The organism is Enterobacter sp. CCUG 70166 (assembly GCF_020224095.1).
In the GTDB taxonomy this organism is placed as follows: domain Bacteria; phylum Pseudomonadota; class Gammaproteobacteria; order Enterobacterales; family Enterobacteriaceae; genus Enterobacter; species Enterobacter intestinihominis.
In genome coordinates this window covers 57672-172630 of sequence record NZ_NRIQ01000001.1, presented here as the reverse complement: position 1 = coordinate 172630, position 114959 = coordinate 57672, and the positions used below count along the sequence as shown (strand labels likewise).

General features: G+C 54.9%; 105 protein-coding genes, 1 tRNA gene, 1 other RNA gene, 4 pseudogenes and 1 other annotated feature (2 of these 112 cut by a window edge). Of the genes and pseudogenes, 63 read left to right on the top strand and 48 right to left on the bottom strand.

The genetic code is table 11. The features are described 5' to 3' along the window. From cyoA to CKK19_RS00795, 3 genes are all read right to left on the bottom strand, one after another. Positions 1-934: the 5' portion of a cytochrome o ubiquinol oxidase subunit II gene (cyoA, locus tag CKK19_RS00805; protein ID WP_063853691.1), read on the bottom strand. Its footprint begins 14 nt before the window's first position; the window shows 934 of its 948 coding nt (coding positions 1-934); it begins with the start codon at positions 932-934; the stop codon falls past the left edge of the window. 478 nt (positions 935-1412) lie between these two features. After that, complete coding sequence (ampG, locus tag CKK19_RS00800; protein WP_058676956.1) at positions 1413-2888, bottom strand: muropeptide MFS transporter AmpG; 1476 nt, start codon at positions 2886-2888, stop codon at positions 1413-1415. A 45-nt stretch (positions 2889-2933) separates the two neighbouring features. Continuing rightward, on the bottom strand, positions 2934-3512 hold the full coding sequence (locus CKK19_RS00795) for a lipoprotein (RefSeq protein ID WP_022647246.1): 579 nt from the start codon (positions 3510-3512) through the stop codon (positions 2934-2936). Between the two features lie 303 nt (positions 3513-3815). Here CKK19_RS00795 and bolA point away from each other — a divergent pair, with 303 nt between their 5' ends. From bolA to CKK19_RS00750, 9 genes are all read left to right on the top strand, one after another. Beyond that, complete coding sequence (gene bolA / locus CKK19_RS00790) at positions 3816-4133, top strand: transcriptional regulator BolA (RefSeq protein WP_003859051.1); 318 nt, start codon at positions 3816-3818, stop codon at positions 4131-4133. Positions 4134-4464: 331 nt separating this feature from the next. Further along, positions 4465-5763, top strand: coding sequence for a trigger factor (gene tig, locus CKK19_RS00785; protein ID WP_006809881.1), 1299 nt, complete (start codon positions 4465-4467; stop codon positions 5761-5763). Between the two features lie 260 nt (positions 5764-6023). Continuing rightward, positions 6024-6647: an ATP-dependent Clp endopeptidase proteolytic subunit ClpP gene (gene clpP / locus CKK19_RS00780; RefSeq protein ID WP_006809880.1), complete on the top strand. Its 624-nt coding sequence runs from the start codon at positions 6024-6026 to the stop codon at positions 6645-6647. Positions 6648-6774: 127 nt separating this feature from the next. Further along, positions 6775-8049 carry an ATP-dependent protease ATP-binding subunit ClpX gene (gene clpX, locus CKK19_RS00775; protein WP_006809879.1) on the top strand — a complete coding sequence of 425 codons (1275 nt, stop codon included), beginning with the start codon at positions 6775-6777 and terminating at the stop codon, positions 8047-8049. Between the two features lie 184 nt (positions 8050-8233). After that, complete coding sequence (gene lon, locus CKK19_RS00770) at positions 8234-10588, top strand: endopeptidase La (RefSeq protein ID WP_063853693.1); 2355 nt, start codon at positions 8234-8236, stop codon at positions 10586-10588. A 210-nt stretch (positions 10589-10798) separates the two neighbouring features. Beyond that, entirely contained in the window at positions 10799-11071 is a 273-nt protein-coding gene (gene hupB, locus CKK19_RS00765) for a nucleoid-associated protein HU-beta (RefSeq protein WP_002444653.1), read from the top strand. A gap of 212 nt (positions 11072-11283) precedes the next feature. Then, complete coding sequence (gene ppiD / locus CKK19_RS00760; protein WP_063853694.1) at positions 11284-13155, top strand: peptidylprolyl isomerase; 1872 nt, start codon at positions 11284-11286, stop codon at positions 13153-13155. Between the two features lie 148 nt (positions 13156-13303). Then, positions 13304-13684, top strand: a complete 381-nt coding sequence (locus CKK19_RS00755) for a helix-hairpin-helix domain-containing protein (RefSeq protein WP_063853695.1) — start codon at positions 13304-13306, stop codon at positions 13682-13684. A 97-nt stretch (positions 13685-13781) separates the two neighbouring features. Beyond that, entirely contained in the window at positions 13782-14180 is a 399-nt protein-coding gene (locus CKK19_RS00750; RefSeq protein WP_017694410.1) for a YbgC/FadM family acyl-CoA thioesterase, read from the top strand. A gap of 62 nt (positions 14181-14242) precedes the next feature. Here CKK19_RS00750 and queC read toward each other — a convergent pair whose 3' ends face one another. Together queC and CKK19_RS00740 are read right to left on the bottom strand one after the other, a co-directional pair. Further along, entirely contained in the window at positions 14243-14938 is a 696-nt protein-coding gene (gene queC, locus CKK19_RS00745; protein WP_063853696.1) for a 7-cyano-7-deazaguanine synthase QueC, read from the bottom strand. 66 nt (positions 14939-15004) lie between these two features. Continuing rightward, on the bottom strand, positions 15005-16705 hold the full coding sequence (locus tag CKK19_RS00740; RefSeq protein ID WP_058646036.1) for an SgrR family transcriptional regulator: 1701 nt from the start codon (positions 16703-16705) through the stop codon (positions 15005-15007). 101 nt (positions 16706-16806) lie between these two features. On the opposite strand from CKK19_RS00740, the gene cof reads away from it, so the two are divergent. Further along, entirely contained in the window at positions 16807-17625 is an 819-nt protein-coding gene (gene cof, locus CKK19_RS00735; protein WP_023299454.1) for an HMP-PP phosphatase, read from the top strand. Between the two features lie 41 nt (positions 17626-17666). Here cof and CKK19_RS00730 read toward each other — a convergent pair whose 3' ends face one another. Continuing rightward, the gene (locus CKK19_RS00730; RefSeq protein WP_022647253.1) at positions 17667-18713 is read right to left on the bottom strand and encodes a PLP-dependent cysteine synthase family protein; all 1047 of its coding nucleotides are present in this window, start codon (positions 18711-18713) and stop codon (positions 17667-17669) included. A 115-nt stretch (positions 18714-18828) separates the two neighbouring features. On the opposite strand from CKK19_RS00730, the gene CKK19_RS00725 reads away from it, so the two are divergent. The 5 genes from CKK19_RS00725 to amtB all read left to right on the top strand — a co-directional run bounded on the left by CKK19_RS00725 (position 18829) and on the right by amtB (position 24717). Beyond that, positions 18829-19287, top strand: coding sequence for an Lrp/AsnC family transcriptional regulator (locus tag CKK19_RS00725; protein WP_022647254.1), 459 nt, complete (start codon positions 18829-18831; stop codon positions 19285-19287). 30 nt (positions 19288-19317) lie between these two features. After that, the gene (locus CKK19_RS00720; protein ID WP_023305589.1) at positions 19318-21072 is read left to right on the top strand and encodes a SmdA family multidrug ABC transporter permease/ATP-binding protein; all 1755 of its coding nucleotides are present in this window, start codon (positions 19318-19320) and stop codon (positions 21070-21072) included. Then, a complete protein-coding gene (locus CKK19_RS00715; protein ID WP_023299457.1) occupies positions 21065-22846 on the top strand; it encodes a SmdB family multidrug efflux ABC transporter permease/ATP-binding protein in 1782 nt (593 codons plus the stop codon). Before CKK19_RS00720 ends, CKK19_RS00715 begins: the two co-directional genes overlap by 8 nt. Before the next feature lie 210 nt (positions 22847-23056). Then, positions 23057-23395, top strand: a complete 339-nt coding sequence (glnK, locus tag CKK19_RS00710; protein WP_006809867.1) for a P-II family nitrogen regulator — start codon at positions 23057-23059, stop codon at positions 23393-23395. A gap of 35 nt (positions 23396-23430) precedes the next feature. Beyond that, positions 23431-24717 (top strand): ammonium transporter AmtB, encoded by a 1287-nt coding sequence (amtB, locus tag CKK19_RS00705; protein ID WP_022647257.1) that lies wholly within the window; start codon positions 23431-23433, stop codon positions 24715-24717. A gap of 93 nt (positions 24718-24810) precedes the next feature. Here the strand turns inward: amtB and tesB are convergent, their stop codons facing one another. Continuing rightward, positions 24811-25671 carry an acyl-CoA thioesterase II gene (gene tesB, locus CKK19_RS00700; RefSeq protein ID WP_022647258.1) on the bottom strand — a complete coding sequence of 287 codons (861 nt, stop codon included), beginning with the start codon at positions 25669-25671 and terminating at the stop codon, positions 24811-24813. A gap of 203 nt (positions 25672-25874) precedes the next feature. On the opposite strand from tesB, the gene CKK19_RS00695 reads away from it, so the two are divergent. Further along, on the top strand, positions 25875-26402 hold the full coding sequence (locus CKK19_RS00695) for a YbaY family lipoprotein (RefSeq protein WP_022647259.1): 528 nt from the start codon (positions 25875-25877) through the stop codon (positions 26400-26402). Positions 26403-26439: 37 nt separating this feature from the next. Here CKK19_RS00695 and CKK19_RS00690 read toward each other — a convergent pair whose 3' ends face one another. Next, entirely contained in the window at positions 26440-26751 is a 312-nt protein-coding gene (locus CKK19_RS00690; RefSeq protein WP_063146590.1) for an MGMT family protein, read from the bottom strand. Positions 26752-26921: 170 nt separating this feature from the next. On the opposite strand from CKK19_RS00690, the gene ffs reads away from it, so the two are divergent. The 3 genes from ffs to CKK19_RS00675 all read left to right on the top strand — a co-directional run bounded on the left by ffs (position 26922) and on the right by CKK19_RS00675 (position 27729). Then, an RNA gene (gene ffs, locus CKK19_RS00685) (signal recognition particle sRNA small type) lies at positions 26922-27018 on the top strand. Between the two features lie 247 nt (positions 27019-27265). Next, a complete protein-coding gene (locus CKK19_RS00680) occupies positions 27266-27517 on the top strand; it encodes a hypothetical protein (RefSeq protein ID WP_022647261.1) in 252 nt (83 codons plus the stop codon). After that, on the top strand, positions 27514-27729 hold the full coding sequence (locus CKK19_RS00675) for a hypothetical protein (protein ID WP_006809861.1): 216 nt from the start codon (positions 27514-27516) through the stop codon (positions 27727-27729). The genes CKK19_RS00680 and CKK19_RS00675 overlap by 4 nt, the downstream gene beginning before the upstream one ends. A 70-nt stretch (positions 27730-27799) precedes the next feature. Here the strand turns inward: CKK19_RS00675 and CKK19_RS00670 are convergent. Further along, positions 27800-29221: pseudogene (locus CKK19_RS00670) on the bottom strand (PLP-dependent aminotransferase family protein). Between the two features lie 84 nt (positions 29222-29305). Here CKK19_RS00670 and CKK19_RS00665 point away from each other — a divergent pair. From CKK19_RS00665 to CKK19_RS00655, 3 genes are all read left to right on the top strand, one after another. After that, positions 29306-29917 (top strand): YczE/YyaS/YitT family protein, encoded by a 612-nt coding sequence (locus CKK19_RS00665; RefSeq protein WP_022647263.1) that lies wholly within the window; start codon positions 29306-29308, stop codon positions 29915-29917. Positions 29918-29992: 75 nt separating this feature from the next. Next, a complete protein-coding gene (locus CKK19_RS00660) occupies positions 29993-31063 on the top strand; it encodes a LacI family DNA-binding transcriptional regulator (RefSeq protein WP_063853697.1) in 1071 nt (356 codons plus the stop codon). A gap of 103 nt (positions 31064-31166) precedes the next feature. Continuing rightward, a complete protein-coding gene (locus tag CKK19_RS00655) occupies positions 31167-34256 on the top strand; it encodes a beta-galactosidase (protein ID WP_063853699.1) in 3090 nt (1029 codons plus the stop codon). Between the two features lie 51 nt (positions 34257-34307). Here CKK19_RS00655 and CKK19_RS00650 read toward each other — a convergent pair whose 3' ends face one another. Beyond that, positions 34308-35867 carry an EAL domain-containing protein gene (locus CKK19_RS00650; protein WP_225455017.1) on the bottom strand — a complete coding sequence of 520 codons (1560 nt, stop codon included), beginning with the start codon at positions 35865-35867 and terminating at the stop codon, positions 34308-34310. A gap of 213 nt (positions 35868-36080) precedes the next feature. Here CKK19_RS00650 and CKK19_RS00645 point away from each other — a divergent pair, with 213 nt between their 5' ends. Then, complete coding sequence (locus CKK19_RS00645; RefSeq protein WP_015571255.1) at positions 36081-36341, top strand: type B 50S ribosomal protein L31; 261 nt, start codon at positions 36081-36083, stop codon at positions 36339-36341. A 2-nt stretch (positions 36342-36343) separates the two neighbouring features. Further along, on the top strand, positions 36344-36484 hold the full coding sequence (gene ykgO / locus CKK19_RS00640; protein WP_063853702.1) for a type B 50S ribosomal protein L36: 141 nt from the start codon (positions 36344-36346) through the stop codon (positions 36482-36484). Here ykgO and CKK19_RS00635 read toward each other — a convergent pair. Continuing rightward, a complete protein-coding gene (locus tag CKK19_RS00635; RefSeq protein ID WP_063853703.1) occupies positions 36481-37191 on the bottom strand; it encodes a GNAT family N-acetyltransferase in 711 nt (236 codons plus the stop codon). The genes ykgO and CKK19_RS00635 overlap by 4 nt on opposite strands. A 102-nt stretch (positions 37192-37293) precedes the next feature. On the opposite strand from CKK19_RS00635, the gene CKK19_RS00630 reads away from it, so the two are divergent. Further along, complete coding sequence (locus CKK19_RS00630) at positions 37294-38754, top strand: PLP-dependent aminotransferase family protein (protein WP_023299463.1); 1461 nt, start codon at positions 37294-37296, stop codon at positions 38752-38754. Here the strand turns inward: CKK19_RS00630 and CKK19_RS00625 are convergent. The 6 genes from CKK19_RS00625 to acrA all read right to left on the bottom strand — a co-directional run bounded on the left by CKK19_RS00625 (position 38726) and on the right by acrA (position 45562). Beyond that, positions 38726-39193: a YlaC family protein gene (locus CKK19_RS00625; protein WP_022647269.1), complete on the bottom strand. Its 468-nt coding sequence runs from the start codon at positions 39191-39193 to the stop codon at positions 38726-38728. The two genes, CKK19_RS00630 and CKK19_RS00625, sit on opposite strands and share 29 nt — an antisense overlap. A 116-nt stretch (positions 39194-39309) precedes the next feature. Further along, positions 39310-39861 (bottom strand): maltose O-acetyltransferase, encoded by a 552-nt coding sequence (gene maa / locus CKK19_RS00620; RefSeq protein WP_022647270.1) that lies wholly within the window; start codon positions 39859-39861, stop codon positions 39310-39312. Positions 39862-40068: 207 nt separating this feature from the next. Further along, positions 40069-40287, bottom strand: a complete 219-nt coding sequence (locus CKK19_RS00615) for an HHA domain-containing protein (protein ID WP_015571250.1) — start codon at positions 40285-40287, stop codon at positions 40069-40071. A gap of 28 nt (positions 40288-40315) precedes the next feature. After that, entirely contained in the window at positions 40316-40690 is a 375-nt protein-coding gene (gene tomB / locus CKK19_RS00610; RefSeq protein ID WP_006809850.1) for an Hha toxicity modulator TomB, read from the bottom strand. A gap of 509 nt (positions 40691-41199) precedes the next feature. Continuing rightward, positions 41200-44346, bottom strand: a complete 3147-nt coding sequence (gene acrB / locus CKK19_RS00605) for a multidrug efflux RND transporter permease subunit AcrB (protein ID WP_023299464.1) — start codon at positions 44344-44346, stop codon at positions 41200-41202. Between the two features lie 22 nt (positions 44347-44368). Beyond that, entirely contained in the window at positions 44369-45562 is a 1194-nt protein-coding gene (gene acrA, locus CKK19_RS00600) for a multidrug efflux RND transporter periplasmic adaptor subunit AcrA (protein ID WP_063853704.1), read from the bottom strand. 141 nt (positions 45563-45703) lie between these two features. Here acrA and acrR point away from each other — a divergent pair, with 141 nt between their 5' ends. Beyond that, on the top strand, positions 45704-46357 hold the full coding sequence (gene acrR / locus CKK19_RS00595; RefSeq protein ID WP_032624732.1) for a multidrug efflux transporter transcriptional repressor AcrR: 654 nt from the start codon (positions 45704-45706) through the stop codon (positions 46355-46357). Positions 46358-46470: 113 nt separating this feature from the next. Next, complete coding sequence (mscK, locus tag CKK19_RS00590) at positions 46471-49848, top strand: mechanosensitive channel MscK (protein ID WP_063853706.1); 3378 nt, start codon at positions 46471-46473, stop codon at positions 49846-49848. Positions 49849-49881: 33 nt separating this feature from the next. Here the strand turns inward: mscK and rsmS are convergent, their stop codons facing one another. Both rsmS and priC read right to left on the bottom strand, forming a co-directional pair. Continuing rightward, the gene (rsmS, locus tag CKK19_RS00585) at positions 49882-50076 is read right to left on the bottom strand and encodes a pleiotropic regulatory protein RsmS (RefSeq protein WP_022647275.1); all 195 of its coding nucleotides are present in this window, start codon (positions 50074-50076) and stop codon (positions 49882-49884) included. Between the two features lie 12 nt (positions 50077-50088). Then, positions 50089-50616 (bottom strand): primosomal replication protein N'', encoded by a 528-nt coding sequence (gene priC, locus CKK19_RS00580; protein ID WP_063849493.1) that lies wholly within the window; start codon positions 50614-50616, stop codon positions 50089-50091. Positions 50617-50666: 50 nt separating this feature from the next. On the opposite strand from priC, the gene CKK19_RS00575 reads away from it, so the two are divergent. The 9 genes from CKK19_RS00575 to CKK19_RS00535 all read left to right on the top strand — a co-directional run bounded on the left by CKK19_RS00575 (position 50667) and on the right by CKK19_RS00535 (position 60068). Beyond that, positions 50667-51044, top strand: coding sequence for a DUF454 family protein (locus CKK19_RS00575; protein ID WP_023299466.1), 378 nt, complete (start codon positions 50667-50669; stop codon positions 51042-51044). Between the two features lie 151 nt (positions 51045-51195). Next, complete coding sequence (apt, locus tag CKK19_RS00570; RefSeq protein WP_000127359.1) at positions 51196-51747, top strand: adenine phosphoribosyltransferase; 552 nt, start codon at positions 51196-51198, stop codon at positions 51745-51747. Between the two features lie 88 nt (positions 51748-51835). Next, positions 51836-53764, top strand: a complete 1929-nt coding sequence (dnaX, locus tag CKK19_RS00565; protein ID WP_023299467.1) for a DNA polymerase III subunit gamma/tau — start codon at positions 51836-51838, stop codon at positions 53762-53764. Then, positions 53094-53158: a sequence feature (DnaX frameshifting element), on the top strand. (Overlaps the previous gene by 65 nt.) Positions 53765-53817: 53 nt before the next feature. Continuing rightward, complete coding sequence (locus CKK19_RS00560) at positions 53818-54150, top strand: YbaB/EbfC family nucleoid-associated protein (RefSeq protein ID WP_003858972.1); 333 nt, start codon at positions 53818-53820, stop codon at positions 54148-54150. Continuing rightward, entirely contained in the window at positions 54150-54755 is a 606-nt protein-coding gene (gene recR, locus CKK19_RS00555; RefSeq protein ID WP_006809843.1) for a recombination mediator RecR, read from the top strand. The genes CKK19_RS00560 and recR overlap by 1 nt, the downstream gene beginning before the upstream one ends. Positions 54756-54865: 110 nt before the next feature. Further along, positions 54866-56740 carry a molecular chaperone HtpG gene (htpG, locus tag CKK19_RS00550; protein ID WP_015571245.1) on the top strand — a complete coding sequence of 625 codons (1875 nt, stop codon included), beginning with the start codon at positions 54866-54868 and terminating at the stop codon, positions 56738-56740. A gap of 229 nt (positions 56741-56969) precedes the next feature. Further along, positions 56970-57614, top strand: coding sequence for an adenylate kinase (gene adk / locus CKK19_RS00545; protein ID WP_022647279.1), 645 nt, complete (start codon positions 56970-56972; stop codon positions 57612-57614). A gap of 124 nt (positions 57615-57738) precedes the next feature. After that, a complete protein-coding gene (hemH, locus tag CKK19_RS00540; RefSeq protein WP_017383216.1) occupies positions 57739-58701 on the top strand; it encodes a ferrochelatase in 963 nt (320 codons plus the stop codon). A 62-nt stretch (positions 58702-58763) separates the two neighbouring features. After that, positions 58764-60068 (top strand): inosine/guanosine kinase, encoded by a 1305-nt coding sequence (locus CKK19_RS00535; protein WP_022647280.1) that lies wholly within the window; start codon positions 58764-58766, stop codon positions 60066-60068. A 106-nt stretch (positions 60069-60174) separates the two neighbouring features. On the opposite strand, the gene ybaL is transcribed toward CKK19_RS00535, so the two are convergent. After that, a complete protein-coding gene (gene ybaL / locus CKK19_RS00530) occupies positions 60175-61851 on the bottom strand; it encodes a YbaL family putative K(+) efflux transporter (protein WP_225455016.1) in 1677 nt (558 codons plus the stop codon). Between the two features lie 232 nt (positions 61852-62083). Next, a complete protein-coding gene (locus CKK19_RS00525) occupies positions 62084-63304 on the bottom strand; it encodes an MFS transporter (RefSeq protein WP_022647282.1) in 1221 nt (406 codons plus the stop codon). Positions 63305-63468: 164 nt separating this feature from the next. Here CKK19_RS00525 and ushA point away from each other — a divergent pair, with 164 nt between their 5' ends. Beyond that, positions 63469-65121, top strand: a complete 1653-nt coding sequence (gene ushA, locus CKK19_RS00520; protein ID WP_022647283.1) for a bifunctional UDP-sugar hydrolase/5'-nucleotidase UshA — start codon at positions 63469-63471, stop codon at positions 65119-65121. Positions 65122-65213: 92 nt separating this feature from the next. Here ushA and ybaK read toward each other — a convergent pair whose 3' ends face one another. The 3 genes from ybaK to copA form a co-directional block, all read right to left on the bottom strand. After that, complete coding sequence (gene ybaK, locus CKK19_RS00515; protein ID WP_010428207.1) at positions 65214-65693, bottom strand: Cys-tRNA(Pro)/Cys-tRNA(Cys) deacylase YbaK; 480 nt, start codon at positions 65691-65693, stop codon at positions 65214-65216. 198 nt (positions 65694-65891) lie between these two features. Further along, positions 65892-66686 (bottom strand): TraB/GumN family protein, encoded by a 795-nt coding sequence (locus CKK19_RS00510; protein WP_063853708.1) that lies wholly within the window; start codon positions 66684-66686, stop codon positions 65892-65894. 103 nt (positions 66687-66789) lie between these two features. Further along, positions 66790-69288 carry a copper-exporting P-type ATPase CopA gene (gene copA / locus CKK19_RS00505; RefSeq protein ID WP_063853709.1) on the bottom strand — a complete coding sequence of 833 codons (2499 nt, stop codon included), beginning with the start codon at positions 69286-69288 and terminating at the stop codon, positions 66790-66792. A gap of 108 nt (positions 69289-69396) precedes the next feature. Here copA and cueR point away from each other — a divergent pair, with 108 nt between their 5' ends. Further along, positions 69397-69807 (top strand): Cu(I)-responsive transcriptional regulator, encoded by a 411-nt coding sequence (gene cueR, locus CKK19_RS00500; RefSeq protein ID WP_017383222.1) that lies wholly within the window; start codon positions 69397-69399, stop codon positions 69805-69807. On the opposite strand, the gene CKK19_RS00495 is transcribed toward cueR, so the two are convergent. The 3 genes from CKK19_RS00495 to CKK19_RS00485 form a co-directional block, all read right to left on the bottom strand. Then, complete coding sequence (locus CKK19_RS00495) at positions 69804-70256, bottom strand: NfeD family protein (RefSeq protein ID WP_063853710.1); 453 nt, start codon at positions 70254-70256, stop codon at positions 69804-69806. The genes cueR and CKK19_RS00495 overlap by 4 nt on opposite strands. Continuing rightward, positions 70253-71167, bottom strand: a complete 915-nt coding sequence (locus CKK19_RS00490; RefSeq protein ID WP_003858941.1) for an SPFH domain-containing protein — start codon at positions 71165-71167, stop codon at positions 70253-70255. The genes CKK19_RS00495 and CKK19_RS00490 overlap by 4 nt, the downstream gene beginning before the upstream one ends. A 154-nt stretch (positions 71168-71321) precedes the next feature. Further along, a complete protein-coding gene (locus tag CKK19_RS00485) occupies positions 71322-72176 on the bottom strand; it encodes a hypothetical protein (RefSeq protein ID WP_063149176.1) in 855 nt (284 codons plus the stop codon). Between the two features lie 142 nt (positions 72177-72318). Here CKK19_RS00485 and fetA point away from each other — a divergent pair, with 142 nt between their 5' ends. Further along, positions 72319-72990, top strand: coding sequence for an iron efflux ABC transporter ATP-binding subunit FetA (gene fetA, locus CKK19_RS00480; protein WP_063853711.1), 672 nt, complete (start codon positions 72319-72321; stop codon positions 72988-72990). Further along, positions 72983-73765 carry an iron efflux ABC transporter permease subunit FetB gene (gene fetB / locus CKK19_RS00475; RefSeq protein WP_022647290.1) on the top strand — a complete coding sequence of 261 codons (783 nt, stop codon included), beginning with the start codon at positions 72983-72985 and terminating at the stop codon, positions 73763-73765. Before fetA ends, fetB begins: the two co-directional genes overlap by 8 nt. A 48-nt stretch (positions 73766-73813) precedes the next feature. Here fetB and CKK19_RS00470 read toward each other — a convergent pair whose 3' ends face one another. From CKK19_RS00470 to tesA, 3 genes are read right to left on the bottom strand one after another with little or no spacing between them, the layout of a single operon-like run. Further along, positions 73814-74668 (bottom strand): co-chaperone YbbN, encoded by an 855-nt coding sequence (locus tag CKK19_RS00470; protein WP_022647291.1) that lies wholly within the window; start codon positions 74666-74668, stop codon positions 73814-73816. Positions 74669-74726: 58 nt separating this feature from the next. Further along, positions 74727-75536, bottom strand: a complete 810-nt coding sequence (locus CKK19_RS00465) for an SDR family oxidoreductase (protein WP_154819161.1) — start codon at positions 75534-75536, stop codon at positions 74727-74729. Further along, positions 75517-76149, bottom strand: a complete 633-nt coding sequence (gene tesA / locus CKK19_RS00460) for a multifunctional acyl-CoA thioesterase I/protease I/lysophospholipase L1 (RefSeq protein ID WP_003858933.1) — start codon at positions 76147-76149, stop codon at positions 75517-75519. Before tesA ends, CKK19_RS00465 begins: the two co-directional genes overlap by 20 nt. Here tesA and ybbA point away from each other — a divergent pair. The 3 genes from ybbA (at position 76120) to CKK19_RS00445 (ending at position 80545) form a co-directional block, all read left to right on the top strand. Next, positions 76120-76806: a putative ABC transporter ATP-binding protein YbbA gene (gene ybbA, locus CKK19_RS00455; protein ID WP_006809828.1), complete on the top strand. Its 687-nt coding sequence runs from the start codon at positions 76120-76122 to the stop codon at positions 76804-76806. The genes tesA and ybbA overlap by 30 nt on opposite strands. Then, positions 76803-79217, top strand: a complete 2415-nt coding sequence (gene ybbP, locus CKK19_RS00450) for a putative ABC transporter permease subunit YbbP (RefSeq protein ID WP_063853714.1) — start codon at positions 76803-76805, stop codon at positions 79215-79217. The genes ybbA and ybbP overlap by 4 nt, the downstream gene beginning before the upstream one ends. A 182-nt stretch (positions 79218-79399) precedes the next feature. Beyond that, positions 79400-80545, top strand: a complete 1146-nt coding sequence (locus CKK19_RS00445) for a porin (protein ID WP_063853715.1) — start codon at positions 79400-79402, stop codon at positions 80543-80545. 87 nt (positions 80546-80632) lie between these two features. On the opposite strand, the gene mnmH is transcribed toward CKK19_RS00445, so the two are convergent. From mnmH to ppiB, 5 genes are all read right to left on the bottom strand, one after another. After that, entirely contained in the window at positions 80633-81703 is a 1071-nt protein-coding gene (mnmH, locus tag CKK19_RS00440; protein ID WP_038415556.1) for a tRNA 2-selenouridine(34) synthase MnmH, read from the bottom strand. 84 nt (positions 81704-81787) lie between these two features. Further along, positions 81788-82855, bottom strand: coding sequence for a 5-(carboxyamino)imidazole ribonucleotide synthase (gene purK / locus CKK19_RS00435; protein WP_023299480.1), 1068 nt, complete (start codon positions 82853-82855; stop codon positions 81788-81790). Beyond that, positions 82852-83361 (bottom strand): 5-(carboxyamino)imidazole ribonucleotide mutase, encoded by a 510-nt coding sequence (gene purE / locus CKK19_RS00430; protein WP_023299481.1) that lies wholly within the window; start codon positions 83359-83361, stop codon positions 82852-82854. Before purE ends, purK begins: the two co-directional genes overlap by 4 nt. 118 nt (positions 83362-83479) lie before the next feature. Continuing rightward, positions 83480-84202 (bottom strand): UDP-2,3-diacylglucosamine diphosphatase, encoded by a 723-nt coding sequence (gene lpxH, locus CKK19_RS00425; RefSeq protein WP_038415557.1) that lies wholly within the window; start codon positions 84200-84202, stop codon positions 83480-83482. Positions 84203-84205: 3 nt separating this feature from the next. Continuing rightward, on the bottom strand, positions 84206-84700 hold the full coding sequence (ppiB, locus tag CKK19_RS00420) for a peptidylprolyl isomerase B (protein ID WP_000256009.1): 495 nt from the start codon (positions 84698-84700) through the stop codon (positions 84206-84208). 175 nt (positions 84701-84875) lie between these two features. Here ppiB and cysS point away from each other — a divergent pair, with 175 nt between their 5' ends. Further along, the gene (gene cysS, locus CKK19_RS00415; protein ID WP_063149179.1) at positions 84876-86261 is read left to right on the top strand and encodes a cysteine--tRNA ligase; all 1386 of its coding nucleotides are present in this window, start codon (positions 84876-84878) and stop codon (positions 86259-86261) included. A gap of 89 nt (positions 86262-86350) precedes the next feature. On the opposite strand, the gene CKK19_RS00410 is transcribed toward cysS, so the two are convergent. From CKK19_RS00410 to folD, 5 genes are all read right to left on the bottom strand, one after another. Beyond that, entirely contained in the window at positions 86351-86878 is a 528-nt protein-coding gene (locus CKK19_RS00410) for a metal-dependent hydrolase (RefSeq protein ID WP_063853716.1), read from the bottom strand. Positions 86879-86951: 73 nt separating this feature from the next. Further along, on the bottom strand, positions 86952-87968 hold the full coding sequence (gene malI, locus CKK19_RS00405; RefSeq protein WP_023299483.1) for a Mal regulon transcriptional regulator MalI: 1017 nt from the start codon (positions 87966-87968) through the stop codon (positions 86952-86954). 83 nt (positions 87969-88051) lie between these two features. Continuing rightward, positions 88052-89551, bottom strand: coding sequence for a PTS transporter subunit EIIC (locus CKK19_RS00400; RefSeq protein ID WP_003858916.1), 1500 nt, complete (start codon positions 89549-89551; stop codon positions 88052-88054). A gap of 232 nt (positions 89552-89783) precedes the next feature. Then, a complete protein-coding gene (ybcJ, locus tag CKK19_RS00395) occupies positions 89784-89996 on the bottom strand; it encodes a ribosome-associated protein YbcJ (RefSeq protein WP_022647303.1) in 213 nt (70 codons plus the stop codon). Between the two features lie 2 nt (positions 89997-89998). Continuing rightward, entirely contained in the window at positions 89999-90865 is an 867-nt protein-coding gene (gene folD / locus CKK19_RS00390) for a bifunctional methylenetetrahydrofolate dehydrogenase/methenyltetrahydrofolate cyclohydrolase FolD (protein ID WP_008499332.1), read from the bottom strand. 310 nt (positions 90866-91175) lie between these two features. Here folD and fimA point away from each other — a divergent pair, with 310 nt between their 5' ends. From fimA to sfmF, 6 genes are all read left to right on the top strand, one after another. Then, the gene (gene fimA / locus CKK19_RS00385) at positions 91176-91739 is read left to right on the top strand and encodes a type 1 fimbrial major subunit FimA (protein ID WP_022647305.1); all 564 of its coding nucleotides are present in this window, start codon (positions 91176-91178) and stop codon (positions 91737-91739) included. 69 nt (positions 91740-91808) lie between these two features. Next, entirely contained in the window at positions 91809-92351 is a 543-nt protein-coding gene (gene fimI / locus CKK19_RS00380; RefSeq protein ID WP_225455015.1) for a type 1 fimbrial protein subunit FimI, read from the top strand. A 34-nt stretch (positions 92352-92385) separates the two neighbouring features. Beyond that, complete coding sequence (gene fimC / locus CKK19_RS00375) at positions 92386-93078, top strand: type 1 fimbria chaperone FimC (protein WP_022647307.1); 693 nt, start codon at positions 92386-92388, stop codon at positions 93076-93078. Positions 93079-93092: 14 nt separating this feature from the next. Further along, entirely contained in the window at positions 93093-95651 is a 2559-nt protein-coding gene (locus CKK19_RS00370; RefSeq protein ID WP_063853717.1) for a fimbrial biogenesis usher protein, read from the top strand. Further along, complete coding sequence (fimH, locus tag CKK19_RS00365; protein ID WP_022647309.1) at positions 95644-96651, top strand: type 1 fimbria D-mannose specific adhesin FimH; 1008 nt, start codon at positions 95644-95646, stop codon at positions 96649-96651. Before CKK19_RS00370 ends, fimH begins: the two co-directional genes overlap by 8 nt. A 9-nt stretch (positions 96652-96660) precedes the next feature. Further along, positions 96661-97182 (top strand): fimbria assembly protein, encoded by a 522-nt coding sequence (gene sfmF, locus CKK19_RS00360; protein ID WP_022647310.1) that lies wholly within the window; start codon positions 96661-96663, stop codon positions 97180-97182. Positions 97183-97232: 50 nt separating this feature from the next. On the opposite strand, the gene fimZ is transcribed toward sfmF, so the two are convergent. The 3 genes from fimZ to CKK19_RS00345 all read right to left on the bottom strand — a co-directional run bounded on the left by fimZ (position 97233) and on the right by CKK19_RS00345 (position 100075). Beyond that, positions 97233-97865 carry a fimbria biosynthesis transcriptional regulator FimZ gene (fimZ, locus tag CKK19_RS00355; RefSeq protein WP_022647311.1) on the bottom strand — a complete coding sequence of 211 codons (633 nt, stop codon included), beginning with the start codon at positions 97863-97865 and terminating at the stop codon, positions 97233-97235. A gap of 806 nt (positions 97866-98671) precedes the next feature. Continuing rightward, entirely contained in the window at positions 98672-99388 is a 717-nt protein-coding gene (locus tag CKK19_RS00350) for a response regulator transcription factor (RefSeq protein ID WP_023299489.1), read from the bottom strand. Between the two features lie 24 nt (positions 99389-99412). Then, positions 99413-100075: an EAL domain-containing protein gene (locus CKK19_RS00345; RefSeq protein WP_063853718.1), complete on the bottom strand. Its 663-nt coding sequence runs from the start codon at positions 100073-100075 to the stop codon at positions 99413-99415. 304 nt (positions 100076-100379) lie between these two features. Between CKK19_RS00345 and CKK19_RS00340 the strand changes: the two genes are divergently transcribed. Continuing rightward, positions 100380-100456: transfer RNA gene (locus tag CKK19_RS00340), tRNA-Arg, on the top strand. Here the strand turns inward: CKK19_RS00340 and CKK19_RS00335 are convergent. Continuing rightward, positions 100457-101080: pseudogene (locus CKK19_RS00335) on the bottom strand (site-specific integrase); the annotation flags it as partial. 38 nt (positions 101081-101118) lie between these two features. Between CKK19_RS00335 and CKK19_RS00330 the strand changes: the two are divergent. The 6 genes from CKK19_RS00330 (at position 101119) to CKK19_RS00305 (ending at position 104724) form a co-directional block, all read left to right on the top strand. Further along, a complete protein-coding gene (locus CKK19_RS00330) occupies positions 101119-101913 on the top strand; it encodes a baseplate J/gp47 family protein (protein ID WP_225455014.1) in 795 nt (264 codons plus the stop codon). A 165-nt stretch (positions 101914-102078) separates the two neighbouring features. Next, positions 102079-102717 (top strand): DUF2612 domain-containing protein, encoded by a 639-nt coding sequence (locus tag CKK19_RS00325; RefSeq protein WP_063853748.1) that lies wholly within the window; start codon positions 102079-102081, stop codon positions 102715-102717. 3 nt (positions 102718-102720) lie between these two features. Next, positions 102721-103746 (top strand): hypothetical protein, encoded by a 1026-nt coding sequence (locus tag CKK19_RS00320; RefSeq protein ID WP_225455013.1) that lies wholly within the window; start codon positions 102721-102723, stop codon positions 103744-103746. An 80-nt stretch (positions 103747-103826) separates the two neighbouring features. Next, entirely contained in the window at positions 103827-104129 is a 303-nt protein-coding gene (locus tag CKK19_RS00315) for a hypothetical protein (RefSeq protein ID WP_080472825.1), read from the top strand. Between the two features lie 2 nt (positions 104130-104131). After that, positions 104132-104551: a tail fiber assembly protein gene (locus CKK19_RS00310; RefSeq protein WP_063853721.1), complete on the top strand. Its 420-nt coding sequence runs from the start codon at positions 104132-104134 to the stop codon at positions 104549-104551. A gap of 11 nt (positions 104552-104562) precedes the next feature. Then, a complete protein-coding gene (locus tag CKK19_RS00305) occupies positions 104563-104724 on the top strand; it encodes a hypothetical protein (RefSeq protein ID WP_154819163.1) in 162 nt (53 codons plus the stop codon). A gap of 44 nt (positions 104725-104768) precedes the next feature. Here the strand turns inward: CKK19_RS00305 and CKK19_RS00300 are convergent, their stop codons facing one another. Genes CKK19_RS00300 through CKK19_RS00290 form a run of 3 tightly spaced genes read right to left on the bottom strand, consistent with a single transcriptional unit; the run spans position 104769 to position 107530 of the window. Then, positions 104769-106235 (bottom strand): glucosyltransferase domain-containing protein, encoded by a 1467-nt coding sequence (locus CKK19_RS00300; protein ID WP_063853722.1) that lies wholly within the window; start codon positions 106233-106235, stop codon positions 104769-104771. An 18-nt stretch (positions 106236-106253) separates the two neighbouring features. Further along, on the bottom strand, positions 106254-107171 hold the full coding sequence (locus CKK19_RS00295) for a glycosyltransferase family 2 protein (protein ID WP_063853723.1): 918 nt from the start codon (positions 107169-107171) through the stop codon (positions 106254-106256). Continuing rightward, the gene (locus tag CKK19_RS00290; RefSeq protein WP_063853749.1) at positions 107168-107530 is read right to left on the bottom strand and encodes a GtrA family protein; all 363 of its coding nucleotides are present in this window, start codon (positions 107528-107530) and stop codon (positions 107168-107170) included. The genes CKK19_RS00295 and CKK19_RS00290 overlap by 4 nt, the downstream gene beginning before the upstream one ends. A 120-nt stretch (positions 107531-107650) precedes the next feature. Between CKK19_RS00290 and CKK19_RS00285 the strand changes: the two are divergent. Further along, positions 107651-108035: pseudogene (locus CKK19_RS00285) on the top strand (S24 family peptidase). A 352-nt stretch (positions 108036-108387) separates the two neighbouring features. Here the strand turns inward: CKK19_RS00285 and CKK19_RS00280 are convergent. After that, entirely contained in the window at positions 108388-108678 is a 291-nt protein-coding gene (locus tag CKK19_RS00280) for a hypothetical protein (protein ID WP_022647314.1), read from the bottom strand. Positions 108679-108986: 308 nt separating this feature from the next. On the opposite strand from CKK19_RS00280, the gene CKK19_RS00275 reads away from it, so the two are divergent. The 5 genes and pseudogenes from CKK19_RS00275 to CKK19_RS00255 form a co-directional block, all read left to right on the top strand. Then, the gene (locus CKK19_RS00275; protein ID WP_022647316.1) at positions 108987-109415 is read left to right on the top strand and encodes a glycine zipper 2TM domain-containing protein; all 429 of its coding nucleotides are present in this window, start codon (positions 108987-108989) and stop codon (positions 109413-109415) included. A gap of 10 nt (positions 109416-109425) precedes the next feature. Further along, on the top strand, positions 109426-110145 hold the full coding sequence (locus tag CKK19_RS00270) for a lipopolysaccharide core heptose(II) kinase RfaY (RefSeq protein WP_063853724.1): 720 nt from the start codon (positions 109426-109428) through the stop codon (positions 110143-110145). A 149-nt stretch (positions 110146-110294) separates the two neighbouring features. Next, a complete protein-coding gene (gene yahO, locus CKK19_RS00265; RefSeq protein ID WP_022647318.1) occupies positions 110295-110570 on the top strand; it encodes a DUF1471 family periplasmic protein YahO in 276 nt (91 codons plus the stop codon). Between the two features lie 199 nt (positions 110571-110769). Beyond that, a pseudogene (locus CKK19_RS00260) lies at positions 110770-112952 on the top strand (TonB-dependent receptor). Between the two features lie 127 nt (positions 112953-113079). Then, positions 113080-114959, top strand: the 5' portion of a protein-coding gene (locus CKK19_RS00255; RefSeq protein ID WP_063853726.1) for a PhoX family protein. Its footprint extends 94 nt past the window's final position; the window shows 1880 of its 1974 coding nt (coding positions 1-1880); it begins with the start codon at positions 113080-113082; the stop codon falls past the right edge of the window.

Sequence of the window (114959 nt, the reverse complement as noted above, 5' to 3'; positions counted from 1 at the left end):
CCGCGTGGCTCATGTCCATGCCTTCCATACCCTGGTGCGTGTTGTGCTCGCCTTCAGGCTGGGTCATGTCCATGCTCATGCCGTGATCCATAAATTTGCCAATAACATCTTTGAACAGATTCGGTTTCACGTTAGAGAAGTACTCCACCTTGTTGTATTCGCTAGGTGCAGCCACTTTTTCGAACGCCGCCATGTCAGACATGGTGTTTGGAGACTGCTTCGCTTTTGCAACCCACTGGTCGAAAGTCGCGCGGTCTGGCGTAGCGATAGCTTTGAACTTCATACCCGAGAAGCCCGGGCCACTATAGCTGGCGGAGATACCGTCGTAGGTGCCTGCATCATTCGCAATCAGATGCAGGTTAGTCTGCATACCGGCCATCGCGTAAATCTGGCTGCCCAGACGTGGGATGAAGAAGGAGTTCATTACGGAGTTGGAGGTCACTTTGAACTGAACCGGAGTGTTCGCCGGGAAGGCGATTTCATTCACGGTAGCAATGCCCTGTTCTGGATAGATGAAGAACCATTTCCAGTCCATGGAGACCACTTCAATGGTAATGGGTTTTTCATCGTGAACCAGCGGTTTGCTCGGCTCAAGTGCGTGAGTGGTTTTCCAGGTCAGTACAGCAAGGAACAGGATGATCAGAATAGGTACCGTCCAGACCACAGCTTCCACTTTATTGGAGTGTGACCAGTTAGGGCTATACTTCGCATCTTTATTGCTCGCACGATACTTCCAGGCGAAACCAACAGCCATCAAGATGGCAGGAATAACCACAATCAACATCAGGCCAAAAGCCGTCAGTATCAATGAACGTTGTTCCAGTCCAATCTGTCCTTTGGGGTCTAGTAGTGCAGAATCGCAGCCACTGAGTAATACAGTGCCTGCGAATAATGACAACCATCCCAAACTTTTATTGTATTTCCTGAGTCTCATTTAACGACCTCAATTCCACGGGAGTCTGGTGGCGTTTAAAGTGTGGGGGCATTTTACGGGAAGGTTACATTACTGTAAACATCATTAGCCCTGTGTCAGGAAGGTGTTACCGGGTTCTGCCGCACATGTCACAAGTGTTGCAAATTATGTCGCGTTTCCAGACGGAAGCCGCACGGAGTGGGCGTTATAACGAAAGGGTGCCCCAGCATACCGCAAAAGGGACAATTGGTATAACCATTGCGAAAAACACACAATTAGTTAACAATTAATTATCAATAAAAAGACAACTAAAAAACGAAAATTCAATGTTTCGAATGCTGAATCGTTTAATGAAAAATAGCGTAGCGAAATAAGCTCCAATAATTTCCGAATGCTATCCCGCACAAAACAACAAATATTTTTTTTGTCGATGGCGGTTATTTCACCGTTATAATTTCGGGCTGTTATTACAACGGGAAATAACCTTTCGCTTTTTACTTCATGTCATCTGCGTCTTTCGTAATGACATGAAATCCAGCATCCCACCCGTCAGGATCCCCGCCAGAGCGAGAAACACACCTGCATCAAGCAGAAGGGTTTCAAAAGGAACTGACAAGTCGGTAGTCGCATTCATGATGAGCACCGTGAGCCACCCTACCAGGGCAAAACAACCTGCCATTAGCAGACGCAGGGCAAACCGATAGGCAGCGTGATATTCCGTGCGCGGCATGAAGTGTTCCGTCCGCTGGGTATATTCCAGCGTCTGGCGACAGACCAGCAGCAATAAAATCCCCGGCACGGCCGCCACCACCGAGAAGAGATAAAAGGTCGGCCAACCGTAGGCTTCAACAAACCAGCCCGCGACGGGGCCAACGTATACGCGCCCGACGGCGGAAAGGGCAGAGAGCAGCGCAAACTGGGTAGCGGAAAATGACTTATTGCACAGCGTCATCAGCAGGGCGACAAATGCCGCAGTGCCCATACCGCCGCACAGGTTCTCAAAGAATACCGCCGTCCCCATACTGATCATATTCTTGTCGGTGATCGACAGCAGCCAGTAACCGGCATTCGATGCGCCCTGAAGGATGCCAAATATCAGCAGAGCGCGGAACAGCGTCAGGCGCTGCATCAATACGCCGCCGTACAGCGCGCCGACAATCGTGGCAAACAGCCCCAGGGTTTTGTTCACCACGCCTACCTCGCCCGCATCAAACCCGACGCCGCGGATCAGGAAGGTAGTGGTCAGACTCATGGCGAAAGCGTCGCCAAGCTTATAAAGGACAATAAGCAGCAGGATCAGCCAGGCATTATTGCGACCAAAGAAGTCGCGCAGCGGTGCGGCGACGGCCTGCTCCAGCGAGCGTGGAACCGGGATCACATCGCTCGGTTCAGGCGCGAACAGAGTGGCAATAATGCAGGGGATCAGCAGTGCGGCCATCAACCAGTACATGCCCTGCCAGCCGAGATAGCGGTCAGCAAGCCACAGTGCGAGTCCGCCGGAAACCAGCATACCCAGGCGGTAGCCGAGCACGCTGATTGCCGCACCGGCGCCACGCTCTTCCGCTGGCAGGACGTCCGTTTTCCAGGCGTCAAAAACAATGTCCTGCGAGGCGGAGCAGAAGGCGATGACCACCGCAAGCGCGGCCATCCAGCGCAGCTGCGTTGACGGTTCAAGGAAACCCATTGCGGCAATGGCGAGCAACAGCAGCACCTGCGTCATCACTAACCAGCCGCGACGGCGCCCGAGGAACGGTGGGGTATAGCGATCCATCACTGGCGACCACAGGAACTTAAAGACGTAAGCCTGGCCGACGAGCGAGAAGAAACCAATGGTTTTAAGATCGATGTTCTCAACCGTCATCCACGCCTGTAACGTGCCGGAGGTGAGCGCAAGGGGTAAACCGGAGGCGAAACCCAGGATCAGCAGAATAGCTGATTTCGGTTGCTGGAAAATGCGTAAGTAGTGACTGGACATGTTCTTATGAACTGACCCGGTGAAGCACCGGGTCAGTCAGCAGGATTAACGTGCGTTCTGCTTGATGAAGTCGTGAATGCTGGTGTCCTGTGCCATGTCGGCAATGGTGTCAGTCAGCACGCTGTTAACCGCGTTAGCGATATTTTTGTTGGAGGCCTGGAATGCGCCTTCAACGGAATAGCTTGCACGGTAGTTTTTGTTCATCTTGTTGCCGTTCTTCGCGGTAGCGATGATGGAGATATCGGCTTTGGTCGCAATGTTGTAGCGAACGTTACCCTGGGAGACGTCAGCGTACAGGTTGTTCACGATGATTTGCAGATCAACCGCGCCGCTTGGGCCAATCATGTAGCCACGGGAGGTCATCTGTTTTTCCAGTACTTCCTGCAACAGGAAGCGCAGGTCGCGGGAAGCGGTCAGCGTAACCTGCTGGTTGTCGCGAGTCACTTTCGCCAGCGCCTGGTCCTGACGCTGATCGGCGCCATTAATGCTGACCGTCACGCCCATCAGGCTTGGATCCTGCTGAGGCAGGGTAATTTTTGGTGAAACGTCAATGGTCGTCGGCGGGGTTGCGCAACCGGCGAGCATAAAGAGTGCTACCAACGGAAAGAAGATTTTTTTTAACATTTTCGGGTTCTCAACGAATCGTAAGCAAAGAGAGAAAAATTGCCGCCATCATAACATCGCCAACGGCCAGGGGAAGTGGTCAACGCATGTAAATTCATCGCCTTGTCCGAAAACTGACCACCTTTCCGCTTTTCTCTGCCTGTAAGTGACAAAACGTATGAACCTCATAGTGAACTTCATCTGTTTGGATGAGAAAATCAGACGAAAGCTAAATATTTGTTGTCACGGTGTAATGGAACCGGTAAAAGCGGCTAATATTTAAAGGGATGGGTGACATCTTAGCGTTGTCGGAGGAGTGATTTCATGATGATACGTGAACAGATAGAAGAAAAATTAAGGGCAGCGTTCAACCCTGTGTTTCTCGAAGTTGTCGACGAAAGCTATCGTCATAACGTGCCGGCAGGTTCTGAAAGCCACTTCAAAGTGGTTCTGGTCAGCGATCGCTTCACGGGAGAACGTTTCCTGAACCGACACCGCTTGATCTACAGCACCTTGACGGAAGAACTCTCCACAACCGTACATGCGCTGGCGCTGCATACCTACACCATTAAGGAATGGGAAGGGCTGCAGGATACGGTATTCGCATCACCGCCTTGTCGGGGTGCAGGCACCATCGCCTGATAAATCGGATTTGCAACCGCCGGAGTTTTTCCAGTATGTTGCTTACAGATTTCGTCAAAACGGCCTTCGGGCCGTTTTGTTTTGTCTGAGTTTTGAGCGGATGGCGCGTTTTTAAGGCTAAAAATAGCCTTAAAGTGTGAAAAAAGCCGCAGCAACATGCTCCAACCGTTCTCGACTCACCTAAGTGATGCCGCTATAATGCCGCGTCTTATTGAATGTCTTCGGGATGATTCTGGCGACAGGGAATGTGAATCTGCACATAAGAGAGCATCCCGGTATAACAGACAGATTCAGAGTTGACCGAGCACTGTGATTTTTTTGAGGTAACAAGATGCAAGTTTCAGTTGAAACCACTCAAGGCCTTGGCCGCCGTGTAACGATTACTATCGCTGCTGACAGCATCGAAACTGCTGTGAAAAGCGAGCTGGTCAACGTAGCAAAAAAAGTACGTATTGACGGCTTCCGCAAGGGCAAAGTACCAATGAATGTTGTTGCTCAGCGTTATGGCGCTTCCGTGCGTCAGGATGTGCTGGGTGAACTGATGAGCCGCAACTTTATCGACGCGATCATCAAAGAAAAAATCAATCCAGCCGGCGCGCCAAACTACGTTCCAGGTGAATACAAGCAGGGCGAAGACTTCACCTATTCCGTAGAGTTCGAAGTGTACCCGGAAGTTGAGCTGAAAGGTCTGGAATCAATCGAAGTTGAAAAACCGATCGTTTCCGTGACTGACGAAGACGTTGACGGCATGCTGGATACCCTGCGTAAGCAGCAGGCGAACTGGAAAGAGAAAGAAGGCGCTGTTGACGCGGAAGACCGCGTAACCATCGACTTCACCGGTTCAGTAGACGGCGAAGAGTTCGAAGGCGGTAAAGCGTCTGATTTCGTACTGGCGATGGGTCAGGGTCGTATGATCCCAGGCTTCGAAGACGGTATCAAAGGCCACAAAGCAGGCGAAGAGTTCACCATCGACGTGACCTTCCCTGAAGAATACCACGCTGAAAACCTGAAAGGTAAAGCAGCGAAGTTCGTCATCAACCTGAAGAAAGTTGAAGAGCGCGAACTGCCAGAACTGACTGAAGAATTCATCAAGCGTTTCGGCGTGGAAGATGGTTCTGTTGCGGGTCTGCGTGCTGAAGTGCGTAAAAACATGGAGCGCGAGCTGAACGGCGCTGTACGTAACCGCGTGAAGTCTCAGGCGATTGAAGGTCTGGTGAAAGCGAACGACATCGACGTTCCTGCTGCCCTGATCGACAGCGAAATCGACGTTCTGCGCCGTCAGGCTGCACAGCGCTTCGGTGGCAACCAGCAGCAAGCGATGGAACTGCCACGCGAGCTGTTCGAAGAGCAAGCGAAACGTCGCGTTGTTGTTGGCCTGCTGCTGGGCGAAGTGATTCGTACCCACGAGCTGAAAGCTGACGAAGAGCGTGTGAAAGGCCTGATCGAAGAGATGGCTTCTGCATACGAAGATCCATCAGAAGTGATCGAGTTCTACGGTAAGAACAAAGAGCTGATGGACAACATGCGCAACGTTGCACTGGAAGAGCAGGCTGTTGAAGCGGTACTGGCGAAAGCGAAAGTAACCGAAAAAGAGACCTCTTTCACCGAACTGATGAACCAGCAGGCGTAATTTCGTCCCAACGGTTTAAAGTTTGAACAAAAAACCCGTTGCCCTCCGGCGACGGGTTTTTTTTATCACAGCTTTAGTCCTGGAAGGGTGCTAAAACGCCCTTTCAGTGTTAGCGTTACAACAAAACGTTGTTATGCTTGAAATAGGGCATGGCGACCCCCATTAGTATGTAATCACGATGATTGAGACTGGCTGATAATCCGTCCATAAGGTTACAATCAGTACAGCAGGTGTTTTCAATTTTGAACCAGGAGACGGAAATGTCATACAGTGGCGAACGAGATAACTTTGCACCCCATATGGCGCTGGTGCCAATGGTTATTGAACAGACCTCACGCGGTGAGCGATCTTTCGATATCTATTCCCGTCTGCTCAAGGAACGCGTTATCTTTCTGACCGGCCAGGTGGAAGACCATATGGCTAACCTGATCGTGGCGCAGATGCTGTTCCTGGAAGCGGAAAACCCGGAAAAAGACATTTACCTGTACATCAACTCGCCGGGCGGTGTGATTACGGCGGGCATGTCTATTTATGACACCATGCAATTCATCAAGCCGGATGTCAGCACCATCTGTATGGGACAGGCGGCGTCCATGGGGGCTTTCCTGTTAACCGCAGGGGCGAAAGGTAAGCGTTTCTGCCTGCCTAACTCCCGCGTGATGATTCACCAGCCGCTGGGTGGTTACCAGGGCCAGGCGACGGATATTGAAATCCACGCCCGAGAAATTCTGAAAGTAAAAGCGCGCATGAATGAACTTATGGCGCAGCATACGGGTCAACCACTCGAGCAGATCGAGCGCGATACCGAGCGCGATCGCTTCCTGTCTGCACCAGAGGCAGTTGAGTACGGCTTAGTCGACTCCATTTTGACCCATCGTAATTGATGCCCGCGACGCGAGTGTGCCGCTATACTAATTTAGGGCGGCACGTTGCCTGTAAGCAGCTTGCGTCTGAGTATGGCATTTGCGTCGTCATGTGCGGCACATAGAACTTAAAAAGAGGTTTGGACTCATGACAGATAAACGCAAAGATGGTTCGGGCAAACTGCTGTACTGCTCTTTTTGCGGCAAAAGCCAGCATGAAGTGCGTAAACTGATTGCCGGGCCGTCCGTGTATATCTGCGACGAATGCGTCGATTTATGTAACGACATCATTCGCGAAGAGATTAAAGAAGTCGCGCCGCACCGTGAGCGCAGCGCGTTACCAACGCCACACGAGATTCGCCACCACCTGGACGACTATGTCATTGGTCAGGAGCAGGCGAAAAAAGTGCTGGCGGTGGCGGTATACAACCACTACAAGCGTCTGCGTAACGGCGATACCAGCAATGGCGTGGAACTGGGCAAAAGTAACATTCTGCTGATCGGGCCTACGGGTTCCGGTAAAACGTTGCTGGCGGAAACGCTGGCGCGCCTGCTGGATGTTCCGTTCACCATGGCGGATGCCACCACCCTGACCGAAGCCGGTTATGTGGGCGAAGACGTTGAAAATATTATCCAGAAGCTGCTCCAGAAGTGCGATTACGACGTACAGAAAGCCCAGCGCGGGATCGTCTATATCGATGAGATTGACAAAATCTCCCGTAAATCAGACAACCCATCCATCACCCGTGACGTCTCGGGCGAAGGCGTGCAGCAGGCGCTCCTGAAGCTGATTGAAGGTACGGTTGCGGCTGTTCCACCGCAGGGTGGGCGTAAACATCCGCAGCAGGAATTCTTGCAGGTTGATACCTCCAAGATCCTGTTTATCTGTGGTGGTGCGTTTGCAGGCCTGGATAAAGTGATCTCACACCGTGTGGAAACCGGCTCCGGCATTGGTTTTGGCGCAACGGTGAAAGCTACGTCTGAAAAACCAAACGAAGGCCAGCTGCTGGCGCAGGTTGAACCGGAAGATCTGATCAAATTTGGTTTGATTCCGGAATTTATCGGCCGTCTGCCGGTTGTGGCGACCCTGAACGAACTGAGCGAAGACGCGCTGATTCAGATCCTGAAAGAGCCGAAAAACGCGCTGACCAAGCAGTATCAGGCGCTGTTTAATCTGGAAGGCGTTGAGCTGGAATTCCGTGACGAAGCACTGGACGCGATTGCCAAGAAAGCGATGGCGCGTAAAACCGGTGCCCGTGGCCTGCGTTCTATCGTGGAAGCAGCATTGCTCGACACGATGTACGATCTTCCTTCTATGGAAGATGTCGAAAAAGTCGTGATCGACGAGTCCGTCATTGGTGGCCAGACCAAGCCGTTACTGATTTACGGTAAACCGGAAGCGCAGCAGGCATCTGGCGAATAATTCACCATTTCATACAATCAGTTAATCAAAAAGGGGGGATTTTATCTCCCCTTTACTTTTTCCGTATTCATGGCGTTGAATGTATGGGAAACATCCCCATATACTGGATTACATGTTAATGGTTGTGTGAAGCACAGTTACATGACCAGTTTACCTGGCGGACACTAAACTAAGAGAGAGCTCTATGAATCCTGAGCGTTCTGAACGCATTGAAATCCCCGTATTGCCGTTGCGCGATGTGGTGGTTTATCCGCACATGGTCATACCCTTATTTGTAGGGCGGGAAAAATCTATCCGTTGCCTCGAAGCCGCCATGGATCATGATAAAAAAATCATGTTGGTTGCGCAGAAGGAAGCATCAACGGATGAGCCGGGTGTAAACGATCTTTTCACCGTCGGGACCGTGGCCTCTATTTTGCAGATGCTGAAGCTGCCAGATGGCACCGTGAAGGTGCTGGTGGAAGGCTTACAGCGCGCGCGTATTACCACTCTGTCAGACGATGGCGAGCACTTCTCTGCGAAGGCAGAGTACCTTGATTCACCGGAACTTGATGAGCGCGAGCAGGAAGTGCTGGTACGCACCGCGATCAGCCAGTTTGAAGGCTACATCAAGCTGAACAAGAAAATCCCACCTGAAGTGCTGACGTCGCTGAACAGCATCGACGATCCTGCACGTCTGGCGGATACCATCGCTGCGCACATGCCGCTGAAGCTGGCTGACAAACAGTCCGTGCTGGAAATGTCCGACGTTAACGAACGTCTGGAATACCTGATGGCGATGATGGAGTCTGAGATCGATCTGCTCCAGGTTGAGAAGCGCATTCGCAACCGCGTCAAAAAGCAGATGGAAAAATCGCAGCGTGAGTACTATCTGAATGAGCAAATGAAAGCCATTCAGAAAGAGCTCGGCGAGATGGACGATGCGCCGGATGAAAACGAAGCGCTGAAGCGTAAGATCGACGCGGCGAAGATGCCGAAAGAGGCGAAAGAGAAAGCCGAAGCTGAGTTGCAGAAGCTGAAAATGATGTCTCCGATGTCGGCGGAAGCGACCGTTGTACGCGGCTACATTGAGTGGATGGTTCAGGTTCCATGGAATTCCCGCAGCAAGGTCAAAAAAGACCTGCGTCAGGCACAGGAAATCCTCGATACCGACCACTATGGCCTGGAACGTGTGAAAGACCGCATTCTTGAGTACCTCGCGGTACAGAGCCGTGTGAACAAAATCAAAGGTCCAATCTTGTGCCTGGTAGGGCCTCCAGGGGTGGGTAAAACCTCTCTGGGCCAGTCCATCGCCAAAGCGACCGGACGTAAGTACATCCGTATGGCGCTGGGCGGCGTGCGTGATGAAGCGGAAATCCGCGGTCACCGCCGTACCTATATCGGTTCTATGCCGGGCAAGCTGATCCAGAAGATGGCGAAAGTGGGCGTCAAAAACCCGCTGTTCCTCCTCGACGAGATCGACAAAATGTCTTCGGACATGCGTGGCGATCCGGCGTCGGCGCTGCTGGAAGTGCTTGATCCAGAGCAGAACGTGGCGTTCAGCGATCACTATCTGGAAGTCGACTACGACCTGAGCGATGTGATGTTCGTGGCGACGTCGAATTCCATGAACATTCCGGCACCGCTGCTGGACCGTATGGAAGTGATCCGTCTGTCCGGTTATACCGAAGACGAGAAGCTGAACATTGCTAAGCAGCACCTGCTGCCGAAGCAGATTGAGCGTAACGCGCTGAAAGCTAACGAGCTGACCGTTGAGGACAGCGCTATTGTCGGCATTATTCGTTACTACACCCGTGAAGCGGGCGTGCGTAGCCTTGAGCGTGAGATCTCTAAACTGTGCCGTAAGGCGGTTAAGCAGCTGCTGCTGGATAAGAGCCTGAAGCACATCGTGATTAACGGCGACAATCTGCATGCTTACCTCGGCGTTCAGCGCTTCGACTATGGCCGTGCGGACAACGAAAACCGCGTTGGTCAGGTGACTGGACTGGCGTGGACGGAAGTGGGTGGCGATCTGCTGACCATTGAAACCGCCTGTGTACCGGGTAAAGGCAAGCTGACCTACACTGGCTCGCTCGGTGAAGTGATGCAGGAGTCCATCCAGGCAGCGTTGACCGTGGTGCGTGCGCGCGCGGAAAAACTGGGTATCAACCCGGATTTCTACGAAAAACGCGACATTCACGTTCACGTTCCGGAAGGGGCGACGCCGAAAGATGGCCCAAGCGCGGGTATTGCTATGTGTACGGCGCTGGTTTCCTGCCTGACGGGTAACCCGGTCCGTGCTGATGTGGCCATGACTGGTGAAATTACGCTGCGTGGTCAGGTACTGCCCATCGGCGGGTTAAAAGAAAAACTGCTGGCGGCACACCGTGGTGGGATCAAAACCGTATTGATTCCTTACGAGAATAAACGCGATCTGGAAGAGATTCCGGACAACGTTATTGCCGATTTGCAGATCCATCCGGTGAAACGCATTGAGGAAGTTCTGACTCTCGCACTGCAAAATGAACCGTCCGGAATGCAGGTTGTAACCGCAAAATAGTGACCTCGCGCAAAGAGCGCTAATAAAAACAAGGCTGGTAAGTCATTTCGTACTTGCCAGCCTTTTTTTGTATAGCTAATTTAGATTGCTGATTGGGTTAGCCATCAACAACGGGTGTTGTAAGGTCATAGCAGGACTGATATAACTGCTGCGCGGTCGCGCTGTGAAGGATTCAGGTGCGATATAAATTATAAAGAGAGGAAGAGAACAGTGAATAAATCTCAACTGATTGACAAAATTGCTGCGGGTGCTGATATTTCTAAAGCTGCAGCTGGACGTGCTTTAGATGCTTTAATTGCTTCTGTTACTGAATCTCTGCAAGCTGGGGACGACGTTGCACTGGTAGGCTTCGGTACTTTTGCGGTTAAAGAGCGTGCTGCCCGTACTGGCCGCAACCCGCAGACCGGTAAAGAGATCACCATTGCTGCCGCTAAAGTGCCGGGTTTCCGTGCAGGTAAGGCGCTGAAAGACGCAGTAAATTGATTGCTTTCCCGCTCCAGGGAAGCTGAAAAGTACAAGGGCGCATCGTTTGATGTGCCTTTTTTGTTTGTCCATACCTGATTTGTGCGAGTTTATGCGAGTTGTGGGCTGACAATTGCCCTGTTTTCTTGTCACAATACGCCTTTACGCGCGACGGTCAGGATTTTCCGTCAGCGTCAGGTAACCAGTCACCTACAGCGGAGTGTTGTTACACCATGATGGACAGCTTACGCACGGCTGCTAACAGTCTCGTGCTCAAGATTATTTTCGGTATCATTATCGTGTCGTTCATATTGACCGGTGTGAGTAGTTACCTCATCGGCGGTGGCGCGAACTACGCCGCAAAAGTGAATGGCCAGGAAATTAGCCGTGGGCAGTTCGAGAACGCTTTTGCTGGTGAACGTAACCGCATGCAGCAACAGCTGGGCGACCAATACTCTGAACTTGCAGCCAACGAAGGCTATATGAAAAACCTGCGTCAGCAGACGCTGAACCGCCTTATCGACGAAGCGCTGCTGGACCAGTACGCGAAAAGCCTCGGTCTGGGCATCAGCGATGAGCAGGTTAAAAAAGCCATCTTCTCGACGCAGGCTTTCCAGTCTAATGGGAAGTTCGACAACGCGCGTTACAACAGCATTGTTAACCAGATGGGGATGACGGCTGACCAGTACGCACAGGCGCTGCGTAACCAGTTGACCACGCAACAGCTGATCAACGCGGTGGTGGGCACCGATTTCATGCTGAAAGGCGAAACTGAAGCGCTGGCGGCACTGGTAGCGCAGCAACGCGTGGTGCGTGAAGCGACGATTGATGTCAATGCACTGGCGGCGAAACAGCAGGTTAGCGACGCTGAAGTTAATGCTTACTACGAGCAAAACAAGAACAACTTCATCTCTCCGGAACAGTTCCGCGTAAGCTATATCAAGCTGGATGCTGCCGCGATGCAGAAAAACGCGACTGACGCCGAGATCCAGTCTTATTACGACCAGCATCAGGATCAGTTCACTCAGCCGCAGCGTAACCGTTACAGCGTGATCCAGACCAAAACGGAAGCAGAAGCAAAAGCCGTGCTGGACGAGCTGAACAAAGGCGCTGATTTCGCGACCGTGGCGAAAGCAAAATCCACCGACATTATTTCTGCCAAAAACGGCGGTGATATGGGCTGGCTGGAAGATTCTACTACCCCGGACGAGCTGAAAAATGCGGGTCTTAAAGAGAAAGGCCAACTGTCTGGTGTAATCAAATCCTCCGTTGGCTTCCTGGTGGCGCGTCTGGACGATGTCGTGGCGGCGAAAACCAAGCCGCTGGCTGACGTTCGTGATGATATCGCTGCGAAAGTGAAGCAGGAGAAAGCGCTGGACGCCTTCTATGCTCTGCAACAGAAAGTGAGCGATGCCGCAAGCAACGACAACGAATCACTGGCGGGCGCTGAGCAGGCTGCTGGCGTGAAAGCGGTTGAGACGGGCTGGTTCAGCCATGAAAATCTGCCGGAAGAACTGAACTTCAAACCGGTTTCAGATGCCATTTTCAATGGTGGTCTGGTAGGTGAGAACGGTACGCCGGGCAGCAACTCAGACATCATTACCGTTGACGGTGACCGTGCGTTCGTACTGCGCGTCAGCGAGCACAAAGCCGAGGCAGTGAAGCCCCTGGCGGAAGTGAAAGATCAGGTGGTGGCGTTGGTCAAACACAACAAAGCGACACAGCAGGCAAAACTGGATGCAGAGAAAATTCTGGCCGATCTGAAAGCCGGTAAGAACGATGCACTGAAAGCGGCTGGCCTGAGCTTTGGCGAAGCCAAAACGCTGAGCCGTACCGGTCAGGATCCTGTCAGCCAGGCGGCGTTTGGTTTGAGCCTGCCGGCGAAAGACAAACCTGTCTTTGGCACCACGACCGATATGCAGGGTAACGTGGTGATTCTGGCGCTGGATGAAGTCAAAGCCGGCACGCTGCCAGACGCGCAGAAGAAGGCCATGGTTCAGGGAATTACTCAGAATAATGCCCAGATTGCTTTCGAAGCGATGATGAGCAACCTGCGTAAAGAAGCCAAAATCAAGCTGGGTGATGTGGTGACCCAGGAGCAATAATTACGTACCTGCTCGCAGATTTTCGTAACGCTCTGCAAAAACTAAAGGCCGCTTTCGCGGCCTTTTCCATTTCTGCAATCTGCTGTTTGTCCCTGTTTTCTCGTACGGCTATCGTGGCGTGGCTGTCAACAAACAAGGAGAAAACAGCATGAAATGTGGAATCAAAGCACTGTTAATTACACTGGCTATTGCCACTTCCGGGATGAGTGCGGGCGCGCTGGCGGCGTCGCCCTCGGCTAAAGCGCAGGCTGCACAGACCAAAACAGACTCAGCTGCGCAGGCTCATACGCAATCAAAAGCGACTGATGCCGGTAAAAGTGCAGAGGATGACGGTACGCGAGTCAGCATCAATTCGGCATCGGCAGAAGAGCTCGCGCGCGTGATGAACGGTGTGGGACTTAAAAAAGCCCAGGCCATTGTTAGCTACCGCGAGGAGTACGGTCCTTTCAAAACCCTTGACGATCTCAAGCAGGTGCCGGGTATGGGCTGCGCGCTGGTTGAGCGCAATCTCGCACACCTGACGCTGTAATCGCGTAATCACTTGCACTGCGGCAAAAATTTGCCAGGATAAAGAGGTCATACCAGTTATGACCTCTGAACCTATAACAACGAAAGGCTATTGCGCTATGCAGACACAAATCAAAGTCCGTGGTTATCACCTCGATGTTTACCAGCACGTCAATAACGCCCGCTACCTTGAATTTCTTGAAGAGGCGCGCTGGGATGGCCTGGAGAACAGCGAAAGCTTCCAGTGGCTGACCGCACACAACATCGCGTTTGTGGTCGTCAACATCAACATTAACTACCGCCGCCCGGCTGTGCTGGGGGATGTGCTCACCGTGACCAGTGAGGTCCAACAACTGAATGGCAAAAGTGGTGTATTGAGCCAGGTCGTCACGCTTGAGCCAGAAGGGCAGGTGGTGGCCGATGCGCTGATCACCTTTGTCTGTATCGATCTCAAAACCCAGAAAGCGTTGCCGCTGGAAGGGGAGTTGCGCGAAAAGCTGGAGCTGATGATCGCATAAGTAATATTCAGGAATGCCCGCGCTGTCGACTCCTGTTGTACGACAGCGCGGACAGTTAGCCCTTATTTCAGACCGGTCTTTTTCTGCATCGCGGCCATCACACCCGCTTTATCCGCAAGAAAATGATTCAGACCGTTCGCGCGCAGGTTACAGGCGGCACACTGCCCGCAGCCGTCCCCTTTAATGCCGTTGTAGCAGGTCAGGGTCTCGTTGCGAACGACATCCAGCTTGCTCCAGTAGTCGGCCAGCGCCCAGGTTTCGGCTTTATCCAGCCACATCAGCGGCGTTTCGAAGCGGGTCTCTTTTGCCATTCCCAGATCCACGGCGTGATTGAGCGCTTTCACGAATTCATCCCGGCAGTCCGGGTAGCCAGAGAAGTCGGTCTCACACACGCCCGTGATCACCGCTTCGGCTTTCACCTGGTAGGCATAGATTGCCGTCAGGGTCAGGAAGAGAATATTACGCCCAGGTACGAAGGTATTCGGAATGCCGCTGGCATCCGGTTCGTAATCAGGAACCGGAATGCTGTCGCGGGTGAGGCTGCTGACGGCCAGTTCATTTAACAGCGTCACGTCCAGCACTTTATGAGCGCGGGCGCCCAGTTTGAGGGCCAGTTCACGAGCGACATCGATTTCAGCGCGATGACGCTGACCATAATCAAAAGTGACGCAATGCACTTCATCATACTGGTGAAGTGCCTGAATCAGGCAGGTTGTGGAATCTTGTCCTCCGCTGAACACGACGACGGCACGTTTCATAGATCATCTCGACAGTTACGGTAAAAGCGTCATGTTAACGCCTGGCTAAAGCGGCGACCAGCTTCTTCACGCGTTTGGTGGAGGAAGCCAGGCTTCGGTGAAGTCAAACCAGCCGCGAGTGTTAAGGCGTATGCCGTTGACCCCCGGAGGCGCGCTGATTTGATACTGGTAGTTAAAGAGCGGTGTCAGGACGGCTGTCTCCATTAATCGGCTGAAGATAGCCTGAAGTCCTGCGTGTCGGTCACGTTCGTCGGCCTGCGTCTGCACCGCATCCAGCGTGGCCTGCAAATGGGCGTATGCCGGTGCGCTCAGCAGATGCGGCCAGAGCGCATCGCAGCGGAGCCATTGCTCAAGGGTGTACGCTGGCGCTTCGCCAATCAGTCTGTCTCCCATCATGATGTCTGCATCGGCAAGCTGCTGGCAACCGTCCCACGTCTTGGCGTCGTGAAAGATGACGGTCAGTTCACACCCCTGCCGCGCAAGGTATGCTTTTAACTGACTGGCCATGGTGTGAAGCTCAACCGGCAGGTGGTAGACAAGCGTCAATGCCTCTGGCAGCACAACGTCGGTTAAATCAGTCCACTGGGGGATCGCCCAGCCGGGAAGCAGTTCTTCGGTAGGAGTGATGAGCCCTTCGTTCAGGGGAAGCGTGTGAAGCAGCGTTGAGAGATGAATGATATTAATCAGCCGCTTTGCCTGAAGTTCGCTCAGACGCGGACTTTGTTTCAGCGTGAGGTAGCAGAAGCCCAGACTGGTGCTGTTACTCACCAGCCGCAGGCTGGCCAGCTCGTCGGCCTCGCCAATGGCGATTTGCACCGGGTGGCGACAGCTGGTGCCCAGACTGTAGTCAAAAAGCTGGGGCGTGATCCAGTACTCGATAGCCTTAAGTAACGGATGACCAAGGTGATACTGCTCGTGGCTTTCCAGACGCACCAGTTCAGGCTCAAAAACGCTCAGCCGAAAGGGACCACTGCCCACCACGGGGTAATCAGGATGCGCCAGACGGCTACAGTAGGTTGCCAGCCTGTGCGCCAGCCAATAGTCAGGTTGATGGAGAATAAACGTCAGGCTTTGCGGATGCGTGGTTTCGATACGTAAGACGCTGCGGAAAAGCGTGTCCATGCCGGGCTGCGATAGCAGCGCCGTCAGGCTTTGCCTGAGCTGTGCCGTCTCTATTTTATCGCCGTTATGCCAGTGCAGGGTGGAGCGTATGTAGAAATGCCAACGCAGGCCGTCAGCAGAGACTTCCCAGTGATGCGCCAGATCGCCCGTGGGTTCACTGCTGTTACCATTAAAACGCGTCAAACCAGAGAATACCTGTCCCGCCAGATGCTGCTCCGCCCGGCCAGGGAGAAACCCCGGCTGAAGCGGCTCCAGCGAGCGATAGTAGGGAATACGCAGCGTCGGCGTATCATTCTGCCATTGCCCGCCCATAAACGGATGCAGCAGCGATCGCAAATCTTCAGGCGCGAGCTGGGCCAGCTCCAGCGCGTTGTGCTGCTGTCCACTTTTAAGGGCCTCTTCCATCATCGTATTACGCAACGAATCCGGGGTGACGTGAAAGCGTAATTCCCCACGCTTTCCTCGTCCGGAGCGGGCGTGCCAGCTTAGCCAGCCCGCCTCCTGCGCCTGGCGCAGCAGGGTGCGTACATGTCGCTCGCTGCAAAAGCAGCGGCTGGCAAGTTCACTGATGGTCACCTGCTGCGTTGCGCCGGCGGAGGGGTGCCACAGACGCTGATACTGGTTAAGACGGTTAAGCTGGCGCATGAAAAACCCGGAACAATAATTATCATCTATTCACTATTACTTCCGTATATCTCACGTAATACTGATGCACAAGTTAACCGCATCACATTTCGGGAGTAATTATGGCTCGGCTCGCTGCATTTGATATGGACGGCACGCTGTTAATGCCGGATCACCGTTTAGGGGAGAAAACCCTGAACACACTTAAGCGCCTGCGCGAGCGTGAAGTCACCCTGACGTTTGCCACTGGTCGTCATGTGCTGGAGATGCGCCATCTGCTGGGAACATTTGCCCTCGATGCGTTCCTGATCACCGGCAACGGGACGCGCATTCACTCCGTCGAGGGCGATGTGCTGCACCGTCAGGATCTGGATCCGGAAGTGGCGGACATCGTCCTGCACAGCACCTGGGATACGCAGGCCAGCGTGCATGTTTTTAACGATGAAGGCTGGTTTACCGGGCGTGAGATCCCGGCCTTGCTGCACGCTCACGTTTACAGTGGCTTTAAATATCAGCTCATCGATTTGCGCCGCATTCCGGCACACAAGGTAACCAAGATCTGCTTCTGCGGCGATCACGACGATCTCTGCCGCCTGCGTATTCAGCTTAACGAGGCGCTGGGCGACCGGGCGCACCTGACCTTCTCGGCGGTGGACTGTCTTGAAGTGCTGCCGGTGGGCTGTAACAAAGGATCTGCGCTGGCGGTGCTGAGCGATCGTCTGGGGCTGACGATGCAGGACTGTATGGCCTTTGGTGACGCCATGAACGACCACGAGATGCTGAGCAGCGTAGGTCGTGGGCTGATTATGGGGAACGCGATGCCGCAACTTATCGCCGCGCTCCCGCATTTACCGGTTATCGGACACTGTCGTAACGAAGCGGTGTCCCATTTTTTGACGCATTGGCTGGACAAAAATAACCTCCCATATTCCCCCGAATAGCGAGATCCTTCCAGCAAGCCAGGCTAAAGCCTGGCTTTTTTTTATTTCACCAGATGCGAAATCTGCGCTTTCCACGGTTCAACATCGCCAATATTGGCCTGTACCCATTCTGCGTTGTAATAGGTGTCCAGGTAGCGTTCCCCGCTGTCGCACAGCAGCGTGACGACAGAGCCGCTAAGGCCTTCTTCACGCATTCTCGCGGCCAGTTGTAGCGCCCCCCACATATTGGTGCCGGTAGAGGCTCCGACCTTACGGCCAAGCTGTGTCTCCAGCCAGTGCGCCGTCGCGACGCTGGCGGCGTCCGGCACGCGGAGCATCTCATCCACAACGTCCGGAATGAACGAAGGTTCGACGCGCGGGCGACCAATTCCTTCGATCTTGCTCCCCACAGGGCTGCGCAGGCTGGCATCGCGAGATTGCCAGTAATCAAGGAACACCGAGTTCTGAGGGTCAACCACCATCAGCTGCGTATCATAACCCTGACAGCGGATATAACGTCCGATGGTGGCGGAGGTTCCGCCCGTGCCCGCGCTCATGACAATGTAAGAGGGGACGGGATGTGGCTCGTGGGTCATCTGGCGGAAAATGCTGTCCGCAATGTTATTATTGCCGCGCCAGTCGGTGGCGCGCTCGGCGAAGGTGAACTGGTCCATATAGTGACCATTTAGTTCGCGGGCCAGCATTTCGGAGGCCGCATAGATTTCGCAGGCGCTTTCCACAAAGTGGCAGCGTCCGCCGTAAAATTCGATCTGTTCAACTTTACGTTTCGCCGTGCAGGAGGGCATCACAGCGATAAACGGCAGGCCCAGCAGGCGGGCAAAGTAGGCCTCTGAGACGGCAGTTGATCCGGACGACGATTCAATAATCGTGGTGCCTTCTTTAATCCAGCCGTTACATAAACCGTATAAAAAGAGTGAACGCGCCAGGCGATGCTTCAGGCTGCCGGTAGGATGGGTACTTTCATCCTTCAGGTAAAGCTGAATGCCGGGAAATCCAGGCAAAGGCAGGCGGATCAAATGGGTATCTGCCGAGCGCTGATAGTCGGCATTTATTTCGCTGATGGCATGTTTAACCCAGGTGCTATTCATCGTAGTTATCCGTTTGTCATTTTGTGCCCAGCATAGCGAAAAGCACAGAAAAAATTGTTGCTATCTGGCCTTTAAAATAGAATGTAAGGAGAATAATTTTCTCTGGGAGGTGGATATGCTAGATAAAATTGACCGCAAGCTGCTTTCTTTGCTGCAAAGCGACTGCACCCTCTCTTTGCAGGCGCTGGCAGATGCCGTTAATCTGACCACCACACCGTGCTGGAAGCGCCTCAAGAAGCTGGAAGACGATGGCATTCTGCTGGGACGTGTGGCGCTGCTGGACCCCGAAAAACTGGGGCTTGGACTGACCGCCTTCGTCCTGATAAAAACGCAGCATCACAGCAGCGAATGGTACAGCCGCTTCGTCACCCAGGTTTCCGACATGCCCGAGGTGCTCGGCTTCTGGCGCATGGCGGGGGAATACGACTATCTGATGCGCGTTCAGGTGGCAGACATGAAGCGCTACGATGATTTTTACAAGCGGCTGGTCAATAGCGTACCGGGCTTGTCCGATGTCACCTCCAGTTTCGCCATGGAACAGATTAAATACACCACAGCGTTACCCATTGAATAACTTCATAAAATATCTTCAGGAAAAGACCGCGTGCGATTATTTGCCCAATTAAGCTGGTACTTTCGTCGGGAGTGGCAACGCTACCTCGGCGCGGTGGCCCTGCTTATTATCATTGCCATTTTGCAACTGATCCCGCCCAAAGTGGTGGGATACGTCGTGGATGGTGTTACGGAACAACATTACACCGCCGCACGGGTGATGATGTGGGTCGGTACGCTGGTGTTGACGGCCGTGGTGGTTTACCTGCTGCGTTATGTCTGGCGCGTGCTGCTGTTCGGCGCGTCCTATCAGCTTGCCGTTGAGCTGCGCGAGGACTTTTACCGCCAGCTGAGCCGCCAGCACCCTGAGTTTTATCTGCGTCACCGTACCGGGGATCTCATCGCCCGCGCCACAAACGATGTGGACCGTGTGGTGTTTGCCGCCGGTGAAGGAGTGTTAACGCTGGTGGATTCCCTGGTGATGGGCTGTGCGGTACTGATTGTGATGTCTACGCAAATTAGCTGGGAGCTCACGCTGCTGGCGCTGCTGCCGATGCCGCTGATGGCGCTGGCGATTAACCGCTACGGCGAGCAGCTCCATGAACGCTTTAAGCTGGCGCAGGCGGCGTTCTCGTCGTTAAACGATCGCACCCAGGAGAGCATGACCAGCATCCGCATGATCAAAGCGTTTGGTCTGGAAGACAGGCAGTCCGCGCTGTTTGCGGCCGACGCCGCCGATACCGGTGCGAAAAACATGCGCGTGGCGCGTATAGACGCCCGCTTTGATCCGACAATTTATATTGCGATTGGCATGGCGAACCTGCTGGCGGTGGGCGGCGGCAGCTGGATGGTGGTGCGAGGCACCATGACCCTCGGGCAGTTAACCAGCTTTGCGATGTACCTCGGGCTGATGATTTGGCCGATGCTGGCGCTGGCCTGGATGTTTAACATCGTTGAACGTGGGAGCGCCGCCTACAGCCGTATCCGCGCCATGCTGGCGGAAGTGCCGGTAGTGAACGATGGCAGCGAGCCGGTACCGGAAGGTCCGGGTGTTCTGAAGGCTGATATCCGCGTCTTTATCTACCCGCAAACGGAACATCCGGTGCTTGAAAACGTCAGTTTCACGCTGCGTCCTGGTCAGATGCTGGGCATCTGCGGCCCGACGGGCTCCGGTAAAAGCACCATTCTGTCACTGATTCAGCGCCATTTTGACGTGAGCGAAGGCGATATCCGTTTCCATGACGTCTCCCTGCCACGTCTGCTGCTGGATGACTGGCGCAGCCGCCTGGCGGTCGTCAGCCAGACGCCGTTTTTGTTTTCAGACACCATAGCCAACAATATCGCGCTCGGGTGCCCGACGGCGACACAGGACCAGATCGAGCATGTGGCGCGCTTAGCCAGCGTCCATGAGGATATTCTGCGCCTGCCGCAGGGCTACGACACAGAAGTGGGTGAGCGGGGCGTTATGCTCTCCGGTGGACAAAAACAGCGTATCTCTATTGCCCGCGCGCTGCTGCTGGACGCTGAGATCCTGATTCTGGATGATGCGCTGTCCGCGGTTGACGGACGTACCGAGCATCAAATTCTGCATAACCTTCGCCAGTGGGGGGAGGGGCGCACGGTCATCATCAGCGCGCACCGTCTGTCGGCCCTTACCGAAGCCAGTGAAATTCTGGTGCTTCAGCACGGGCATATTGCCCAACGTGGTCAGCATGAACAGCTCGCCGGGCAGGCCGGCTGGTATCGGGATATGTACCGCTATCAACAGCTTGAAGCTGCGCTGGATGAGGAGGTCACCGATGCGTAAGTTTGGACAGATGTGGCCGACGTTAAAACGGCTGCTCGCCTATGGCTCACCGTGGCGCAAACCGCTTTCCATTGCCGTGCTGTTACTGTGGATCGCCGCTATTGCGGAGGTGACCGGTCCGCTGCTTATCAGCTATTTTATCGATAACATGGTGGCGAAAAGCTATCTGCCGCTGGGGCTGGTGGCGGGGCTGGGTGTGGCGTATGTCGGGCTACAGCTGACGGCGGCGGGGCTGCACTATGCGCAGTCGCTGCTGTTTAACCGGGCCGCCGTGGGCGTGGTCCAGCAGCTACGCACGGATGTGATGGATGCCGCGCTGCGCCAGCCGCTGAGCGAGTTTGATACCCAGCCGGTCGGGCAGGTTATTTCGCGCGTCACCAATGACACCGAGGTGATCCGCGACCTTTATGTGACCGTTGTCGCAACGGTTCTGCGCAGTGCCGCATTGATTGGCGCGATGCTGGTGGCGATGTTCAGTCTGGACTGGCGGATGGCGCTGGTGGCGATCGCTATTTTCCCGGCGGTGCTGATTGTGATGGTAATTTACCAGCGCTACAGCACGCCGATTGTTCGTCGCGTGCGCGCTTACCTTGCAGATATCAATGATGGCTTCAACGAAGTGATCAACGGCATGAGCGTTATCCAGCAGTTTCGCCAGCAGGCGCGTTTTGGCGAGCGGATGGGAGAAGCCAGCCGCTCGCACTATATGGCGCGGATGCAGACGTTACGTCTGGATGGCTTCCTGTTACGCCCGCTGCTGAGCCTCTTCTCTGCGCTGGTGCTGTGCGGGATGTTGATGCTGTTTGGCCTGACGACGCGTGGAACCATTGAGGTGGGAGTGCTGTACGCGTTTATCAGTTACCTTGGCCGTCTTAACGAACCGCTGATTGAACTCACTACGCAGCAATCGATGCTGCAACAGGCGGTAGTCGCGGGTGAGCGTGTGTTTGAGCTGATGGACAGGCCGCGTCAGACCTATGGCGATGATGAACGTCCGCTGGAAAGTGGATCCATAGCGTTTGATCATGTCTCGTTTGCCTACCGCGACGATCAGCTTGTCTTGCAGGATATCAACCTCGAGGTACCGTCGCGCGGTTTTGTCGCACTGGTTGGGCATACCGGCAGCGGCAAAAGCACGCTCGCCAGTTTGCTGATGGGCTACTATCCGTTGACGCAGGGGGAGATCCGTCTGGATGGACGGCCTCTTTCCGCGCTTAGCCACAACGCGTTGCGTAAAGGCGTCGCGATGGTGCAGCAGGATCCGGTAGTGCTGGCGGATACCTTTTATGCCAACGTGACGCTGGGACGATCTTTCACGCCTGAGCAGGTATGGGAGGTGCTGGAAACGGTGCAGCTGGCAGATCTGGCGCGCGGGTTAAGCGAGGGGATCAATACCCGGCTGGGCGAGCAAGGCAATAACCTCTCTGTCGGGCAAAAGCAGCTCCTGGCGCTGGCGCGCGTGCTGATTGAGACGCCGCAGGTGTTGATTCTGGATGAAGCGACCGCAAGCATCGACTCCGGTACCGAACAGGCGATCCAGCTGGCGCTGGCTGCCGTGCGGGATCGCACTACGCTGGTGGTGATCGCTCACCGGCTCTCAACGATCGTCGATGCCGATACCATTCTGGTGCTGCACCGTGGCCAGGCCGTTGAACGGGGTACGCACAAAGCGCTGCTCGAGGCGAAAGGACGCTACTGGCAGATGTATCAGTTGCAGCTGGCAGGCGACGAGCTGGCCGCCAGCGTGCGCGAGGAGGAGTCGCTCAGCGCCTGATGCACCATAACAAGGCAATGCGCTAACAGTCTTAACCGTTGGTGCAAAACTGAAACGCACCCTGCACTGCCATGGTGCGTTTTTTTCTCCCCTTCGCGGCGCATGCGCGCCGCGGCGCTTTCCTCCTCACATTTCACTTCTGGCACACCCTTTGCAATATCCCTCTCGTGTTAGCTGCGGCCATTACCGAATTCTGACTGGAGGGGATATATGAAGCTGGTTACGGTGGTAATCAAACCATTCAAACTCGAAGACGTGCGTGAAGCGCTGTCTTCCATGGGTATTCAGGGACTGACTGTCACCGAAGTGAAAGGCTTTGGGCGTCAGAAAGGTCATGCCGAGCTTTATCGCGGGGCGGAATACAGCGTTAACTTCCTGCCAAAAGTGAAGATTGATGTGGCGATTGCCGACGATCAGCTTGATGAGGTGATTGATGTCGTCAGCAAAGCGGCCTACACCGGAAAAATTGGCGACGGCAAAATTTTCGTTGCCGAACTACAGCGCGTCATTCGCATCCGTACCGGCGAATCTGACGAAGCGGCGTTGTAAGTAACTCCTGGCACACAGTGATAGGGATCGAGAAAATGATGAAAGCAACAATGAAAACAGGTCTGGGTTCGCTGGCACTGCTGCCGGGCCTGGCAATGGCTGCACCTGCTGTGGCAGACAAAGCCGATAACGCCTTTATGATGATTTGCACCGCGCTGGTGCTGTTCATGACGATTCCGGGGATCGCGCTGTTTTACGGCGGCCTGATCCGCGGCAAGAACGTACTTTCCATGCTGACGCAGGTTGCCGTCACGTTCGCGCTGGTGTGCGTGCTGTGGGTGGTTTACGGTTACTCGCTGGCCTTCGGGGAGGGCAACGCCTTCTTCGGCAACGTTAACTGGGCGATGCTGAAAAATATCGAACTGACCGCGGTAATGGGCAGCTTCTATCAGTATATTCATGTCGCGTTCCAGGGCTCATTCGCGTGCATCACCGTGGGGCTGATTGTGGGCGCGCTGGCTGAGCGTATCCGCTTCTCTGCGGTACTGATTTTCGTGGTGGTCTGGCTGACGCTCTCCTATGTCCCGATTGCGCATATGGTCTGGGGCGGTGGTCTGTTGGCTTCCCATGGCGCTCTGGACTTTGCGGGCGGCACCGTTGTTCACATCAACGCCGCCGTAGCCGGCCTGGTAGGCGCATACCTGATTGGCAAGCGCGTGGGCTTCGGGAAAGAAGCGTTTAAGCCGCACAACCTGCCGATGGTCTTTACCGGCACCGCCATCCTCTACTTTGGCTGGTTCGGCTTCAACGCAGGTTCAGCCAGCGCCGCTAACGAAATCGCCGCGCTGGCCTTCGTGAATACCGTGGTGGCAACTGCCGGGGCCATCCTCTCATGGGTATTTGGCGAGTGGGCCGTTCGCGGCAAGCCATCCCTGCTGGGTGCCTGTTCTGGGGCGATTGCCGGTCTGGTAGGTATTACGCCAGCATGCGGTTACGTGGGCGTGGGCGGCGCATTGCTGATCGGTATCGTCGCGGGTCTGGCGGGGCTGTGGGGCGTTACCGCACTGAAACGTATTCTGCGCGTTGACGATCCGTGTGATGTATTCGGCGTACACGGTGTGTGCGGCATTATCGGCTGTATCATGACCGGTATCTTTGCTGCACAATCTTTGGGCGGCGTGGGTTATGCTGAAGGCGTGACCATGATGCATCAGGTGCTGGTCCAGCTTGAAAGTATCGCGATTACGGTTGTCTGGTCGGGCGTTGTGGCCTTTATCGGCTACAAGCTGGCCGATATGACCGTGGGGCTGCGCGTACCGGAAGAGCAGGAGCGCGAAGGTCTGGACGTCAACAGCCACGGCGAGAATGCGTACAACGCATAATTTGAGTGCCTTGCCGGGTGGTGGCTTCGCCTTACCCGGCCTGAAAAAGTGAAATTTGCAGGCCCGGTAAGCGTAGCGACCGGGCTTTTTACCTCACCCTCGATTACGCATCACACCTTCCTGCACGGTAGAAGCCACCAGCACACCATCCTGGGTGTAAAACTCCCCGCGAACAAAACCGCGTGCGCTGGACGCAGAGGTACTTTCTACGCTGTAAAGCAGCCACTCGTTCATATCGAAAGGACGATGGAACCACATGGAATGGTCAATCGTGGCGACCTGCATCCCTTTTTCCAGGAATCCCACGCCGTGCGGCTGTAGCGCAACCGGTAGGAAGTTGAAATCCGACGCATAACCCAGCAGATACTGATGCACGCGCAAGTCTGCCGGTACGCTGCCGTTGGCGCGGATCCACACCTGGCGGGTGGGCTCAGCAGTATGCCCCTTCATTGGGTTATGAAATTCGACCGGGCGGATCTCCAGCGGTTTATCGCACAGAAACTTCTCTTTTACCTGCGGCGGCAGCAGATGTGCGAGTGCGCGGGCAATTTCGGTTTCCGATTTCAGATCGTCCGGCGATGGGGCAGACGGCATCTGTTTTTGATGCTCATAGCCCGGCTCTGGCGCCTGGAAGGAGGCGGTCATGTAGAAGATGGGTTTCCCATGCTGGATGGCCGCCACACGGCGAGCGCTGAAGCTTTGGCCGTCACGCAGAACTTCCACGTCGTACACAATCGGTTTAGCGCTGTCACCGGGGCGTAAAAAGTAGCTGTGGAATGAGTGCACCAGACGGTCTGCCGGAACGGTCTCCTTAGCGGCATATAGCGCTTGCCCCACGACCTGGCCCCCAAAAACCTGGCGTAAGCCTAAATCTTCGCTCTGTCCGCGAAAAAGCCCTTCTTCTATTTTTTCCAGGTTCAGCAATGTCAGCAGATTGTTCAGTGCCTGACTCATAGTGGTCCTCAATAAACGCCGTGGCGAAAGATACGCTGAGTATAACGCAGAAACGATAGTGGTCCGATGGGTAGAATTATCTTAATACCTGGGCAAAATTAGGCATAAATCCGTGATTTGTGCCACACTTGTTTACGTTATGTGAATAAAACGACATCGGATGGGATCGATCCCGCCGGTGCATTGATGATAAGGAGACTTCAATGAAACTCGTGCCTATGTTAAGCGGTGTTGCAATGGCGGTGGCGTTGTCCGCCTGTGCGGATAAGAGTGCCGATGTAGCGGTACCAACGGCGACCCCAAACGGGATTAACACCCTTTCACAGCAAGCTATTCGACAGCCTAACGTGTCCGGTACCATCTGGATCAAACAGAAAGTCGCTCTGCCGCCTGACGCGGTTTTAACGGTCACGTTATCCGATGCGTCTCTGGCGGATGCACCGTCTAAAGTCCTTGCACAGCGTGCAGTTCGTACAGAGGGTAAACAGGCGCCGTTCAGCTTCGTGCTGCCGTACAACCCGTCTGACGTTCAGCCTAACGCGCGTATCCTCCTGAGCGCGGCGGTAACGATCAACGATAAGTTGGTCTTTATCACCGATACCGTGCAGGAAGCGGTCAACAAAGGGGGCACCAAAATCGACCTGACCCTGGTCCCGGTGCAGCAGACTGAAGTGCCTGTGGCAACGCAGACCAATCAGCCGACCTTGCCTACACCGCCAACACAGTTGTAACTTTCTTTCGCCCTCTTCATTTTGACGGGAGAGGGCGTCAGTATTCCCAGCGATACTTCTGCATATCTATCTGTCCCGTCCCGGACACCTGTACCCCTTCTGAGAGCAATGCCTGACGCTGGCGCTGCAAGTCTGGCCCGGTGAGGGAAATGGCGCCATGGCGATTAACGACCCGGTGCCATGGTAACGTACTTCCCTCCGGAAGCCTTCTTAGCACGCCGCCAACCTGACGCGCTGCGCGCGGAGAGCCCGCCAGTCGGGCGACTTCCCCATAGGTCGTGACACAGCCTTCCGGAATCGAGGCCACGATTTGCCACACTCGCTGTGGGAAAGTGTCATGTTCGTCCATTGTTTCTCCAGCGGGAAATCAGCGAAGGGTAATGTTATACGAAGATAAAGAAGATTGTCGGGTCAGTTTGCGCAATAATCCAGCATCCAGTTGCCAGCGGCTTGCAATTGAGGTGCTCCACAGGGATAATGCGCCAGCGCGTTGGTTATCAACGCTCTCAATGGGGGCTCTGTTGGTTCTCCCGCAACGCTACTCTGTTCACCAGGTCAGGTCCGGAAGGAAGCAGCCAGGGCAGACGACGTGGGTGCCGGGATGTAGCTGGCAGGGCCCCCACCCATTTGTGTTCTTCTCTGAAGTTTCCCCCTATATAAACCTTCTCAATTATGTGCCTATTTTGTTCGTGCAATATATCCTTCATTGAACTGAAATAATAATGTCATAAACCTGTAATAATAGACTGTCATTTTATTATCGGGCGTCTTTTTGTTGTCATAAGCAAAAAAATATATATCTGGATAACAAACTTATCTTCGTGTATTAAATTAAACACGTGTTCCGAAAGGATGTGACAATCATGGTAACTGCGGTTTTAAACGTTAAAATTGATGAAGCGCTAAAAGAAAGACTCCGCCACTATGCGGAAGACAATAATGAGAATTTAAGCGTGACCACAGAGAAACTGCTGCTGCTGGCATTTGAAGCAGTAGAAGAGGCGGGAGTATCGGAAGAGGATGTTGATAATCAGCATACGGAAGAAGAGAGTGTAAATCCATTTACTCCTAAAGAAATCAAAGCACTACGTAAACTTCTGAAGAAGAGAAAATGAAACAACAACTATCGACTGCCAGCGATTACAACGAGGCCTGCAATCTGTTACGTTCGGGCTATGTGAAACATGTTCGTCTTGGCTGGAATGTAGGAAGTGATGAGTTCTTTCGAATTGCGTCTGACTGGTGTGATACCGGAGCGAAAATAAAGAAAGAAGGTGAAAATTTCATTATTTCGCTGAAAGGCTTCCCGATTCCTCCTCAACATTAAGTTGTTCTTCATGAAAACAGCTGACTGCATGCGTTACAGTCAGCTGTTTTTATTGTTTCTGGCGAATAATTTACACCAGGCTCCGTTTTACTGGCGGTGCACTTTTATTTAAGGCAAGCCACAGCGGTTTGATACGCAGTAATGCCTCTTCAAGTTCTGGCGAATTGAGTGAGAAGGGCATACGCAGGTAGCGGTCAAACGCGCCTGAAAGCCCAAAGCGCGTGCCGGTGCCCATAATGATGCCTGTCGTTTCCGCACGTGCCGCCAGTTGAGTCGCCAGCATGCCGGGTAGTTCAATCCAGTATGAAAGTCCTCCCTCCGCTTCCTGAAACCGCCATTCGGGGAAATGCTTCCGTAACATCTGGCCGCAGCGGTCACGCCGTTCTGCCAGCATTTCCCGCCGGGCAGGCAGGAAGGTTTCACTGTTTTCGATAAGCCACAGCGTGGCCAGCTGTTCCAGCACCGGAGAGCCCAGATCCAGCGTATCGCGCGTCTGTGCGAGCGTGGCGATAGTGCGGGACGAGGCGCGGATCCAGCCGAGACGAAGCCCACCCCAGAAGCTTTTGCCTGCGGAACCCAGCGTAATCACCGCGGCCTCCGGGTTAAAGGCGGCCAGCGGCGGCGGCGGGGGAGCATCGAACCAGAGATCGACCATGGTTTCATCCACCACCAGCGTGGTGCGGGTTTGCGCGGCGATGTCGGTTATGGTCTGACGCGTCGCGGCATCCATGCAGCGCCCGGTCGGATTATGAAAATCCGGCATTAGATAGGCCAGACGCGGGGCTGTCTGGGCAAGCGTTGCGGCAAAACCATCGGTATCCCAGCCCGTTTCTGGCAGCGAGACGCCCACGGGCCGACATTGCGCCCCCTGAATCGCGGCTATCGCCAGCGGGTAGGTGGGATGATCCACCACCACGCGATCCCCGGGCCCGGTCATCATTCTTAAGATCAGGGCGAAGCCGCTGACGGCACCGTTCACCACCATCACTTCGTCTGCCCGGGTGGGCAGACCGCGTGCGGTGTAGCGGGCGGCGATAGCTTCACGCAGCGCTGGAAGCCCAAGCTGATCTTACCCGGTCAGCGCCAGATTCGGCGTAATGGTCGTCAGCGCGTGGGTGTAGGCCTGATGGATCTCTGGCCCTGCGTTGAGCGCGGCGGTTGAGAGATCCAGCGCCGCGCTGGCAGTGGAAAGCGTGGGCACGGCCCGGCTGTCTGGCAGGATCGCCCGGGAACCGCTGCCGTGACGGCTCTCCAGAAAACCCTCTTCACGCAGATGCGCCAGCGCGCTGCTGATGGTGGTGCGGCTGACGTCCAGTGCGGCGGCCAGTTCCCGCTCTCCGGGCAGGCGCGTGTTTAGCGCCAGCCTGCCATCCAGAATTAACAGGCGTAACGCGTCAGCCAGCTGGCGCCACCGCGGGGTGCGGGAAGAGGTTTGTTGCCAGTGCCCTAACAGGCGAACCAGAGACTGGCTTCCAAAACGACGTGATGACATGTGCAGTCCACTATTTGAAAACTGGACATTAATCATAGTGCCATTTTCAGCGAAGATGGAAGCTGGTTCTTCGGAGAAGAGAAAATGGTGCGTCGTCTGGTGCAACTTTATGTCGGTTTAGCCCTTTACGGACTTTCAACCGCGATGTTTATTCGTTCGGATCTGGGTGTTGATCCCTGGAATGTTTTTCACCTTGGCGTCGCCATCCAGGCCGGAATGAGCATCGGCACGGTGATGATTTTAACCGGGGCTGCGGTGCTGCTGCTATGGATCCCGCTGCGTCAGCTTCCGGGGCTGGGTACGGTCAGTAACGTGATTTGTATTGGCCTGGCGGCAGATGCGTCAATGGCATTGATCCCGGAACTCACCTCGCTGCCCGTGCGCATCACCCTGCTGGTTTCCGGCATTGTGGTTAACGCCCTTGCCACCGGAATGTATATCGGCGCGGGTTTTGGCGCAGGCCCACGCGACGGCCTGATGACCGGCATACACGCCCGGCTGGGCTGGTCGATCCGCAGCGTGCGTACCGCAATCGAGGTGACCGTGTTGATCGTCGGCTATCTCCTCGGGGGAGCGTTTGGCGTCGGAACCGTGCTGTATGCGTTAACCATCGGCCCGCTGATCCAGCTTTGTTTGCCGTGGTTTCGCCAGAGACCGCGCATGCAGAAAGCCGCGCAGCCGGAGCGGATTGCTTAATTTTGCGAAGCGCTCACAGGCTATAATGGCGTAACTGTGTCAGAATAGTGACTACCTTTTACGACGCCAGAATCTATGAAAGCGATCACTCTTTATGACGTTGCCCGCGTAGCGGGCGTTTCTTATCAGACCGTTTCCCGGGTGATTAACGACGCGGAACACGTTTCTGCCCGTACGCGGGAAAAGGTCCGACAGGCCATGGCGGCGCTACACTATGTACCTAACCGTGGCGCGCAGCAGCTGGCCGGGAAACGCACCCGCACGCTGGGGCTGATGACCAGCGATCTGGCGCTGCATGCGCCGTCGCAAATCGCCTCAGCTGTAAAATCCCGGGCAGTGGAGCAGAGGGCTGGCGTGCTCATCTCTATGGTGGAGCAGCCCGCGCAGTGTCAGGCTGCTTTGCAGGAGTTACTGGCGCAGCGCGTGGAGGCGCTGCTGGTGAACGTTCCGCTGGAAGATGCTCAGGCAGAAATGCTTCAGGAAATGGCCTCGCCGACCCCGGTTCTTTTTCTTGATGTTTCCCCCACAGCTCGGGTTAACAGCCTCGTTTTCAATGCTGAACAGGGCGCTGGCCTGGGGGCGGAGCATCTGCTTTCGCTGGGGCACCGGCGAATTGCGCTGCTCGCCGGGCCGGAAAGTTCTGTCTCTGCCCGGGCTCGCCTGGCGGGATGGAAAACTACGCTGGCTCAGGCTGGCGTGGAGGCGTTTGCGGTGGCGCAGGGCGACTGGAGCGCGGCTTCAGGCTACGAGAAAGGGCATCAGCTCCTGGCGGGCGCGCAGCTGCCGGAGGCGATCCTTGTGGCGAACGATCAGATGGCGCTTGGCGTTTTAAGCGCCTGTGCGGAAAAAGGCGTTGCGGTACCGGGGCAGATCTCGGTTGTCGGGTTTGATGATACGGCTGACAGCGCGTGGTTTTCCCCTCCGCTGACCACCGTTCGGCAGGCGTTCCGCGAGGCCGGTGAACGCAGCGTGGAGTGGCTCCTGGCAACAGCCCGTCACGCCGAACCCTGGCATCAACAACTTCCCGTTACGTTGATCGTTCGTCATTCCACCGCGCCGCGCGCCGTACAACAGGCCGATCGTGAAGATCTGGCGCAACAGCTAAGAATGCTGGCGCTGCTGGCGCAGAAACTGGCGCGCAGCTAGCACTTTTGTGATCGTGCTCGCCTGGTGACGATCAAAGTCTTTACCGCCACCGTTTACCAGGGCATGTTGACTAAAATTGTGAGCGCTTCGCAAAGAGGTTGATATGTCTTCTACATTGCCGCTGACCCTCAGCGCAATTCTGGCTCGTCGTGACTGGGAAAACCCGGGCGTGACGCAGTGGAATCGTCTGGCCGCACACGCGCCTTTTCATAGCTGGCGCGATGAAACCCTCGCCCGGGAGGATAAGCCTTCGCTGAGCGAGCGTCTGCTTAACGGCATCTGGCGATTCAGCTTTTTCCCGGCACCAGAGCAGGTGCCCGAGGCATGGGTAACGGGCGATCTGTCTGATGCCGTTGAGATGCCCGTGCCGTCGAACTGGCAGATGGAGGGATTTGATACCCCCATCTACACCAACGTCACCTATCCGATAAATGTGAACCCGCCCTATGTTCCGGCTGAAAACCCAACCGGTTGTTACTCGCTCACATTTGAGATGGATGATGCCTGGCTGCTCAGCGGGCAAACCCGCATTATCTTTGATGGGGTGAATTCAGCTTTTCATCTGTGGTGTAACGGCCAGTGGATGGGCTATTCCCAGGACAGCCGTCTGCCTGCGGAGTTCGACCTCAGCGCGGTGCTGCGACCGGGGCAGAACCGCCTGGCGGTGATGGTGTTACGCTGGTGCGACGGAAGCTACCTGGAAGATCAGGACATGTGGCGGATGAGCGGCATTTTCCGTGACGTCTCGCTGCTGCACAAGCCGGAAACGCAGATTGCCGATTATCAGATCGTGACCGATCTGAATGCCGAATGCGATCGGGCGCTGCTCCGGGTTGACGTTGCGCTGGAAGGCTTACGCTATGCCGAATGCGAGGTGGCGTTTACCCTGTGGCGTAACGGCGAAGCCTGCGCGCAAATCACGCAACAGCCCGGATCGGCCATCGTGGACGAACGCGGCAGTTGGGCGGAGCGGCTCACGGTGGCGATACCCGTGAACAATCCCGCGCTGTGGAGCGCTGAAACACCGGAACGCTATCGTTTGACCATGTCGCTTCGGGATGTGCAGGGCAACATGCTGGAGACTGAAGCCTGCGATGTCGGTTTCAGACGCGTCGAAATCAGCAACGGCCTGCTGAAGCTTAACGGCAAACCGCTGCTGATCCGCGGCGTGAACCGTCATGAACATCATCCTGAGAAGGGGCAGGTGATGGATGAGGCGACCATGCGCCGCGACATCGAACTGATGAAGCAGCATAACTTCAATGCCGTGCGCTGCTCGCATTATCCGAATCACCCTCTGTGGTACACGCTTTGCGATCGCTACGGCCTGTACGTGGTCGATGAGGCGAATATTGAAACCCATGGCATGGTGCCGATGAGCCGCCTGGCGGACGATCCGCGCTGGCTGCCTGCCATGAGCGAACGCGTAACGCGTATGGTGCAGCGGGACCGGAATCATCCGTCCATCATCATCTGGTCCCTGGGGAATGAGTCCGGGCATGGGGCGAATCACGATGCGCTGTACCGCTGGCTGAAAACCACCGATCCCACGCGGCCGGTGCAGTACGAAGGCGGAGGGGCCAGTACGGCGGCAACCGATATTATTTGCCCGATGTATGCCCGCGTCGATCAGGATCAGCCGTTCCCGGCGGTGCCAAAGTGGTCGATTAAAAAGTGGATTGGTATGCCGGACGAAACCCGTCCGCTGATCCTGTGCGAGTATGCCCACGCGATGGGTAACAGCTTTGGCGGCTTTGCCAGCTACTGGCAGGCATTCCGCAGCCATCCCCGGTTGCAGGGCGGCTTTGTCTGGGACTGGGTCGATCAGGCGCTGACGAAAAAAGCGGAAGACGGCACGGCATTCTGGGCCTACGGCGGCGATTTTGGCGATAAGCCCAACGATCGTCAGTTCTGCCTCAACGGGCTGGTGTTTCCCGATCGCACCCCGCATCCCGCCCTTTACGAGGCACAGCGTGCCCAGCAGTTCTTTACCTTTACGCTGGTGAGCACCGCTCCGCTGGTCGTCGATATCCAGAGCGATTATCTGTTCCGTCATACTGACAACGAGAGTCTGCGATGGTCGGTGGCGCGTGACGGTGTGGTGTTGGCTTCCGGCGAAATAACCCTTTCTGTTGCGCCCCAGGGGACACAGCGCGTGGAGATCCCGCAGACTGAATTCGGCGCTGAACCGGGCGAGGTCTGGCTCAACGTGGAGATCGTTCAGCCGCAGGCCACGCCGTGGTCGCCGTCCGGCCACCGTTGTGCCTGGGATCAGTGGCCGCTCCCGGCTCCGCTGTACCTTACGCCACCGAAAGCAGACGGAACCCCACCACAGTTAACGGTGCAGGAAGAGGTGCTGGACATCACTCATCAGCAGCAGCGCTGGAAGTTTAGCCGTCTCACCGGCAACCTGACCCAGTGGTGGAACGCGGGCGCTGAAACGCTCCGTTCCCCGCTAACGGATAACTTTACCCGGGCGCCGCTGGATAATGACATTGGCGTCAGCGAGGCGACCCGCATCGATCCGAACGCGTGGGTGGAACGCTGGAAAGCGGCAGGGATGTATGAGATATCCTCGCGCCTTATCCAGTGTGAAGCGGAACAGCATGCCCGTGAGGTGGTGGTGACCACGCAGCACGTCTGGGAGCATCAGGGTAAAGCGCTGTTTATCAGCTACAAGGTCTGGCGGATTGATGACCACGGGTTACTGCACGGTGATGTGCAGGTGACGGTGGCGTCTGACATTCCTGAACCCGCTCGCGTGGGCCTGAGCGTTATGCTGGCGGATATCCCGCAAACGGTGCGCTGGCTGGGGCTGGGCCCGCTGGAGAATTATCCGGACAGAAAACTGGCGGCGCAGCAGGGGCGCTGGGCGTTACCGCTGGACGCCATGCAGACGCCGTATATCTTCCCGACGGAGAACGGTTTACGCTGCGACACCCGTGAGCTGACGTTTGGCTCACATCACTTCCAGGGACAGTTCCATTTCTCCCTGAGCCGTTACAGCCAGCAGCAACTGCATACGACAACGCATCACCATTTGCTACGGGAAGAGGATGGCTGCTGGTTGAATCTTGATGCGTTCCACATGGGCGTGGGGGGGGACGACTCATGGAGCCCGAGCGTAGCACCCGCCTTCATTCTGCAAAACCGTCGGCTGCGCTACACGTTTAGCTGGCAGCAGAACGGCTGAGCCGAAACGTGCGGCCACTGTCGTGGCCGCACGTAACACCGCGTAATGGGTTTATTTCCTGAGGTTGTGCTCGGCCCAGCGAATGAAATCTTCTTTAGGCAGCGCCTTGCTGAAATACCAGCCCTGTCCGTACTGCACGCCGTGGCGATGCAACCATTCGAGCTGCCCTTCAGTTTCAATGCCTTCTGCGACCATCGCCAGCTTAAGCGATTTGGCCATTTCGATGATGTGGGGAGTCACGTTCTTATACTCCAGCGCGTCCACAAAGGATTTATCAATCTTCAGGGTATCGACATCAAGATCCTGCAAATAGCTCAGGCTGGAGTAACCCGTACCAAAATCATCAATGTAGATGGCATGCCCGGAGCGCCGAAACGCAGCGATGGCAGGGGCGCTGACGGCAGGATCGGCAAAGCCGCGCTCGGTCAATTCAAGGGCGATCTGGCGCGGGTGGACGCCCCATTTGTTGAGCAATTGACTCAGCAGGCGAGGCAGCTCGGGGGACGTTAAATCGGCTGGCGCAAGGTTGACAGAAATGTGCAGTTCCGGGTGATGATGCAGCCAGGCACCTAAATCCTCAAACACCTTATTCACCACCAGCTGTGTCAGCGTTGAAATAAGCCCCGTCTGCTCCGCCAGGGGAACAAAGAGATTAGGCGACAGGTCACTGCCATCTGGCTGCGGCCAGCGCATCAGCGCTTCTGCACCCACCAGTTTTCCACTGCATAGCGCCACAATGGGCTGATAGTGAACCTCGATCTCCCGGTTGTTGATCGCGTCGATCAGCCGGTTACGCGGGGAAAGCAAACGGCGGAGGATGCGAAGCACAATAAGGGCTGCAACCAGGCTTATCAGTATGCCAGCCGGTAGCCAGATGATCAGCTGCTGATGCCAGGATGCCGCGAGCGGTTTTAACGATGCCCAGGCAATAACCGTAAGCCCCAGTTCTGGCACCGGTTTCAACACGTACATCGAGCCGTTGTATTGCACGCGCTTAACGTCCTGCTGCTCCTTAACGACAGAAAGAATATACGGGTCGAGAATATTGCTTCTGGCAAATATCCGATGGGTTTCGCTGCCCACCAGGGCGGCATCCATCGAAATGTCACCGAACGGGACAACATCCACAAGCGACGCCGGATCGACCATTACCAGATAATGTCCTTTCCCCAGAACGGCCATATAACGGTGAATGCCGAGGTCGTTTTGCGAGGTGAGCCACGCGCTATACCCGTCTGCGGTGATCCGCATCGGGGGCGGTAAGATCGCCGTATTACTGGATTGTTCCAGAGAGGAGCAGAGCGGCTTCAGGTTATCGATATACATCACTTCCTGAATATAGCGCCATGAGAACGCGACACGACGCATTTCGCGTAAGTGCGGAGGAGTGCAGGGCGGGGCGTTGAACAACTGTAGGTGCGTGAGCGCCTGTTTTGCCTGCGCAACGACTCTGTCGGTACGGATCAGGGCGCGCGAGGCATATCTGTCCAGTGCATCCACAAATTTCGCCTCTGCCTGACGATGCGCCAGCCAGATACTGAGGCACACAGGGACCAGCACAGAGAAGATCAGTACGCCTGTCACCAGGCTGACCAGATGTCGGGTTCGCATGCTGCTGTATCCTTTCCATATGCCCGACCAGGGCATGGAGTTTGCGCGCCAGATGAAAAATTTTTTATCGCTAAATGATATAGTTATAGCATGTAACAGTCTCTCGCAGTATTTGAAAACCTTTCAAAAACAGGCTGTGCGTCACAGGGGTTGTTTTTGCAGCAAAGCTCAGATAGTATTTTGTTATGTTATAACAATACATGAAGACCAGAGATGAAACCGAATATCCATCCAACCTATCGCACCGTTGTGTTTCACGACACCACGGCTAATGAATATTTTAAAGTTGGCTCAACGATTAAGACAGACCGTGAAATTGAGCTTGAGGGGAAAACGTATCCCTACGTTACTCTTGATGTCTCCTCTAAATCACATCCGTTTTATACCGGGAAGCAGAAGACCTTCTCGACGGATGGCAGCGCGGCACGCTTCCGCAAGCGTTTTGGTGGCTTTCTTGATGCGAAGCGAGGCTAATCATGCAGGTGCTTAACTCATTGCGCAATGCAAAACAGCGTCACCCGGATTGCCAGATAGTCAAACGCAAGGGACGCTTATACGTGATTTGCAAATCTAACCCGCGCTTTAAGGCGGTGCAGGGGCGTAAAAAAAGACGCTAGAGGCGCGTTTCTCGCCAGCTTTCCAGGGATCTTTTCTGTTTGCCATCGACGGTAAAATTGTCGGTGGCAAGCCAGCTTTCAAACGCGCTCGCCAGCGCTGACCACTCTTTGTCGAGAATTGAAAACCAGTCGGTGTCCCGGTTTCGGCCTTTAATGACCAGCGCCTGGCGAAAACGCCCTTCAAACTGAAAGCCAAGACGCAGGGCCGCTTTGCGGGAGGGTTCGTTCAGGCTGTTGCACTTCCATTCATAACGTCGGTAGCCCAGGGTATCGAACACGTACCGCATCAGCAGATACTGCGCTTCTGTCGACATGGGCGTGCGGCTTAACAGTGACGAGAAGTGAACATGTCCCACTTCTACAACGCCGTTTTTAGGATCGATCCGCATAAGGGACAGCGTCCCGACAGGAGATTGAGTCTGGTTATCGATAACGCTAAAGTGGATGGGATCGGATAATTTGCTCACGCTCGCCACCCATTCGGCAAACTCCTCTGCGGTGGCATCGGGTTCACGCAGCAGCCACGTCCAGCTTCGGGTATCTCCGGCCAGGGAATACGCAGAGAACAACGCGTGGGCATGCTCCACGCGCAGCGGCTCAAGCCGACAATAGCGACCCTGAAGTACCATCCGGGACGGGTGCGGGCGAGGCTGCCAGTCGGTAAGGCTTTCCCCTACAGGTTGTCCAAACTCATTGAATATACTCATCTTTATTTCCACGATGTTGAAAAGATCTCCAGATTAGTGAATTACTGGTTCCTTAAAAAGAACCACCAAGCTATGTTTTGCTGGTACCACGAGGAGGTAAAGATGAATATACCGGGTGATGAGCTATACACCCTGCTCCATGCTGCGCTGAAAAAACGTGGGGAAGAAACGCTCCAACGCGCGCTCTACCTTGCTTTGCGGGAGGCCATACTGTGCGGAAGGCTTCGGTCCGGCAGTCATTTGCCCGGCTCGCGAACGCTGGCGCAGCAGATCTCGGTGTCCCGAAACACCGTTAATGCGGCGCTGGACCAGCTCACGCTCGAAGGTTATTTGCTGCGTAGCCGCCAGGGTACGCGGGTGGGGCAATTCGCTCATCGTACGATTGCCCGGACATTACCGGACCCGGACGTCAGGCTGACAAAACGTGTTGCCCTGCTGCCCGCGCCTGTGCCGCGCGACACTCCGGTGATGGCATTTACGCCAGGAACGCCTGCCATCAACTATTTCCCCTTGCCGCTGTGGCGGCGGTTATACGATCGCGTCCTGCGCGAGGAGGGGAGCGCCCTGTTAGGGTATGGCGACCCGGCCGGCGAGCCGACGCTACGGGCCGCCATTGCCCGCCATCTTGCGCTCTCCCGCGGCATTGACTGCGATGCCAGCCAGATTGTGATAACCGAAGGGGCACTGGAGGGCGTCAATCTGTGCACGATGCTGTTAAGCGAGCCGGGGGATGTCGCCTGGGTTGAAAATCCCGGCTATAGCGGCGCTAAAAGCGCTTTCGTCAAAACCGGCCTGGCGATGAGCGGCATACCGGTTGATGACGAGGGGATGTGCTGGGAAGGGTTGTGTGCGCCTTCACCCACGCTGATTTTTACCTCGCCATCGCATCAGTTCCCTTACGGAAGCGTGCTCAGCGCGCGGCGGCGTCTGGCGCTGCTGGAACTGGCCCGGCAGCACAGCGCGTGGATCATTGAGGACGATTACGACAGCGAATTCCGTTATGCCGGTGAGCCCGTACCGGCGATGCTGGGAATGGTCAACAATGCGCCCGTTGTGTATCTGGGGACGTTCAGCAAAACGCTGTTTCCGTCGCTCAGAATGGGGTTCATGGTATTACCGCCAGCGCTGGCTAAGGCGGCGCGTCCGGCCATCGGCTCGCTGCTGCGCGGCGGGCATCGCGCTGAACAGCGCACCCTGGCGCTATTTATTGAGGAAGGCCACTATGCGCGACATCTTGCCGCCATGCGCCGACTTTATCGTAAGCGATACCGCCAGCTGCGGGAGGTGCTAAGCGCAGAGCTTCATACGCCGCACCGTGTTCTTGCCGGAGAAGGAGGGATGCACCTGGCGCTGGCGATTGACGGTATCGACGACCAGCGGCTGGTGGAGCAGGCAAGAGCGTTTCAGCTGGCACCCGCTGCACTGAGCGGGTACTACCTTGAGACGACGCAGGGGCAAACCGGTCTGGTTTTAGGTTACGGCAATACCTCTGCTTCGCAGTTTGCGCCGGGTATTCGACGTCTTCAGGCGCTCATTACACAGCAGCGGGGCGGGAAAGGGTAAAGACATCATAAAAAGAGAGCTGGCCCTTGGTGATGACCATTTTCTGCAACTTCTCTTTTTGCCCGGCTTCGACAGCCGGCGAGTGCAGGATGCTGTCGATCAGCTCCTTCGGCACGTAACGCGTGTTGTACCACTCCCCGTTGTAGCAGACGCGGAAATCGAGTACGTCGATATCTTCATACCGGTAACGCGGGTTGACGTCGAAAAAGAAAAACGCGTTAAACACCACGAACAGCACAACCAGCAGCCAGACGGAATCGACCAGCGTTTCAGACTTCAGCATGACGATAAGCGTTGCCAGCCAGGCGGCGTACATGGCGACGAACAATCCGGGATGTTTGCGAATAAAGCTGATGCTAAAGCGCGGACGATTGTCGCGCTTTTCGCGGGTATTGAGCTCGTCGATGGTGGCGGTAAGCAGGCGCTGTATCTCTGTCATTTTTTGCCTTTATGATTGTTAAAAATACAGGTGATCTGCCTATTTTATGAGAGGGGTTTATGCGATGAAAGTAACAGTTATGCCAGGAAAAAGCATAACAGTTACTCAGGATGCGCTTAGATCATTTTAATGATTTTCGCCGGATTCCCGCCCACTACCGCATTGGCCGGCACGTCTTTGGTCACTACCGCGCCGGAAGCGATAACCGCATTATCGCCAATGGTCACGCCCGGATTAATCACCGCGCGTCCGCCGATCCAGACGTTATGGCCTATGGTGACCGATTTACCGTACTCCAGCCCGCTGTTACGTTCGGTCGCGTCCAGAGGATGCGTGGCCGTATAAATGTGCACCCCCGGTGCGAGCATACAGTTATCGCCAATGCGGATAGGGCAGACGTCCAGCATGACGCAGTCGAAGTTGGCGTAAAAATTGTTGCCCAGATAGATGTTATAGCCGTAGTCGCAGCGGAAGCTCGGCTCAATATAAGCGCCTTCGCTTTGACCCAGCAGGTCAGCTAATAAGGCGCGACGTTCGGCCTTCTCATCGGGTGCGGTATGGTTATAGCGGTGAACAATATGACGAGCGCGTAAACGGTCAGCCCTCAGCGTGTCATCGCCGGGGCGATAATATTCACCGGCAATCATCTTCTGTTTTTCTTCACTCATGGGAACCTCTCTGGAATCGTTTTACGTAGCGTAAAGAGGATTAGCCAGAAAGGGAACGTTCCCTAAAAGTGGCTGTGACGGGAGTCACAACATTCTTGCATATAAATACGTTTTATGCGGGGACCTGGCGTTTGCACTTGAAGCGTAATACGAAAGGTAAATTCAGCTTAACAACGGGCGTAGTGCCTTAAAGTCTCTCTTCAACGACTAACGAACAAATTTCCATACCGAAGAGGGGATCTTGTCATAGAGTTTATTCATGGTCAGTTCAGCAAGACGATGGTCGGCAGCTGAATAAAATACCGCCAGTTCATTATCAGACAGCTCGTATTTATTTTTCTCAATAACTCGTTCGAGCGTGTCAATTGACTGACAGCGTCGCAGGCGCATCAAATAATCGACTTTAGTTAATGGTTTATCAGACATAAAATTCACCTTAGTATTTGTAATAATTTTAACAGGAAAGACTAACCGGATTAGCTCTGCTGACATTCGTGAAGCAGCGAAATAGACGGTTTCCTGATTTACGCCATTTCTGCAAATCCTGTGCGTTAATGCCGTAGCTGCTGAACAACATAAAGGTGTCGTCCAGGTATTCATCAATTTGCTCTATCAACTTATTATCTTCATTGTACTTAATTTTATAATTAAGTGCGAAGGTTGCGATATGCTCGATCAGCTCATTAAGCTGTAAATTGATAGCAGACGTTGGATCGTTCACCCAGCCATGGTTACTTTCTTCAAGATTGGCAAGGCAGTCATGGTACAAGGATTCGCAGAGAAATTTCAACTGCGCGATATCATGCCTTTTTGGCGAGTACTCGTCCATAGCGCATCCCCTTCTGAGTGATTTTTTACTCACCGAACATCATGTCGGGATGGATACAATTTGCTTAGCCACACGGGAGCTGTGTTCCTGATAACTCTAACTATAAGCCACTCTGATCAGGATTTCACCGCGCTATTACGAAAAATTACAATTAAAACGTTTCCTTGCGAGCGCTTACGCAAATGTGACCTCTGACGCGAACACTTTTATCGAGAGAAACCCTTTTTTTAATCCGTTCCTTAAGATTCATTGAGTTAGCGCAATGTTTCATTTGAAGTCCGGATTCAGATGTCTTCGGCATTTACGATGATTTAGGATTTGTCCGAATATTTTAGGCGATGAATTGATATTAAAAGAATGCTGAATTCTACGATTAGCTTATCGGATTATTATGATAAGTCTTATCAGGACGGGTGAAAATAAATAAAACGACAATAAGACTATTTTATGAATTTTTCTGAAAATGAAAAAGGCCGCAAATGCGGCCTTTTTATCATGTGAAACCGGTATCAGTGATGTTCTACCGAATGATTGTGCTCCACATCTTCATTTTTGCGGCTAAAGCGGCGACGTACCACCACGAAGAACACCGGTACGAAGAAGATGGCGAGAACGGTCGCAGTGACCATACCACCCATTACACCGGTACCTACCGCGTTCTGTGCGCCGGAGCCTGCGCCTGAGCTGATAACCAGCGGCATAACGCCGAGGATAAACGCCAGGGACGTCATCAGGATTGGACGCAGACGCATACGAACGGCTTCAAGCGTTGCTTCAATCAGGCCTTTACCTTCTTTCTCCATCAGATCTTTGGCGAATTCGACGATAAGTATCGCGTTCTTCGCCGACAAGCCAATGGTTGTCAGCAGGCCCACCTGGAAGTAAACGTCGTTAGTCAGCCCTCGGAAGGTTGCGGCAAGCAGCGCACCGATAACCCCCAGCGGAACCACGAGCATAACGGAGAACGGAATCGACCAGCTCTCATACAATGCCGCCAGACACAGGAACACCACAATCAGTGAAATGGCGTACAGGGCAGGGGCCTGGTTACCGGACAGACGTTCCTGATAGGACATACCGGTCCAGTCGTAGCCAATACCCGCAGGCAGTTTGCTGGCCAACTCTTCCATCAGGTTCATGGCTTCACCGGTGCTTCGGCCCGGCGCCGCCTGACCGAGGATCTCCATCGATGGCAAGCCGTTATAACGCTCCAGACGCGGCGAACCGTATTCCCAGCGCGAAGTTGAGAAGGCGGAGAACGGCACCATCTGGCCATCGCTGCCGCGAACGTACCAGTTGTTGATATCGTTCGGCAGCATACGGTATTGCGCTTCGGACATGACGTACACTTTCTTCACGCGACCACGGTCGATGAAGTCGTTGACGTAGCTGCCACCCCAGGCTGCACCCAGCGTGGTATTGATGTCACTGATGGACACACCCAGCGCCTGTGCTTTTTCCTGGTCGATATCGATCTTGTACTGCGGCGTATCTTCCAGACCGTTAGGACGCACGCCCACCAGCAGGTCAGGGTGTTTAGCCACCTCGCCAAATAGCTGGTTACGCGCCTGAGTCAGTTTTTCGTGGCCCAGACCGCCCTGGTCAATCAGCTGGAAATCGAAGCCGGTCGCCGTACCCAGTTCAACAATCGCTGGCAGGTTAAAGGCGAAGACCATCGCATCTTTAATCTGTGAGAAGGTACCCATGGCCCGGTTGGTAATGGCTTCAACTTTGTTCTCATCACCCGGACGTTCGGACCAGTCTTTCAGAGAAACGAAGGCAATACCGGTGTTCTGACCACGACCCGCGAAGCCAAAGCCGTTAACCGCAAACACGGATTCGACGTTGTCTTTCTCTTTGGTCAGGAAGTAGTCGGTCATCTCATCCAGCACTTTTTGCGTACGTTCTTGCGTCGCACCCGCCGGAAGCTGAGCCATGCTCAGGAACACGCCCTGGTCTTCATCTGGCAGGAACGAGCTTGGCAGACGAACAAACAGGAAAGCCATGCCCACCACGATGATGATATAGAGCAGCAGATAACGACCGGTGCTGCGCAGGATGTTCCCCACGCTGTCGGTGTAGTGATGCGTACTCTTATCAAACATGCGGTTAAACCAGCCGAAGAACCCTTTGTGCTCGCCGTGGCCACCTTTCTTAATCGGCTTCAGCATGGTCGCACACAGGGCTGGCGTCAGAATCAGGGCTACCAGCACCGACAGCGCCATCGCGGAAACGATGGTAATAGAGAACTGACGGTAAATCGCACCGGTTGAACCACCGAAGAAGGCCATCGGGATAAATACCGCAGACAGAACCATCGCGATACCGACCAGCGCGCCCTGGATCTGGCCCATTGATTTACGGGTTGCTTCCTTCGGCGGCAGGCCTTCTTCCGCCATCACACGCTCAACGTTTTCGACCACTACGATGGCGTCATCCACCAGCAGGCCGATGGCGAGCACCATCCCGAACATCGTCAGGGTGTTTATCGAATAGCCAAATATCGCCAGAACCGCGAAGGTGCCGAGCAGTACAACCGGCACGGCGATGGTTGGGATCAGCGTTGCGCGGAAGTTTTGCAGGAACAGGTACATTACCAGGAAGACGAGGATGATCGCCTCAACCAGGGTTTTTACCACTTCGTGAATCGAAATTTTAACGAACGGCGTGGTGTCATACGGGTAAACAATTTTCAGACCTGACGGGAAGAACGGTTCCATCTTCTTCAGTTCTGCACGGATAGCCGTCGCGGTGTCCAGGGCGTTCGCACCCGTCGCCAGTTTGATACCTAAACCGGAAGCCGGTTTACCGTTGAACTTCGCAATAACGTCGTAGTTCTCGCCACCCAGCTCCACTTTCGCCACGTCACGCAGGCGAACCTGCGAACCGTCCTGATTCACCTTCAGCAGAATTTTACTGAACTCATCCGCCGAGGTCAGACGCGTTTGCGCGATGATAGACGCATTAAGCTGCTGGCCTTTCACCGGCGGCGTGCCGCCTAACTGACCGGCTGCAACCTGGGCGTTTTGCGCTTTAATTGCGCTGATCACGTCAACCGGGGTCAGCTGGAAGTTGTTCAGCTTATTCGGATCCATCCAGATACGCATCGCGTACTGTGAACCGAACAGCTGAACGTCACCCACACCAGACGTACGGCTGATGGCGTCCTTCATGTTGGCGCCCACGTAGTCGGAAATATCTTCCTGCGTCATGGTGCCATCGGTGTTAATCACGCCGACAACCATCAGGAAGCTACTGGACGATTTCTCGACGCTCACACCCTGTTGTTGCACTTCCTGCGGCAGCAGGGGCATCGCCAGCTGCAGTTTGTTCTGCACCTGAACCTGCGCAATGTCCGCATCCGTACCGGATTCAAAGGTCAGGGTAATCTGAACTGTACCGGTTGAGTCACTGTTTGAGGACATGTACATCAGGTTATCGATACCGTTCATGTTCTGTTCGATAACCTGCGTAACGGTGTCCTGGACCGTTTTGGCATCAGCGCCCGGGTAGGTTGCGGAGATCGTCACTGCCGGCGGCGCAATCGTTGGATATTGCGCAACAGGCAGCTTCAGGATCGCAAGTCCCCCGGCCAGCATGATGATAATGGCGATCACCCACGCAAATATGGGGCGATCGATAAAGAAATTAGGCATGTCTTAACGGCTCCTGTTTAAGTTAAGACTTGGTTTGTTCTGACTGGCCAGCGGCCGATGCTTGTTGTTTGTCGTCAGATTTCACTTCCTGAGCTTTGACCTGCGCGCCAGGACGAACTTTTTGCAAACCAGTAATAATCACGCGATCGCCATCTTTCAGACCTTCCGTTACCAGCCACTTGTCGCCAATCGCCTGCGTTGCAGTGATATTGCGTGTTTCGACTTTGTTATCGGCACCCACAACCAGCGCGCTCGCATCGCCGCGTGGCGTACGGGTCACACCTTGCTGCGGAACCAGAATGGCGCTTGGGTTAGTCCCTTCTTCAAGACGGGCGCGTACGAACATACCCGGCAGCAGGGTTTTATCCGGATTCGGGAAAATAGCGCGGATGGTGATAGAGCCGGTGGTCTGATCGACGGTCACATCAGAAAATTCCAGTGTGCCTGTCTGTGAGAACTTGATACCGTCGCTGGTAACCAGTTCAACTTTGGCTTTACCGTTTTCCTGTTTCAGTTGTCCGCTGGCAAGCTCCTGTTTGAGACGCAGGAAATCGTTGCTGGACTGTGTAACGTCAACGTAGATCGGGTCAAGCTGCTGCACGGTGGCCAGCGCGTTGGTTTGACCGTTCTGCACCAGCGCACCTTCGGTGACGGCTGATTTACCAATACGACCGCTGATAGGGGAGGTCACTTTGGTGTAGGCGAGGTTAATACGCGCGGTTTCTACCGCCGCTTTCGCCGCCACAACGGCTGCATTGGCTTGCTGTGCATCGGCCAGGGCAGAATCGTAATCCTGTTGACTGATGTACTGCGTGCCGAGCAGTTTCTTGTAACGATTCAACGTCAGTTGCGAAATTTTGGCTGCCGCTTCTGCTTTCGCCAGATCGCCTTTAGCGCTCTCATAAGACGCCTGATAGGTTGCTGGATCAATCTGATAAAGAGACTCACCTGCTTTCACATCACCGCCTTCGGTGAAGTTACGTTTCAGGATGATACCGCTCACCTGCGGACGTACTTCTGCAATGCGATAGGCGCTGGTGCGGCCCGGTAGTTCTGTTGTCATCTGGAGAGGTTCGGATTTGAGCGTCACGACGCCAACTTCTGGCACCTGCTGAGCTCCTTGTTGAGCCTCTTTGTCGTCACATCCTGTAAGCGCTAAGCTGCCTGAGAGCATCAGAACGACCGCCAGAGGCGTTAACCCTCTGTTTTTGTTCATATGTAAACCTCGAGTGTCCGATTTCAAATTGATCAAGGGTCCTGAGTCTAAAAACCCATTGCTGCGTTTATATTATCGTCATGCTATGGTACATACATTCATAAATGTATGTAAATCTGACTCCTGTAAATTCATCAACGTATGGCACGAAAAACCAAACAACAAGCGCTGGAAACCCGACAACACATTCTGGATGTGGCAATGCGTTTGTTCTCACAGCAGGGTGTTTCGGCAACCTCGCTGGCGCAGATTGCTCAGGCCGCGGGCGTCACGCGGGGAGCGATTTACTGGCATTTTAAAGACAAGTCAGATCTGTTTGGTGAAATCTGGGAGCTTTCAGAGTCCAGCATCAGCGATCTTGAGAGTGAGTATCGGGCAAAATTCCCTCACGATCCACTCTCAGTATTAAGAGAAATATTAGTATATATCCTTGAAGCGACTGTTGTGGAAGAACGCCGACGTCTGATGATGGAAATCATCTTCCATAAATGTGAGTTTGTTGGCGAAATGGCGGTGGTTCAGCAGGCGCAGCGCGACCTGTGTCTGGAAAGCTACGATCGCATCGAGCAAGTTCTTAAGGAATGTATGCAGGCCGACATGCTTCCCGCTACGCTGTTAACGCGCCGGGCGGCGATCCTGATGCGCAGCTATATTTCCGGCCTGATGGAAAACTGGCTTTTCGCCCCGCAGTCGTTCGATCTGAAATCAGAGGCGCGCAGCTACGTCGCGATTTTCCTGGAGATGTGCCAGCTTTGCCCGACCCTCCGCAGCGAGGGAGCGCCGCTTACTGCCTGAATCTTTCCAGGAAATGTCTTAGAGGATTACCTTCCCGCTATTCTGCTTTAGCCGGGCGTGATATTCTTCACGCCCGACTATTTTCGGTCATTTCTCAGATCACATTCACGACTATGCTGCACACCTATCGCTCGACACATTCTGTTCTGGCCGTTTTTTTGATCCTGCTGTTTTTCTTTGCAGCCGCACCGCATTCCTGGGCCCGTGCAGACAACGGCAGTGACGTCCCGACGCGTGCCGAGGTTCAGTCGCAACTCGACACCCTGAATAAACAAAAAGATCTCTCCGCCCAGGAAAAGCTCGTTCAGCAGGACCTGACGGAAACCCTGGATACGCTGGATAAGATCGATCGCATCAAAGCCGAAACGGCCCAGCTGCGGCAGAAGGTCGCTCAGGCGCCGGAGAACATGCGTAAAGCAACGGAGGCCCTGAACGCGCTTAGCGACGTTGATAACGACGATGAAACCCGAAAAACGCTTGCCACGCTTTCGTTGCGCCAGCTTGAGTCGCGCGTGGCGCAGCTGCTGGACGATCTGCAAACGGCGCAGTCCGATCTCTCGACCTATAACAGCCAGCTGGTTTCGCTGCAAACCCAGCCTGAGCGCGTGCAGAACGCCATGTATTCTGCATCGCAACAGCTACAGCAGATACGTAACCGTCTGAATGGCATTACCGTGGGGGAAGGGGCGCTTCGACCGACCCAGCAAACGCTGCTGAACATCCAGCAGACGCTGCTGAACGCGGAGATTGAACAGCAGCGTAAGAGTCTGGAAGGCAACACGGTGTTGCAGGATGCGCTGCAAAAACAGCGTGACTACGTGAACGCGAATATCAACCGGCTCGAGCATCAGCTTCAGCTGTTGCAGGAGGCGGTGAACAGCAAGCGCCTGACGCTGACCGAAAAAACGGCGCAGGAAGCGGTCTCGCCAGACGAAACGGCGCGTATCCAGGCCAATCCGCTGGTGAAGCAGGAGCTGGAAATTAACCATCAGCTGAGCGAGCGCCTGATTCAGGCGACTGAAAGCGGCAGCGCGCTGGTGCAGCAGAATATTAAAGTCAAAAACTGGCTGGATCGCGCTTTGCAGGCTGAGCGCAATGTCAAAGAGCAGATTGCCGTCCTGAAGGGAAGCCTGCTGCTGTCGCGCATTCTTTACCAGCAGCAGCAGACGCTGCCGTCCGCCGACGAGCTGGAAGACATGACCAACCGCATTGCGGATTTGCGTCTTGAACAGTTTGACGTTAACCAGCAGCGCGATGCCCTGTTCCAGAGCGATACGTTTGTTGCCAAAGTGGAAGAAGGCCATTCAAGTGAAGTAAACGGTGAAGTTCACGACGCGCTGTTGCAGGTTGTGGATATGCGCCGCGAACTGCTCGATCAGCTTAATAAGCAGCTGGGCAACCAGCTGATGATGGCGATTAACCTGCAAATCAACCAGCAGCAGCTGGTGAGCGTGTCTAAAAGCCTCCAGGAGATCCTGACCCAGCAGATTTTCTGGGTGAACAGCAACAAACCCATGGACTGGGACTGGTTTAAATCTTTCCCTGAAACGCTGAAATCCCAGATCAAAAGCATGAAAATTACCGTGAACTGGGAGAAAGCCTGGCCTGCGGTAATGATTGCCTTCCTTGCGGGTCTGCCTTTGCTGCTCATCGCCGGAGTAATACGCTGGCGTTTGAAATGGCTGAAGCAGTACCAGGCGAAGCTGGCCTCGGAAGTGGGGCAACTGCGTAACGACAGCCAGCTGCACACCCCGAAAGCGATCCTGATCGATCTGATCAGTGCTCTGCCGGTCTGCCTGCTGATCCTCGCCGTCGGCCTGATCCTGTTGACCATGCAGCTCAATATCAGCGACCTGCTGTGGGCGTTCAGCAAAAAGCTGGCGCTGTTCTGGCTGGTGTTTGGTCTGTGCTGGAAAGTGCTGGAAAAAGATGGCGTCGCGGTCCGACACTTCAACATGCCGGAGAAACTCACCAGCCACTGGCGTCGCCAGATTGTACGTATCAGCCTCGCGCTGTTGCCGCTGCACTTCTGGTCCGTTGTGGCCGAGCTTTCGCCGCTGCATCTGATGGATGACGTGCTGGGACAGCTGGTAATTATGCTGAACCTGCTGCTGATAGCCGTCCTGATGTGGCCGATGTGCCGCGACAGCTGGCGTGATAAAGAGTCCCACAATCTTCGTCTGGTTACCGTAACGGTGCTGGCGATCATTCCGCTGGCGCTGATGGTCCTTACGGCAACGGGTTACTTCTATACCACGCTTCGTCTGTCAGGCCGCTGGATTGAAACCGTGTATCTGGTGATCCTGTGGAACCTGCTGTTCCAGACCGTGCTGCGCGGTTTGAGCGTGGCGGCGCGCCGCATTGCGTATCGTCGCGCTGTTGCCCGTCGACAGCATCAGGTTAAAGAGGGGGCTGAAGGGGCTGAGCCGCAGGAAGAGCCGACCATTGCCCTGGAGCAGGTCAACCAGCAAACGATGCGTATTACCATGCTGGTGATGATTGCGCTGTTTGCGGTGATGTTCTGGGCCATCTGGTCTGATTTAATTACCGTCTTCGCCTACCTCGACAGTATCACCCTCTGGCAATACAACGGTACCGAAGCGGGCGCTGCGGTAATGAAAAGCGTCACCATGGGCAGCCTGCTCTTTGCGCTGGTGTCGTCGGTGGTGGCCTGGGCGTTGATCCGCAACCTGCCTGGTCTGCTGGAAGTGCTGGTGCTCTCAAGGCTGAACCTGCGTCAGGGGGCGTCGTATGCCATTACCACCATCCTGAACTACGTCATTATTATTGTCGGGGCGATGACGGTATTCGGCTCGCTGGGCGTCTCGTGGGATAAACTCCAGTGGCTGGCGGCGGCGCTGTCGGTAGGTCTGGGCTTCGGCTTGCAGGAGATCTTCGGTAACTTTGTTTCTGGCCTGATAATCCTGTTCGAACGTCCGGTGCGTATCGGCGATACCGTCACCATCGGCACCTTCTCCGGGACCGTCAGCAAGATCCGTATTCGTGCGACCACCATCACTGACTTCGATCGTAAAGAGGTGATCATCCCGAACAAAGCCTTCGTGACCGAGCGACTGATCAACTGGTCGCTTTCGGATACTACGACGCGCGTGGTGGTCCGACTCGGGGTGGCCTATGGTTCAGATCTGGATAAAGTGAAAGAGGTCCTGCTGGAAGCCGCGAAATCACATCCTAAAGTGATGCACGATCCTGCGCCTGACGTGTTCTTCACCACCTTCGGGCCAAGCACGCTGGATCACGAGCTGCGCCTGTACGTACGCGAACTACGCGATCGCAGCTACACCGTCGATGAGCTGAACCGCACCATTGACCGTCTGTGCCGTGAAAACAACATTAATATCGCCTTCAATCAGCTTGAGGTTCACCTGCGTAACGAGAAAGGTGACGAACATACGGAAGTGAAGCGCGAGATTAAGGGTGACGAAAACTCCGCCCCTCACCCTGCCCTCTCCCCAGAGGGGAGAGGGTAAAAAGCGAATCAGGGCAGATCTTTCAAACCGCACCTAACGGTCCCCTCTCCCTCCAGGGAGAGGGCTAGGGTGAGGGTGAGGGCAACCGGCCTTCACCTTTCCCTCAAAATCCCGCCGCACAATCTCCAGCGCTTTCAGCACCGTCTCCGCCGGGATCTCGTGATTCTCCAGCAGCATAATTAAATCGACGGCCAGCTTGACCTCGTCGGGGGCATTTTCCAGTGACATTAGTGGCTCCTGTTAACGGGTCAGGCGTTCAATGACGCGTTCAATCTCATCCAGCGCCTGACGGCAGCGGACGATGCGGCCTTCCAGCGCGCTGATTTCACGCATTAATAACTGCTGCTCTTGCAGCGTTTCGCTGGTGGTCAGGCGGGCTTTGCGCTCACACTTCATCTCAAACAGACGCCGCTCAAACTCCTGGTTCTCCAGCCGCTTGCGCTGCCATTTTCCGAGCCCAGGCGAGGCGCTGTCCCACGCCCGTAGCGGCCAGGCGGCGATTTCGCGGTGCAGGGCGGTGATCTGCTCAGTAAGATGCTCCGCAAGCCACACCACCTGTTCCTGCTGTTCACTCTCAACCGCGTGGCGAAGCTCGTCGAGGTTGGTCTGCATTTCAGCAAGGTAATCCTGAATGACGGTACTGCGGGTGCGGAAGAGCTGCCGGTCAAAGCGCGGTTTCAGCGTAGCATGTCCCATCAGCGGTGTGGCCTGCGCCCGCAGCGCGATCAGCTGATTTTGCAGCCTCTCAAGAAGCAGTGCTGTTTTCAATGCGCTCTCCAGTGGTAAAGTAGCCGTTCAGTTTGATAACGATTCGCATTATGCAGCGTACTATTTTAATCATCATTGGCTGGCTCGCGGTAGTGTTGGGTACGCTAGGCATCGTATTGCCCTTGCTGCCGACCACCCCGTTCATCCTGTTGGCCGCCTGGTGCTTCGCCCGCTCGTCGCCGCGTTTTCACCACTGGCTCCTGTACCGTTCGTGGTTTGGCGGCTACCTGCGGCACTGGCAAAAACACCGGGCCATGCCGCCCGGGGCCAAGCCGCGCGCCATTGCCTTCATCCTGATCACCTTCGCCGTCTCGTTATGGCTGGTGAAAATGATGTGGGTGCGCATTCTGCTGCTGGCGATCCTGGTCTGCCTGCTGATCTTCATGTGGCGGATCCCCGTGGTTGATGAAAAGCAACAAAAGCACTGAAGCCTCATCATGGCGGTTGCAATTATGGCGCACAGCCAGTAAATTCGACCGTTTTCGAGCACAGGTGCGCCTGGTCAAAGGTTAAACAACTGTTACTTTGACCGACTCGTCGCGCGCCGTGAGTAACACTGTTTCATTTAGGCACAAACCGATGACCGCAACTGCACAGCAGCTTGAATATCTGAAAAATAGCATCAAAAGTATCCAGGATTATCCAAAGCCTGGCATTCTTTTCCGTGATGTCACCAGCTTGCTGGAAGACCCGAAAGCGTACGCCCTCAGCATTGAACTGCTGGTTGAGCGTTATAAAAACGCCGGGATCACCAAAGTAGTAGGTACCGAAGCCCGTGGCTTCCTGTTCGGCGCACCGGTTGCGCTGGCGATGGGCGTGGGTTTTGTGCCGGTGCGTAAGCCGCGCAAACTGCCGCGTGAAACCATTGCTGAGAGCTATGAGCTGGAATACGGCACCGATCAGCTGGAAATTCACGTTGATGCCATCAAGCCAGGCGACAAAGTGCTGGTGGTGGACGATCTGCTGGCAACCGGCGGCACCATCGAAGCGACCGTGAAGCTGATCCGTCGTCTGGGCGGGGAAGTGACCGACGCGGCCTTCATCATCAACCTGTTCGATCTCGGCGGCGAGCAGCGCCTGGAAAAACAGGGTATTACCAGCTACAGCCTGGTGCCTTTCCCGGGACATTAATCCCGTATCTCACAACCTCGCTCAATGGGTGAGGTTGTGATAGCATTCCCCTCCATTAATTCACCTTCCAGCGTTGCAGAGCCTGCCCATGAGTTATCAGGTGTTAGCCCGTAAATGGCGACCACAAACCTTTGCTGACGTTGTCGGTCAGGAACATGTGCTGACGGCCCTGGCGAACGGCTTGTCGCTAGGTCGCATCCATCACGCCTATCTTTTCTCCGGCACCCGTGGCGTCGGTAAAACCTCTATTGCCCGCCTGCTGGCAAAAGGTCTGAACTGCGAAACCGGGATCACCGCCACCCCGTGCGGCGTATGTGACAACTGCCGCGAGATCGAGCAGGGGCGTTTTGTCGATCTGATCGAGATCGACGCCGCCTCGCGCACCAAGGTGGAAGACACCCGCGATCTGCTCGACAACGTGCAGTACGCCCCGGCGCGCGGCCGCTTCAAGGTCTATCTGATCGATGAAGTGCACATGCTGTCGCGCCACAGCTTCAACGCCCTGCTGAAAACGCTGGAAGAGCCGCCTGCGCATGTCAAATTCCTGCTGGCGACCACCGATCCGCAAAAGCTGCCGGTCACGATCCTGTCGCGCTGCCTGCAATTTCATCTGAAGGCGCTGGACGTTGAGCAGATCCGCGCTCAGCTTGAACACATTCTTGATGAAGAGAAGATCGTTCACGAGCCGCGCGCCCTGCAGCTGCTGGCCCGCGCGGCGGACGGAAGCCTGCGTGATGCGCTGAGCCTGACTGACCAGGCAATTGCCAGCGGTGACGGTAAGCTTTCCACTGACGCGGTCAGCACCATGCTCGGCACGCTGGATGACGATCAGGCGCTGTCGCTTATCGAAGCGATGATTGCCGCCAACGGTGAGCGGGTAATGACCCTTGTCAACGATGCCGCCGCCCGTGGCATTGAATGGGAAGCGCTGCTGGTCGAGATGCTCAGCCTGCTGCATCGCGTGGCGATGCTGCAATTGTCTCCGTCGGCCATTGGCGCGGACATGGCGACCATTGAACAGCGGATGCGTGAACTTGCGCGCACCGTGCCGCCGGCTGACGTGCAGCTTTATTATCAAACCCTGCTGATTGGCCGCAAAGAGCTGCCGTTTGCACCGGATCGCCGGATGGGCGTTGAAATGACGCTGCTGCGCGCGCTGGCCTTCCATCCGCGCAAGCCATTGCCGGAGCCGGAAACGCCCCGGCAGTCCTTTGCGCCGGTTGCGCCGACCGCGGTAATGTCACCGCAGCAGGTGCCACCGCAACCGGCATCGCCGCCGCCGCAGAACGTGCCGCTGTCGGATGCCACCAGTTCGGTGCTTGCCGCACGAAGCCAGTTGCAACGTGCGCAGGGAGCAACCAAACCAAAAAAGAGTGAACCGGCAGCGCCTGCAAGAGCGCGGCCGGTGAACAACGCCGCGCTTGAACGACTGGCCTCGGTAACGGAGCGCGTGCAGTCGCGTCCGGCACCGTCCGCGCTCGAGCAAAAAGCCCCGGCGAAAGAAGAGGCATACCGCTGGAAGGCGACTACCGTTGTTGAAACGGTCAAGGAAGTGGTCGCCACGCCAAAAGCGCTGAAAAAGGCGCTTGAGCATGAAAAAACGCCGGAGCTGTCCGCGAAGCTCGCGGAAGAGTCCATCGAGCGCGACGCCTGGGCCGCTGAGGTCAGCAAACTTCAGCTGCCGAAGCTGGTGGAGCAGGTCGCGCTGAATGCCTGGAAAGAGCAGGAAGGCAATCAGGTGCGTCTGCACCTGCGCCCTGGCCAGCGGCACCTCAACTCCCCAGGCGCGCAAAAGGCGCTGGCCGAGGCGCTTACCGCATTACAGGGTGTGCCGGTTGAATTGACTATCATTGAAGATGATAATCCGGCGGTGAAAACGCCGCTCGAGTGGCGACAGGCGATTTATGAAGAGAAGCTCGCGCAGGCGCGCGAGTCGATTATCGCGGATAACAACATCCAGACCCTGCGCCGGTTCTTCGACGCCGATCTGGATGAAGAGAGTATTCGCCCCCTTTGATCGTGAGTCTGACTTACGGTTGTAATCCTTAACGTGAAAGAAGAGAGAAGCCTATGTTTGGTGGAAAAGGCGGTCTGGGTGGCCTGATGAAGCAGGCTCAGCAGATGCAGGAAAAAATGCAGAAGATGCAGGAAGAGATCGCTCAGCTGGAAGTCACGGGTGAATCCGGTGCCGGTCTGGTCAAGGTGACCATCAACGGTGCGCATAACTGCCGTCGCGTTGAAATCGACCCGAGCCTGCTCGAAGACGATAAAGAGATGCTGGAAGATCTGGTTGCAGCCGCGTTTAACGATGCCGCTCGCCGTATCGACGAAACCCAGAAAGAGAAAATGGCCTCTGTTTCCAGCGGTATGCAACTGCCGCCGGGCTTTAAGATGCCATTCTGATGCAAACCAGTCCGCTGCTCACGCAGTTAATGGAAGCACTGCGCTGCCTGCCGGGCGTTGGCCCGAAGTCGGCGCAGCGTATGGCGTTTACGCTATTGCAGCGCGACCGCAGCGGCGGGATGCGCCTGGCGCAGGCTCTGACCCGCGCCATGTCAGAAATTGGCCACTGTGCGGATTGCCGGACCTTTACCGAGCAGGACGTCTGTAACATCTGTACGAACCCGCGTCGTCAGGAAAACGGTCAGATTTGCGTGGTGGAGAGTCCGGCGGACATCTACGCCATCGAACAAACCGGGCAGTTTTCCGGCCGCTATTTCGTGCTGATGGGGCATCTCTCCCCGCTGGACGGCATCGGCCCGGATGATATCGGTCTCGATCGTCTTGAACAGCGTCTTGAGTCCGAGACGATCAAAGAGGTGATCCTCGCCACCAACCCGACGGTGGAAGGGGAGGCAACCGCCAACTACATCGCCGAGCTGTGCGCGCAGTACGGCGTTGACGCCAGCCGCATCGCCCACGGCGTGCCGGTCGGCGGTGAGCTGGAGATGGTCGACGGCACCACGCTGTCGCACTCGCTGGCCGGACGACACAAGATTATTTTCTGACCAAACGGAGGCTGCGTGCGCGGCCTCCGCTTGAAAATTCCCCCCCTTATCCCCATCTCTCACTCAACGTTTTACAACCCCATTAAATGGCATTGTTGAGGTCGACTTAGATGAAAGGACAAGAAACCCGTGGTTTCCAGTCAGAAGTAAAACAGCTTCTGCACCTGATGATCCATTCCCTGTATTCCAACAAAGAAATCTTCCTGCGTGAACTGATTTCCAACGCCTCCGATGCGGCGGACAAGTTGCGCTTCCGCGCGCTGTCCAACCCGGATCTGTACGAAGGCGATGGCGAACTGCGCGTGCGCGTCTCTTTTAATAAAGAGAACCGCACCCTGACGATTGCCGATAATGGCATCGGGATGAACCGCGACGAGGTGATCGACCATCTCGGCACCATCGCTAAATCCGGCACCAAAGCGTTCCTCGAGTCTATGGGCTCTGACCAGGCGAAAGACAGCCAGCTGATCGGTCAGTTCGGCGTAGGCTTCTACTCGGCATTCATCGTGGCGGATAAAGTCACCGTGCGCACCCGCGCCGCGGGCGACAGCGCCGAAAACGGCGTGCTGTGGGAATCCAAAGGGGAAGGCGAATACACCGTTGATGATATCACCAAAGCGGATCGCGGCACCGAAATCACTCTGCACCTGCGCGAAGGCGAAGACGATTTCCTGAACGACTGGCGCGTACGCTCCATCATCAGCAAATATTCTGACCACATCGCGCTGCCGGTTGAGATTGAAAAACAGGAAGAGAAAGACGGCGAAACCGTGGTTTCCTGGGAGAAAATCAACAAGGCGCAGGCGCTGTGGACGCGCAACAAAGCTGAAATTAAAGACGACGAGTACAACGAGTTTTACAAGCACATCGCCCACGACTTTACCGACCCGCTGACCTGGAGCCACAACCGTGTGGAAGGGAAGCAGGAGTACACCAGCCTGCTGTACATTCCGGCGCAGGCGCCGTGGGACATGTGGAACCGCGATCACAAGCACGGCCTGAAGCTGTACGTGCAGCGCGTCTTCATCATGGACGACGCCGAGCAGTTCATGCCGAACTACCTGCGCTTTGTGCGTGGCCTGATAGATTCCAACGATCTGCCGCTGAACGTCTCCCGTGAAATTCTCCAGGACAGCACCGTCACCCGTAACCTGCGTAACGCCCTGACCAAGCGAGCGTTGCAGATGCTGGAAAAACTGGCGAAAGACGATGCGGAAAAATACCAGACCTTCTGGAAACAGTTCGGCCTGGTGCTGAAAGAAGGCCCGGCGGAAGACACCGCGAACGTGGAAGCTATCGCTAAACTGCTGCGCTTCGCCTCTACGCACAACGACTCCTCCGCCCAGACCGTATCGCTGGAAGAGTACGTCTCCCGAATGAAAGAAGGGCAGGAGAAGATCTACTACATCACCGCCGACAGCTATGCGGCAGCGAAGAGCAGTCCGCATCTGGAGCTGCTGCGTAAGAAAGGCATCGAAGTGCTGCTGCTGTCTGACCGCATCGACGAGTGGATGATGAACTACCTGACCGAGTTCGACGGTAAATCCTTCCAGTCCGTTGCTAAAGCCGACGAGTCTATCGATAAGCTGGCGGATGAAGTGGACGACAGCGCGAAGGAAGCCGAGAAGGCGCTGGAGCCGTTCGTTGAGCGCGTGAAAACCCTGCTGGGCGACCGCGTGAAAGAGGTGCGCTTCACGCACCGTCTGACCGATACGCCAGCCATTGTCACCACCGATGCGGACGAAATGAGCACCCAGATGGCGAAACTGTTCGCTGCGGCGGGCCAGGCCGTGCCGGAAGTGAAATATATCTTTGAGCTTAATCCGGATCATCCGCTGGTGAAACGCGCGGCGGATACCCAGGACGACGCCCGCTTTGCGGAGTGGGTTGAACTGCTGCTGGATCAGTCCCTGCTGGCCGAGCGCGGCACCCTGGAAGATCCTAACCTGTTCATTAAACGTGTGAATGCGCTGCTGCTGGCGTAATACAAAACCTACCCCTCACCCTGGCCCTCTCCCCAAAGGGGAGAGGGTATAATCGTCCCCTCTCCCCTTTGGGGAGAGGGTTAGGGTGAGGGGGCATTCTCGCACTAACCCAAATAATCTCCCCCCGTTAACCGTTTCAGCCTCCCCGCCTTCCTTGAGCGATACCCGTTCTGGTGGTATTGTTTAGCGCTTTTGAAAAATTGAATCGACATTTGAGGGGATTTTCGCAATGCGTATTATTCTGCTTGGCGCTCCGGGCGCGGGTAAGGGAACTCAGGCTCAGTTCATCATGGAGAAATACGGTATTCCGCAAATCTCTACTGGTGACATGCTGCGTGCCGCTGTTAAATCTGGCTCCGAGCTGGGCAAACAAGCTAAAGACATCATGGACGCAGGCAAGCTGGTGACCGACGAACTGGTTATCGCGCTGGTAAAAGAGCGCATTGCTCAGGAAGACTGCCGCAATGGTTTCCTGCTGGACGGCTTCCCGCGCACCATTCCTCAGGCTGACGCCATGAAAGAAGCGGGCATCAACGTGGATTACGTGCTGGAGTTCGATGTACCGGACGAACTGATCGTTGACCGTATCGTTGGCCGTCGCGTGCACGCTGCCTCTGGCCGCGTTTACCACATCAAATTCAACCCGCCTAAGGTTGAAGGCAAAGACGACGTGACCGGCGAAGAGCTGACCACCCGTAAAGACGACCAGGAAGAAACCGTGCGTAAACGCCTGGTGGAATACCATCAGATGACCGCACCGCTGATCGGCTACTACTCCAAAGAGGCGCAGGCGGGTAACACCAAATACGCGAAAGTTGACGGCACCAAAGCCGTGGCTGACGTACGTGCAGAGCTGGAAAAAATCCTCGGCTAAGCGCACCTCTCTCACCCGGAGCCCCGGGTGAGAAAAATTCTCATCTTACCTATTACAGCAATGGGTTTCGTTTAAACGCATTTCCGCTACAATTGACAGCCTATCAAATGGTTAAGAGGCGTGAATGAGTCAGGCGAAAACCGGCATCCTGCTTGCCAATCTGGGCACCCCAGAAGCACCTACTCCAGCGGCGGTAAAACGCTACCTGCGACAATTTTTAAGCGACACGCGCGTCGTGGATACCCCAAGACTGCTGTGGTGGCCACTGCTGCGTGGTGTCATTCTGCCGATTCGTTCTCCGCGTGTAGCAAAGCTCTATCAGTCCGTGTGGATGGAAGAAGGCTCGCCGCTGATGGTCTACAGCCGTCGTCAGGAGAAGGCGCTGGCCGCCCGTCTGCCGGACATGCCCGTTGCGCTCGGTATGAGCTACGGTAAGCCATCCCTGGAAAGCGCCGTCGACTCTCTGCTGGCGCAGGGCGTTGAACACATTGTGGTGCTGGCCCTTTATCCGCAGTATTCGTGCTCCACGGTGGCTGCCGTCTGGGACGAACTGGCACGCATTCTGGCGACCCGCCGCCGTATACCGGGCATCACCTTTATCCGCGACTACGCCGATAACGAGCTGTACATTCAGGCGCTTGCCAGCAGCGCGCGCGCGTCGTTTGAAAAACACGGCGAGCCGGATCTGCTGCTGCTCTCCTATCACGGTATTCCGCAGCGTTTCGCGAACGAAGGGGACGATTACCCCCAGCGTTGCCGCGATACCACCCGTGAACTGGTCTCCGCCCTCGGCCTGCCGCCTGAGAAGGTGATGATGACCTTCCAGTCGCGCTTCGGCCGTGAACCGTGGTTGACCCCGTATACTGATGAAACGCTAAAAATGCTGGGCGAGAAGGGCGTGAAGCACATTCAGGTTATGTCGCCGGGCTTCTCGGCGGATTGTCTGGAAACGCTGGAAGAGATTGCCGTCCAGAACAAAGAGTTCTTCATGGAGGCCGGCGGAACGAAATACGAATACATTCCTGCGCTTAACGACTCCCCTGAACACATCGATATGATGGTGTCACTGGTCACCACCCGCCGCTGATCGCGTTACGGGCCGGGTTTGTGCTACCATTCCCGGCCCGTATTCTTTGCACAGTTCAGACCATGAAATTTCCCGGTAAACGTAAGTCCAAACACTATTTCCCCGTCGATGCCCGCGATCCGCTGTTACAGCAAATTCAGCAGGAAAGCGAAACCAGCGCTGCCTGGGTGGTCGGTATCGATCAGACGCTGGTGGACATTGAAGCCAAAGTGGATGATGCGTTTGTCGCACGTTACGGTCTGAGCGCCGGGCACTCGCTGGTGATTGAGGATGACGTTGCCGAAGCGCTGTATCAGGAACTGATGCGCGAAAATCTTATCACCCACCAGTTTGCTGGCGGCACCATCGGTAACACCATGCACAACTACTCCGTTCTGGCAGACGACCGCTCGGTACTGCTTGGCGTGATGTGCAGCAATATCGAAATCGGTGGCTACGCCTACCGCTACCTGTGCAATACCTCCAGCCGCACCGATCTGAACTATTTGCAGGGCGTTGACGGGCCAATTGGTCGTTGCTTTACGCTGATAAGCGATTCCGGCGAGCGTACCTTTGCCATCAGCCCCGGCCATATGAACAAGCTACGCGCTGAAAGTATTCCGGAAGAGGTGATCGCGGGCGCGTCTGCGCTGGTGTTGACGTCTTATCTGGTGCGCTGCAAGCCGGGCGAACCAATGCCGGACGCAACCATGAAGGCAATTGAGTATGCGAAGAAATACAACGTGCCTGTGGTTCTGACGCTGGGCACCAAATTCGTGATTGCCGACAACCCGGAGTGGTGGCAGGCCTTCCTGAAAGAACACGTCTCGATTCTGGCGATGAATGAAGAAGAAGCCGAAGCGCTGACCGGAGAAAGCGATCCGCTGCTGGCGTCTGATAAGGCGCTGGACTGGGTGGATCTGGTGCTCTGCACCGCCGGGCCGGTCGGGCTGTACATGGCGGGCTTCACGGAAGAAGAGAGCAAGCGGAAAACCCAGCACCCGCTGCTGCCGGGCGCTATCGCCGAATTTAACCAGTACGAGTTCAGCCGCGCCATGCGTCATAAAGACTGCATCAACCCGCTGCGTATTTTCTCCCACATTGCACCGTATATGGGTGGCCCCGAGAAGATCATGAACACCAACGGCGCGGGCGACGGCGCGCTGGCCGCGCTGCTGCACGACATCACCGCTAACGCCTACCACAAAACCAATGTGCCGAATTCCAGCAAACACACCTTCAACTGGCTGACCTATTCCTCGCTGGCGCAGGTGTGCAAGTACGCGAACCGCGTGAGTTATCAGGTGCTGAACCAGCATTCACCGCGCTTAACGCGTGGGCTGCCGGAACGGGAAGACAGCCTCGAAGAGGCGTATTGGGACAGGTAAAAGAAGACCCCTCACCCTGGCCCTCTCCCCAAAGGGGAGAGGGAACTTGAACACCCTCTCCCCTTTGGGGAGAGGGCTGGGGTGAGGGGACCAGGCCGCACAAAATTTACCCCGTCACCGCCTCTTCAACCGGCGGCTTCGTCAGCATTGTCAGCATCGTATTCGCAATCTCACGCTCACCCATCACCACCTGATTCGCGCCGCGCTCGGTAATGTACTCCACTTCGTCATCATAATGGGCGCGGGCTATGATTTCGATATGCGGGCATTTTTCACGGGCTGTGGCGACAATCTCGCCAGCCTCGTAACCGTTCGGGATAGTGAGCAGCAGCCAGCGAGCGCAGTCCAGATGCGCCAGATTCATAATCTCTTCGTTAGCCGCGTTGCCCAGCACCGCGCGGATGCCGCGTTCGCGAAGCTCGTCGACGCGGGTGCGTGACGTTTCAATCACTACAAGTGGAATGCCCTGAGCCATCAGTTTTTCACCCAGCAGGCTGCCGACGCGGCCAAAACCGACCAGCAGCGCGTGGTTGCAGATATCCACCGGGATCTGTTTCTCTTCTTCTGTCGCCTCTTCCAGCGTCAGCTCTTCGAGGGTTTCGGTCTTCTTGAGATATTTCTCCAGCAGGGCAAACAATACCGGGTTCAACATGATGGAGAGGATCGCCCCCGCCAGCACCAGATTTTGCCCAGCCTGTGGCAGCAGATTCAGGGCCATTCCCAGACCAGCCAGAATAAAGGCGAACTCGCCAATCTGCGCCAGGCTGGCGGCGATGGTCAGCGCCGTGCGCGGCGAGTGACCGAACATCCGCACCAGGAAGAAGGCGGCAACGGACTTACCAAAGATGATGATTGCCAGCGTACCCAGCACGGCCAGCGGCTGCTGGATGAGGATCATCGGGTCGAACAGCATCCCGACGGAGACAAAGAACAGCACCGCGAACGCATCACGTAGTGGCAGAGTATCGTGCGCGGCACGGTGGCTCAGCTCGGACTCGTTCAGCACCATCCCGGCGAAGAACGCGCCCAGCGCAAAGGAGACGTCAAACAGCTCGACAGCGCCAAAGGCAATGCCCAGCGCCAGCGCAAGGACCGAAAGCGTGAACAGTTCACGCGAGCCGGTGGCGGCGCTGCGGGACATGATCCACGGCACCAGACGGCGGCCCACCAGCATCATGATGGCAATAAACGCCACAACCTTACCGATGGTAATGCTCATATCCAGCGCCAGCGAAGCGAAGCCGATATTCTCTTTTTCCATCATCCCGGCGACGGCGGGCAGCAGTACCAGCGTCAACACCATCACCAGATCTTCAACTATCAGCCAGCCAATCGCGATTTGCCCGCGCTGGCTGTCTATCAGCTGCCTCTCTTCAAGCGCGCGCAGCAGCACCACGGTACTGGCGGTTGAAAGACACAGCCCAAATACGATACCGGTCATGATTGACCAGCCCAGCACCGCCGAAAGCGCCATGCCCAGCAGCGTCGCCACCCCTATCTGGGCGATCGCTCCCGGTATGGCGATCGACTTTACCGCCATCAGATCCTTTAGGGAAAAATGCAGTCCGACGCCAAACATCAGCAGGATAACGCCCAGTTCCGCCAGCTCCGGTGCAAGTTTGGTATCTGCGACAAAACCCGGCGTAAAGGGTCCTGCCAGCACGCCCGCTAACAAATAGCCTACCAGGGGCGAAATACGCAGTTTGTTGGCAATCATGCCGAGGATAAAAGCGAGCACAAGTCCACCAACAATGGTGGTGATAAGCGGTGTGGCGTGGTGCATTCCGTCTCCTTTCGCGATGGGTGATCCATTTTTGGTGCAAATACCAAAAAGCCGATTAATAGTTTATGACAATTTTTACGCTTATGTTTATGAATAATTGTTGAAATCACAATAAAAAGGCAATAAGCACGAAAAAAGGCAGATTTTGATAAATTTGCTGAGGGGAGGGAGAGGAAAGCCTTATGGCATCAGGTTATCCGGCTGCCAAAGTTTAACTTTGGCAGCCATGAAGTTACGCTTTATGACGGTTGTCAGGCAGGAATATGGTCAACATCCCCAGAAGTGGCAGGAAAGCGCAGATTTTATAGACCAGGAAGATGCTGGTGTGGTCTGCAACCATCCCTAACACGGCGGCGCCAAGGCCGCCCATGCCAAAGGCAAAACCGAAAAAGAGACCGGAAACCATACCGATACGTCCCGGCAGCAGCTCCTGCGCATAGACCAGAATGGCTGAAAACGCCGACGCGAGAATAAAACCAATAATCACTGTCAATATTCCGGTCCATTCCAGCGTTGCGTACGGTAAAACAAGCGTAAACGGCGCAACGCCGAGGATAGAGCCCCAAATCACATATTTACGTCCGATTTTATCTCCCACAGGGCCGCCAATCACCGTGCCTGCCGCCACCGCAAACAGGAAGGCAAAGAGATGGAACTGGGCGTTTTGTACCGATAATCCGAATTTTTGCATCAGATAGAAGGTGTAATAGCTGCTAATGCTCGCCATATAGAAATATTTCGAGAAAATCAGCACCAGCAACACGCTGACGGCAAGGATCACCTTATTACGCGGAAGGGGATTGGTTATCTTCGCGACAGGTTTTCCCTTATTTACGCGGTGCTGCGCGGCATACCAGCGGCTGATTTGCGCCAGGACGACAATCGCCAGCAGCGCGGCCAGCACAAACCACGCCACGTTGCCTTTGCCGTAAGGCGCGATAATTACCGCCGCCAGCAGAGGACCGAGGGAGCTACCAAAGTTCCCCCCCACCTGGAACAGAGACTGCGCCAGCCCGTGGCGTCCGCCGGAGGCCATACGCGCCACGCGGGACGATTCCGGATGGAACACCGATGAACCGGTTCCTACCAGCGCCGCGGCAACCAGTACCGCCTCAAAGCTGCCCGCCATGGCCAGCAGCACCAGCCCGCTCAGGGTGAAGCACATCCCAATGGGCAGCGACCATGGCATCGGGTATTTGTCCGTCCAGTAGCCCACCACCGGCTGTAGCAGCGAAGAGGCCAGCTGGAAGGTCAGGGTAATCATCCCGATCTGCACGAAGGTTAATGAGAACTCAGACTGCAACAGCGGGTAGATCGCCAGAATCAGCGACTGGATCATGTCGTTGAGCAGATGAGAGAGACTGATTGCGCCTAATACTTTGAAGGAAGTGCGCGATTTCGGCGGCGACGCCGGAACGCCCTGAACAGGCTGGGTTGATTCACTGATTGCCATAAATACCACGTCAATTTGTAATTAGAGATGCAGGGAGTAATTATTATCCGACTAACATACCCGTCCGTGACATTTGAAGAAAGTCGCAATTCTGAAAACTTATTTGTCTATTCTTGTGAGTCACTGTAATTTTTGCGTTTGTCTATGGGTCAGGGAGAGAGAAGATGAAGTTAATAAAGCGTGGCGTCGCGCTGGCGCTCATCGCCGCATGGGGGCTGACAAGCCTGCCCGCGCAGGCGTATGAAAAAGATAAAACCTATAAAATTACCATTCTGCATACTAACGATCATCACGGCCATTTCTGGCGCAGCGAATACGGTGAATATGGCCTGGCGGCGCAAAAAACGCTGGTGGACGGCATTCGTAAAGAGGTCTCGGCTCAGGGCGGCAGCGTGCTGTTGCTGTCGGGCGGGGATATTAATACCGGCGTACCGGAATCTGATTTGCAGGATGCCGAGCCTGATTTCCGCGGCATGAATTTAATTGGTTACGACGCGATGGCGGTCGGAAACCACGAGTTTGATAACCCGCTGAGCGTATTGCGCCAGCAGGAAAAGTGGTCCAAATTTCCGTTCCTTTCCGCCAATATTTATCAGAAAAGCACCGGCGAGCGCCTGTTTAAACCGTGGGCGCTGTTTAAGCGTCAGGATCTGAAGATCGCGGTCATCGGCTTAACCACCGACGATACGGCCAAAATTGGCAACCCTGAATTTTTCACCGATATCGAATTCCGTAAACCGGCGGACGAAGCGAAGCTGGTGATCCAGGAGTTGCAGCAGAATGAAAAACCGGATGTGATTATCGCTACCACCCACATGGGGCATTACGACAACGGTCAGCACGGCTCTAACGCGCCGGGCGACGTGGAGATGGCGCGCAGCCTTCCTGCGGGCTCGCTGGCGATGATTGTGGGCGGTCATTCGCAGGATCCGGTCTGCATGGCTTCTGAGAATAAAAAGCAGGTAGATTATGTGCCCGGCACGCCGTGCGCCCCGGATCGTCAGAACGGTATCTGGATTGTACAGGCCCACGAGTGGGGTAAATACGTTGGCCGTGCGGATTTCGAATTCCGTAACGGCGAGATGAAGCTGGTGCACTATCAGCTCATCCCGGTCAACCTGAAGAAGAAAGTGACCTACCCGGACGGCAAAAGCGAGCGGGTACTCTACACGCCAGAGATCGCTGAAAACCAGCAGATGCTCTCCCTGCTGACGCCGTTCCAGAGCAAAGGGAAAGCGCAGCTGGACGTGAAGATTGGCACGCTTAACGGACGACTGGAAGGGGACCGCAGCAAAGTCCGCTTCGTACAAACCAACATGGGGCGTCTGGTGCTGGCCGCGCAGATGGCGCGTACGAATGCGGATTTCGGCGTGATGAGCGGCGGCGGTATTCGTGATTCCATCGATGGCGGAAACATCACCTATAAAGACGTGCTCAAAGTGCAGCCGTTTGGCAACGTGGTGGTGTATGCGGACATGAGCGGGAAAGAGGTAATTGACTACCTGACCGCCGTGGCGCAGATGAAGCCGGACTCCGGAGCGTATCCGCAGTTTGCTAACGTCAGCTTCGTCGCGAAGGACGGTAAGCTCAACGATCTCAAAATCAAAGGCGAACCTGTTGATCCGGCGAAAACCTACCGCCTGGCAACGTTAAGCTTTAACGCCACCGGCGGCGACGGCTATCCGCATATCGATAACAAACCGGGCTATGTAAATACCGGGTTTATTGATGCGGAAGTGTTGAAGCAGTTTATCCAGCAAAATTCACCGATTGACGTGAACGCGTATGAGCCGAAGGGCGAGGTGAGCTGGCAGTAGTGCGGGTGTGTTGTGCCGGGTGGCGGCTACGCCTTACCCGGCCTACATTCGAATCGGAGGCCCGGTAAGCGCAGCGCCACCGGGCAATTTTCTCAATCCCTGCGCGCAATATCCGCAAATTTCGCGTCCAGCATTTTCGCCAGATCGCCTGCGGCCAGTTCGATATCCAGCCCGCGTTTGCCGCCAGAAATATAGATCGTCTCAAATTCCTGCGAAGGCGCATCGATCAGGGTCGGCAGACGCTTTTTCTGGCCGAGCGGGCTGATCCCGCCGACCAGATAACCCGTAGTGCGTTGCGCAACCATCGGGTCTGCCATATCGACCTTTTTCGCTCCCAGCGCTTTGGCCACTTTCTTCAGATCAAGCTGTCCGGCGACGGGCGTCACTGCCACGGCGAGGTGCTTCATATCGCCATTCACCGCGACCAGCAGCGTTTTGTAAACCTGGTCCGCGTTCAGCCCCAGCTTGCGCACCACTTCATCACCAAAGTTGGTTTCGTTCGGATCGTGATCGTAGGTGTGGATCCGGAAAGAAATTTTGTTTTTTTCGAGTAATTTAACGGCGGGAGTCATGGCTATCCTTCTTACGACAGACGGTTCATGCCAGCAGCATACGCCTGACGTTTGTCTAAAAAATAGCACCATCTTGCGCAATAGTATTGGCAGTGATGGTTACTTTGAGCGACAATCGGCGTAGCCGAAGGTCACTTCGGTATAATAAAAACGATGAAATTCCTCTTTGACGGGCCAATAGAAATATTGGCCATTTTTTTATTTCAGCAGCGACGGCAAATTCCCTTCTCCGTACAAATGCAACGCGCCAACCGCGACAACATAACGACCGGCAGGCAGGGCATACAGCGTCTCCCGCCACGCCTGGTTGCGCGCGTTCATCAGCACATCATACAACGATTCACTGAACGTCGACGGTAACGCCAGCTTACCGTCTGCGGGCGGCGCATCCAGCCACCAGCCAATCATCGTTTGCAGCAGACGCGCGTTGGTGTGCCAGTGGGTCAGGGTATCATCCAGTAGCATCTTACCGTCATCAGGAAGCTGGCGAAGAAGCGCAATCTGGCTGTCCGTGCCTTCCAGTTCAATGACGGACAGGTTGCACGCCCTTGCCGCATTCAGCAGTTGATAATCGATACCGTAATCGCCGCGCAGCCCCAGGCGCTGCGCCTGGGTTGCCTGTAGCACCATGGCAATTTGCCACAGGGGCAGGGTGTCGAGCATTGAGAGCGAGACGCCGGACTCATCCGCAAGACGGGTAAGCTCAGCCAGCTGCGTCTCGTTAAGACGTTCAGCCAGGGGGCGGTCGCTTTCCAGCCCGGCAAACGGCGATTCATGGCCGGAGATGTCGGCTTCGACGATCAGCGCGTCGGCGCGCTTCAGTAGTTTAATCAGGCCGGAGGGCAGGGGGGACATATCCTGCGTGCCCATATGAATGCTTCCCACCAGGTGCAGTTGCTGCCCACCCGGAAGCGAAATATCCATACCGAGCCAGGCATAACGGCGGGGAAAAAGGGCGCGAAACGATGTTTTTATACGATTAAACAGACCCATACGCGCTCCATAAACGGAAAGGTTCATGCTAGCGCGTGGGGAAGGGGGGCGCAATAGGCGAAAGCCGGGCGGCGCTGCGCTTACCCGGCCTGCTTCCGGGATTCTACGCTTTCGGTTTAAACCGCAGCAGACGGTTAGCGTTGCTCACCACGGTAATTGACGAGAGCGCCATCGCCGCACCCGCAACAACCGGGTTCAGCAGGGTGCCGGTCAGCGGCCACAAAATCCCGGCGGCAATCGGAATGCCGAGCGAGTTATAGACGAAGGCCCCTAGCAGGTTCTGCTTCATGTTGCGCAACGTGGCTTTTGAAATCGCCAGCGCATCCGCCACACCCATCAGGCTGTGGCGCATCAGGGTGATTGCCGCGGTTTCAATGGCGACATCGCTCCCGCCGCCCATCGCAATACCTACGTCAGCCTGCGCCAGCGCCGGGGCGTCGTTGATGCCGTCGCCGACCATCGCCACCTGACGACCATCACGTTGCAATTTACTGATGGCGTCCGCTTTGCCATCTGGCAGTACGCCGGCTATCACCTCATCAATCCCGGCTTCTCTGGCGATGGCGTTAGCGGTAGTCGGGTTATCACCGGTTAACATCACCAGGCGATAGCCCGCGTGGTGCAGGCGTTGCAAGGCATCCACGCTGTCCTGGCGTAACGGATCGCGTACGGCCAGCAGCGCCGCCACATGACCATCTTTCGCCAGCAGAACCGGCGTCGCGCCCTGAGAGGCCTGCGCGTTCAGCTCAGCGTCCAGCACGGACGTATCAACACCGTGTTCAGTTAGCAGTGCCTGGTTACCCAGCAGCAGCGTATGGCCTTCTGCTTCACCGCTGACCCCTAAACCGCGCAGGGTGCGGAAGTTGCTTACCTGCGGCAGAGGGGCATCACCGGCTTTCTCAAGGATGGCGCGCGCCAGCGGGTGACTGGAGCCTTGTTCCAGCGCGGCGGCCAGGCGCAGGGCATCCGTCTCCGTACAGCCAATGGTATTAACGGCCACTACCTGCGGTTTGCCCTCGGTGAGCGTGCCGGTTTTGTCAAAGACGAGGGTGTCCAGCGTGCTTGCCCGTTGCAGGGCGTCAGCATCACGGACCAGTACGCCAAATTCGGCGGCGCGTCCGACGCCAGAGATAATCGACATCGGCGTGGCCAGACCAAGGGCACAAGGGCAGGCGATGATCAGTACCGTGGTGGCGATCACCAGGGTGTAGACAATCTGCGGCGCCGGGCCGAAGAAATACCAGATTGCCGCGCTCAGCAGGGCAATACCGACCACCACTGGCACAAAAATGGCGGAGATTTTATCGGCAAGCTGACCAATTTCCGGCTTACTGCTCTGCGCCTGGCGGACCATCCGAATGATGCGTGACAGTGTGGTATGGCTGCCAACGGCGCTGGCGCGGAACAGCACGCTGCCGTCCTGTACCACCGTACCCGCATGCACCGCATCGCCCTGAGATTTCTGCTGGGGGATCGGCTCACCGGTCAGCATGGCTTCATCAAGCCAGGCATCGCCCTGGGTGATTTCACCGTCGACGGGCACGCGGTCACCGGTGGTGAGACGCAGCGTCATACCGGGTTGCACCTCTGAGAGAGGAACGTTTTTTTCCCCATCGTCGGTGACCACGCGGGCCGTCGGCGGGGTTAAATCGAGTAATCTTTCCAGCGCTTTCGACGAGCGCTGACGCGCGCGGGCTTCGAGCATATGGCCTAAGTTAATCAGACCTATAATCATCGCGCTCGCTTCATAATAGAGATGGCGCGCCTCCATCGGGAACCACTGCGGCCAGACGTTAACGCTCATCGAATACAGCCACGCCGCACCCGTCCCGAGCGCGACCAGCGTGTCCATCGTCGCGGTGCGGTTTTTCAGGCTCTTCCAGGCGCTGGTATAGAAATGTCCGCCTGCAAACACCATCACCGCAAGGGTAATCAGACCAATCACCAGCCACAGGGTGCGGTTGTCTGCGGTGACCATCATGTTGTCACCGATCATGCCCCACACCATCACCGGAATACCGACCAGCAGGGCGACGATCGCCTGCCAACGGAAGCGCTTCATGGTGGCGACAGCCGTTTCCTGCTGGCGCTCGCGGCGCTCGGCATCATCTTCGATGGCCTCCGCCCCGTAGCCCGCTTTCTCCACGGCCTGCACTAAATCTGCGGCGGAGGCACTGCCCATCACCAGCGCAGTACGCTCCGCCAGGTTTACCCGTGCCTGTGCGACGCCCGGTACCGCCTGTAAGGCGTTTTGTACCCGGGAGACACAGCTGGCGCAGCTCATGCCGTTGATCAGCAGCTGTTGGCTGTCATCAATATCATCAGCTACCGGAAGCTCAGGAGTGGCCGCTGTCAGTGCTTCCGACGGGGATGATGACTCTGCCAGCGGTTTAGCCTTTGGGTGGCTTAACTCCGCCCCGTAACCGGCCTGTTTAATGGTATCAATCAGCGCGTCGGCGCTGGCGCTGCCGGTCACGGCGGCATGATCGATAGTCACCTCAGCGCTTTCCACGTCAGGACGCTGCTCCAGGCTTTCTTTAACACGTTTGACACAGTGGCCGCAGGAGAGGCCGTCCAGTGTCAGGTCAATAGTGTGAGACATAACAAAACTCCCGTATAATGTTCTGGTCAATTGTTGACCTTCACTCTGCTTTTCGCTAACTGTTATGAAGGTTAAACCTTCCATCAAGGGGAAGGTCAAGGGGGAAATGTGAATATCAGCGATGTTGCGAAAAAAACCGGCTTAACCAGCAAAGCGATTCGCTTTTATGAGGAAAAAGGGCTGGTGACGCCACCGTTGCGCAGTGAGAACGGCTACCGCAGCTATACGCAGCTGCATCTTGATGAACTGACGTTACTGCGCCAGGCAAGACAGGTAGGATTTAACCTTGAAGAGTGCGGCGAGCTGGTTAACCTGTTTAACGATCCGAAACGCCACAGTGCCGACGTGAAAAAACGTACGCTGGAAAAAGTGGCGGAGATCGAACGCCATATCATCGAATTACAGGCGATGCGTGAGCAACTGCTACAGCTGGCAGAATCCTGCCCGGGAGATGACAGCGCCGAGTGCCCGATTATCGACAATCTTTCCGGCTGCTGCCACCGTAAAACCCACGCCTAACAGGCTTTAACCCGCAGGGTAATGCCTTCTACCGCAATGACCTCAACCCGCGTGCCGGCGCTGAGGTCATCATCGGCCACCACCGGCCATGAACTGTCCCCCACACGCACATGACCGCGTCCGTTGATCAGCGCGTTATCAAGCGTAAAACGTTTACCCACGATCTGCTGCCCACGCTGATTGAGATGCGCGTCGACCGGCTTCTGCGCCTTCACCCGTTTGTTCAGCCAGCGCCACCACAGCCAGGCGGCCAGCAGCGTCAGCACGGCAAACAGCGCGCCCTGCCACTCCCAGCCGACAGGCAACAGCCAGATGACCAGCCCGGTAATCACAGCGGCAACACCGCTCCACAGCAAATAACCGTTGCCGCCAAGCATCTCGGCGGCCAGCAGCAAGCCGCCAAGGCTTAGCCAGAACGCATGAGGATGTGCAACGATGAGCTCAATCATTTTTTACGCTCGTTTCCGCCGTCTTTGATCAACTCGGCAATTCCGGCGATAGATCCCATCAGACTGCTGGCATCTAGCGGCATCATCACCACTTTGCTGTTGTTCGCAGAGCCGATCTCCTTCAGCGCATCGGTATATTTTTGCGCGACGAAGTAGTTCACAGCCTGGATATCCCCGGCGGCAATCGCCTCGGAAACCATTTGCGTCGCGCGGGCTTCCGCTTCTGCCGAACGTTCACGCGCTTCTGCCTGGAGGAAGGCAGACTGACGGTCGCCCTCGGCTTTCAGGATCTGCGACTGTTTTTCCCCTTCCGCTTTCAGGATCTCGGCCTGACGCACCCCTTCGGCTTCAAGAATATAGGCGCGTTTGGTACGCTCGGCCTTCATCTGCGCGTTCATGGAAGCAATCAGCTCTGCCGGTGGGCGCACGTCGCGGATCTCAATGCGGGTCACTTTGATCCCCCACGGATTGGTGGCTTCATCAACAATGTGCAGCAGGCGGGTATTAATGCTGTCGCGCTGGGAGAGCATTTCGTCCAGCTCCATCGAGCCAAGCACGGTACGGATGTTGGTCATCGTCAGGTTGACGATCGCCAGCTCCAGGTTGCTCACCTCATAGGCCGCTTTCGGCGCATCAATCACCTGAATAAAGCACACCGCATCGATGGTGACGTTGGCGTTATCCTTGGAGATGACTTCCTGGGAAGGAATATCCAGCACCTGCTCCATCATGTTGATTTTACGCCCAATTCTGTCCATGAAGGGGACGATCAGGCTTAAACCCGGCTGAAGGGTATTGGTGTAGCGACCGAAACGTTCGACGGTCCACTGGTAACCCTGCGGGACAATTTTGACGCCTGCGCCCACGATAACCAGCGCAACGAAAATAAGGACAGGAACAACGATGAGCATAAAAACCTCCTGTTTTGCATGCCGTAACGAGAAAAATTACGTATTTGTTGAACGTAAGTATATCGGTTAACGGGCGGGATTTCGCCCCTGTAAAGAGGTGGGAACCGGACTGGTAAAATTAAAACGCCCCGCCAGGAGAGCGGGGCGCATAGCGTTACTCTTCAGACCAGGTATAGCTGAAGTCGGTGATAAACCCATCCCCGGCGTCAGCGATGGCTTTCGATAAGCCCTGATAGTATTTTTCCAGGCCGATGGCCTCTATCTGCTGGATCTGCTCGCGAATGGGCGCGCAGAACAGTACTGCATTGCCCGCTCCGACACGTTTGTTGTTCGGCGGCAGATCGCCGGTAATCCCCTTAAACCAGGTTCTGATCCCTTGCTTTAAGCTGTGCGGCGCTTTTGCAAGATCCTTCTGGCCTGTCAGCACCTGTAAGGTGGGGAACTCATTTGCATTGACGGCGGTTTTCATGCGTGCAAAGAACGCGGTAAAAAGCTCAAAAGAGCCGAGATCCGTGACGCGAGGCTTGGTGGTTTTTCCGTTTTTATTGCCCATTTTTCCGGCAGGGGCTGTAGGCGCCGGAACCACATTGACCTTATGCAGATCCAGACCAAACAGCAGATTGCAGTGCGCCCGGCGCTCTTTAAGCGGGTAGGACATTAGCACGTCAATAAACGCTGTCGCCTTCACATCGGCCAGGTCATGGTTAATCAGCCATTGCGAGCGGGCAAATTCCGCGGGGGAAACGAACCAGTCCGGCACCTCAGTAAAGCGTCTGGATTTACCCTTGCCGTCAAACTCGAGAAAGTAAGCCCCATCATCGAAAGCAAAATAGCAGTTTTTAAAGCTTCCGATCGTGGTGTTAACGATGAGCGCCTTCTTAACAAAATCGACCACCTCTGCACCCATGACAAAACGCGTGAGTTCAGAAGAATTGATGACTTCCATTAATGTTTCCACATCTGGAACACCAGGCTTCAGGGAAGAGAACTCATAAAAGATATGTGTCATGTTGCTGACTTCCTGTAGTTATAGAGGTGACAATTACCGAACAAAAAGTTTAACACTTGCGCTAGGTTAAGGCTATTCGCGCAGCGTAGCGGAAAGGATTATGCTAAAGGCTGTTCTTATCACAGCGGTTAACGGAATCGGTATGAATAATAAAAAAAATCTTCTGGATATCAGGGATGTTGGCTTTCGTGTGGGTGATAACACCATCCTTCAGCACGTCGATTTTTGTCTCTCTCCGGGCGAATTTAAACTCATAACCGGCCCCTCCGGCTGCGGCAAAAGCACCCTCCTGAAAATCGTGGCTTCGCTACTGAGTCCAACGGAGGGAACCATCCTGTTTGAAGGGAAAGATATCGCCACGCTTACACCGGAAAGCTATCGCCAGCAGGTGTCATACTGCGTGCAAACGCCGTCCCTGTTTGGCGACACGGTGTACGACAATCTGGTTTTCCCCTGGCACATCCGCAACCAAACGCCCGATCCGAAAAAGTTTGCGGACGATCTGACCCGTTTTGGGCTTCCGCCGGAGACGCTGACCAAATCGACTGCCGAACTGTCAGGCGGGGAAAAGCAGCGCGTCTCGCTGATCCGTAACCTGCAATTCCTGCCGACGGTGCTTTTGCTGGATGAAATCACCAGCGCGCTGGATGACGCTAACAAGCGCAACGTCAATGAGATTATTCATCGCTACGTCCGTGAACAGGATATTGCCGTGCTGTGGGTGACGCACGATTCAAATGAAATTAGCCATGCGGATGATGTCATCACGCTCAGGCCGCAGGGCGGGAAAATGGAGGAGGCTCACCGTGGGTGAACATAACATAACCAACGAATCGCTGGCGTTGTCGATGGTGCTGGTGCTGGTGGCGATTGTGGTCAGCTACCGGGAGAAGCTGGGGCTGGAAAAAGATATTCTGTGGAGTATCGTTCGCGCGGTCATTCAGCTCATCATCGTCGGCTATGTGCTGAAATACATCTTCAACGTCAATCATGCCGTGCTGACCCTGTTGATGGTGCTGTTTATCTGCTTTAACGCGGCATGGAACGCGCAGAAACGCAGTAAATACATCGATAAAGCGTTCCTCTCGTCGTTTATTGCCATCACTACCGGGACCGCGTTAACGCTGGCGGTACTGGTGCTCTCCGGCTCGATAGAGTTTACGCCAATGCAGGTGATCCCCATTTCCGGGATGATTGCGGGCAATGCGATGGTGGCGGTCGGGTTATGCTACAATAATCTGGGGCAACGCTTCAGCAGTGAACAGCAACAGCTTCAGGAGAAGCTAAGCCTGGGCGCGACACCGAAGGTGGCCTCGGCGCGGTTGATCCGCGACAGCATTCGTTCTTCGCTGATCCCAACGGTGGATTCCGCCAAAACCGTGGGTCTGGTGAGCCTGCCGGGCATGATGTCGGGGCTAATTTTTGCCGGTATCGATCCGGTAAAAGCGATTAAATACCAGATTATGGTGACGTTTATGCTGCTCTCTACGGCGAGCCTGTCGACGATTATTGCCTGCTATCTGACCTATCGGAAGTTTTACAACGCGCGCCACCAGCTGGTGGTGACGCAGTTGAAAAAGACGGGGTAATATCGGCTTTTGTAGACCCGGCAGCGTTAGCGCCACCGGGCATTTTTGTTAGTAAAGCAATGCGTACAGCTGACGACGATACTTAGACGCCAGCGCGTCACCGGTGCCGAGCGCGGCCAGGATCTCCTGGAACATCTTTCGCGCCTGACCGTCTGCGGCGCCCAGGTCCTTCTGAAGGTGGCTAAACAGCAGCTCCAGCGCCTCTTCATTACGCCCCACCTGATGAAGCTGAAGCGCCAGCTGGCTTGCCAGCGCGGCATCCGCCGGGTTGTCCGCAACCTGCTGCTGAAGTTGCTGAATTTCAGGGGTATCCGCCGCCTGTTTCAGCAGGTCAATCTGCGCCACCAGGCCCTGATAGCGGGTGTCCTGATCCTGCATCGGCACCGTTTTCAGCACGGCTTCCGCGTCTTCGGGGCGGTGCAGCGCAATCTGGGTCTCTGCCAGCAGCAGACCAATCTGGCTGTTCTGGTTCGACAGCTGCCACGCGTCTTTTAACAGCGGCAGCGCCTCGTCGTACTTGCCTTCCTGCATCAGCGCCATGGCTTCCTGCGCTTTCAGCTCTTCTTCGCGCGGCAGGACTTTATCCAGCAGGGCGCGGATCGCCTCTTCCGGCTGCGGCCCCTGGAAGCCATCCACCGGCTGACCGTTCTGGAACAGGTAGACGGTTGGGATCGCACGCAGGCCAAACTGGGAAGCCACCATCGGTTCGGCGTCACAATCCAGCTTCGCCAGAATGAATTGACCGTTGTACTGCGCGGCAAGGCTTTCCAGGACCGGCGTCAGCTGCAGGCAGTGTTGGCTGCGTTCAGACCAGAAGTAGAACAGCACCGGTGTAGTCATTGACTGTTCGAGTGTCTGTTGCAGGTTAGCTTCAGTTATGTTGACGATATTCTGTACGGACATGCGGCATTCTCTTTTATCGGTTTACTCTTTACATGGGGGTAAGCGTCGTCGCTTCAACTCAACCCTGCAAAATTTTGTCCATCATCTGCCCCGGCAGCAGGCGTTTCAACCAGCCGACGGCATGGGTCACCAGCGTCACCGGATAGCGCATTTTAGGGGTATCGCTCTCAAATGCGTGGCGCACTTTGGCAACCACGGCTTCTGGCCCAAGCGTAAAACGCGCCGCGATACCGGGATTTTCGACCGGTTGGTCCGCCTGCGTCTGGTTAACGTTTTCCGTAAAGCGGGTGCGGATGGGGCCCGGTTCAATCAGGCTGACCTTAATGCCGCTGTGGCGCAGCTCCATGCGCAACGCATCGGACCAGGCTTCAAGCGCATATTTACTGGCAGCGTAAGCCCCGCGTCCCGGCGTGGAGATCAGGCCCATCACCGAGGAGGTCATGACAATCCGCCCTTCGCCGTGCGGCAGCATGGCGGGGAGAAGGCGCATGGTGAGCTGATGCGCCCCAAAAAAGTTTGCGGAGAACTGCTGCTCCAGCTGTTCCCGTGAGAGGGTCTGTAGCGGGCCGTATACGCCATAGCCCGCATTGTTGAACAGGCCGTAAAGCCGGTTGTTGGTCAGGGCGATAACCTCGTCAGCGGCCTGCTCCACGCTCTCTGGCGAATCGAGATCCAGCAAAATGCCGGTAAGTCCCAGCCCTCGCATGCGTTCGACATCCTCGGGTTTGCGGCAGGCTGCAAGCACCCAAAACCCCTGACGTTTCAGTTCAAGGGCGCTTTCAAGGCCAATTCCGCTGGAACATCCTGTTATTAAGACCGATTTTTGCATAACTTTACCTGTCAGGTTCTCAGCTGTTTGACGAGTCATGTTTTACTAAAGGAGCCAGCCGGGTTGCCATCCAGTCGGCAATGAACGGCTGGGCATCGCGATTGGGGTGAATGCCATCATCCTGCATCCACTGGGGTTTCAGATAGACCTCTTCCATGAAAAATGGCAGCAGCGGAATATCAAACTCTTTGGCAAGCTTAGGATAGATCGCGCTAAACGCCTCATTATACCGACGGCCGTAGTTAGCGGGCAGGCGAATTTGCATCAGCAGCGGCTGGGCGTTAGCGGCCTTAATGGTCTGCAAAATAGTCCGCAGCGTTTGCTCCGTTTGCTGTGGCTGGAAGCCGCGCAAACCATCATTACCGCCCAGTTCGACCAATACCCAACGCGGTTGATGCTGCTTAAGCAGGGCAGGCAGGCGCGATAAGCCTTGCTGCGACGTATCGCCGCTGATGCTGCCGTTAACGACAGACGCCCGGGACTGCCATTTATCATTGAGCAGGGCGGGCCAGGCCGCACTGGCGGCCATACGATAGCCCGCGCTCAGGCTGTCGCCCAGAATCAATAACGTGTCCGCAGCCGCCGCGCGGAAGGTCATCAGCATCAAAAACAGGAAGGGCAAATGCCAGCGGAAAACATTGTTGAAGTTCATCGTCTTAAGAAGTCCGTCGGTCAGGGAGAACACGAGCTTTCCATCCTCACCGGAGTTGAACTCGTTGTCAAACGTGCCGAAACCATCGCCCTGATTGGCGAATCCGGTTCCGGTAAGTCCACGCTGCTGGCCATTCTCGCCGGGCTGGACGATGGCAGCAGCGGGGAAGTGAACCTGGTCGGCCAGCCCCTCCACGCGCTTGATGAAGAGGCGCGCGCCGCGCTGCGTGCCCGGCATATCGGGTTTGTCTTTCAGTCATTCATGCTGATCCCAACCCTCAACGCGCTGGAAAACGTTGAGCTGCCCGGCCTGCTGCGCGGTGAAAATACCCGCGAAAGCCGCGATCACGCCAAAGCGTTGCTGGAACAGTTGGGGCTGGGAAAACGTCTCGACCACCTTCCGGCACAGCTTTCCGGCGGTGAGCAGCAGCGCGTGGCGCTGGCCAGGGCGTTTAACGGGCGCCCGGAAGTGCTGTTTGCCGATGAGCCCACGGGCAATCTCGACCGTAAAACCGGGGACAAAATTGCCGATCTGCTGTTTTCCCTCAACCGCGAGCATGGCACCACGCTGATTCTGGTTACCCACGACCCGCAGTTGGCCGCCCGCTGCGACCGCCGCCTGCGGCTGGTGAACGGTGTTCTTCAGGAGGAAGCATGATTGCCCGCTGGTTCTGGCGTGAATGGCGCTCGCCCTCGCTGCTGATTGTCTGGCTGGCGTTGAGCCTGGCGGTGGCCTGCGTGCTGGCGCTCGGCAGCGTCAGCGATCGTATGGAGAAAGGGCTTAGCCAGCAGAGTCGGGAATTTATGGCGGGGGACCGGGCTCTGCAAAGTTCTCGCCCCGTGCCGCCGGGCTGGATTGAGGAAGCGCGCAAAGAGGGGCTGAAGGTGGGAGAGCAAATCACCTTCCAGACCATGACCTTTGCGGGCGACACGCCACAGCTTGCCAGCGTAAAAGCCGTGGATGACATCTACCCGATGTATGGTGATTTACAAACCAGTCCGCCGGGGCTAAAACCGACGGCCGGTACGGTACTGCTGGCATCGCGTCTGATGGCGCTGCTGAACCTGAAACCCGGCGACAGTATCGACGTCGGCGACGCGACCCTCAAAATTGCCGGGGAAGTGGTGCAGGAACCCGACTCCGGATTTAATCCGTTCCAGCTCGCGCCGCGCCTGCTGATGAACACCGCTGATGTGGCGAAAACCAACGCCGTCCAGCCGGGTAGCCGCGTCACATGGCGCTATAAGTTTGGCGGGACGCCTGCTCAACTGGAGGCGTATGAAAAATGGCTCCTGCCTCAGCTCAAGCCGGAACATCGCTGGTACGGGCTGGAGCAGGATGACGGGGCGCTCGGCAAATCCCTTGAGCGTTCTCAGCAGTTTCTGTTGCTGTCGGCGCTGTTAACCCTGCTGCTGGCCATTGCGGCCGTTGCCGTGGCAATGGGGCACTACTGCCGCAGCCGTTACGATCTGGTGGCGATCCTCAAAACCCTCGGCGCGGGCCGGGCACAGCTGCGCAAGCTGATTGTCGGCCAGTGGCTGATGGTGCTGGCGCTGTCGGCTCTGACCGGCGGGGCGATAGGGCTGCTGTTTGAAAAGCTGCTGATGGTGCTGCTCAAACCGGTCCTGCCCGCTGCGCTGCCGCCTGCCAGCCTCTGGCCATGGCTGTGGGCCATCGGCGCGATGACGACGATCTCCCTGCTGGTGGGGTTACGCCCCTACCGGCTGCTGCTCGCCACCCAGCCGCTGCGCGTGCTGCGCCGGGATGTGGTGGCCAGCGTCTGGCCGCTGAAGTTCTATCTGCCGGTGATTATTGCGGTGGCAGTCGGGCTGTTGGCCTGGCTGATGGGCGGCAGTACGCTGCTGTGGGCGGTGCTGGCGGGCGCGGTGGTGCTGGCGCTGCTGTGCGGCGTAGTGGGCTGGGTACTGCTTAATGTGCTGAGTAAGCTGACAGTTAAATCACTCCCCATACGGTTAGCGGTTAACCGACTGCTGCATCAGCCGTGGTCCACGCTCAGCCAGCTCTCGGCATTTTCGCTGTCGTTTATGCTGCTGGCGCTTCTGCTGGTGCTGCGCGGGGATCTGCTGGATCGCTGGCAGCAGCAGCTTCCGCCGGAAAGCCCGAACTATTTCCTGATCAACATTGCTCCCGAACAGGTGACGCCGCTGAAGGGGTTCCTGTCTGAGCATCACATTATTCCGGAATCGTTCTATCCGATCGTGCGCGCCCGCCTGACGCAGATCAACGGCCAGTCCACGGAGGGAAATAAGGATGAATCGCTCAACCGCGAGCTCAACCTGACCTGGCAGGCGAAACGTCCGGACCATAACCCGATCGTTGCCGGCACCTGGCCGCCGAAAGCGGGGGAAGTGTCGATGGAGGAGGGGCTGGCGACACGCCTGAACGTGAAGCTCGGCGATAGCGTGACCTTTACCGGTGATACCCAGGATTTCACCGCCAAAGTCACCAGCCTGCGCAAAGTGGACTGGGAAAGCCTGCGGCCAAATTTCTTCTTCATCTTCCCGCCGGGCGCGCTGGACGGACAGCCCCAGAGCTGGCTGACCAGCTTCCGCTGGGAAAACGGCAACGGCATGCTGACGCAACTGAACCGGGAATTTCCGACGGTGAGCCTGCTGGATATCGGCGCGATCCTCAAACAGGTCGGGCAGGTGCTGGAACAGGTGAGCCGCGCCCTGGAGGTGATGGTGGTGCTGGTGACCGTCTGCGGCCTATTGCTGCTGCTGGCGCAGGTGCAGGTCGGCATGCGTCAGCGTCATCAGGAGCTGGTGGTCTACCGCACGCTGGGGGCCAGTAAACGGCTGCTGCGCGCCACGCTGTGGAGCGAATTTGCCCTGCTCGGGCTGGTGGCGGGCCTGGTGGCGGCCATCGGGGCGGAAACCGCACTGGCGGTGCTTCAGACGAAAGTCTTTGATTTTCCATGGGAGCCTGACTGGCGGCTGTGGTTAACGTTGCCCGTCTGCGGCGCGGTGCTGCTGTCCCTGTGCGGTGGCTGGCTCGGGACGCGGCTGTTGAAAGGTAAAGCGCTGTTCCGCCAGTTTGTCAGCTAGTTTACTTGCGTGAAGATGACGCACCGGCATTTCTGCTGGTGTGTCATCGCTTAATAGCGCAAATCGTTAATACCCATGCATTTAGTAGCACAAAACATTAAAAACCCGCCCACACAGCCCGAATTTTTCCGGTTAATATTCACCAGCTAAATATTTAGCAGCGTGTCTATCAAGGAAAAATAATGACTATAAGAAAAACAGCGCTGGCGACAACGATCGGCGCAGCAGTGGCATTGGCTTCTTTCGCATCTCAGGCGGAAATCACCCTTCTGAAACAGGATCCGCAGGCGGGTAACCCGCTGAGCCGTCTGAACTTCACCGTTGGCGGCAGCATCCGTCCTCAGTTCCAGAACATGACCGGTGACGACGGCAAAAACGGCTACAAGCGTAACGGCTTTGACGGCGGTACCCGTTTCCGTTTCGCGGCAGACTACTACCTGTTCGATGACATCAGCTGGATCACCTACTACGAGCTGGGTGTGAACATTCCGGCGCAGTTTAACTGGGATAACCACTACGCCGACGGCGCGCACGATACTTCACGCCGTATGCTCTACACCGGTCTGAAGAGCGACACCTGGGGTACGCTGACCTTCGGCCAGCAGAACAGCGTGTACTATGACGTGGTGGGCGCGAAAACCGATATCTGGGACTACGACATGATTGGTCAGGCGCCGGGTAACGGGATCAACGGCGACTACGACGGCTCTTACCGTTCACGCCAGATGCTGAAGTACAAGAAAACCGTGGGCGATGCTGACATCTACGCATCCTATCTGTTTGAAGACAGCGAATACCTGCCGGGCAACGGCCTGCGCTACAAGCGTAAAGGCGGCGGTTCACTGGGTATCGATTACCACCTGACCACCGATCTGACCTGGGGCGCAGCGTGGAACTACACCCGCGCGGACATGCGTAATCCGGACAACGGCGACAGCAAATCCTACGACCAGAACATTCTCGGCACCGCACTGAGCTGGACGCCGGATAACTGGACCTTCTCCGCAGGCGGCGGCTGGTATCAGAACTTCATGACCACCAAAAAAGTGTCCGTTAACGACTACTTCGTCGGTGATGCATGGGGTATTGAATACTTCGCAGGATACAAATTCCCGGTCGGTCAGTATGCGGTGAAATCCATTCAGCCGTACTTCATGGGCGACCGCATTGAGTACGTGAACGGCCGTAACTACCAGCGCATCGACAACGGCGTAGGTATCAGCGTCCAGCTGGACTACGGTTTCCGCGTGGATTACGAACACGTGTTCACCTCCAGCACCGACAACCTGGGCGACATGAACCTGGTGCGTCTGCGTTACGACTTCTAAGTGGTTTGTTCCCCGGTGGCGCTGCGCTTACCGGGGCTACAAAAGCACGCGTAGGCCGGGTAAGGCGTAGCCGCCACCCGGCTTTTTTCAGCGATCAAGCCACTCGGCAATTTCTTCGTACGTCCCGCGAAAAACAATCTTCTCCGCTTTCTTCTCCAGCTGATAGCCGTACATCGGGTCGTAATAGTCCTTCAGCAGCGGCACAAGCCAGCTGAAGTGCGCGTCAGTGCTTCCAGAGCGCTGTTGTTCCAGCAGCGCGGAATCTAATAGCGCGGTAAATTCCGCGAATCGTTGCAGCCCCAGACGACGGCGGATGGCGAACAGGCCGTGATGCAGGTATTCGCTGTAGGCTTTCCAGCCCGCTTCTTCACCGTAGGCGGCAAAAAAATCGGCCCACATGTGGTCGAAATACTCTTCGCGCAGGCGCTCAAGACGGATCTCAAACGGATCTTCGACCACCACGACAGGCGCTTCCGCCATGCGGTCGCGCAGGCACTCCGGCAGGTGGTTAGAGCCAATCATCCGGCCCTCATCCTCCAGCACCCAGCGCGCGGCATCTTTTTTTAGCAGCTCGACGGCAAGGTGATTCTCGAAGCTCGCCTGAGAAAGTTGCGGGGTGAGCGTGCGGCCAAATGACGAGCCGCGATGGTGCGCCAGCCCTTCCAGATCGATGCCCTGCGCATGCTGCTTCACCAGCAGCGTTTTGCCGTTTCCGGTACAGCCACCGATAAGCACCATCGGTTTTTGTGACTGCTCAATCGTCACCTGAATTGCCGTCTGGCGCAGGGCCTTATAGCCGCCGCGGATCAGCGGATAATCGATTCCCGCCTCTTTAAGCCAGGCCTGGGAGATATGTGAGCGCTGGCCACCGCGCGCGCAGCAAAGGTAGCCCTCAGGATGGGCCAGGCTGGCTTCGCGCCAGGCGTTGATGCGCGCCTCTCGCGTCTCGCCGTTGACTAGGCTATGGCCGAGCGTCAGTGCGGCGTCCGGACCCTGGCGTTTATAGCAGGTGCCGACGGCGGCACGCTCGTCGTCGTTCATTAAGGGCAGGTTGAGTGCGGCGGGCATCGCACCCTGGACAAATTCGATCGGCGCGCGAACGTCGATTAAAGGGGTATCGGACGCGAGGATCGCGCGATAGTCCGTTCCATCGTTCATGGTGGTTCCAGAAGAAAGCTAAGCAGCAATGGGCGGGAATTGTACGCCGGGGAAGGGGAAGGTCAACTCCCCGGCGGGGGTTACTTACTTCAGTTTTGACTGCGCCCAGACAATCCCGCTCGCGTATTCTGGCGGCAGCAGGGGAACAATCGCTTCCAGCGTGGCGCTCAGGCGGTCCGTGTCGGTATCGTTCAGGTTCAGGTGGCCGACCTTACGACCCGGGCGCACCGCTTTGTCGTACCAGTGCAGGTGCACCAGCGGCAGCTTCAGCCAGTCGTAGTTCAGATCGGTGCCGATCAGGTTGATCATCACCGACGGGCTGGTCACCACCGGCTGCGGCAGCGGCAGGTCAGTGATGGCGCGCAGGTGCAGCTCGAACTGGCTGATGGAGGCACCGTTTTGCGTCCAGTGGCCGCTGTTGTGCACGCGCGGCGCAAGTTCGTTGATCAGCAGACCCGATGGCGTGACGAAACACTCCATCGCCATTACGCCCACATAGCCCAGCTCATGCATGATGGCAGAGAGCATCTCTTCCGCCTGCGCCTGCTGGTCAGCATTGGCCTGCGGGAAGGCGACGCTGGTGCGCAGAATCCCGTCCTGATGCAGGTTATGCGTTAGCGGGTAAAAAACGGTGTGCCCGTCATGCCCGCGCGCGCCCACCAGCGACACTTCACCGCTGAAGTTTATGCCCTGCTCAACGATGCACTCGCCGTAGCAGTCGTCCGGCAGCTCGGCGGTGTCGTTCGCGCGCAGGCGCCACTGCCCGCGACCGTCGTAGCCGCCGACACGACGCTTCACGATCGCCAGATCGCCCAGCATGGCGAAGACGTCATTCCACTCGCTTTTGTCGGACAACAGCTGCCACGGCGCGGTCGCAAGGCCGAGCTTGTCGAACAGCTGCTTTTGCGTGAGACGGTCGGCGATGATCGGGAAGACGTCGCGGTTCACAAAGGCGTTATGGCGCGCCAGCTCGCGGGTCAGGGCGGTTTCCGGCCAGCGTTCAATTTCGGCGGTGATCACGCTCTGATGGAACGGCACGGCTTCCGGCTCGGCGTCCAGCCCGACGGGCCAGACGGCAATACCCAGCGGCTCACCGGCCTGACGCAGCATCCGGCCAAGCTGACCATTACCAAGAACGCAAACCTGCTTCATGCTGCACCCCGCGGATCCGGGTTATCCAGCACCTCGTCGGTCTGGGCTTTACGCCACTCCGCCAGGCGTTGATGTAAGTCATTATCATGCGTCGCGAGGATCTGCGCGGCCAGCAGGGCGGCATTTGCGGCACCCGCCTTACCAATCGCCAGCGTACCGACAGGGATACCGCGCGGCATCTGGACGATAGAGTACAGGCTATCAACCCCGCTTAACGCGGCGCTCTGTACCGGCACGCCCAGTACCGGCACCAGGGTTTTGGCGGCAATCATGCCCGGCAGATGTGCTGCGCCGCCCGCACCGGCAATGATCACCTCGTAACCGTTCTCTTCGGCGCTTTCGGCGAAGCTGAACAGTTTATCCGGCGTACGGTGCGCGGAAACCACTTCGACGTGGTGCGGAACATTCAGGATTTCAAAGATTTCGGCGGCGAACTGCATGGTAGCCCAGTCGCTTTTGGACCCCATCACGATGGCGACACGCGCCGGATTATTGCGGGAAGACATGCGTCTTAAAACTCCTGTGGTGCGGAACACACTGCTTTCGAGGGCACAGAGAATAGCATGTAATACCGGCAAGGAAAACGGTTGCGTGGTCGTGAAATGGGCGAAAAAACGAGGAGGGTTAGAACGGGAAGGCGATCAGTTCCACACCTTCCGGCGTGACTTTGACCATCGATCCTTCGCTGTGCCAGGCGCCTAAAACCACGCGATGGGCGGGCTCGCCGTTGGCGATAAGGGAATGCACATCGGGACGATGGGTATGGCCGTGGATCAGCCACTGAACGCGATGCTTCTCCATCACCTTCACTACCGCCTGCGGGTTGACGTCCATGATGGTCATCGATTTGCTGCTATTGGCGGCCTTGCTGCCCGCGCGCATTCTGGCGGCGATGCGGTTGCGAATAAACAGCGGCAGGGCGAGGAACACTTTCTGGATCCACGGGGTGTGAACTTTGGCGCGAAACGCCAGGTAGCCGGTATCGTCAGTGCAGAGCGTGTCGCCGTGCATGATCAGAATATTGCGGCCATAGAGGTCAAGCACCTGCTCTTCCGGCAGCAGCGTCATGCCGCTCTCGCGGGCGTAGCGCTGGCCGATCAGGAAATCACGGTTGCCGTGAATGAAATAGCAGGGGACGCCGGAATCCACCAGCGCTTTAATGGCCGCTGCCATCTCACGGTGCAGCGGGTTCGGATCGTCGTCGCCTATCCAGGCCTCAAACAGGTCACCCAGAATGTACAGCGCATCGGCGCTTTTCGCTTCACCGCGTAAAAAACGCAGAAAACCGGCGGTTATCGCCGGTTCTTCTGTTTGCAGATGCAGATCCGCAATAAAGAGTGTCGCCACGAATTACTCGCTGACGGTCACGCTTGTGATCACAACGTCTTCTTTAGGAACGTCCTGGTGCATACCGCTGCGGCCAGTAGAAACGGCTTTGATCTTGTCGACCACGTCCATGCCTTCAACCACTTCTGCGAATACGCAGTAGCCCCAGCCTTGCAGGCTTTCGCCAGAGAAGTTCAGGAAGTCGTTGTCCGCCACGTTAATGAAGAACTGTGCGGTAGCAGAGTGCGGGGCCTGAGTACGGGCCATTGCCAGCGTACCGCGGGTGTTTTTCAGGCCGTTGTTCGCTTCGTTTTTGATCGCTTCTTTCGTCTCTTTCTGGCGCATGCCAGGCTCGAAACCGCCGCCCTGGATCATAAAGCCGTTGATCACACGGTGGAAAATAGTGTTGTTGTAGAAACCTTCGCGGCAGTAGTCCAGGAAGTTTTTAACTGTTTCAGGCGCTTTGTCATCAAAGGTTTTGATTACGATATCGCCATGATTAGTGTGGAAAGTAACCATTTTTGCATCCTGTTCCGTTATTGTGGTGCGTCGACCCGTGCTCGGGTCACATATAGGGGCTTGTTATAGCATAACCACAGGACACGATCACCTTGCATTGTGTGCTGACCGTGCTCCGAATTATGGGTATTATAAGGAACAAACAATCCACACACGTGTTTACATGGAATCTTCGATGTTAAAAATCTTTAATACAATGACGCGCCAAAAAGAGGAATTTAAACCTATCCATGCCGGGGAAGTCGGCATGTACGTGTGTGGTATTACGGTTTACGATCTCTGTCATATCGGCCATGGCCGTACCTTTGTCGCGTTCGACGTGGTGTCCCGCTACCTGCGCTTCCTGGGCTATAACCTGAAGTATGTGCGCAACATCACCGACATCGACGACAAAATCATTAAACGTGCTAATGAAAATGGCGAAAGCTTTGTCGCGCTGGTGGATCGCATGATCGCCGAAATGCACAAGGATTTTGATGCCTTGAATATTCTGCGCCCGGATAGCGAGCCGCGTGCGACCCACCATATTCATGAAATCATTGAGATCACCCAAAAGCTGATCGAGCGCGGTCACGCCTATGTGGCAGACAACGGCGACGTGATGTTCTCGGTGCCGACGGACCCAACCTACGGTGCGCTTTCCCGCCAGGATCTGGACCAGCTCCAGGCCGGTGCACGCGTGGACGTGGTTGACGTGAAGCGTAATCCGATGGACTTCGTGCTGTGGAAGATGTCCAAAGCGGGCGAACCGAGCTGGCCATCCCCGTGGGGCGAAGGGCGTCCGGGCTGGCACATTGAATGTTCCGCGATGAACTGCAAACAGCTGGGCAACCATTTCGACATTCACGGCGGCGGTTCGGATCTGATGTTCCCGCACCACGAAAACGAAATCGCGCAGTCCACCTGTGCTCACGGCGGCGAGTACGTGAACTACTGGATGCACTCCGGGATGGTGATGGTTGACCGCGAGAAGATGTCGAAATCGCTGGGTAACTTCTTCACCGTGCGCGACGTGCTGAAGTATTACGACGCGGAAACCGTGCGCTACTTCCTGATGTCCGGCCACTATCGCAGCCAGCTGAACTACAGCGAAGAGAACCTGAAGCAGGCGCGCGCTGCGCTGGAGCGTCTGTATACCGCACTGCGCGGCACCGACAGGTCTGTTCCGGCCGCTGGCGGCGAGGCGTTCGAAGCCCGCTTCGTTGAGGTCATGAACGACGACTTCAACACGCCGGAAGCCTACTCCGTGCTGTTCGACATGGCGCGTGAGGTGAATCGCCTGAAGTCAGAAGATATGGCGGCGGCGAATGCGCTGGCGTCTCATCTGCGTAAGCTCTCTTCCGTGCTCGGCCTGCTGGAGCAGGACCCGGACGTGTTCCTGCAAAGCGGCGCGCAGGCGGACGACGGTGAAGTAGCGGAAATTGAAGCACTGATTAAAGCGCGTCTGGAAGCGCGTCAGGCGAAAGACTGGGCGGCGGCGGATGCGGCGCGTAACAGTCTGACCGAGATGGGTATTATTCTGGAAGATGGCCCGCAGGGCACCACCTGGCGTCGTAAGTAATTTTCCCCTCACCCTAACCCTCTCCCACAGGGAGAGGGGATGGTTAGGTTTTCTCCCTCTCCCTGTGGGAGAGGGCTGGGGTGAGGGCATCAGCGCGCACGTTTTCTCCACCATAACACTCCCATCAGCACCATCCCCGGCAGCCACACCCACAGCAGTTCCGAGATAATCACCTGATGCCCGTACGGCGTGGTATAGCGCGACAGTGCAAACGGCGCGACCTTAATCACCTGCCACGGTGCAAAGAAGCGCTCATCTGACCAGGGCCACAGCCAGCCGACGCCTTTCCCGCCGGTGGTAATCGAATCCAGCAGGCTGTGCGACAGCAGCGACACGGTTAAAAACAGCCAGCAGCGCGACAGGCTGGCCCGGAACCATCGACGCCCAGCCAGCACGCAAAGTATGGGCACTACCAAGGCAAACAGCAGCGAATGAGTGAAACCGCGGTGGCCGAAAATATTCCCGTAGGCGACACCGAATTTAAACGCCAGTACGTCAGCGTCAGGCAGCATGGCGAGGACGATCCCGGCAAACAGCAGGCGGGGTGGGATGACTTTGGTTCCGAGCCCTAAGCCCAGACACAGAGGTACGGCAGCGTGGGTGATAACGGTAGGCATTGCATTTATCCATGGCAAATCATGGAAATATAGCAGTCATCTCGCGCTAAAAGACCCATGCTAAATTCTGAATTTACGCCGATTCCCGCGCGATAAGCTGGCCGGAGAGGGTAATACGCTGCGTTTGCAGATCCGGCTCCTTCAGCCTGCGGATCATCAGCCCTGCCGCCTGGCGGCCGGTCTCTTCACTGGCAGACGAAACGTAAGTCAGTGACGGCGACGTGAGATTAACGTGGAGCATATCTTCAAAACCAATCAGCGCCACCTGCTGGGTTAAAAACACGTCTTTGCCCACCGTGCGCCCCACCTGGTGAATGCCGGAGATCGAACCGATCATCGCGTCCGGCGAATGGCAGAGCAGGGCGGTAATCGTGTTGTTCTTCTCCAGCAGCTGGCGAGTCGCCATGGCCGCCGCCTGCGTATCATCGGTGCAGGCGGGAGAATATTCCTCACGCCAGACCAGGCCGTTCTGCGTCATCGCGCTGCGAAAACCGAGCAGGCGCTGCTCGCGAATACGGCACCCGTCGCGCCCGCCAATGTAGGCGATGGTGCGGTGCCCGCGCTCGATAAGATAACGCGCGGCCAGGTTCGCCGCCTGGCGGTTATCGCGCATCACCAGATTGCATTTCTCTTCCAGCAACGACTGCGAAACCGCCACAAGCGGCAGCGGGCATTGGCGAATGTGTTCCGGGAGAGAGGCGGCGCGGGTGTCCGACGCCAGATAGATGACGCCCGCCACGCCCTGCTGCTTAAATGAGAGCAGGGTACGCTCAAGATGTTCGTCGTCGTTCAGCGGCTGACCGAGAAAAACCATATAACCCTGTTTCTCCAGCTCCTGAACGATGCTCGCCATCACTTTGATGGAAAAGCTGTCGCTGAAGTCCCGCAGGATCAGGCCGATTAAGTTGGAGGTGTTGGCGCGAAGGTTGGCAGCGGCGACGTTATGAACATAGCCCAGCGTTGTGATGGCGGCATTGACCTTCCCGATCGTCGCCTCTGAGATTTTCCCTTTCTGGCGCAGCACCAGCGACACGGTAGAAACCGACACGCCCGCATGCTTTGCAACATCAATAATGCTGACTTTCTTCAAAACCGCTCCCTGAAATTTACCGATTATCAGCCAGATAAGAGGCGTACCCCAGCGTACAGGAGACGCCTCCTTCAGGCATCTTATTATTTGCCAATCATCGTGGACATGGTCTGGGCGATAAACTGTGCTCTGGCCCCGAAAATCACCTGTATCCCGTTGTCGCCAACAAACACCACGCCGCGTGCGCCCAGCCCGTTCAGCCCGTCCCGGTCCACCGCTTCGCTCTTAGCCACTTCCAGACGCAAACGCGTGATGCAGGAGCCGACAGAATCAATGTTCTGCGCACCGCCCAGCAGGCCGATGATTTCGGTGGCAAGTTCGGAATCGGACTTGTCATTTGCGCTGGCGGTCACTTCGGTGCGGCCCGGCGTTTTCACGTCGAAACGGCGGATCACGAAGCGGAAGGTGAAATAGTAAATCAGGGCCATTGGGATACCGATGATAATGGCGCTCAGGAAGTTGGTCTGATAGCCGTTAAACGACGGCAGGATCCCGAACGACAGGTAGTCGATAAAGCCCGCCGAGAACGACTTGGCGATGTGCGCATGCAGCAGGTACATGGTCATGTACGCCAGGCCCGCCATGATGGCGTTGAAGACGTAAAGGATCGGCGCCACGAAGATAAAGGTGAACTCTACCGGCTCGGTGATGCCCGTCAGGAAGCAGGTGAGGGCGGCGGAGAAGAGAATACCGGCCGCGATTTTCTTATTCTTCGTGTGCGCTTCATGGTACATCGCAAGGCACGCCGCAGGCAGCGCGAACAGCATCAGCGGGAACTCGCCCTGCATGAATTTCCCGGCGTTCTGGTAGGTATCGCTGCTGAAGGATTTCACCCCCTCTTCGAGCATCTTGAACCAGATGGTCTGGTCGCCGTGGATCACCTGACCCGCCTGGGTAGTGTAATCCCCGAACGAATACCAGAAGGAGGGATACCAGATGTGGTGCAGGCCGAGCGGGATCAACGCGCGCTCCACCAGCCCGAAGATAAAGGTCGAGGCCGCCTGGTTATCGCCGTTCACCACCACGGACAGGGCGTCGATCCCGGACTGAATATGCTGCCACACGTACGGCAACAGCAGGCCGAGCAGGAACGACAGAAATGCCGTCGCAATCGCCACAAAACGCTTCCCGGAGAAGAAGCCGAGGAATTCCGGCAGCTGCATGGTGTGGAAGCGGTTGTAGCACCAGGCCGCGAGAATACCGCAGATCAGGCCGCCAAAGACGCCCATTTGCAACGTCGGAATGCCGACGACCATGGCGTATTTCCCGCCTTGGGAGGCCATTTCCGGCGTAATGCTCAGCACGGTGCTGATGGTGATGTTGGTGACAAACACCGAGACCGCCGCAGAGAGTGCCGCAATGCCGGATTCCGAAGCCAGACCGACGGCAGAGCCGATGGCGAACAGCATCGGCAGGTTATCAAAGATAACCCCGCCGGCGTTCATCATCAGCGGCAGGTGGAACTTATCGCCGAAGGCCAGCAGCAGGCCCGCAGCGGGAAGCAGTGAAATTGGCAGCATTAAGGCGCGACCAATCATCGATAACTTAGACAGCGATTTAACAAACCCTGATATCAGACTCATGCTGATTTCCCCCGAGTAGCGCTTTTTCGCGCTGTTATTGTAAGTAGAACGTTTTAGTAGAACGTTCTACTTATCGTGGGGAAAGTCTGAAAATCGCGCAACATAATTTTCACGTTTCGCCAGAGGGAATAGTGATTATTTGAAGTTGATCGATAATTAACCGTGATGGGTGTGAGGGGATGTTTATCCCCTCTCCCTGTGGGAGAGGGTTAGGGTGAGGGCATCAGACAGCTCAGGCCGTCACGGTCACGCTCTGACCTGCAAAGCTCACGGTCTGGCCCGCGACAATTTTGCAGCGCTTGCGGGTTTCCACCGTGCCGTCTACTTTTACCTGCCCGTCGGCGATGACGATTTTCGCCTGCGCACCGCTTTCGCTCCAGCCTTCCAGCTTCAGCAGATCGCACAGCTCAACGTGCGGATGTTTACCTAAAGAAAAAGTTGCCATGATTACGCGTCCTCTACGTCGTGATACTCCTCGCACGCCTGCAAGGTATTCTGAATCAGTGTTGCGACCGTCATCGGGCCTACGCCGCCCGGGACCGGAGTAATATAGGATGCGCGCGCTGCGGCATCTTCATACACCACGTCGCCAACCACTTTGCCGTTTTCCAGACGGTTAATACCCACGTCCACGACGATTGCGCCCTCTTTGATCCACTCGCCCGGAATAAAGCCCGGCTTGCCGACCGCAACGATCAGCAGATCGGCGTTTTCGACGTGATGACGCAGGTTTTTGGTGAAGCGGTGGGTGACGGTGGTGGTGCAGCCCGCCAGCAGCAGCTCCATGCTCATCGGGCGGCCCACGATGTTGGAGGCGCCAATCACCACGGCGTTCAGGCCATAGGTGTCGATGTTATAACGCTCCAGCAGCGTCACGATGCCGCGCGGGGTGCACGGACGCAGGCGCGGCGCGCGCTGGCACAGGCGGCCCACGTTATACGGATGGAAACCGTCAACGTCTTTGTCCGGCGCGATACGCTCCAGCACCTTCACGTTGTCGATGCCCGCAGGCAGCGGCAGTTGAACCAGAATGCCGTCGATCTCTTTATCGGCATTCAGGGTGTCAATCAGTTCCAGCAGTTCTGCTTCGCTGGTGGTTTCCGGCAGATCGTAAGAGCGGGAGACGAACCCCACCTCTTCACACGCTTTGCGTTTGCTGCCGACATAAATTTGCGAAGCCGGGTTGCTGCCAACCAGCACTACGGCCAGCCCTGGGGCGCGTTTTCCGGCAGCTTTACGCGCCTTCACTTTTTCCGCAACCTCAGAGCGCACCTGCTGCGCAATCGTTTTACCGTCAATAATCTTTGCTGCCATCAGAGAGAAGATTCCGTCTGTAACGTTAGAAAGGGGGGATTACCTGTATTTTGTCAGAAGCGAGCGCCGCTGTCAGTCACCCTTTACGAGATTTCATCGATGGCCCGCAAAACCCCTTCTCAGGGCATGGTCAATTTCTTAGAGGCGAATAGGATGTGACCTGGCAAAATGGCAGCGTTTTGACATATTACAAAATAGATTCCTGAGCTACTTTGTCCTCTCCGAAATAAGCCTTCAATTTTTTAATTGAACGTATTTCTTATTCCCGAATATGCGCGGGAAGGGTTATTTACATTTTAAAGGAATAGACATGAAACTCAGCAACATTGCTTCTACTGTTATTGCAACTCTGGCCCTGGTCGCGGGTGCCGCTCACGCAGAAGATCCGGTAGCACCTGTATCTGTAAACGGTGGTACGGTGCATTTTAAAGGTGAATTAGTGAATGCCGCGTGTTCAGTGAATACTGACTCTTCAGAGCAGACGGTTAATCTCGGCCAGTACCGTACCGCAAAATTCACTAAAGTGGGTGACACCACCTCCAATATTCCCTTCACCATCGAACTGAACGACTGCGATCCTGCGGTAGCGAAAACCGCTGCTGTCGCGTTTACCGGCCAGATCGACGCCACCGACAAAACGCTGCTGGCGGTAAGCTCCGGTAACAACGACAACTCCGCGAAGGGCGTAGGCATTGAGATCCTCGACAGCAAATCCTCCACGCTGACCCCGGACGGTGCAACCTTCTCTGCGGCGCAGAACCTGATTGAAGGGACTAACACCCTGAACTTCACCGCGCGCTATAAAGCCACGGCGGCGACCACCGCGCCGGGCCAGGCAAACGCGGACGCAACATTCGTAATGAAATACGAGTAATGCCTGAGTACAGGGATGTGGCTGGCCTCAGGGAAGAGGTCTTTTGATCGCCTATACCGGGAGCGAAGGATGACAAGGACTGGGATACTGCTGTGTGCCCTTGCGATTGCCTCAGCAGTAAACGCACATACCGTTGTCATAGACGGCGGCAAAGTACACCTCAGGGGAGAGCTGGTTAACGGCGGCTGCGCCGTGGCCCCGGACAGCCAGAATATGCGCGTGGATATGGGGCAATACCGCACAAACGCCTTTTCCGGCGTCGGCAGCTTTTCCACGGTTAATGTGCCTTTCACCGTACGTCTGCTGGATTGCAGCGTGGACGTCTCCCGCACCGTGGGGATCCAGTTCCAGGGAGTGACACCGGCAGAAGACCCGCAGGTTTTCCTGGCGACATCGCGGCCGGGGGGAAATGCGGTCAGCAGTGGTGTCGGACTGGCGCTTTTTGACGAACAGCAACGTCAGATCATCCCGAACGCGACGGCAGTGAGCTGGTTACCCATTAACACCCGCGAGCTGGTATTTCATTTCAGCGCCCGCTACCGGGCTATTTCCGAACACCTTGTACCAGGCACTATTCAGTCGAATGTCTGGTTTACGTTGATTTATCCCTGACGCCTGCGAACTAATTATTAAAGGTACGGTTGTGATGAACACCCTGATTAAACCTGGACTGTTTTTAACTTTTATTTTGATGATGGTTTCTGCCAGCGCGAATGCATCCGGCGGAATTGCGCTGGGCGCGACGCGCGTTATTTATCCGGCCGATGCAAAACAAACGTCGCTGGCGATCACCAACAGCAATAAACAAGAGCGCTATTTAATTAACGCGTGGATAGAAAATGCCAACGGGCAAAAGGAAAAAACCTTTGCCGTCACGCCGCCGCTGTTTGTCAGCGAGCCGGCCAGCGAAAACACCCTGCGCATTATCTACGCAGGCCCGGCGCTGCCTGCCGATCGCGAATCACTCTTTTACATGAACGTCAAAGCGATTCCCTCCGTCAGCAAAAAACATCAGGACGGCAACAACGTCCTGCAACTGGCCATTCTGTCACGCATCAAGCTGTTTGTTCGCCCGGCTAACCTGGCGATGCCGCCGGAAGAGGCGCTCTCACAGCTGCGTTTTGAGCGCGTCGGCAACCATCTTAAGGTGAGCAATGCCTCGCCGTATTACGTCACGCTGGTCAATCTGAAGCTCGGCGGTCAGACGCTGGAGAACCTGATGGTTGCCCCTAAAAGCTCGGCGCAGCAGGTGCTGCCTGCCGCAGCGAGCGGCACGCTCTCCTGGCAGAGTGTGAATGACTACGGTGCCATTACGCCGGCGCGTAGCGTCAGCCTGTGAGCAGAGACAGGGCGATGAACACTCAATGGCGTTACTGCCCGGTTGCGCTGGCACTGATGGCAACGCTCTGGCCACACGCTGGCTGGGGTGAAAGCTACTTTAACCCGGCGTTTCTCTCCGATGACGCGGCGAACGTGGCGGATTTGTCGCGTTTTGAGAAAGGCCACCAGCAGGCACCGGGCGTCTATCGCGTCGATATCTGGCGTAACGATGAGTTTATCGGCACCCAGGACGTGCGGTTTGAGCAAGCCGACAACACGCCGCCGGTCGCGGGCGGTTTGTCGCCGTGCATTACGCGCGCGATGCTCGATCGCTTTGGCGCCAATATCGCCGCCTTCCCGGAACTGAGCAACGTGCAGGGCGAGACCTGCGTTCCGCTCACCACGGCTATTCCGGGCAGCGAAACGGCGTTCAACTTCGCCTCGTTGCGCCTTAACGTCAGTCTGCCTCAGGTGGCGATGCAAAACAGCGCCCGCGGGTATATTCCGCCTGAACAGTGGGATGAAGGCATCCCCGCCGCGCTGCTGAACTACAGCTTCACCGGCAACCGGGGCAGCGACGACGACAGCTACTATCTGAACCTGCAAAGCGGGTTGAACTATGGCGCCTGGCGATTACGCAATAACGGCGCGTGGCGTTATACTGAAAGCAACGGCCAGCGGCACAGCAGCTGGCAAAATATTGGCACCTGGGCGCAGCGTACGGTCATTCCGCTAAAAAGCGAGCTGGTGCTCGGCGACAGCAACACCGGTAACGATGTCTTCGACAGCGTCGGTTTTCGCGGTGGTCGGCTCTATTCGTCCGACAGCATGTATCCGGACAGCCTGCAAGGCTACGCGCCTACCGTACGCGGAATCGCCCGCACCCCTGCCAAAGTGGTTATCCGCCAGAACGGATACGTGATTTACCAGAGCTATGTGCAGCCGGGGGCTTTTGCGATAACTGACCTTAACCCGACCTCCTCAAGCGGTGACCTGGAGGTGACGGTGGAAGAGAAGGACGGCAGCCAGCAGCGCTACACCGTCCCGTATTCCACCGTTCCGTTGCTTCAGCGTGAAGGACGCTGGAAATACGATCTGGTGGCAGGGGACTATCGCAGCGGCAACAGCGAGCAGGACACGCCGTTCTTTACTCAGGGTACGATGATTGCGGGTCTTGCCGACGGCTACACGCTGTACGGCGGAACGCAACTGGCCTCGCGCTATACCGCCATCGCCATTGGCGCGGGAAAAAACCTCGGTGACTGGGGGGCGGTGTCACTTGACCTCACCCATGCCCGCAGCCAGCTTGCCGATGACAGCCGCCATGAAGGGCAGTCTCTGCGGTTCCTGTACGCAAAATCCCTTAACGGATTCGGCACCAACTTCCAGCTGCTGGGCTATCGCTACTCGACCAAAGGCTTCTACACCCTCGACGATGTGGCCTGGCGCACAATGGAAGGCTACCAGTATGGCGACGATCAGGACGATGACGGCGTGCCGGACGTGCAGAGCTATCACAACCTGACGCTGAATAAAAAAGGACGTTTCCAGCTCAATATCTCCCAGTCTCTTGGCGATTACGGCTCGGTGTACGTGTCGGGCAGCCAGCAAAGTTACTGGGGCACCAGCGAGTCCAACGTCTGGTATCAGCTCGGCTACGCAGGCGGGGTGAAAGGGGTCAGCTACGCCTTATCCTGGTCATGGAACAAGGCCGTCGGCATTGAAGGAACTGACCGGATCGCCTCGTTTAACGTCTCCGTCCCGTTCAGCCTGTTCACCCGTCACGGCTACCGTCGCGATAACGCGATCGACCGGGCCTATGCCACGGCCTCAGCCAGCCGCAACAGCGACGGTGATACCAGCTGGCAGACCGGGATCAGCGGAACGCTGCTCCAGGATCGTAACCTGAACTACAGCGTCACGCAGGGTCACACCAGCAATAACGGTGCCAGCGGCAGCGCCAGCGCTAACTGGCAGGCAACGTACGGTACGCTGGGCGTGGGCTACAACTACACGCGGGATCAGCACGACCTCAACTGGCAGCTCTCCGGCGGCGTGGTAGGGCATTCAGACGGCATCACATTCAGTCAGCCGCTGGGCGATACCAACGTCTTGATCAAAGCGCCGGGCGCGTCAGGCGTGAGCGTCGAAAACCAGACCGGCGTCAAAACAGACTGGCGTGGCTATGCGGTGATGCCGTACGCCACGGTGTACCGTTACAACCGCGTGGCGCTCGACACTAACACCATGAGCAACAACACCGACATTGAAAATAACGTTTCCAGCGTCGTGCCGACGAACGGTGCGCTGGTGCGCGCCAGTTTTGACACCCGCATCGGCGTGCGTGCGTTGCTCACCGTGAAGCGTGATAACCAGCCTGTGCCGTTTGGGGCGGTGGTGCGTGAGACGCAGAGCGGCGTAACCAGCATGGTGGGAGATGACGGTCAGATTTACCTGAGCGGGCTGCCGCTGAGCGGGGAACTGCTGATTCAGTGGGGAGACGGGAAGCAGTCCCAGTGTCGTGCGCCCTACAGCCTGCCAGAACAGAGCCTGCAACAGGCGATCACACTTAAGGGGATCCGCTGTGAATAAAATCCATTATCTGGGGCTATCCCTTCTGGCATTTTTGCCGCTATCTGAGGCGTTCGCCACCGTCTGCGTCAATGAAAATGGCGTGCCGACGGAGGTGTATTACGACCTGACGGATAAATTCAACAGCTCCAATAACCAGGTGGGGCAGATTGTTACACTCAGCGAGAAGTCCCAGTGGGTGGGCGTCAACGCCGTCTGCCCTAAGGGAACGTCCGGGAACACCACCAAGCGTAGCTATGTGACCGAATTCCCGGTCACAGGCACCAGCGATGGCTACCAGTATCTGAAGCTAAACGACTATCTGGACGGGGCGATGAAAATCACCGACAGCTACGCTGGCACGTTCTATCCACCCAGAAAGTACATTCAGATGGGGAGCCATCCGAACGTGTCTAAAAACAAACCGTTTGGTGTACAGGATTCCAGCCTCGTCTTTCGGCTTAAGGTGACCCGACGCTTTATCAATATGGTGGTGATCCCCCGGGCAATCATGTTCCGGGTTTACGTCACCACGACCTCCACGGATCCGCTCACCACGCCGGTTTATACCATCAGCTACAGCGGGACCATTCAGGTGCCTCAGAGCTGTGAGATTAATGCCGGAAATGTGGTGGAGTTCGATTTCGGAGACATCGGCGCCTCTCTGTTCAGTAAAGCGGGCATCGGAAATAAGCCGGAGGGGATCTCAGCGCAAAGCAAAACCATCGGCATAAAATGCACCAACGTCGAGGCGAACGCCATGCTCACAATGCGTGTTGAAGCGGAGAAGGTTTCAGGCAGTACGCTGGTCTCTGATAACGCGGATGTGGGTTTTGTGATTGCCAACAGTAATGGCGTGCCGCTGACGCCGAACAACCTGACCAGCAAAATCCCGTTCCGTCTGGACGATAGCGCACAGGCACAGGTGGGGATCCGCGCGTGGCCCGTCAGCGTGACCGGTAAAAAACCTGCCGAGGGGCGTTTTACCTCTCGCGGCTATTTACGCGTCGACTATGACTAAGGAGCAGGTATGCGAAACGGAATGCGGTATATAGCCGTCGCGCTCTTTGCGCTTTGCTCCCCTGCGCACGCAGAGACAGCGCTTGGGGAAATTAACATTCAGCTCTATGGCAATATCGTGGATTTTACCTGCGTGGCGGAGGGGGACGACAGCAATAAAACCGTCACGCTCGGCACCTGGCCCACGAAACAGCTCCGCACAACGGGAAGCCGGACGCAGCCTGTACCGTTCACCCTGAAGCTGACCGGATGCCCGCCGGGGGCGGCTTCGATCACATTTACGGGGAAGATGGACGGGCATGATAACAGCCTGCTGGCGCTGAATGATGCCAGCGCGGCCAGTAACGTGGCCGTGGAGATCCTCGACCGGGATAAAACGCGCCTCGCGTTGCAGCAGGCCAGCCAGACGGTGTCCGTGGATGCGCAGGGAAATGCCGAACTGTCGTTTTATGCCAATTATATCGCCACGGCGGATAACCCGCAGCCGGGCCGGGCTGATGCCGATGCAACTTTCATGATTAATTATAATTAATCGTATCCCCTCTCCCTGTAACGGTTATATGTTGCAGGGAGAGGGAAGGATTACAGTAATTCGTGCGCTTTCGCGTAATCAATTAATTCAACGATACTTTGTACGCCCAGCTTGGAAAAGATATTAGACTTATGGGCGCTAATTGTTTTGTTGCTAAGTAATAATTGATCCGCAATCTCCTTATTAGATAATCCGTTCGCCAGATATCGCAGAACCGTCACTTCACGATTCGATAATGGCATATCCACAGCGGCGCCTGTCCGGGAGCCTATATGGTTTATAAAACTCAATGTTTCTGACGGGAAAAAAGAATAGCCCGTCAGTATCATTTCCACCGCGTTATAAATTTCCCCCAGATCTTTCCGCTTACTGACAAAACCATTTGCCCCGGCGCGGATGGCGCGCCCTGCGTAGAAGGCTTCAGATTTCGAAGAGAGGAAGAGAATCTTAATATCTTTATTTAAGTTTCTGATTCTTTTCAATAATACGAAGCCGTCCGTGCCTGTCATTTCGATATCGAGAATGACCAGGTCGATGGGGTGGTTGCGTATACAGTCAAGCACTTCGTGGCTGTCGCCTGACTTCAGTTTGACCTGGATGTTTTTATTTTTCTGTAGCAGGACTTCTATCGACATTCTGACGATAGGGTGTTCGTCCATAATGATAACGGATGCCGGTTTCATTTTTTATGCCTCAGATTGTTAAAAGCGTTATGCTGAGTTTTGTTAAAACTCTCGAAAAGCCGGAAGGATAATTACGCAGATCCTTGTACGGTAGATCCCTGGGAAGAGCGAAAGCATCCTTGTTTACGTAGTGGTGATATCAATGCCTGAGCGCAGTTATCTCATAAGGCTGTTATGGCAAAATGATTTTTCTTATTCGCGTGTCAAACACGTCTTATTATACCGTTTAAGTATTGTCCGAAAAGCCTGTAAATTAATGTCCATATATTGATGATTATTATCTTCTGTATCTGAATCGCTAACTTTTTAAAATTAGCAAAAATGTCCTGATATTGCATTTACCACACAGTTTCATCTTTATGTAATAACAAAAAATAAACGATCTTACTGTATGTTGATCAAATGTTAACAATACGCAGGTCGTGACAAAGTGTTTTCCGCCTGTCCGCTACCTCTGATGTCCGCTCTTTAGCGCGTCATCGCCTCATTTCTAACGCCTCAGGCCAGGAGGATGATCCCTTCGTCAAAACAGCACTATCTGCTGTTTTCTTCACCTCTCATCGCTTTTATTCACAGATAAATCGCTTGTTTTTACACCATTATCATCCTGTTAACGGAAACGTCAGAAACTTAACGCATGGATAAAATGACTCTCGTTTAGCGTACAGGCAGCATTTCGCATGGTTTAAGATGAAGAATTAGGAATAGTTATAAAATCGAAAGTTTTGTTAAAAAACACAAAAAATTAACATATATCCTAAGTATTTTCTTAAAGGTCTTTAGGAATTAAGGGGTTACTGAATACGTTAATACGTGAAATCTGAAAGGTTGTTGAGAAGATGTAGCAACTCATGACGATGATTCAGCCCAAGTTTCGCCAGGATGCAGCTGAGACGGTAAATAATGCGGCTATAGGGGCGGTTCTGTAACTGAGCAATCTGTCGCAGGGTGCTACCCTGCGATAGCGCCTGCAGGATCGGCCATTCATCACGTGAAAACCACTCTTTCCGGTGGCCGGCGGGTGACGGCGCTTCCAGCAAGGTTTGTTGCAAAGCCCGCGGCGTAAGTTGCCGTTCAATCACATGAAAAGGGCCAGCCGCTTTGCAAAACAGGCGTGTATCGTAATCATCGGCGCGGATGAGCAGGTAGGGTGTCAGGTAGGGGGCGAACAGGCTGTGGCGTCGTAATCGGTCCAGCAGGTCAATAAGCGGCGAGGCGCGGCTTTCTACATCTACCACCAGACGTGATGAAGGCCACTGATTCAGATCGCTGAGGGCGGCTTCCAGGGTGGAATAGTCACAGCAATTGCTCAGGGGAGAGTGCCCGCTCAGAAAACCGGAACGGAAAAAGTTATCCTGTGTGACCAGAACGATAAAGGGAGCATCGGTTTTGCGGGTCTGGTTGATTGACTGGCTCAAATATTCGAGACGATCAAAAAATGGGAGAGCAAAAGGCGAGTGCGTTGAACCCGGTGAATCACTTCCTGTCCGACGACGCCGGTAACGGCGTACTGTCATTCGCATAGCTTCCCTCTTGGCGATGACCGTTCAGTCCTCCTGCCATCTCCAGGATGGCCAATAATATCCCTGACCGAAGCGCGCGCCAGCCTGAAGCGCAAACTTACGGTCCGTTTCTGTTTCAATGCCTTCTATGAGTACATTTTCAGCAATTTTTGAACAAAGCGTGACCAGGTTTGCCAGCGCTGGCGTTGCACGTAAACGCCAGAAAGCGATCTTATCGATTTTTATTCCGCTTAACGGCATGCGGCAGGACAAAAACGCGCGCCCTGACGCTTCATCAATGTCATCCAACCAGATCCGATGTCCTTGCGCCGTCAACTGCTGAAGCGCACAACTCACCCTCAGACGTGCCGGGTCTGAGAGAGAAAAGAAGGAAGCAGGCTCCACGAGTTCAATGTTCAGCGGTGGGCTGTTAAGTTGCAGTAAACGCTGGAACATTTCCGGTATGGTCAGAAGGGTTATCGGCAAATTTATGAAAAGGTTGTCGCAGGGAAAGGGTTTTTTTAACGCAGCGATCTGTGCTTCCAGCAGCATAAGCGCCCGAGCAGCGGACCAGTCGTGAAAAAAGCCTTCGCTTTGTTGATGCGGTGACAGCACGCTGAGCACTTCAGCCCCTACCGTGCGCGAAGAGGAGAGGGCGACAATGGGTTCAAGCTTGATGCCTGTAATGTCGTGTGAGATGTGCTGCACGCACGAGGGGAAACCTGTCTGGTCTGACGCTGTCACTCCGTCGTCCTGTTCATTTCCAGCCTCCAGGCGGCCGGGATACCGCAGGACAGTGTGAAGGGGAAGTAAACAGGAAAACAGCAGGCGTTACTTAAAAGCGGCTAAGCCTTTTCGCAGCCCGTAAAAGAGGGATAAATGTTGAAAAAAACAGCCGTATTTACAATCAGCTAGTCATTAACGGCAGAGAAGGTGGAAAAGGCATTGACTCACTACGCATTGACCGTATAATTCCAGGCGTTTCACCACCGCGAAGTACACTCTTCTCCGTGCGCCCTTAGCTCAGTTGGATAGAGCAACGGCCTTCTAAGCCGTAGGTCGTAGGTTCGAATCCTACAGGGCGTGCCATTAAATATCATGCACATACGCTAGTCTCAAACTGGCCTGATTTTCTCCATGCGTCGTATTTGTGTCATGATTGCCAAAAATGGCATCAATTTTCCGTGCGTGTTCGCTTAAGTGTTTCGGTGCCAGGTGAGCATAACGACGGACCATTTCGATCGACTCCCAGCCTCCCATTTCTTGAAGAACTGACAGCGGCACGCCAGACTGAATTAACCAGCTCGCCCAGGTATGGCGGAGATCGTGAAAACGGAAATCCTCAATCCCCGCTTTTGCCAGGCCAATTCGCCAGGCGCCGTTATCGTCGACACGCATTTTACGCACTGCCGGTGTGACGGTTTTATCCGGTCGAGTCGATGGCTTCGTGTGAACGAATACCCATCTCGAACTTTTTCCAATCTGATCTCTTAACACCTTGCATGCGGTATCATTCAGAGCTACGCCGATAGCTTTGCCCGCCTTCGCGTTCTCCGGATTTACCCATGCAACTTTTCTCTGCATATCGACCTGCTGCCACTCCAGATCAATGATGTTGGAGCGGCGCAGGCCGGTTGCCAGAGCAAATATAACCACTGGCTTTATCGACTCCGGCATACACGCTATAAGCCTTTCAGCCTCATCCCGGGTCAACCGGGCGATTCCAGGATGGTATTGGCCGCATCTACTTTATGGATCGAATTTCAGCGCCGGGAACTGTTGTAACAGCTACGTGTATTGGGCAGGTTGGCACAACCATTCCTGCTGACAGCACGGCAATAGACACTAATGGTTATATTTATCAGTCTATTGATTCAGCAATAATCCCCGCGGGTGGCTCCATTGATGTTCAGTTTGTTAACACAACAACGGGGCCGATATCTTGTGCATCTGGCGCACTGAATCAGATTTATCGAGCAGTACCTGGCTGGGATGCGATCACAAACGCAAACCCTGGAGTAGTAGGCGTTGATGTTGAGTCTCGAATTGCATTTGAGACGCGCAGACAGCAACCAGTAGCAAGAAACAGCCGCAATCAGGATGCCTCTGTGTTATCCGCTGTTCTTGCAACCAATGGAGTGCTTGATGCTTATGTCTGGTCAAACCGGACTGCAGCAACCGTAAACAAAAGAGCGACTAGCTACCCTGTTGTTGCCCACTCTATTTTTATATCCGTATATGGCGGTACGGATGCGGATGTGGCCGAGGCCATATTCAGCACATATAACCCTGGCGCGAATCTTAACGGGACAACGCATTACACCGTTTACGATAATGTTAACTATCTCCCGCCATATCCTTCATACGATATGCAGTGGCTCAAGGCATCACCTACAAGGGTTTATTTTAATGTTCAAATTGATAGCTCCCTAAACCCTCCGAGTGACATCACTCAGCAAGTTAAGAACATGATTATGTCTGTTTTTAATGGTGAATATGAAGGAATAGGTAAAGCAAGAATAGGTGCAACTATCAATGCTGGTTAATATTACGCCCCCATCATATCAATAGACCCGAATACGGTTCTGCTTCTTCAGGTATCCCTGAATGGCACAACATTTCTGCCATCCGTAACCATGGGTATTGACCAGGTTCCAACGATACAGGCATCCGACATCACAGTTACATTGGTTTAATTGGGGGAGATTTACATGTGGCAGGACACGATCCTAACGCAGTATTCCGCCAGCCAAAAATTACTTTCAATTATTGATACATTCAATCAGGCGGTAAGCCTAGATGATTTCACTGATGAGTTTATAGAGAAAGTATGGGATTTGACAACGTGCGAAACCTTCGGACTGGACATGTGGGGAGCCATTGTAGGTGTAAGTCGATACGTAATCGCTCCAATAGACAATGAGTCTTTTGGGTTTTCTGAGGCAAATGATTATGACCCCGAATACCCAACCCCATTTAACGATGCACCATTTTTTGGCGGGATGCAGGAAACAACAAATATCAGGCTTGGTGATGATGCGTATCGAACTTTAATCATGTGCAAAGCCTTTACAAACATCAGTATCGCAACCACTCCAGACATCAATAAATTTCTCAAAATCATGTTTTACAAGCGAGGTCGTGCATATTGCATTAACTACAGAGACATGACCATGGGGATAACTTTTGAATTCGAGCTGGCACCATACGAAGAATCCATTCTGACTAATTATGAGGTTGCACCGGTACCAAGCGGGGTGCTTGTGAATATCAGGCAAGTGGTCAGCCCTTACTTTGGATTCTCCTCTGACTCATATCCATTTAATGATGGAACATTCTATAGAGATTAAATAATGAATCGTTCAGATGCACCCACGAAACAACCAACTCCTTTTGCTGTAAATGGTCCACGAGAGCCTATTCTGCCGACAACTCCGGCAGGAGATAATACGGCATCTTATGATTCAGGCTTCCCGCCAATTACCATGGCCCTTAAATCAGCAGGCGGCCTGCCTCCAAAGGGACAGGATATGAACCAAATCCTGTTTGAGCTATCAAGCCTCTCCAGATGGTTCAGCACCGGCGCTATCAACTCATATGACTCTGTATTCGCAACCTCTATTGGTGGCTACCCAAAAGGTTCAGTAGTCCTAGGTAGTGACGGACAGACCAGATATATCAGCACTACAAATAACAACCTCACCAACCCAAACACTGGCGGGGCTGGATGGACTAACCTCAGTACAGCATATCTTGCCAGAAGCAATCCATTTGGGGATATCAAGGCTGATGGCACAGTTACTACAGCTAAAACTAACTTAGGCATTCAGGCCTTCAATAGCTCTGGAGCAACAACCACCGTTTCTGCGCCAACATCTGGCGTATTCTTCTATGTTACTGACTCTGGTAACTGGGGTGTCCAGGATTCAGTTGGAAACCCGCTTCCATTGCCTATTGCAGGTGGCGGAACTGGGGCAAACACACTATTGGGTGCGCGGGTGAATTTGGGTGTATCTAGCTTCTCTTCTGACACATCCACAAGTTATGTATCAGCCCCAACCTCTGGTGTCGCATTTTACGTGTCAAACTCAGGAAACTGGGGGGTGCAGGATTCTGGTGGGAATCCATTGCCACTAACAATTCAAGGTGGCGGCACGGGCGCAAACACCCTGACAGGGGCGAGAGTAAACCTGGGCGTGTCACAATTTGGTGTTTCCGGTTCAGTGACAGCAATGTCTTCACCTGACTCTTCCCGGTCTGTGATTATTGATAACGCTGGAACATGGGGGCTCAGACAAGCGCTGGTACTGTTATCCCTCTTTCGATTGCTCGTGGTGGCACTGGTGCAACCGATGCGTCGACAGCAAGATCAAATTTAGGTCTTGGAACAGCAGCGACTAAAAACGTTGGCGTGGGGGCGGGCCAAATACCTGATATGAGCTCATTCCAGGTATCTGCTGTGACTAAAGGTTATGAAAAACTTCCGTCAGGACAGATACGTCAGTGGGGGACTATCAGCATTCCAGCGGCAAATGCGAGCACTGATTTTGCTCTGGATACGTTCGCCATTCCATTCCCTAATGGGGTTTTGAACTGCCGAGCATATGGCGTTCAAACAACCACTAACACTCCATGCTTTGCAACCGCTGAGGCCATCAGTACGACGCAGATTAGACTGAAAGCAATTGCAGTGGATTTGTCCAGCAAAACAATTACGCAGGGAATGGCCGTTACGGTCGCCTGGGAAGCCATCGGAGCATAAAAATGTCAGAATATATTTTCAGTGCAAAAAACAATGCATTTTATCCGGTAGATATGATGGATGATTATGTGGCAGCAGGCTCATGGCCGGACGATGGTGTGGATGTAACTAAAGAGATTTTCCTGGAATTCGCTGGAGTGCCACCGGCTGGGAAAGAGAGAGGTGTTGGTGAGGATGCCATGCCTGTATGGGTTGATATTCCACCAATTCCTAACTCAGTATTAAGGAAAATTGCCCTTGCTACATTAAGTAGTGCATATCAGGACGATATTGAAAAACTTAACAGAGCATGGCTTGCGGCCGCTGTAAATGATGGCGTCAATGAGACTGCAAAGAAAGATGTCGTTTTGGCTCAGATTAACACCCGTAAAACACAATATGCAAGCGACAGGGCAGCAATTATTGCCCAATATCCTGATTGACGGAGAATAAAATGTCGGATAAAGACAACGCACAAGCAATTGAAGGTCAGGCATCTACTGAGTCAACAGAAGTAAGATTCTGTCCTATATGCGGGACTCAAATGTATCAGGGTGAGAGATATGGATTTCTCTGCTGGATTTGCCCTGAACGTGATTTTGATGCACCAGTATAAATTTAAATCACCGGCAAAAACATGGCCCTTTCGGGCCATGCTTATCACGATCTGCAATTTGGTTTATCAAACGCAATCAGTATTCTGTTTTGATCGGAGTAAACTCTATACCTCTGATTAGACTCAATCTCTCGCATGGAGCAAGCTCTATTTAAATCGCTTTCTCCTGTGATTTCGTTCTTTATGTCATACATCTTAATGAGATGAGTTCCCCACCAACCTCCTGTGTAATAAAGAGGAATGAGCGGCTCCAGAGAAGGAAGCCTCTTGATGGCATTTAATCTCTGAATTGATGAGCCTTGCGTCCCAAATATTCTTACCTGTTTAATACCATCAGGATCGTCACTGGATACAATCTGAGCTAACTCACTTGATAGTTTGACATCATATTCTTTCTGATACTTAAGTGCATTCCCATATGCAAATGAGTAATAGTTTGTAAATAAAAACAACGGTGCTAAAAGTATTGCCAGGAACGTTTTTCTCTTAATATTCATTAGCGTCATCAAAATAACGTACATTATGATTCCGCAGAAGGATACTAAAACCCTGTGCACAAAGATAGGATTCTTTAACAAGCTTAGGTGAATAAATGATAGTAAATATATTGTTGCTGGGGATGTGATTATCACAAGGGAAACGATAAATCTGGATCCAGACCATGCGGCCTTTCTTGAGTAAACAGAATAAATCGAAAACAAAACGGCAAGAAAGGCAGCAGCATATACAACAATTGGCATTTCACCAATCGTTCTCATTAACTGATAATTCATTCCTCTTGATGTATCAATAACTGACTGGAGGCCTTCAAAATTGAGACCAATCATTTGAGAGTGTGTTTCGTTGTAATCCCCTTGTATGAAATGCTTGGCAATGATGCTGTACGCTAAATAGCCAATGAGCAATGACGCTGCCCTTAAGCACAAATCCTTCAGAAGGATACAATCTGTAGCATTGTTTCTACTATAAGCTATAGCGAGCTCAATCAGTGCCAGCGCACAAAAGAAGCCAATTGAAGCTTGGTAAAGGCTTAGCGATGCCGCAACGCACAGGACTCCTGCCACGATTTTTAAGTATAAATTTCTTATTCCGCAAAAAGGAAGCAGCAAGACCGCTACCGACAAAATCATTGGGAGGACATCAAACTTATAAGAAAGGTTCTCCAGCAGAAATGGGTTTGCTATTACAAAGAAGAAAAGCAAACCGGCCTTGAAAGGACCAATAAAGTTAATAGCTGTTTTATAGTACGCCAACGAGCAAACAACATATGCCCCACAAGCAATCAGCAAGGGTAGTGGAGAAATATCAACGATCTCTCCAGACGTCATATTAACCATTGCCATTACTGCATCTGCAAGGGGTCTTCCATTAAGACCCCAATTCTTATATCCATACTGCGATCTCAATATATCATCTATGTAAAGACGGTCAGCAAGGATGATAGGTGAAATGTACAGCAAAATCATAATAGACAGAGAGATTAGAAATATCTTCTCATCTTTTTTAAACATTTTTATATTCCTGCTCTATCAGTTTTTATTTTTCAAAACATAACGAGGTCTGTTTTTGACTTCCGTATATATCCTTCCAACATATTCCCCAAGCACTCCAATCCCAATCAACTGTATGCCGCCAAGGAACAGAACAGAAACAAGCAACGATGGATAGCCACGAACTGGGTTCCCAAAGGCAAGCGTGTTGATAATCATCCATGCGCCGTACAGGAAAGCCATTCCTGCTACTGCGAGACCAATATAGGTCCACATGCGAAGAGGGAAGGTGGAGAAGCTTGTGATACCCTCAAGAGCCAGGTTCCATAACTTCCAGCCATTGAATTTAGTATTGCCGGCCACGCGTTCCGCTCTGGCATATTTAACAACATCAGTCCTTCCGCCTACCCAGCTCAATACACCCTTCATAAAGAGGTTACGCTCTGGCATGAGCTTGATATTCTCTACCACTTCACGAGACATCAGACGGAAATCGCCAACGTTCTCTTCAATCTTAGGATTACTTATTTTGTTGTGCAGCTTATAGAACCATTCAGCGGTCTTACGCTTAAGCCTGCCATCAGAAGAACGGTCTGTGCGCTTAGCCAGAACCATGTCTGCACCGGCTTGCCATTTATTTATAAGATGAGGTATTACCTCAATAGGGTCCTGAAGGTCTACGTCAATAGGGATAATCGCGTCGCCGGTTGCATGGTCAAGTCCGGCGAATAGCGCAGGCTCTTTTCCGAAATTGCGAGTGAAGGAAAGCGACTTGACGAGAGGATCTGAAACAGCAATCGAATTTATGATCGCTTCCGTCGCGTCCTTACTTCCGTCATTGATGAATACTATTTCTACTTCGTATGGTTTAAGCTCTTCAAACTCTCTAACAGTTTTGTAAAAAATTGGTATCGCGTCCTCTTCATTGAAGACGGGAACGACCAGAGAAATCTTCATTTTTCTTCCCTAAAGACAATGTGTTTTGAATAAAAGAACCCGCAAATAAGACTTATCAGAGAGAATTCAACAAGGGTAATGATAGGTGAGATCTGATAATAGTCAGACAATTTACCCACCAGAACACTCATGAGACCCATGAAAGTGACAAACAGGAAATAACCTCTCACCTTGGGCTTTGATTTGAAGGTAAACGCGGCATTCGCAAAGAAAGAGAAGGTTACAGCGGTGGCGAAAGCTAGAAAGTTTGCAGCCGCCTGATTGACGGAAAACATGTAAACGCCTACCGCGAAGACAAACCAGTGAATTGCGGTGTTAAACACACCTACGGTTATGTACTTTGAGAATAACTTAAGCATATGAGTAATGTGGTCGTTTTGAAATTTAGCGGAGTTTACCACCTAAGACCAATCTGATCAGCACTTGATCAATTTCAAAAGCTGAAATACTGTATACATATACAGTAAATGGAGGTGTACATGGGGTTTCCAAGTCCAGCGGCAGATTATGAAGAGGCGCGTCTCTCTCTTGATGAGAGATTAATCCACAAACCCGCAGCCACGTACTACATGAAAGCGTCTGAGACTATCTACCGCTGCGGCATCATGAAAGAAGCGCTGCTGGCCATCGACTCGTCACTAAACCCCTGTGATGGCTCCTTGCTGGTTTGTGAGATAGGGGGGGGAGTTTAAGGTGAAGATATACCGGACATATCCTCAGCCACATCTAGAGAACGCGCTGAACGGACGAAAGGAAAAGTTACCTGGTCACTTTGAAGGTATAGAGAGCCCGGTGTTTGGGGTAATCACGTACATCATCAACGATGCGCGGACAGGTGAGTTTGATGACTGCCCGGTGATGTGAAGGAAACTACACAGCTATACCTTAAGGCATGGCTGTGTACTCTCTGTGTCAGAGTTGTGTCATGCATGGATGAATCAGACGGAAACGAGACTACAAGTAATGACACGTTATGACACAAACCCGGTGCGAGCGCGAAAAAACTAATGATATTACAGTGTGTTAAACAGTACTCTACGTTCTTCTAAGCCGTAGGTCGTAGGTTCGAATCCTACAGGGCGTGCCATTAACCCTCCGGCACTCAGCCGTTCCTGACCAGCCTGAATCTTGTTTTCATTACCTTTAATAACTGGCCTTCCAGGGTCATACGACACATTGACTTTTCCCCCAGCTTACTTGCCGGGGGAGAGCGCCATTAGTGCCCTGTAACGGCCGCGGCGGCGACCGGATGGTCAGCGTTAGCGACCACGGTTGCACGGGCGACGGGATGATAACTACCGTCTGTTGCGGCTGCGACGGCGACAGGGTGATCGGCAGATACCACCGCCGTGGTGCGGGCGACAGGATGGTTACCTTCACCGGTGGCCGCCGCAACGGCAACAGGATGATCGGCGGAGGCGACGGCAGTCGCACGGGCTACCGGATGATTTGCAAATGCAGAAAATGATGCCGCAGTGAAAGCCAGAGCGAGAATGACTTTTTTCATAATATAACTCCTGATGTTTTCCCTGTATGGACAGGGACCATTATTTTAATAACGATGATTGGTAATTATTGAGAATTGTGCAATGGATATTGCTTCGTCTGAATCAAATACTCTGACAAAGTATCTGGAAAACACGTTATTGATAATTGAAGTCAATATACCTTTCCAGTTTTAAATTGTTTATTTTTAAATTTATGGTCGTTTTGTGTAAAAATAAATTATTTGCCTGGTAAAGCATATTTAGCTAAAGGAGAGGATTTTTCGCCGGGCAGAATAGTGTCACCTTCAATGTATAAGAAAGGCTTAAAATGAAAAAATATTTACTCATCGCGTTGAGCTTTCTGGCTATCACCAGTCCGGCGAGTTACGCTGGCATCCGATCGCTGGTGGAGGATGGCACGGTTCTGCAGAGCCAAATTATTACGCATACCCGAGAAGGGTATCATCCGCTGCGTACCCTAACCGCGGGCACGATTGGTGGCGTAGTGGGTCACCAGTTCGGTAACGGCAAAGGGAAAACCGCCATGACGGTAGCCGGTGCAACAGCCGGGGCGGCGGCTTCTCATAACCGGCAGTCTAACGAATTGGCAGCACAGGAAGTGAAGTTACTTATCAAGACTCAATCCGGGCAGACTATTCAGGTGGTGCAGCACAATAATGGTTTGACATTTAACCCTGGCGACAAAGTTCGTATCATCACAACGGGTTCTAATACCACCGTGGAAAAATCATACTAAGCACATTATTATGATTACAAAAATGAAATACCGTGGTTTTCACGTCTGTTATAAAAATAACGATACACGATACCTGGAAATACTGGACGATATATTGTCCTGTAATGTAAAACGACTCAGCGTTCAGATGGTATTTAAAAGCCTTCCGCATACCCACGTCTCTTTACTGAATACCCCCTATGGACAGTTTGTATTAAAGATTTACTCCCCCAGGAAAAAAAGGATAGAAAAATTTTTCAAATCGTTTTTTACGCCCAACCCCAACGAAAATTTGATTGAGCGGATCGACTATGCTGGCAGGCAAGGTCATACCTTCCCGAATGATTTTTATCTCCTGGCTGAACGCCGGATTTTCAGATTCGCACAAATCTCGCTCATGTTGTTTGAGTATGTCCCCGGTCCGGAGTTACGCGTTCTTCCCGCGATCACGCCGGACATAAAGCGTGAAATCCGACACAGTATGCAGAAAATGCACAATCTGAAAATCATTTCCGGCGATGCGCACGGCGGGAACTTCATCCTGAGTGAAAAAGGAATAAGGATCATCGATCTGTCCGGGAAGCGTTGTAACGCGAAAAGGATTGTTGAAGACAACGTGACGGCCAGCCTGCGCATTGGTATTCCCATTGAATCCCACCGGCGTTGGGAAAAACGCCTGATCGCAAAAAAAATCAGACGACACCATAAAATCGTCCAGAGGAAGTATCTGGCGCGTTCAAATACCGCTTAAACCCTTTATTCATGCAGGACAACAGCCTGTTATAAAAGAATTTTCCCTGGTATATGACATTTTCGCCAATCCTCTACCATGCTCATTACACCTCACCGTTTCGCGTGGGGGCTTTTCGTAGTTGCTCATTAATCTTAAGGAAAAAGTTTATGAAAAAAACGACTGCTATTTTGTTGGGCACCGCGTTTCTGTTTACCACCAACGCCTTTGCGGCTGAAATGATGACAAAAAACGAATTCGAAAAAGTTGAGTCTCAGTACGAAAAAATCGGTACCGTGAGCACGGCTAACGAAGTCTCTGTCGACGATGCGAAAAAAGAGCTGGTCGAAAAGGCTGATAAAGAAGGTGCTGATGTGCTGGTGCTGACTTCCGGTAATACAAACAACAAAATTCACGGCACCGCCGATATTTACAAGAAAAAATAACGCTTTAGCAACCACCCCTTTCTGGGGTGGTTGTGCGCCGTACTTCTCCCCCACATCGTTTTTAACCTCTTCTCGCGCAGTGCTCCTCGTTGACGCTTGATTACGTATACATAATGCGTATAGTTCTCATTTGCATTTCATTTGATAAATACTAAGGCCCGACAACGGACCATTTTTGCGCGCACGTTAAGAGCTCATTATGAACAACACCACAATGCACAAAACGCTGCTGGCGATTGCCATCGGCGCGGTTACACACTCCGCCTTTGCGGCGGAAGAGAAAAAAGAGGACACCATCGTGGTCCAGTCCACGGCGGGGAGTGATTTCAAACCCGGCGGTGACCAACTGCTTCCGGCCTTCCTCGACGGCCAGGTGGCTAACGGCGGACGTATGGGGATGCTCGGGCAGCAGAACGCCATGGACGTGCCGTTCAACATCATTAGCTACACCTCGAAGCTGGTGGAAGATCAGCAGGCGAAAACCATTGCTGACGTGGTCGCTAACGACGCGGGCGTGCAGTTCGTTCAGGGGTACGGCAACAGCGCGGAAACCTTCCGTATCCGCGGCCTGAAGTTTGACGGCGACGATATGACCTTTGGCGGATTGTCTGGCGTACTGCCGCGTCAGGTGGTGGATGCCCAGATGGTTGACCGCATCGAGATCTTCAAAGGGGCCAATTCCCTGATGAACGGCGCGGCCAGCTCGGGCGTGGGCGGGATGATCAACCTTGAGCCAAAACACGCTGGCGACATCCCGCAGGTGAAAGTGGGCGTCGACTACACCTCGGATTCCCAGATTGGCACCACGCTGGATGCGGGGCGTCGCTTTGGCGATAACGACCAGTTCGGCGCGCGGGTGAACCTTGTGCATCGTGAAGGCGAAACCGGCGTGCCGAACGACCGCCGCCGCACCACGCTGCTCTCCACCGGTCTGGATTACAAAGGTGACCGTTTCCGCACCTCGCTGGACCTGGGCCATCAGAAAAAAACCTTCCACGGCAGCCCGACCAGCGTCAACATCTCGGCGGTGGACTTCGTGCCTGAACCACCGAAGAACGATCGCAACTTCTCGCAGAAGTGGGCCTACAGCGATATCGAAAACGAATTCGGCATGTGGCGCAGCGAGTACGACATCACCGATAGCTGGACGGCCTATACCGGCCTCGGCGCACAGCACGCGCACGAAGAGGGGATCTACAGCGCGCCGAAGCTGATGGATAAAAGCGGTAATGCGACGGTCAGCCGCCTTGATACCAACCGCATCAGCGATTCCGTCAGCGGCATGGCGGGCATTCGCGGTAACTTCATGACCGGCTTCGTCTCGCACAAGGTGAATGTCGGGTATTCTGCGATGACCAAAAACGAAAAAATCGCGTGGAAAATGTCTGCCGCGGCGGATAACCCGACCACCAACATCTACCACAACACTGGCGTTGCTATGCCGGACAGCAGCAACTTCAGCGGCTCAGGCGGCAAATACAGCGATCCGCTGACCAGCGGGCGCACCCGCCGCAGGGCTGGCTGTTGAGCGATACCCTGGGCGTGCTGGACGACAAACTGCTGTTTACCGCAGGCGCACGCCATCAGAAAGTGGTGATTCGCGGGTACAACAAAATTACCGGTGCGGAAAACGACGCGGACGGTTTTGACGGTAGCCGCTGGATGCCAACCTACGGCGTGGTCTATAAGCCGTGGGAGGAAATTTCCCTCTACGCCAACCACACCGAGGCGTTACAGCCCGGTGAAACCGCGCCTCGCTCAGCAAACAACTACGGCCAGAGCACCGGTATCGTGCACTCTAAGCAGAACGAAGTGGGTGTAAAGGCGGACTTTGGCCGCGTGGGCGGCTCCCTGGCACTGTTTGAGATCAAAATGCCGTCGGCGATCCTTGACGACAGCGGCCACTACGGCCTGGACGCTGAACAGCGTAACCGTGGCGTGGAGCTGAACGTTTTCGGCGAGCCAACGCTCGGGATGCGTCTGAACGCCAGCGCCACCTGGCTTCAGGCCGAGCTGACCAAAACTAAAAACGGCGTGAACCAGGGGAACGACGCGATCGGTATTCCGAGCTTCTACGCCGTGCTGGGGGCAGAATACGATATCAAGCCGATTGAGGGCCTGACGGCGACCGCGCGCGTTAACCACTCCGGCACGCAGTATGCTGACCTGGCGAACACCAAAAAGCTGGACAGCTACACCACGCTGGATCTGGGTATGCGCTATCGCTTCGCGGTGAACCACAATGAAAACCAGATGACCGTGCGCGCAGGCATCGACAACGTGACCAATGAGAACTACTGGTCAAGCGTGGATGATTCCGGTACTTACATCACTCAGGGCGAGCCGCGTACCTTTAAGGTCTCGGTTGGCTACGAGTTCTAAGCGTTCCACCTCGTTATCCGGGGCAGGGACGCCCCAATCCCTTCGTTGTCGTGTTATAAAATTGTAATAAAAGCTTCTTACACTGGTCGCCACATCCTTACCTCTTGGCCAATGACAGGAAGCCGCTATGGGCAGACCCCTCAAATCCGTATTTAAAAAAGAACATCGCGACGATATCAGTAACCGCAGCGCTAACCCGGTATTCTCCGAGGTGGCAGAGGTGTTCCTCTCCCGCCGCCGTTTTCTCCAGATGGGGGCCGTAGCGGGGGCAGCCGTATCATTCCCGTATCTGATCACACCCGAGAATGCGATCGCCGCGGTCTCAAAACCGTCCGCGCTGGCAAAAGCGGTTTCCCTGGGCTTTACCAGCATCGACGTCTCCACGGAAGATACGGTCAGGGTGCCGGAAGGTTATATTGCCCGCCCGTTCTATCGCTGGGGCGATCCGACAGGCATCAAAAACAACATGCCGGCGTTTAAACCGGACGCCAGCAATACCACAGACGAACAGGCCGTGCAGGCGGGCATGCACCACGACGGCATGGCGTGGTTTAGCCTGCCGCAGGGGGGGCAAAGCCCGGAGCATGGCCTGCTGGCGATGAACCATGAATACATCGACAACGGAATGCTGTTTACGGACGGTACGGCGAACTGGAGCCTCGACAAAGCCCGCAAGGGGCAGAACGCGATGGGCGTGTCGGTGGTGGAAGTGAAAAAAACGGGCAGCGGCTGGGAGGTGGTGCGTCCGTCTTCGTTCGCCCGCCGTATTACCGTCAATACGCCGATGCAGCTTACCGGCCCGGCGCGGCATCAGGACTTAATGAAAACCGCCGCCGATCCGCAGGGGGAACGCGTTCTGGGCACCATGCAGAACTGCGCCAACGGCCACACGCCGTGGGGGACCTATCTCACCTGCGAGGAGAACTGGTCGGACATATTTGTGAAAAAAGCCGATCTCAACCCGCTGGAAAAACGCTACGGCATTAGCGACAGCGATGAATCATACCGCTGGAACGAGGTGGATGAGCGGTTCAGCGTCGATAAAACCCCTAACGAACCCAACCGTTTCGGCTGGGTCGTGGAAATCGATCCCTACAACCCGACCTCCACCCCGCGCAAGCACACCGCGCTGGGCCGCTTCAAGCATGAGGGGGCAGCCGTCACGCTCGCCGCCGATAATCGCGTGGTGGTTTATATGGGTGACGACCAAAAGTTTGAGTACATCTATAAATTTGTTTCGGAAAAAAAATACGATCCCGCGAACCGCGAAGCCAATATGCAGCTGCTGACGTCCGGCACGCTGTACGTCGCCAGGTTCAACGAAAACGGCAGCGGCGACTGGCTGCCGCTTGTCTTCGGGCAAAATGGCCTGGATAAAAGCAACGGTTTTGCAAGCCAGGGCGATCTGCTGATTAAAACCCGTCAGGCGGCCGACGTGGTGGGGGCAACGAAGATGGATCGCCCCGAGTGGATAGCCGTCGATCCGCACGCCAGCGGCAGCGTCTACTGTACGCTCACCAACAACAGCGATCGCGGGAAAGAGGGCAAGGCACCGGTCGACGCCGCTAACCCGCGCGCCAACAACGTGTACGGGCATATTATGCACTGGCTCGAAGAGGGGGCCGATCCTGCCGCCTCACGCTTTAAGTGGGATATTCTGGTCATGGCCGGGCGCACCGACGGCGACGATCCGAAGGCCAAAGGCTCGATGCAGGGCGCGGAATTTGGCAGCCCGGACGGCCTGTCGTTTGACCACCAGGGCGTCCTGTGGATCCAGACCGATGTCTCCTCCAGCACCATCAATAAGAAAGCGTACGAGGGGATGGGCAATAACCAGATGGTGGCTACCATTCCAGGCACCAACGAGTATCGCCGATTCCTGACCGGGCCGCGCGGGTGCGAAATCACCGGCATTGCATTTACGCCAGACAACCGGACGCTGTTTATCAACATTCAGCATCCGGGGGAGGGCGGGGATGATATTACCGACCCGGCCAACCCTCGCGC

Excerpts from the sequence above, each read along its gene's own strand:
- CKK19_RS00615 (WP_015571250.1), bottom strand. The coding sequence starts at position 40,287 with ATGTCTGATAAACCATTAACTAAAGTCGATTATTTGATGCGCCTGCGA.
- dnaX (WP_023299467.1), top strand. The coding sequence starts at position 51,836 with ATGAGTTATCAGGTGTTAGCCCGTAAATGGCGACCACAAACCTTTGCT.
- htpG (WP_015571245.1), top strand. The coding sequence starts at position 54,866 with ATGAAAGGACAAGAAACCCGTGGTTTCCAGTCAGAAGTAAAACAGCTT.
- CKK19_RS00485 (WP_063149176.1), bottom strand. The coding sequence starts at position 72,176 with ATGACACATATCTTTTATGAGTTCTCTTCCCTGAAGCCTGGTGTTCCA.
- mscK (WP_063853706.1), top strand. The coding sequence starts at position 46,471 with ATGCTGCACACCTATCGCTCGACACATTCTGTTCTGGCCGTTTTTTTG.
- folD (WP_008499332.1), bottom strand. The coding sequence starts at position 90,865 with ATGGCAGCAAAGATTATTGACGGTAAAACGATTGCGCAGCAGGTGCGC.
- CKK19_RS00660 (WP_063853697.1), top strand. The coding sequence starts at position 29,993 with ATGAAAGCGATCACTCTTTATGACGTTGCCCGCGTAGCGGGCGTTTCT.
- CKK19_RS00305 (WP_154819163.1), top strand. The coding sequence starts at position 104,563 with ATGTCGGATAAAGACAACGCACAAGCAATTGAAGGTCAGGCATCTACT.
- ushA (WP_022647283.1), top strand. The coding sequence starts at position 63,469 with ATGAAGTTAATAAAGCGTGGCGTCGCGCTGGCGCTCATCGCCGCATGG.
- CKK19_RS00525 (WP_022647282.1), bottom strand. The coding sequence starts at position 63,304 with ATGGCAATCAGTGAATCAACCCAGCCTGTTCAGGGCGTTCCGGCGTCG.
- tesA (WP_003858933.1), bottom strand. The coding sequence starts at position 76,149 with ATGAACTTCAACAATGTTTTCCGCTGGCATTTGCCCTTCCTGTTTTTG.
- CKK19_RS00445 (WP_063853715.1), top strand. The coding sequence starts at position 79,400 with ATGACTATAAGAAAAACAGCGCTGGCGACAACGATCGGCGCAGCAGTG.
- cof (WP_023299454.1), top strand. The coding sequence starts at position 16,807 with ATGGCTCGGCTCGCTGCATTTGATATGGACGGCACGCTGTTAATGCCG.
- CKK19_RS00400 (WP_003858916.1), bottom strand. The coding sequence starts at position 89,551 with ATGAGTCTGATATCAGGGTTTGTTAAATCGCTGTCTAAGTTATCGATG.
- CKK19_RS00535 (WP_022647280.1), top strand. The coding sequence starts at position 58,764 with ATGAAATTTCCCGGTAAACGTAAGTCCAAACACTATTTCCCCGTCGAT.
- hemH (WP_017383216.1), top strand. The coding sequence starts at position 57,739 with ATGAGTCAGGCGAAAACCGGCATCCTGCTTGCCAATCTGGGCACCCCA.
- ybcJ (WP_022647303.1), bottom strand. The coding sequence starts at position 89,996 with ATGGCAACTTTTTCTTTAGGTAAACATCCGCACGTTGAGCTGTGCGAT.
- queC (WP_063853696.1), bottom strand. The coding sequence starts at position 14,938 with ATGAAACGTGCCGTCGTCGTGTTCAGCGGAGGACAAGATTCCACAACC.
- clpP (WP_006809880.1), top strand. The coding sequence starts at position 6,024 with ATGTCATACAGTGGCGAACGAGATAACTTTGCACCCCATATGGCGCTG.
- yahO (WP_022647318.1), top strand. The coding sequence starts at position 110,295 with ATGAAAAAAACGACTGCTATTTTGTTGGGCACCGCGTTTCTGTTTACC.
- glnK (WP_006809867.1), top strand. The coding sequence starts at position 23,057 with ATGAAGCTGGTTACGGTGGTAATCAAACCATTCAAACTCGAAGACGTG.
- ampG (WP_058676956.1), bottom strand. The coding sequence starts at position 2,888 with ATGTCCAGTCACTACTTACGCATTTTCCAGCAACCGAAATCAGCTATT.
- CKK19_RS00675 (WP_006809861.1), top strand. The coding sequence starts at position 27,514 with ATGAAACAACAACTATCGACTGCCAGCGATTACAACGAGGCCTGCAAT.
- CKK19_RS00330 (WP_225455014.1), top strand. The coding sequence starts at position 101,119 with ATGGATCGAATTTCAGCGCCGGGAACTGTTGTAACAGCTACGTGTATT.
- CKK19_RS00625 (WP_022647269.1), bottom strand. The coding sequence starts at position 39,193 with ATGACAGAGATACAGCGCCTGCTTACCGCCACCATCGACGAGCTCAAT.
- cysS (WP_063149179.1), top strand. The coding sequence starts at position 84,876 with ATGTTAAAAATCTTTAATACAATGACGCGCCAAAAAGAGGAATTTAAA.
- CKK19_RS00575 (WP_023299466.1), top strand. The coding sequence starts at position 50,667 with ATGCAGCGTACTATTTTAATCATCATTGGCTGGCTCGCGGTAGTGTTG.
- CKK19_RS00370 (WP_063853717.1), top strand. The coding sequence starts at position 93,093 with ATGAACACTCAATGGCGTTACTGCCCGGTTGCGCTGGCACTGATGGCA.
- CKK19_RS00750 (WP_017694410.1), top strand. The coding sequence starts at position 13,782 with ATGCAGACACAAATCAAAGTCCGTGGTTATCACCTCGATGTTTACCAG.
- bolA (WP_003859051.1), top strand. The coding sequence starts at position 3,816 with ATGATGATACGTGAACAGATAGAAGAAAAATTAAGGGCAGCGTTCAAC.
- lon (WP_063853693.1), top strand. The coding sequence starts at position 8,234 with ATGAATCCTGAGCGTTCTGAACGCATTGAAATCCCCGTATTGCCGTTG.
- ybaL (WP_225455016.1), bottom strand. The coding sequence starts at position 61,851 with ATGCACCACGCCACACCGCTTATCACCACCATTGTTGGTGGACTTGTG.
- CKK19_RS00635 (WP_063853703.1), bottom strand. The coding sequence starts at position 37,191 with ATGAGTATATTCAATGAGTTTGGACAACCTGTAGGGGAAAGCCTTACC.
- CKK19_RS00280 (WP_022647314.1), bottom strand. The coding sequence starts at position 108,678 with ATGAAAAAAGTCATTCTCGCTCTGGCTTTCACTGCGGCATCATTTTCT.
- CKK19_RS00690 (WP_063146590.1), bottom strand. The coding sequence starts at position 26,751 with ATGGACGAACATGACACTTTCCCACAGCGAGTGTGGCAAATCGTGGCC.
- CKK19_RS00510 (WP_063853708.1), bottom strand. The coding sequence starts at position 66,686 with ATGGGTCTGTTTAATCGTATAAAAACATCGTTTCGCGCCCTTTTTCCC.
- mnmH (WP_038415556.1), bottom strand. The coding sequence starts at position 81,703 with ATGAACGATGGAACGGACTATCGCGCGATCCTCGCGTCCGATACCCCT.
- CKK19_RS00665 (WP_022647263.1), top strand. The coding sequence starts at position 29,306 with ATGGTGCGTCGTCTGGTGCAACTTTATGTCGGTTTAGCCCTTTACGGA.
- fimA (WP_022647305.1), top strand. The coding sequence starts at position 91,176 with ATGAAACTCAGCAACATTGCTTCTACTGTTATTGCAACTCTGGCCCTG.
- acrB (WP_023299464.1), bottom strand. The coding sequence starts at position 44,346 with ATGCCTAATTTCTTTATCGATCGCCCCATATTTGCGTGGGTGATCGCC.
- purE (WP_023299481.1), bottom strand. The coding sequence starts at position 83,361 with ATGTCTTCCCGCAATAATCCGGCGCGTGTCGCCATCGTGATGGGGTCC.
- purK (WP_023299480.1), bottom strand. The coding sequence starts at position 82,855 with ATGAAGCAGGTTTGCGTTCTTGGTAATGGTCAGCTTGGCCGGATGCTG.
- rsmS (WP_022647275.1), bottom strand. The coding sequence starts at position 50,076 with ATGTCACTGGAAAATGCCCCCGACGAGGTCAAGCTGGCCGTCGATTTA.
- ybaK (WP_010428207.1), bottom strand. The coding sequence starts at position 65,693 with ATGACTCCCGCCGTTAAATTACTCGAAAAAAACAAAATTTCTTTCCGG.
- CKK19_RS00465 (WP_154819161.1), bottom strand. The coding sequence starts at position 75,536 with ATGACTCGTCAAACAGCTGAGAACCTGACAGGTAAAGTTATGCAAAAA.
- CKK19_RS00655 (WP_063853699.1), top strand. The coding sequence starts at position 31,167 with ATGTCTTCTACATTGCCGCTGACCCTCAGCGCAATTCTGGCTCGTCGT.
- ybbA (WP_006809828.1), top strand. The coding sequence starts at position 76,120 with ATGCCAGCGGAAAACATTGTTGAAGTTCATCGTCTTAAGAAGTCCGTC.
- CKK19_RS00795 (WP_022647246.1), bottom strand. The coding sequence starts at position 3,512 with ATGTTAAAAAAAATCTTCTTTCCGTTGGTAGCACTCTTTATGCTCGCC.
- CKK19_RS00495 (WP_063853710.1), bottom strand. The coding sequence starts at position 70,256 with ATGATTGAGCTCATCGTTGCACATCCTCATGCGTTCTGGCTAAGCCTT.
- CKK19_RS00490 (WP_003858941.1), bottom strand. The coding sequence starts at position 71,167 with ATGCTCATCGTTGTTCCTGTCCTTATTTTCGTTGCGCTGGTTATCGTG.
- amtB (WP_022647257.1), top strand. The coding sequence starts at position 23,431 with ATGATGAAAGCAACAATGAAAACAGGTCTGGGTTCGCTGGCACTGCTG.
- CKK19_RS00320 (WP_225455013.1), top strand. The coding sequence starts at position 102,721 with ATGAATCGTTCAGATGCACCCACGAAACAACCAACTCCTTTTGCTGTA.
- CKK19_RS00300 (WP_063853722.1), bottom strand. The coding sequence starts at position 106,235 with ATGTTTAAAAAAGATGAGAAGATATTTCTAATCTCTCTGTCTATTATG.
- CKK19_RS00275 (WP_022647316.1), top strand. The coding sequence starts at position 108,987 with ATGAAAAAATATTTACTCATCGCGTTGAGCTTTCTGGCTATCACCAGT.
- fimZ (WP_022647311.1), bottom strand. The coding sequence starts at position 97,865 with ATGAAACCGGCATCCGTTATCATTATGGACGAACACCCTATCGTCAGA.
- adk (WP_022647279.1), top strand. The coding sequence starts at position 56,970 with ATGCGTATTATTCTGCTTGGCGCTCCGGGCGCGGGTAAGGGAACTCAG.
- ppiB (WP_000256009.1), bottom strand. The coding sequence starts at position 84,700 with ATGGTTACTTTCCACACTAATCATGGCGATATCGTAATCAAAACCTTT.
- acrR (WP_032624732.1), top strand. The coding sequence starts at position 45,704 with ATGGCACGAAAAACCAAACAACAAGCGCTGGAAACCCGACAACACATT.
- CKK19_RS00740 (WP_058646036.1), bottom strand. The coding sequence starts at position 16,705 with ATGCGCCAGCTTAACCGTCTTAACCAGTATCAGCGTCTGTGGCACCCC.
- tig (WP_006809881.1), top strand. The coding sequence starts at position 4,465 with ATGCAAGTTTCAGTTGAAACCACTCAAGGCCTTGGCCGCCGTGTAACG.
- CKK19_RS00295 (WP_063853723.1), bottom strand. The coding sequence starts at position 107,171 with ATGAAGATTTCTCTGGTCGTTCCCGTCTTCAATGAAGAGGACGCGATA.
- ppiD (WP_063853694.1), top strand. The coding sequence starts at position 11,284 with ATGATGGACAGCTTACGCACGGCTGCTAACAGTCTCGTGCTCAAGATT.
- CKK19_RS00730 (WP_022647253.1), bottom strand. The coding sequence starts at position 18,713 with ATGAATAGCACCTGGGTTAAACATGCCATCAGCGAAATAAATGCCGAC.
- apt (WP_000127359.1), top strand. The coding sequence starts at position 51,196 with ATGACCGCAACTGCACAGCAGCTTGAATATCTGAAAAATAGCATCAAA.
- ykgO (WP_063853702.1), top strand. The coding sequence starts at position 36,344 with ATGCAGGTGCTTAACTCATTGCGCAATGCAAAACAGCGTCACCCGGAT.
- copA (WP_063853709.1), bottom strand. The coding sequence starts at position 69,288 with ATGTCTCACACTATTGACCTGACACTGGACGGCCTCTCCTGCGGCCAC.
- CKK19_RS00755 (WP_063853695.1), top strand. The coding sequence starts at position 13,304 with ATGAAATGTGGAATCAAAGCACTGTTAATTACACTGGCTATTGCCACT.
- CKK19_RS00470 (WP_022647291.1), bottom strand. The coding sequence starts at position 74,668 with ATGTCCGTACAGAATATCGTCAACATAACTGAAGCTAACCTGCAACAG.
- tesB (WP_022647258.1), bottom strand. The coding sequence starts at position 25,671 with ATGAGTCAGGCACTGAACAATCTGCTGACATTGCTGAACCTGGAAAAA.
- CKK19_RS00325 (WP_063853748.1), top strand. The coding sequence starts at position 102,079 with ATGTGGCAGGACACGATCCTAACGCAGTATTCCGCCAGCCAAAAATTA.
- CKK19_RS00650 (WP_225455017.1), bottom strand. The coding sequence starts at position 35,867 with ATGCGAACCCGACATCTGGTCAGCCTGGTGACAGGCGTACTGATCTTC.
- maa (WP_022647270.1), bottom strand. The coding sequence starts at position 39,861 with ATGAGTGAAGAAAAACAGAAGATGATTGCCGGTGAATATTATCGCCCC.
- CKK19_RS00715 (WP_023299457.1), top strand. The coding sequence starts at position 21,065 with ATGCGTAAGTTTGGACAGATGTGGCCGACGTTAAAACGGCTGCTCGCC.
- CKK19_RS00310 (WP_063853721.1), top strand. The coding sequence starts at position 104,132 with ATGTCAGAATATATTTTCAGTGCAAAAAACAATGCATTTTATCCGGTA.
- CKK19_RS00645 (WP_015571255.1), top strand. The coding sequence starts at position 36,081 with ATGAAACCGAATATCCATCCAACCTATCGCACCGTTGTGTTTCACGAC.
- clpX (WP_006809879.1), top strand. The coding sequence starts at position 6,775 with ATGACAGATAAACGCAAAGATGGTTCGGGCAAACTGCTGTACTGCTCT.
- CKK19_RS00560 (WP_003858972.1), top strand. The coding sequence starts at position 53,818 with ATGTTTGGTGGAAAAGGCGGTCTGGGTGGCCTGATGAAGCAGGCTCAG.
- CKK19_RS00725 (WP_022647254.1), top strand. The coding sequence starts at position 18,829 with ATGCTAGATAAAATTGACCGCAAGCTGCTTTCTTTGCTGCAAAGCGAC.
- CKK19_RS00695 (WP_022647259.1), top strand. The coding sequence starts at position 25,875 with ATGAAACTCGTGCCTATGTTAAGCGGTGTTGCAATGGCGGTGGCGTTG.
- recR (WP_006809843.1), top strand. The coding sequence starts at position 54,150 with ATGCAAACCAGTCCGCTGCTCACGCAGTTAATGGAAGCACTGCGCTGC.
- CKK19_RS00680 (WP_022647261.1), top strand. The coding sequence starts at position 27,266 with ATGGTAACTGCGGTTTTAAACGTTAAAATTGATGAAGCGCTAAAAGAA.
- tomB (WP_006809850.1), bottom strand. The coding sequence starts at position 40,690 with ATGGACGAGTACTCGCCAAAAAGGCATGATATCGCGCAGTTGAAATTT.
- fimI (WP_225455015.1), top strand. The coding sequence starts at position 91,809 with ATGACAAGGACTGGGATACTGCTGTGTGCCCTTGCGATTGCCTCAGCA.
- fetA (WP_063853711.1), top strand. The coding sequence starts at position 72,319 with ATGAATAATAAAAAAAATCTTCTGGATATCAGGGATGTTGGCTTTCGT.
- CKK19_RS00270 (WP_063853724.1), top strand. The coding sequence starts at position 109,426 with ATGATTACAAAAATGAAATACCGTGGTTTTCACGTCTGTTATAAAAAT.
- CKK19_RS00410 (WP_063853716.1), bottom strand. The coding sequence starts at position 86,878 with ATGCCTACCGTTATCACCCACGCTGCCGTACCTCTGTGTCTGGGCTTA.
- CKK19_RS00290 (WP_063853749.1), bottom strand. The coding sequence starts at position 107,530 with ATGCTTAAGTTATTCTCAAAGTACATAACCGTAGGTGTGTTTAACACC.
- acrA (WP_063853704.1), bottom strand. The coding sequence starts at position 45,562 with ATGAACAAAAACAGAGGGTTAACGCCTCTGGCGGTCGTTCTGATGCTC.
- CKK19_RS00630 (WP_023299463.1), top strand. The coding sequence starts at position 37,294 with ATGAATATACCGGGTGATGAGCTATACACCCTGCTCCATGCTGCGCTG.
- CKK19_RS00350 (WP_023299489.1), bottom strand. The coding sequence starts at position 99,388 with ATGCGAATGACAGTACGCCGTTACCGGCGTCGTCGGACAGGAAGTGAT.
- ybbP (WP_063853714.1), top strand. The coding sequence starts at position 76,803 with ATGATTGCCCGCTGGTTCTGGCGTGAATGGCGCTCGCCCTCGCTGCTG.
- fimC (WP_022647307.1), top strand. The coding sequence starts at position 92,386 with ATGAACACCCTGATTAAACCTGGACTGTTTTTAACTTTTATTTTGATG.
- sfmF (WP_022647310.1), top strand. The coding sequence starts at position 96,661 with ATGCGAAACGGAATGCGGTATATAGCCGTCGCGCTCTTTGCGCTTTGC.